This is a genomic window from Nocardioides panaciterrulae (assembly GCF_013409645.1).
Lineage (GTDB): Bacteria > Actinomycetota > Actinomycetes > Propionibacteriales > Nocardioidaceae > Nocardioides > Nocardioides panaciterrulae.
The window spans coordinates 2,005,073-2,117,047 of the sequence record NZ_JACCBG010000001.1 but is presented as its reverse complement, the minus strand read 5'-3'; the positions used below and the strand labels follow the sequence as shown (position 1 = coordinate 2,117,047).

The 111,975-nt window shown below is 71.9% G+C and carries 109 protein-coding genes and 1 tRNA gene (2 of these 110 only partly in view); 38 read left to right on the top strand and 72 right to left on the bottom strand.

From position 1 onward, the window contains the following. The 6 genes from BJZ21_RS09930 to BJZ21_RS09905 all read right to left on the bottom strand — a co-directional run. Window positions 1–198 carry the 5' portion of an ABC transporter ATP-binding protein gene (locus BJZ21_RS09930; RefSeq protein WP_179663581.1) on the bottom strand. Its footprint begins 1,887 nt before the window's first position, so the window shows 198 of its 2,085 coding nt (coding positions 1–198); it begins with the start codon at window positions 196–198; its stop codon lies off the left edge, out of view. 2 nt (window positions 199–200) lie between these two features. After that, window positions 201–1,163, bottom strand: a complete 963-nt coding sequence (locus BJZ21_RS09925; protein WP_343052082.1) for an ABC transporter permease — start codon at window positions 1,161–1,163, stop codon at window positions 201–203. After that, complete coding sequence (locus BJZ21_RS09920) at window positions 1,160–2,107, bottom strand: ABC transporter permease (RefSeq protein WP_179663580.1); 948 nt, start codon at window positions 2,105–2,107, stop codon at window positions 1,160–1,162. The genes BJZ21_RS09925 and BJZ21_RS09920 overlap by 4 nt, the downstream gene beginning before the upstream one ends. Beyond that, window positions 2,104–3,975, bottom strand: a complete 1,872-nt coding sequence (locus tag BJZ21_RS09915) for an ABC transporter substrate-binding protein (RefSeq protein WP_179663579.1) — start codon at window positions 3,973–3,975, stop codon at window positions 2,104–2,106. The genes BJZ21_RS09920 and BJZ21_RS09915 overlap by 4 nt, the downstream gene beginning before the upstream one ends. 474 nt (window positions 3,976–4,449) lie before the next feature. Next, window positions 4,450–6,165 (bottom strand): alkaline phosphatase D family protein, encoded by a 1,716-nt coding sequence (locus tag BJZ21_RS09910; protein ID WP_179663578.1) that lies wholly within the window; start codon window positions 6,163–6,165, stop codon window positions 4,450–4,452. Window positions 6,166–6,196: 31 nt separating this feature from the next. After that, a complete protein-coding gene (locus tag BJZ21_RS09905; protein WP_179663577.1) occupies window positions 6,197–7,213 on the bottom strand; it encodes a zinc-dependent alcohol dehydrogenase family protein in 1,017 nt (338 codons plus the stop codon). Window positions 7,214–7,315: 102 nt separating this feature from the next. Between BJZ21_RS09905 and BJZ21_RS09900 the strand changes: the two genes are divergently transcribed. Continuing rightward, the gene (locus BJZ21_RS09900) at window positions 7,316–8,842 is read left to right on the top strand and encodes a helix-turn-helix domain-containing protein (protein WP_179663576.1); all 1,527 of its coding nucleotides are present in this window, start codon (window positions 7,316–7,318) and stop codon (window positions 8,840–8,842) included. A gap of 62 nt (window positions 8,843–8,904) precedes the next feature. On the opposite strand, the gene BJZ21_RS09895 is transcribed toward BJZ21_RS09900, so the two are convergent. After that, the gene (locus tag BJZ21_RS09895; RefSeq protein WP_179663575.1) at window positions 8,905–9,561 is read right to left on the bottom strand and encodes a pyridoxamine 5'-phosphate oxidase family protein; all 657 of its coding nucleotides are present in this window, start codon (window positions 9,559–9,561) and stop codon (window positions 8,905–8,907) included. 82 nt (window positions 9,562–9,643) lie between these two features. Between BJZ21_RS09895 and BJZ21_RS09890 the strand changes: the two genes are divergently transcribed. Further along, window positions 9,644–10,201 (top strand): GNAT family N-acetyltransferase, encoded by a 558-nt coding sequence (locus tag BJZ21_RS09890; protein WP_179663574.1) that lies wholly within the window; start codon window positions 9,644–9,646, stop codon window positions 10,199–10,201. On the opposite strand, the gene BJZ21_RS09885 is transcribed toward BJZ21_RS09890, so the two are convergent. Further along, window positions 10,198–10,473 (bottom strand): TFIIB-type zinc ribbon-containing protein, encoded by a 276-nt coding sequence (locus tag BJZ21_RS09885; RefSeq protein WP_179663573.1) that lies wholly within the window; start codon window positions 10,471–10,473, stop codon window positions 10,198–10,200. The two genes, BJZ21_RS09890 and BJZ21_RS09885, sit on opposite strands and share 4 nt — an antisense overlap. Before the next feature lie 93 nt (window positions 10,474–10,566). On the opposite strand from BJZ21_RS09885, the gene BJZ21_RS09880 reads away from it, so the two are divergent. The 3 genes from BJZ21_RS09880 to BJZ21_RS09870 all read left to right on the top strand — a co-directional run bounded on the left by BJZ21_RS09880 (window position 10,567) and on the right by BJZ21_RS09870 (window position 13,334). Further along, window positions 10,567–11,376: a glycerophosphodiester phosphodiesterase family protein gene (locus tag BJZ21_RS09880; protein ID WP_179663572.1), complete on the top strand. Its 810-nt coding sequence runs from the start codon at window positions 10,567–10,569 to the stop codon at window positions 11,374–11,376. Continuing rightward, complete coding sequence (locus tag BJZ21_RS09875; protein ID WP_179663571.1) at window positions 11,373–12,746, top strand: MFS transporter; 1,374 nt, start codon at window positions 11,373–11,375, stop codon at window positions 12,744–12,746. The genes BJZ21_RS09880 and BJZ21_RS09875 overlap by 4 nt, the downstream gene beginning before the upstream one ends. Before the next feature lie 201 nt (window positions 12,747–12,947). Then, the gene (locus tag BJZ21_RS09870) at window positions 12,948–13,334 is read left to right on the top strand and encodes an RNA polymerase-binding protein RbpA (protein WP_179663570.1); all 387 of its coding nucleotides are present in this window, start codon (window positions 12,948–12,950) and stop codon (window positions 13,332–13,334) included. A gap of 21 nt (window positions 13,335–13,355) precedes the next feature. Here the strand turns inward: BJZ21_RS09870 and BJZ21_RS09865 are convergent, their stop codons facing one another. The 8 genes from BJZ21_RS09865 to kdd all read right to left on the bottom strand — a co-directional run bounded on the left by BJZ21_RS09865 (window position 13,356) and on the right by kdd (window position 21,982). After that, window positions 13,356–13,808, bottom strand: coding sequence for an FxsA family protein (locus BJZ21_RS09865; RefSeq protein WP_179663569.1), 453 nt, complete (start codon window positions 13,806–13,808; stop codon window positions 13,356–13,358). Further along, on the bottom strand, window positions 13,805–14,572 hold the full coding sequence (locus BJZ21_RS09860) for a polyprenol monophosphomannose synthase (RefSeq protein WP_218852185.1): 768 nt from the start codon (window positions 14,570–14,572) through the stop codon (window positions 13,805–13,807). Before BJZ21_RS09860 ends, BJZ21_RS09865 begins: the two co-directional genes overlap by 4 nt. After that, window positions 14,569–16,131 (bottom strand): apolipoprotein N-acyltransferase, encoded by a 1,563-nt coding sequence (gene lnt, locus BJZ21_RS09855; RefSeq protein ID WP_179663568.1) that lies wholly within the window; start codon window positions 16,129–16,131, stop codon window positions 14,569–14,571. Before lnt ends, BJZ21_RS09860 begins: the two co-directional genes overlap by 4 nt. A 437-nt stretch (window positions 16,132–16,568) precedes the next feature. Continuing rightward, window positions 16,569–16,967 (bottom strand): 3-aminobutyryl-CoA ammonia lyase, encoded by a 399-nt coding sequence (gene kal, locus BJZ21_RS09850; protein WP_179663567.1) that lies wholly within the window; start codon window positions 16,965–16,967, stop codon window positions 16,569–16,571. After that, window positions 16,967–17,731, bottom strand: a complete 765-nt coding sequence (gene kamE / locus BJZ21_RS21735; RefSeq protein WP_343052081.1) for a lysine 5,6-aminomutase subunit beta — start codon at window positions 17,729–17,731, stop codon at window positions 16,967–16,969. Before kamE ends, kal begins: the two co-directional genes overlap by 1 nt. After that, window positions 17,728–19,329, bottom strand: a complete 1,602-nt coding sequence (gene kamD / locus BJZ21_RS09840) for a lysine 5,6-aminomutase subunit alpha (protein ID WP_179663566.1) — start codon at window positions 19,327–19,329, stop codon at window positions 17,728–17,730. The genes kamE and kamD overlap by 4 nt, the downstream gene beginning before the upstream one ends. Beyond that, the gene (locus tag BJZ21_RS09835; protein ID WP_179663565.1) at window positions 19,326–20,891 is read right to left on the bottom strand and encodes an amidohydrolase family protein; all 1,566 of its coding nucleotides are present in this window, start codon (window positions 20,889–20,891) and stop codon (window positions 19,326–19,328) included. The genes kamD and BJZ21_RS09835 overlap by 4 nt, the downstream gene beginning before the upstream one ends. Then, window positions 20,888–21,982 (bottom strand): L-erythro-3,5-diaminohexanoate dehydrogenase, encoded by a 1,095-nt coding sequence (gene kdd, locus BJZ21_RS09830; RefSeq protein WP_179663564.1) that lies wholly within the window; start codon window positions 21,980–21,982, stop codon window positions 20,888–20,890. Before kdd ends, BJZ21_RS09835 begins: the two co-directional genes overlap by 4 nt. Window positions 21,983–22,206: 224 nt before the next feature. On the opposite strand from kdd, the gene BJZ21_RS09825 reads away from it, so the two are divergent. Continuing rightward, window positions 22,207–23,661: a KamA family radical SAM protein gene (locus BJZ21_RS09825; protein WP_179663563.1), complete on the top strand. Its 1,455-nt coding sequence runs from the start codon at window positions 22,207–22,209 to the stop codon at window positions 23,659–23,661. Window positions 23,662–23,830: 169 nt separating this feature from the next. After that, a complete protein-coding gene (locus BJZ21_RS09820) occupies window positions 23,831–24,781 on the top strand; it encodes a type IV toxin-antitoxin system AbiEi family antitoxin domain-containing protein (protein ID WP_179663562.1) in 951 nt (316 codons plus the stop codon). A 179-nt stretch (window positions 24,782–24,960) separates the two neighbouring features. Here the strand turns inward: BJZ21_RS09820 and BJZ21_RS21385 are convergent, their stop codons facing one another. Then, complete coding sequence (locus BJZ21_RS21385; protein ID WP_343052079.1) at window positions 24,961–25,422, bottom strand: Lrp/AsnC family transcriptional regulator; 462 nt, start codon at window positions 25,420–25,422, stop codon at window positions 24,961–24,963. Window positions 25,423–25,501: 79 nt separating this feature from the next. Here BJZ21_RS21385 and BJZ21_RS09810 point away from each other — a divergent pair, with 79 nt between their 5' ends. Together BJZ21_RS09810 and BJZ21_RS20940 are read left to right on the top strand one after the other, a co-directional pair. Next, window positions 25,502–26,419, top strand: a complete 918-nt coding sequence (locus BJZ21_RS09810) for a 5'-3' exonuclease (protein ID WP_179665626.1) — start codon at window positions 25,502–25,504, stop codon at window positions 26,417–26,419. A gap of 243 nt (window positions 26,420–26,662) precedes the next feature. Next, the gene (locus BJZ21_RS20940; RefSeq protein WP_343052078.1) at window positions 26,663–27,112 is read left to right on the top strand and encodes an SDR family oxidoreductase; all 450 of its coding nucleotides are present in this window, start codon (window positions 26,663–26,665) and stop codon (window positions 27,110–27,112) included. 31 nt (window positions 27,113–27,143) lie between these two features. On the opposite strand, the gene BJZ21_RS09800 is transcribed toward BJZ21_RS20940, so the two are convergent. The 14 genes from BJZ21_RS09800 to dop all read right to left on the bottom strand — a co-directional run bounded on the left by BJZ21_RS09800 (window position 27,144) and on the right by dop (window position 41,705). Beyond that, on the bottom strand, window positions 27,144–29,948 hold the full coding sequence (locus tag BJZ21_RS09800) for a DEAD/DEAH box helicase (RefSeq protein ID WP_179663561.1): 2,805 nt from the start codon (window positions 29,946–29,948) through the stop codon (window positions 27,144–27,146). A 9-nt stretch (window positions 29,949–29,957) separates the two neighbouring features. Next, entirely contained in the window at window positions 29,958–30,842 is an 885-nt protein-coding gene (locus BJZ21_RS09795) for a YegS/Rv2252/BmrU family lipid kinase (protein ID WP_179663560.1), read from the bottom strand. Between the two features lie 21 nt (window positions 30,843–30,863). Further along, window positions 30,864–31,289 (bottom strand): hypothetical protein, encoded by a 426-nt coding sequence (locus BJZ21_RS09790; RefSeq protein ID WP_179663559.1) that lies wholly within the window; start codon window positions 31,287–31,289, stop codon window positions 30,864–30,866. Beyond that, window positions 31,286–32,137 (bottom strand): twin-arginine translocase subunit TatC, encoded by an 852-nt coding sequence (gene tatC, locus BJZ21_RS09785; protein WP_179663558.1) that lies wholly within the window; start codon window positions 32,135–32,137, stop codon window positions 31,286–31,288. The genes BJZ21_RS09790 and tatC overlap by 4 nt, the downstream gene beginning before the upstream one ends. 13 nt (window positions 32,138–32,150) lie before the next feature. Next, window positions 32,151–32,447, bottom strand: coding sequence for a Sec-independent protein translocase subunit TatA (gene tatA, locus BJZ21_RS09780; RefSeq protein WP_179663557.1), 297 nt, complete (start codon window positions 32,445–32,447; stop codon window positions 32,151–32,153). A gap of 56 nt (window positions 32,448–32,503) precedes the next feature. Further along, window positions 32,504–33,499 carry a WYL domain-containing protein gene (locus BJZ21_RS21730; protein WP_179663556.1) on the bottom strand — a complete coding sequence of 332 codons (996 nt, stop codon included), beginning with the start codon at window positions 33,497–33,499 and terminating at the stop codon, window positions 32,504–32,506. A 7-nt stretch (window positions 33,500–33,506) separates the two neighbouring features. Next, window positions 33,507–34,487, bottom strand: coding sequence for a helix-turn-helix transcriptional regulator (locus tag BJZ21_RS09770; RefSeq protein WP_179663555.1), 981 nt, complete (start codon window positions 34,485–34,487; stop codon window positions 33,507–33,509). Between the two features lie 45 nt (window positions 34,488–34,532). Next, window positions 34,533–35,480, bottom strand: a complete 948-nt coding sequence (locus BJZ21_RS09765; RefSeq protein WP_179663554.1) for an FKBP-type peptidyl-prolyl cis-trans isomerase — start codon at window positions 35,478–35,480, stop codon at window positions 34,533–34,535. An 87-nt stretch (window positions 35,481–35,567) separates the two neighbouring features. After that, a complete protein-coding gene (gene pafA, locus BJZ21_RS09760) occupies window positions 35,568–36,929 on the bottom strand; it encodes a Pup--protein ligase (RefSeq protein WP_179663553.1) in 1,362 nt (453 codons plus the stop codon). A 137-nt stretch (window positions 36,930–37,066) separates the two neighbouring features. Continuing rightward, on the bottom strand, window positions 37,067–38,092 hold the full coding sequence (locus BJZ21_RS09755) for a hypothetical protein (RefSeq protein ID WP_179663552.1): 1,026 nt from the start codon (window positions 38,090–38,092) through the stop codon (window positions 37,067–37,069). A gap of 215 nt (window positions 38,093–38,307) precedes the next feature. Beyond that, window positions 38,308–39,105, bottom strand: a complete 798-nt coding sequence (prcA, locus tag BJZ21_RS09750) for a proteasome subunit alpha (RefSeq protein WP_179663551.1) — start codon at window positions 39,103–39,105, stop codon at window positions 38,308–38,310. Window positions 39,106–39,154: 49 nt separating this feature from the next. Then, window positions 39,155–39,985 carry a proteasome subunit beta gene (prcB, locus tag BJZ21_RS09745; protein WP_179663550.1) on the bottom strand — a complete coding sequence of 277 codons (831 nt, stop codon included), beginning with the start codon at window positions 39,983–39,985 and terminating at the stop codon, window positions 39,155–39,157. Then, on the bottom strand, window positions 39,982–40,179 hold the full coding sequence (locus tag BJZ21_RS09740) for a ubiquitin-like protein Pup (protein ID WP_179663549.1): 198 nt from the start codon (window positions 40,177–40,179) through the stop codon (window positions 39,982–39,984). Before BJZ21_RS09740 ends, prcB begins: the two co-directional genes overlap by 4 nt. A 17-nt stretch (window positions 40,180–40,196) precedes the next feature. Further along, a complete protein-coding gene (dop, locus tag BJZ21_RS09735) occupies window positions 40,197–41,705 on the bottom strand; it encodes a depupylase/deamidase Dop (RefSeq protein ID WP_179663548.1) in 1,509 nt (502 codons plus the stop codon). Between the two features lie 87 nt (window positions 41,706–41,792). Between dop and BJZ21_RS09730 the strand changes: the two genes are divergently transcribed. Then, window positions 41,793–42,422 (top strand): class I SAM-dependent methyltransferase, encoded by a 630-nt coding sequence (locus BJZ21_RS09730; RefSeq protein ID WP_179663547.1) that lies wholly within the window; start codon window positions 41,793–41,795, stop codon window positions 42,420–42,422. A gap of 90 nt (window positions 42,423–42,512) precedes the next feature. On the opposite strand, the gene BJZ21_RS09725 is transcribed toward BJZ21_RS09730, so the two are convergent. From BJZ21_RS09725 to BJZ21_RS09710, 4 genes are all read right to left on the bottom strand, one after another. Continuing rightward, window positions 42,513–42,860: a hypothetical protein gene (locus tag BJZ21_RS09725; protein ID WP_179663546.1), complete on the bottom strand. Its 348-nt coding sequence runs from the start codon at window positions 42,858–42,860 to the stop codon at window positions 42,513–42,515. Between the two features lie 12 nt (window positions 42,861–42,872). Next, window positions 42,873–44,627, bottom strand: coding sequence for a proteasome ATPase (gene arc, locus BJZ21_RS09720; RefSeq protein ID WP_218851415.1), 1,755 nt, complete (start codon window positions 44,625–44,627; stop codon window positions 42,873–42,875). 257 nt (window positions 44,628–44,884) lie between these two features. Next, on the bottom strand, window positions 44,885–45,790 hold the full coding sequence (locus BJZ21_RS09715; RefSeq protein ID WP_343052261.1) for a tRNA (adenine-N1)-methyltransferase: 906 nt from the start codon (window positions 45,788–45,790) through the stop codon (window positions 44,885–44,887). Between the two features lie 162 nt (window positions 45,791–45,952). Further along, window positions 45,953–47,134 (bottom strand): site-2 protease family protein, encoded by a 1,182-nt coding sequence (locus BJZ21_RS09710; protein WP_343052077.1) that lies wholly within the window; start codon window positions 47,132–47,134, stop codon window positions 45,953–45,955. An 81-nt stretch (window positions 47,135–47,215) separates the two neighbouring features. Here BJZ21_RS09710 and BJZ21_RS09705 point away from each other — a divergent pair, with 81 nt between their 5' ends. After that, window positions 47,216–48,142: a RecB family exonuclease gene (locus BJZ21_RS09705; protein WP_179663544.1), complete on the top strand. Its 927-nt coding sequence runs from the start codon at window positions 47,216–47,218 to the stop codon at window positions 48,140–48,142. Here the strand turns inward: BJZ21_RS09705 and BJZ21_RS09700 are convergent. The 10 genes from BJZ21_RS09700 to BJZ21_RS09655 form a co-directional block, all read right to left on the bottom strand. Beyond that, entirely contained in the window at window positions 48,085–49,449 is a 1,365-nt protein-coding gene (locus BJZ21_RS09700) for an ABC transporter ATP-binding protein (protein ID WP_179663543.1), read from the bottom strand. The genes BJZ21_RS09705 and BJZ21_RS09700 overlap by 58 nt on opposite strands. After that, window positions 49,433–50,512: an ABC transporter ATP-binding protein gene (locus BJZ21_RS09695; RefSeq protein ID WP_179663542.1), complete on the bottom strand. Its 1,080-nt coding sequence runs from the start codon at window positions 50,510–50,512 to the stop codon at window positions 49,433–49,435. Before BJZ21_RS09695 ends, BJZ21_RS09700 begins: the two co-directional genes overlap by 17 nt. Then, the gene (locus tag BJZ21_RS09690) at window positions 50,509–51,441 is read right to left on the bottom strand and encodes an ABC transporter permease (protein ID WP_179663541.1); all 933 of its coding nucleotides are present in this window, start codon (window positions 51,439–51,441) and stop codon (window positions 50,509–50,511) included. Before BJZ21_RS09690 ends, BJZ21_RS09695 begins: the two co-directional genes overlap by 4 nt. After that, window positions 51,441–52,469, bottom strand: a complete 1,029-nt coding sequence (locus tag BJZ21_RS09685) for an ABC transporter permease (RefSeq protein WP_179663540.1) — start codon at window positions 52,467–52,469, stop codon at window positions 51,441–51,443. Before BJZ21_RS09685 ends, BJZ21_RS09690 begins: the two co-directional genes overlap by 1 nt. A 94-nt stretch (window positions 52,470–52,563) precedes the next feature. Next, entirely contained in the window at window positions 52,564–54,177 is a 1,614-nt protein-coding gene (locus BJZ21_RS09680; protein ID WP_179663539.1) for an ABC transporter substrate-binding protein, read from the bottom strand. Between the two features lie 135 nt (window positions 54,178–54,312). Then, on the bottom strand, window positions 54,313–55,008 hold the full coding sequence (locus BJZ21_RS09675; protein WP_179663538.1) for a response regulator: 696 nt from the start codon (window positions 55,006–55,008) through the stop codon (window positions 54,313–54,315). Continuing rightward, window positions 55,005–56,294 carry a histidine kinase gene (locus BJZ21_RS21725; RefSeq protein WP_179663537.1) on the bottom strand — a complete coding sequence of 430 codons (1,290 nt, stop codon included), beginning with the start codon at window positions 56,292–56,294 and terminating at the stop codon, window positions 55,005–55,007. The genes BJZ21_RS09675 and BJZ21_RS21725 overlap by 4 nt, the downstream gene beginning before the upstream one ends. Before the next feature lie 55 nt (window positions 56,295–56,349). Next, complete coding sequence (locus BJZ21_RS09665; RefSeq protein WP_179663536.1) at window positions 56,350–56,748, bottom strand: hypothetical protein; 399 nt, start codon at window positions 56,746–56,748, stop codon at window positions 56,350–56,352. 95 nt (window positions 56,749–56,843) lie between these two features. Then, the gene (locus BJZ21_RS09660) at window positions 56,844–57,572 is read right to left on the bottom strand and encodes an HAD family hydrolase (RefSeq protein ID WP_343052076.1); all 729 of its coding nucleotides are present in this window, start codon (window positions 57,570–57,572) and stop codon (window positions 56,844–56,846) included. A 31-nt stretch (window positions 57,573–57,603) separates the two neighbouring features. Further along, window positions 57,604–58,794 carry an acyl-CoA dehydrogenase family protein gene (locus BJZ21_RS09655; RefSeq protein ID WP_179663534.1) on the bottom strand — a complete coding sequence of 397 codons (1,191 nt, stop codon included), beginning with the start codon at window positions 58,792–58,794 and terminating at the stop codon, window positions 57,604–57,606. Window positions 58,795–58,881: 87 nt separating this feature from the next. Here BJZ21_RS09655 and BJZ21_RS09650 point away from each other — a divergent pair, with 87 nt between their 5' ends. Next, a complete protein-coding gene (locus BJZ21_RS09650; protein WP_218851409.1) occupies window positions 58,882–59,538 on the top strand; it encodes a TetR family transcriptional regulator in 657 nt (218 codons plus the stop codon). On the opposite strand, the gene BJZ21_RS09645 is transcribed toward BJZ21_RS09650, so the two are convergent. Genes BJZ21_RS09645 through BJZ21_RS09630 form a run of 4 tightly spaced genes read right to left on the bottom strand, consistent with a single transcriptional unit; the run spans window position 59,535 to window position 63,626 of the window. Next, on the bottom strand, window positions 59,535–60,389 hold the full coding sequence (locus tag BJZ21_RS09645) for an HTD2 family dehydratase (RefSeq protein ID WP_179665622.1): 855 nt from the start codon (window positions 60,387–60,389) through the stop codon (window positions 59,535–59,537). The two genes, BJZ21_RS09650 and BJZ21_RS09645, sit on opposite strands and share 4 nt — an antisense overlap. Before the next feature lie 5 nt (window positions 60,390–60,394). Beyond that, the gene (locus BJZ21_RS09640; protein ID WP_343052075.1) at window positions 60,395–61,576 is read right to left on the bottom strand and encodes a CaiB/BaiF CoA transferase family protein; all 1,182 of its coding nucleotides are present in this window, start codon (window positions 61,574–61,576) and stop codon (window positions 60,395–60,397) included. 41 nt (window positions 61,577–61,617) lie between these two features. Then, window positions 61,618–62,457, bottom strand: a complete 840-nt coding sequence (locus BJZ21_RS09635; RefSeq protein ID WP_343052074.1) for an HpcH/HpaI aldolase/citrate lyase family protein — start codon at window positions 62,455–62,457, stop codon at window positions 61,618–61,620. Further along, window positions 62,454–63,626, bottom strand: coding sequence for an acyl-CoA dehydrogenase family protein (locus BJZ21_RS09630; protein WP_343052073.1), 1,173 nt, complete (start codon window positions 63,624–63,626; stop codon window positions 62,454–62,456). Before BJZ21_RS09630 ends, BJZ21_RS09635 begins: the two co-directional genes overlap by 4 nt. Window positions 63,627–63,744: 118 nt before the next feature. Here BJZ21_RS09630 and BJZ21_RS20590 point away from each other — a divergent pair, with 118 nt between their 5' ends. From BJZ21_RS20590 to BJZ21_RS09620, 3 genes are read left to right on the top strand one after another with little or no spacing between them, the layout of a single operon-like run. Beyond that, window positions 63,745–64,134, top strand: a complete 390-nt coding sequence (locus BJZ21_RS20590) for a LysR family transcriptional regulator (protein ID WP_246298481.1) — start codon at window positions 63,745–63,747, stop codon at window positions 64,132–64,134. Continuing rightward, window positions 64,059–64,730, top strand: a complete 672-nt coding sequence (locus BJZ21_RS09625) for a LysR substrate-binding domain-containing protein (protein WP_218851406.1) — start codon at window positions 64,059–64,061, stop codon at window positions 64,728–64,730. Before BJZ21_RS20590 ends, BJZ21_RS09625 begins: the two co-directional genes overlap by 76 nt. Window positions 64,731–64,765: 35 nt before the next feature. Further along, entirely contained in the window at window positions 64,766–65,320 is a 555-nt protein-coding gene (locus BJZ21_RS09620) for a carboxymuconolactone decarboxylase family protein (protein ID WP_179663531.1), read from the top strand. 2 nt (window positions 65,321–65,322) lie between these two features. Here BJZ21_RS09620 and BJZ21_RS09615 read toward each other — a convergent pair whose 3' ends face one another. Together BJZ21_RS09615 and BJZ21_RS09610 are read right to left on the bottom strand one after the other, a co-directional pair. Further along, window positions 65,323–65,991, bottom strand: a complete 669-nt coding sequence (locus tag BJZ21_RS09615) for a GntR family transcriptional regulator (protein ID WP_179663530.1) — start codon at window positions 65,989–65,991, stop codon at window positions 65,323–65,325. After that, window positions 65,988–67,160 carry a CoA transferase gene (locus BJZ21_RS09610; protein ID WP_179663529.1) on the bottom strand — a complete coding sequence of 391 codons (1,173 nt, stop codon included), beginning with the start codon at window positions 67,158–67,160 and terminating at the stop codon, window positions 65,988–65,990. The genes BJZ21_RS09615 and BJZ21_RS09610 overlap by 4 nt, the downstream gene beginning before the upstream one ends. 84 nt (window positions 67,161–67,244) lie before the next feature. Here BJZ21_RS09610 and BJZ21_RS09605 point away from each other — a divergent pair, with 84 nt between their 5' ends. From BJZ21_RS09605 to BJZ21_RS09575, 7 genes are all read left to right on the top strand, one after another. Further along, window positions 67,245–68,465, top strand: coding sequence for an MFS transporter (locus BJZ21_RS09605; RefSeq protein ID WP_179663528.1), 1,221 nt, complete (start codon window positions 67,245–67,247; stop codon window positions 68,463–68,465). After that, a complete protein-coding gene (locus BJZ21_RS09600; protein WP_179663527.1) occupies window positions 68,455–69,102 on the top strand; it encodes a GntR family transcriptional regulator in 648 nt (215 codons plus the stop codon). Before BJZ21_RS09605 ends, BJZ21_RS09600 begins: the two co-directional genes overlap by 11 nt. Window positions 69,103–69,240: 138 nt before the next feature. Further along, on the top strand, window positions 69,241–70,452 hold the full coding sequence (locus tag BJZ21_RS09595) for an ABC transporter substrate-binding protein (protein WP_179663526.1): 1,212 nt from the start codon (window positions 69,241–69,243) through the stop codon (window positions 70,450–70,452). Then, window positions 70,449–71,333, top strand: coding sequence for an ABC transporter permease subunit (locus BJZ21_RS09590; protein ID WP_179663525.1), 885 nt, complete (start codon window positions 70,449–70,451; stop codon window positions 71,331–71,333). The genes BJZ21_RS09595 and BJZ21_RS09590 overlap by 4 nt, the downstream gene beginning before the upstream one ends. Continuing rightward, the gene (locus BJZ21_RS09585) at window positions 71,333–72,376 is read left to right on the top strand and encodes a branched-chain amino acid ABC transporter permease (RefSeq protein ID WP_179663524.1); all 1,044 of its coding nucleotides are present in this window, start codon (window positions 71,333–71,335) and stop codon (window positions 72,374–72,376) included. The genes BJZ21_RS09590 and BJZ21_RS09585 overlap by 1 nt, the downstream gene beginning before the upstream one ends. Further along, window positions 72,373–73,131, top strand: coding sequence for an ATP-binding cassette domain-containing protein (locus BJZ21_RS09580; protein WP_179663523.1), 759 nt, complete (start codon window positions 72,373–72,375; stop codon window positions 73,129–73,131). The genes BJZ21_RS09585 and BJZ21_RS09580 overlap by 4 nt, the downstream gene beginning before the upstream one ends. After that, on the top strand, window positions 73,124–73,816 hold the full coding sequence (locus BJZ21_RS09575; protein WP_179663522.1) for an ABC transporter ATP-binding protein: 693 nt from the start codon (window positions 73,124–73,126) through the stop codon (window positions 73,814–73,816). The genes BJZ21_RS09580 and BJZ21_RS09575 overlap by 8 nt, the downstream gene beginning before the upstream one ends. 37 nt (window positions 73,817–73,853) lie before the next feature. On the opposite strand, the gene metH is transcribed toward BJZ21_RS09575, so the two are convergent. Further along, the gene (gene metH, locus BJZ21_RS09570) at window positions 73,854–77,588 is read right to left on the bottom strand and encodes a methionine synthase (RefSeq protein ID WP_179663521.1); all 3,735 of its coding nucleotides are present in this window, start codon (window positions 77,586–77,588) and stop codon (window positions 73,854–73,856) included. A gap of 213 nt (window positions 77,589–77,801) precedes the next feature. Between metH and BJZ21_RS09565 the strand changes: the two genes are divergently transcribed. Then, a complete protein-coding gene (locus BJZ21_RS09565) occupies window positions 77,802–78,650 on the top strand; it encodes a PAC2 family protein (protein ID WP_179663520.1) in 849 nt (282 codons plus the stop codon). A 9-nt stretch (window positions 78,651–78,659) separates the two neighbouring features. On the opposite strand, the gene mshC is transcribed toward BJZ21_RS09565, so the two are convergent. The 4 genes from mshC to BJZ21_RS09545 are packed head-to-tail and all read right to left on the bottom strand — an operon-like array spanning window position 78,660 to window position 82,036. Beyond that, window positions 78,660–79,898, bottom strand: coding sequence for a cysteine--1-D-myo-inosityl 2-amino-2-deoxy-alpha-D-glucopyranoside ligase (mshC, locus tag BJZ21_RS09560; protein WP_179663519.1), 1,239 nt, complete (start codon window positions 79,896–79,898; stop codon window positions 78,660–78,662). Window positions 79,899–79,949: 51 nt separating this feature from the next. Then, window positions 79,950–80,720 (bottom strand): SCO1664 family protein, encoded by a 771-nt coding sequence (locus BJZ21_RS09555; protein WP_179663518.1) that lies wholly within the window; start codon window positions 80,718–80,720, stop codon window positions 79,950–79,952. Beyond that, on the bottom strand, window positions 80,717–81,295 hold the full coding sequence (locus tag BJZ21_RS09550) for a DUF3090 domain-containing protein (protein WP_179663517.1): 579 nt from the start codon (window positions 81,293–81,295) through the stop codon (window positions 80,717–80,719). The genes BJZ21_RS09555 and BJZ21_RS09550 overlap by 4 nt, the downstream gene beginning before the upstream one ends. A gap of 9 nt (window positions 81,296–81,304) precedes the next feature. Continuing rightward, window positions 81,305–82,036 carry a histidine phosphatase family protein gene (locus BJZ21_RS09545; protein ID WP_179663516.1) on the bottom strand — a complete coding sequence of 244 codons (732 nt, stop codon included), beginning with the start codon at window positions 82,034–82,036 and terminating at the stop codon, window positions 81,305–81,307. A gap of 32 nt (window positions 82,037–82,068) precedes the next feature. On the opposite strand from BJZ21_RS09545, the gene corA reads away from it, so the two are divergent. Continuing rightward, window positions 82,069–83,049 (top strand): magnesium/cobalt transporter CorA, encoded by a 981-nt coding sequence (corA, locus tag BJZ21_RS09540; protein ID WP_179663515.1) that lies wholly within the window; start codon window positions 82,069–82,071, stop codon window positions 83,047–83,049. 16 nt (window positions 83,050–83,065) lie between these two features. Here corA and BJZ21_RS09535 read toward each other — a convergent pair whose 3' ends face one another. Further along, window positions 83,066–83,893, bottom strand: a complete 828-nt coding sequence (locus BJZ21_RS09535) for an undecaprenyl-diphosphate phosphatase (RefSeq protein ID WP_179663514.1) — start codon at window positions 83,891–83,893, stop codon at window positions 83,066–83,068. A gap of 130 nt (window positions 83,894–84,023) precedes the next feature. Between BJZ21_RS09535 and BJZ21_RS09530 the strand changes: the two genes are divergently transcribed. Next, window positions 84,024–84,971: an aldo/keto reductase gene (locus tag BJZ21_RS09530; protein ID WP_179663513.1), complete on the top strand. Its 948-nt coding sequence runs from the start codon at window positions 84,024–84,026 to the stop codon at window positions 84,969–84,971. A gap of 2 nt (window positions 84,972–84,973) precedes the next feature. Continuing rightward, window positions 84,974–85,198 carry a DUF5703 family protein gene (locus BJZ21_RS09525; protein WP_218851404.1) on the top strand — a complete coding sequence of 75 codons (225 nt, stop codon included), beginning with the start codon at window positions 84,974–84,976 and terminating at the stop codon, window positions 85,196–85,198. Window positions 85,199–85,242: 44 nt separating this feature from the next. Here BJZ21_RS09525 and BJZ21_RS09520 read toward each other — a convergent pair whose 3' ends face one another. Beyond that, complete coding sequence (locus BJZ21_RS09520) at window positions 85,243–86,598, bottom strand: M20/M25/M40 family metallo-hydrolase (protein WP_246298480.1); 1,356 nt, start codon at window positions 86,596–86,598, stop codon at window positions 85,243–85,245. A 78-nt stretch (window positions 86,599–86,676) separates the two neighbouring features. Between BJZ21_RS09520 and BJZ21_RS09515 the strand changes: the two genes are divergently transcribed. The 3 genes from BJZ21_RS09515 to katG all read left to right on the top strand — a co-directional run bounded on the left by BJZ21_RS09515 (window position 86,677) and on the right by katG (window position 89,614). After that, a tRNA-Leu gene (locus tag BJZ21_RS09515) sits at window positions 86,677–86,764 on the top strand. Between the two features lie 109 nt (window positions 86,765–86,873). Further along, window positions 86,874–87,335 (top strand): transcriptional repressor, encoded by a 462-nt coding sequence (locus tag BJZ21_RS09510; protein ID WP_179663512.1) that lies wholly within the window; start codon window positions 86,874–86,876, stop codon window positions 87,333–87,335. Then, on the top strand, window positions 87,332–89,614 hold the full coding sequence (gene katG, locus BJZ21_RS09505; protein ID WP_179663511.1) for a catalase/peroxidase HPI: 2,283 nt from the start codon (window positions 87,332–87,334) through the stop codon (window positions 89,612–89,614). Before BJZ21_RS09510 ends, katG begins: the two co-directional genes overlap by 4 nt. Before the next feature lie 93 nt (window positions 89,615–89,707). Here the strand turns inward: katG and mqo are convergent, their stop codons facing one another. Further along, window positions 89,708–91,273: a malate dehydrogenase (quinone) gene (gene mqo, locus BJZ21_RS09500; protein ID WP_343052072.1), complete on the bottom strand. Its 1,566-nt coding sequence runs from the start codon at window positions 91,271–91,273 to the stop codon at window positions 89,708–89,710. A gap of 216 nt (window positions 91,274–91,489) precedes the next feature. On the opposite strand from mqo, the gene BJZ21_RS09495 reads away from it, so the two are divergent. Continuing rightward, a complete protein-coding gene (locus tag BJZ21_RS09495; RefSeq protein WP_179663509.1) occupies window positions 91,490–92,356 on the top strand; it encodes a carbohydrate kinase family protein in 867 nt (288 codons plus the stop codon). 21 nt (window positions 92,357–92,377) lie between these two features. Here the strand turns inward: BJZ21_RS09495 and BJZ21_RS09490 are convergent, their stop codons facing one another. The 4 genes from BJZ21_RS09490 to BJZ21_RS21720 form a co-directional block, all read right to left on the bottom strand. Next, the gene (locus BJZ21_RS09490) at window positions 92,378–93,070 is read right to left on the bottom strand and encodes a DJ-1/PfpI family protein (protein ID WP_179663508.1); all 693 of its coding nucleotides are present in this window, start codon (window positions 93,068–93,070) and stop codon (window positions 92,378–92,380) included. Window positions 93,071–93,212: 142 nt separating this feature from the next. Continuing rightward, window positions 93,213–93,380 (bottom strand): hypothetical protein, encoded by a 168-nt coding sequence (locus BJZ21_RS09485; protein ID WP_179663507.1) that lies wholly within the window; start codon window positions 93,378–93,380, stop codon window positions 93,213–93,215. A gap of 160 nt (window positions 93,381–93,540) precedes the next feature. Then, the gene (locus BJZ21_RS09480; RefSeq protein WP_179663506.1) at window positions 93,541–94,476 is read right to left on the bottom strand and encodes a universal stress protein; all 936 of its coding nucleotides are present in this window, start codon (window positions 94,474–94,476) and stop codon (window positions 93,541–93,543) included. A gap of 86 nt (window positions 94,477–94,562) precedes the next feature. Beyond that, entirely contained in the window at window positions 94,563–96,014 is a 1,452-nt protein-coding gene (locus tag BJZ21_RS21720; RefSeq protein ID WP_179663505.1) for a glycosyltransferase, read from the bottom strand. A gap of 146 nt (window positions 96,015–96,160) precedes the next feature. On the opposite strand from BJZ21_RS21720, the gene BJZ21_RS09470 reads away from it, so the two are divergent. Next, the gene (locus tag BJZ21_RS09470; protein WP_179663504.1) at window positions 96,161–97,564 is read left to right on the top strand and encodes a DUF2252 family protein; all 1,404 of its coding nucleotides are present in this window, start codon (window positions 96,161–96,163) and stop codon (window positions 97,562–97,564) included. Here the strand turns inward: BJZ21_RS09470 and BJZ21_RS09465 are convergent. From BJZ21_RS09465 to BJZ21_RS09450, 4 genes are all read right to left on the bottom strand, one after another. Beyond that, entirely contained in the window at window positions 97,557–98,102 is a 546-nt protein-coding gene (locus BJZ21_RS09465; protein WP_179663503.1) for a DsrE/DsrF/DrsH-like family protein, read from the bottom strand. The two genes, BJZ21_RS09470 and BJZ21_RS09465, sit on opposite strands and share 8 nt — an antisense overlap. Before the next feature lie 25 nt (window positions 98,103–98,127). Beyond that, window positions 98,128–98,442 carry a TusE/DsrC/DsvC family sulfur relay protein gene (locus BJZ21_RS09460; protein WP_179663502.1) on the bottom strand — a complete coding sequence of 105 codons (315 nt, stop codon included), beginning with the start codon at window positions 98,440–98,442 and terminating at the stop codon, window positions 98,128–98,130. A 1-nt stretch (window position 98,443) separates the two neighbouring features. Next, window positions 98,444–99,706: a type III sulfide quinone reductase, selenoprotein subtype gene (gene sqr, locus BJZ21_RS09455; RefSeq protein ID WP_179663501.1), complete on the bottom strand. Its 1,263-nt coding sequence runs from the start codon at window positions 99,704–99,706 to the stop codon at window positions 98,444–98,446. A 101-nt stretch (window positions 99,707–99,807) separates the two neighbouring features. Further along, window positions 99,808–100,737, bottom strand: coding sequence for an alkaline phosphatase family protein (locus tag BJZ21_RS09450; RefSeq protein ID WP_179663500.1), 930 nt, complete (start codon window positions 100,735–100,737; stop codon window positions 99,808–99,810). Between the two features lie 31 nt (window positions 100,738–100,768). Between BJZ21_RS09450 and BJZ21_RS09445 the strand changes: the two genes are divergently transcribed. Both BJZ21_RS09445 and BJZ21_RS09440 read left to right on the top strand, forming a co-directional pair. Continuing rightward, the gene (locus BJZ21_RS09445; RefSeq protein ID WP_179663499.1) at window positions 100,769–101,365 is read left to right on the top strand and encodes a LysR substrate-binding domain-containing protein; all 597 of its coding nucleotides are present in this window, start codon (window positions 100,769–100,771) and stop codon (window positions 101,363–101,365) included. Between the two features lie 299 nt (window positions 101,366–101,664). Then, a complete protein-coding gene (locus BJZ21_RS09440; RefSeq protein WP_179663498.1) occupies window positions 101,665–102,540 on the top strand; it encodes a DICT sensory domain-containing protein in 876 nt (291 codons plus the stop codon). A gap of 19 nt (window positions 102,541–102,559) precedes the next feature. Here BJZ21_RS09440 and BJZ21_RS09435 read toward each other — a convergent pair whose 3' ends face one another. Beyond that, entirely contained in the window at window positions 102,560–103,996 is a 1,437-nt protein-coding gene (locus BJZ21_RS09435) for a GuaB1 family IMP dehydrogenase-related protein (RefSeq protein WP_179663497.1), read from the bottom strand. A gap of 95 nt (window positions 103,997–104,091) precedes the next feature. Here BJZ21_RS09435 and galK point away from each other — a divergent pair, with 95 nt between their 5' ends. Then, a complete protein-coding gene (gene galK, locus BJZ21_RS09430; protein ID WP_179663496.1) occupies window positions 104,092–105,288 on the top strand; it encodes a galactokinase in 1,197 nt (398 codons plus the stop codon). On the opposite strand, the gene BJZ21_RS09425 is transcribed toward galK, so the two are convergent. Continuing rightward, window positions 105,275–106,609, bottom strand: a complete 1,335-nt coding sequence (locus tag BJZ21_RS09425) for a DUF2252 domain-containing protein (RefSeq protein ID WP_343052071.1) — start codon at window positions 106,607–106,609, stop codon at window positions 105,275–105,277. The two genes, galK and BJZ21_RS09425, sit on opposite strands and share 14 nt — an antisense overlap. A gap of 107 nt (window positions 106,610–106,716) precedes the next feature. Here BJZ21_RS09425 and BJZ21_RS09420 point away from each other — a divergent pair, with 107 nt between their 5' ends. After that, complete coding sequence (locus BJZ21_RS09420; protein WP_179663495.1) at window positions 106,717–107,004, top strand: YiaA/YiaB family inner membrane protein; 288 nt, start codon at window positions 106,717–106,719, stop codon at window positions 107,002–107,004. Between the two features lie 77 nt (window positions 107,005–107,081). Continuing rightward, window positions 107,082–107,912, top strand: coding sequence for a hypothetical protein (locus tag BJZ21_RS09415; RefSeq protein WP_179663494.1), 831 nt, complete (start codon window positions 107,082–107,084; stop codon window positions 107,910–107,912). A 79-nt stretch (window positions 107,913–107,991) separates the two neighbouring features. On the opposite strand, the gene BJZ21_RS09410 is transcribed toward BJZ21_RS09415, so the two are convergent. Both BJZ21_RS09410 and BJZ21_RS09405 read right to left on the bottom strand, forming a co-directional pair. Then, window positions 107,992–109,209: an acyl-CoA dehydrogenase family protein gene (locus tag BJZ21_RS09410; RefSeq protein WP_179663493.1), complete on the bottom strand. Its 1,218-nt coding sequence runs from the start codon at window positions 109,207–109,209 to the stop codon at window positions 107,992–107,994. Continuing rightward, window positions 109,209–110,573 carry an acyl-CoA dehydrogenase family protein gene (locus BJZ21_RS09405; RefSeq protein WP_179663492.1) on the bottom strand — a complete coding sequence of 455 codons (1,365 nt, stop codon included), beginning with the start codon at window positions 110,571–110,573 and terminating at the stop codon, window positions 109,209–109,211. The genes BJZ21_RS09410 and BJZ21_RS09405 overlap by 1 nt, the downstream gene beginning before the upstream one ends. Window positions 110,574–110,700: 127 nt before the next feature. On the opposite strand from BJZ21_RS09405, the gene def reads away from it, so the two are divergent. Further along, window positions 110,701–111,285 carry a peptide deformylase gene (gene def, locus BJZ21_RS09400; RefSeq protein WP_179663491.1) on the top strand — a complete coding sequence of 195 codons (585 nt, stop codon included), beginning with the start codon at window positions 110,701–110,703 and terminating at the stop codon, window positions 111,283–111,285. A 9-nt stretch (window positions 111,286–111,294) separates the two neighbouring features. Here def and BJZ21_RS09395 read toward each other — a convergent pair whose 3' ends face one another. Then, entirely contained in the window at window positions 111,295–111,849 is a 555-nt protein-coding gene (locus BJZ21_RS09395) for an AAA family ATPase (RefSeq protein WP_179663490.1), read from the bottom strand. Window positions 111,850–111,965: 116 nt separating this feature from the next. Here BJZ21_RS09395 and BJZ21_RS09390 point away from each other — a divergent pair, with 116 nt between their 5' ends. Next, a protein-coding gene (locus tag BJZ21_RS09390) for an HNH endonuclease (RefSeq protein WP_179663489.1) crosses the window boundary here: on the top strand, window positions 111,966–111,975 show its start. 1,301 nt of this gene lie beyond the right edge of the window; the window shows 10 of its 1,311 coding nt (coding positions 1–10); the start codon lies at window positions 111,966–111,968; its stop codon lies beyond the right edge, outside the window.

The following is a 111,975-nucleotide window of genomic DNA, read 5'->3' as shown; positions in this document are numbered from 1 at the left end:
GCACCCCGACTCCCCGACCAGGCCGAGGCACTCCCCCGCCCCGACCTCGAGGTCGACGCCGTCGACGGCGTGCACTGTCGACCGTTTCAGGGCGATGTCGGTGCGCAGGCCGGTGATCTCCAGCAGCGGCGCGGACTCGACGAACCCAAGCGTCTCCCCGGTGGCGAGCGACTGGTCGGGCGGTACGAGGTCGGCCATGCTCACCTGCTCTGCAGCCGGACCTCGAACGCGTCGCGCAGCGCGTCGCCGAGGAAGTTGAACGCGATGGCGACCAGCACGATCGCGATGCCGGGCGGGTAGAGCAGCCACCAGTAGCCGCTGTTGATGTAGACCGTCGCCGTCGAGAGCATGCCGCCCCAGTCGGTCTTCGGCGGCTGGATGCCCAGGCCGAGGTAGCCGAGGAAGGCCAGCGTGATGATCGCGTCCGCGACGGTGAAGCTGGCGAAGACGACCGCGGTGCCGACGGCGTTCGGGGCCACGTGCCGGATGACCGCGCGGGTGTTCGAGCCACCCATGACCCGCACCGCCTGGACGTACTCCCGCTCGCGCAGGCTCAGCGCCTCGCCGCGGATGAGGCGCGCGGCCCCGAGCCAGGACAGGGCCGCGATCAGCAGGATCATCACGCCCGGTCCCGGGGAGTAGATGGTCGAGAGCACCAGCAGCAGGAACAGGGCGGGGATGGCGAGGAGGCCGTCGACCAGCCGCATCAGGACGGCGTCGAGCGCGCCGCCGACATAGCCGGACAGCGCGCCGTAGAGGGTGCCGAACACCGTGGCCAGCAGGGCGGCGGCGATGCCGACCTCCAGCGACGCCTGGCCGCCGTACATCAGGCGGCCGAGCTCGTCGTAGCCGGTGGGATCGGTGCCGAGCGGGTGTGCGGAGCTGGGCGGCTCGTTCGCGAGCGCGAGGTTCGTCGTCACCTGGTCGGTGTGGTAGAGGTGCGGCCCGAGGAAGCAGAAGAGGACGAAGAACACGATGATCCCGGCGCCGATGAGCGCCAGCCGGTTCTCGGCGAAGACCGAGAGCCCGCGTCGCCACAGGCTCTCCTGCGGTCCGTGGACCTCGCCACCCACGAGGGCGGCGCGGTCGCCGGCGATCTCGGCCAGCCCCGGCTCCGCGGCCGGACCCGACCGATCACGGCGCGAGCCCGGCAGCAGGCTCACGACACCCTCACCCGCGGGTCCAGCGCGGCGTAGCCGATGTCGGCGAGCAGGTTGCCGAGCACGGTGGCGAACCCGACGACGAGCGTGATGCCCAGCAGCACGGGATAGTCGTCGGTGACCGCCTCCTGGTAGAAGAGCAGCCCCATGCCGGGGTAGTTGAAGACCTGCTCGGTCACCAGCGATCCTGCGATCAGCACCGGCAGCGAGAGCCCGATGATCGTCACCATGGGAATCAAGGAGTTGCGCAGGATGTGCCGGTAGAGCACCCGGGAGGAGCCGGCCCCCTTGGAGAACGCGGTGCGCACGTAGTCCTGGACGATGTTGTCCAGGGTCGCCGAGCGCATGTAGCGGGAGAAGAGCGCGATGTCGAGCAGCACCAGGGAGGCCACCGGCAGCACGAGGCCGGCCGGCTCCGCCAGGATGCCGGCGACCGTGCTGGCCTGGGGCGCCTGCGCCGGGAACCAGCCCAGGTTGAGCGAGAAGACCAGCACGAGCATCAGGCTGAGGAAGAAGATCGGCGTCGAGTAGAAGACGAAGCCCAGGAACGTCGCGGTGTAGTCGAAGATCCCGTTGCGGCGGACCGCCTGGGTGAGGCCGATCGGGATCGCGATCACCACCGCGATGGCCAGCGCCAGCACGTTCAGCAGGATCGTCTTCGGGAGCCGCTCCCCGATCAGCGAGGCGACGCTCTGGTTGAGCCGGTAGCTGTACCCGAGGTCGCCCTGGAGCAGGTGCTTGAGCCAGATGACGTACTGCTGCCAGAGGGGGTCGTCCAGCCCGTTCACCTTGTTGAAGTGGGCGAGCTGCTGGGGTGTCGCCCGGGTCCCGAGGGTGGCCCGGGCGGCGCCGCCCGGCAGCAGGTGCAGCAGCACGAAGACGATCACGGTCACCAGCAGCAGGACGATCACCGCCTGCCCTGCCCTGCGGAGCAGGAACCTGGTCATTGCGTGCGGTACCAGTACTCGGGCGTGAGGCTCCGGATCGGGTTCCAGACGATCCCGCCGACCTGGGTCGAGACCGCCTGGATCGTGTACGGGCTCGCCTGGAAGACCACCGGCACCTGTTGCGCGGTGTAGTCCTGGTAGTCGTACAGGGGGCCGGTGCCGCCCTGCTGCGTCGTGATCTTGGTCAGCTGGTCCATCTTCGGGTCGCTGTAGCTGCCGTAGTTCGCGACCGAGCCGGTGGCGAACAGCGACTCGCCGGTGGGCAGGTAGTCAGGTGCGTAGAGCCAGCCACCGCCCCAGTTCGCGAGCTGCCAGCTGCAGCTGGCCTGGCTGGGGGTGCACGGCACCGACTCGCCGGTCACCGTGTTGAACGGCTTCTGCTTCAGGTTGAGCTGGATCCCGGCCTTGCTCGAGTCGGACTTGTACTGCTGCATGGCCTGGTCCAGGGCCTGCTCGCCCGAGGAGTAGTCCAGGTTGATCGACAGCTTGGTGCCCTGGGCGATCCCGCTGCCGCACTGGCTGGACGCGGTCCCGGCGTCGGTGCACACCATCACGCCGTCCTGCTCGGTCCACCCGTGCGACTCCAGCAGCGACTTCGCCTTGTCGGTGCTGAACGGGTACGGCGAGCCCTGCTGCGCGGCGGGGCTCAGCCACTTGCTCTGCGGCCGCACCGGCACGGGTCCGTACTGGGCGTCGGCGTACCCCTGCTGTGCCTTCTCCACGATCAGCGGCTGGTTCATGGTGTAGGCGAGCGCCTGCCGGACGTAGAGCTGCTTGAAGACCGGGCCCATCGTGGGGTTGTTGAAGTTGATCGGGAAGTAGTCCACCGCCCACGCGTAGTTCGCCGCGAGGTAGTAGTCCGCCCCCACCGGGTTGGTGCTGGGCAGCACCGCGCCCGCCGGCTTCGGCGGCAGGTCCTGCTTCGGGATGTAGCCGATGTCGACCGTGCCGCCCGCCTTGAGTACGTTGAACTCCGCGGCGTCGCTGGTGAACGGCAGGAACTTCACCTCGTCCAGGCGCGGCTTGGGCGAGCCGGAGTAATCAGGGTTCGGCACCACCGAGTAGCTGCCCGAGGAGCTGTACGTCTTCAGTCGCCAGGGCCCGTTCACGACCCCCCAGATCTTGCTGGTCGCGTAGGTCTTCTGGTCCTTGGCCTGGCCTGCGAGGAAGTCGTAGACGGCCTTGCACTTCGCGATGTCGGACGTGCAGCCCCCGCTGCCGGCCGCGGCGCCGGCGCTGGTCACGTCCCAGGCCATCGGCATCGGCGTGATCTGCGACAGCTCGTTGTAGGTGTACCAGTCCTCGGAGTACTTCGCGTCGAGCGTCAGCTTCACGGTCCGGTCGTCGACCTTCGTCACCTTGGTGACGTTGTCCGGGAACGCGCCGGGGGTGTAGCCGCCCCAGTTGGCCTTCTCCGCCTTGACCATGTTCATCCAGAAGACGACGTCGTCGGCGTTGACGTCCTCGCCGTTGGACCACTTCCACGGCTTCAGCTTGATCGTGACGCTCTTGCCGTCCGAGGCGTACTGCGGCGGCTCGGCGGCGGACAGGCCGTAGTCGACGGTGGGCTGGAGGTTGTGGCCGCCGAACCAGTACAGCGGCCGGTACATCAGCTGCTGCAGGTTGGAGATGTTGTAGGTGCTGAAGTAGGCCGGACCGGCCAGCGGGAAGATCCAGTTGGGAACTGCCGTCGGGCTCTCGGCGAAGGTGACGGTGCCGCCGCTCGTGGGGCTCCCGGTCGCGCTCGTGGCGCCGGAGCCCGAGGGCGAGGACGAGCCTCCGCCGGTACAGGCGGCCAGGGCGAGTGCGACTGCTGCCGCTCCGCCGACGAGGCCGAGCTTCCTGGATGTCCTGTGGATGGCGAACATGCGACGCCCCAGAGCTGAGAAGTCCCTCGGTTGACCGTTTCAGCGTCAGCCTGTGGTCAGGGGCACGCAATGGACCAAAGACCCGGCAGTGGCCCCTGTGAGCGTTGCGAAATGGTCACGCCCGGATCCCGTCCGGGCCCGCCCGGGCCATGGACGGTCCCCCAGGTGCGGCATCTGCTCAAGTTTCTGACGCCGGAGACCGAGGACAGTCCGTAGCGTGGAAGTGAACCGGGCCGGCCGTCCCCAATTTGGGGGGTCTGGGTGGTTCGACTGCCGTGGGCGGGGCACCAGACAAGGGAGAGGAGGTGGAAACCATGTGGGACACCGTCGAGAACCACACCAGTGACACGGTGCGTCTCTCCCACGACCGACCGTGTCCGCAGTGCGGACACGCCCTGCACACGTACTTGGCGTGCGGCGACAGCTGCGAGTGCGAGCCCGTGACCGTGCCGGCCGCGCTCGCCGGCCGCGGACTCAGCCGCTGAGGTCGACCGTCGCGACCCGCCGCAGCACCGGCCGGTCGTGTCGCCCCTCGGTGACCTCGCCCGCGGTCCACCACATCCGCACCCCGGCGGGCTTCAGCTCGAGCACCGCGAGGTTGTTGTCGTACCACGGACCGTGGGTCACCTCCCACGCCAGCGGGGGCGCGGGCACCCGGGCGGCCTTCGACAGCCCACGACCCACGACGCCCAACGACCGGTGCGCCGCCCCGCCGGTGACCGCGTGCATGAACCGGGGCAACGGGTTGCGGATCGGCGAGCAGACCGCCTGCAGGATCCGGCTCGCCACCAACGGGCGCCCCTGGTGCGGCGCAGGAACCGCCTCGGCGACGTAGCTGTGGTGCACGTCGCCGGAGAGGTAGGTGATCGTCGCCGGCGCCCGGCCCCGGTTCCCGGCCGCCACGTCGAGCGTCAGCTCCGCGACCTGGCGGAAGCCCTTCTCGAACGCCGCCCAGTGCTCGAGGTCGGCCGCCTGGCGGGCCCACTCGCCGAAGCGGGCCGCCCCGCTCCCCCAGGCGCCCTCGGCCAGCGCCTCGCTGAACGCCTCCGCGTGGTGCAGCCCGGGCGCCATCAGGAACGGCAGCGAGGTGCCGAGCAGCAGGTGGTCGAACCCGCCGGACATCTGCTCGTCGAGCCAGTCCATCTCCTGGTCATCGAGGATCGAGCGGGCATCCGGCCTCAGCACCCGGGCGGCTCGCGAGTCCACCACGATCAGCCGCGCCTGGGTGTCGAAGTCGCGGGCGAAGCTCCAGCGGTAGCTCTCGGGCTCCTGGTCGGCACGGTCGGCCAGCTCGTCGAGCTCCGCGGTCACGTCCAGCTCGCCGTCCCCGTCGTACGACGAGATCCGCTGCCACATCGGGTCCTCGGCGCGGCCCTGTGGGCCGAGGTTGCCCAGGTGCTGGTAGACCCAGTACGACGCGAGCGCGCCGACGATCCGCTCGTGCCACCACGAGGTGGCCTCCATCCGGCGACGCCACGACCAGCTGGTGTTCCAGTCGTCGCGCACGTCGTGGTCGTCGAAGATCATCGCGCTCGGGAGCGTCGAGAGCAGCCATCGGTTCGCCGGGTCGCTCCAGGCCAGCCGGTAGAGGTGGGCGTACTCCTCGTAGTCCTTCAGCTCCTCCCCCGGCGGCTCCTCCAGCGACCTGCGCGAGGCGATGAACTCCTGCATCGCCTCGCTGGTCTCGTCGGCGTAGACCTGGTCACCGAGGAACAGCACCAGGTCCGGCCACCGCTCGTCGTCGTCGGCCGCCCGCTCGGTCAGGCCCGCCATCCGCAGGGCATAGCTGCGCAGCGCATCGATCCCGAACGCCCGGTGGCCCGCCTCGTCGTGGCTGACGCTGACCCGGCAGGAGCCGAAGGCCAGCCGCAGCGGCTTCCCGGGCTCCAACGTCGCGATCACCGGGTGGGGGAAGCCCGAGCCCTCGCCGGACACCGGCGGCCAGGCGCGCTGCTCCCCCACGTCCACGGTGTAGGCGGTCTGCGTGCCGGGCTCCAGGCCGGTCAGCTCGACCAGCGCGTAGTGGTGGCCGTGCGCCCCGAACGTCCGGGCGCGGGCGCTCCGCTCACCCGCCCGCACGGTGACCGTCGTGGCGTCCGCGGTCTCCACCCAGATCGTCGCCGAGGTGTCGTCGACGTAGCGCAGCAGCGGCCCGAGGACCAGGGCGCCGTCGGGCGTGCGATCGGTCATGGGCGTGACCGTACCGCTCCACCGGGGTCGGTCACGGACGGATCAGGACCTTGATCGCCTCACGCTCGTCCATCCGGCGGTAGCCCTCGGCGACCTCCGCGAGCGGGAGGTCGGCGTCGAAGACCAGCCCGGGGTCGATCGTCCCGTCCTGGACCAGCTTGAGCAGCTCGGGGAGGTACTGCCGCACCGGCGCCATGCCACCGGCCAGGCCGATGTTCTTCTGGAACATCCGGCGGATCGGCAGCTCCACGCCGTGCGGGACGCCGACGAAGCCGACCGTGGCCCCCGGACGGGCGACCGCGAACGCCTGCTTCATCGCGGCGTCGTTGCCGACGCACTCCAGCACCGCGTCGCCCCCGACCCCGCGGGTCAGCTCGCGAACCGCCTCGGCGCCCTCGTCGCCGCGCTCGGCGACGATGTGCGTGGCGCCGAACTGCCGGGCGATCGCCTGGCGGGGCTCGTGGCGCGACATCGCGATGACCGTCTCCGCACCCATCACCGACGCGGCCAGCACGCCGCACAGGCCCACCGCGCCGTCGCCCACGACCACGGCCGTGCCGCCCTCGCGCACGCCCGCGGACACCGCGGCGTGCCAGCCGGTGGCCATCACGTCGGCGAGCGTGAGCAGGGAGGGGATCATCGCGTCGTCGGGCGTGCCGTCGGTCTTGACCAGGCTGCCCTCGGCCTGCGTGACCAGCGCGTACTCCGCCTGCCCGCTCACGGTGAACCCGAGGTTCTCGCAGGCCGCCTGCATGCCGGCGCGGCAGTGCGCGCAGGTGTTGTCGCAGTGGTCGAACGGCACGATCACGAAGTCGCCCGGCGCGAACGAGGTCACCTCGGAGCCGACGGCCTCCACGACGCCGACGCACTCGTGGCCGATCGTCGAGCCGGCGTCGATGTCGTTCTCGCCGCGGTAGGACCACAGGTCGGAGCCGCAGATGCATCCCGCGACGACCTTGACCACGGCGTCGGTGGGCGCGCCGATGGTCGGGTCGGGGACGTCGGAGACGCGGATGTCACGGGGGGCATGGATCGTCGTTGCACGCATGACCTGCATCCTTGCACCGGCGCCCACACCGGGCGCATCCTGGGTCGGCGACCCCTGGCGCGCCGTTGTTGCAGTATCTCATATATGAGTTACGGTGATGCCATGAGTGAGGACTACAAGGGCCGCATCGGGAACCTGATCCGCGACGCACGCAAGCACCGCGGGCTCACCCAGCACCAGCTGGCCGAGCTGCTGGCCACCAGCCAGAGCGCGATCAACCGCATCGAGAAGGGCCACCAGAACCTCTCGTTGGAGATGCTCGCCCGCATCGGCGCCGCACTGGACTCCGAGATCGTCGCGCTGGGCGCGGGACCCACCCACCTGCGGGTGACCGGCCCGACCCGGCTCTCGGGCAGCATCGACGTCAAGACCTCCAAGAACGCCGGTGTCGCGCTGCTGTGCGCCTCGCTGCTCAACCGCGGCCGGACGACGCTGCGCAAGGTCGCGCGCATCGAGGAGGTCAACCGGCTGCTCGAGGTGCTCGGCAGCCTCGGCGTCCACACCAAGTGGCTCAACACCGACAACGACCTCGAGATCATCCCGCCGCGGGACCTCAACCTCAGCAACATCGACGAGACCGCGGCCCGGCGTACCCGCTCGGTGATCATGTTCCTCGGCCCGCTGCTGCACCGCACCGACACCTTCGAGCTCCCCTACGCCGGCGGCTGCAACCTCGGCACCCGCACCGTCGAGCCGCACATGTCGGCGCTGCGCCCGTTCGGGCTCGAGGTCAAGGCGACCGACGGCAGCTACCACGCCAGCGTCAACCGGGCCATCGAGCCGGTCCGCCCGATCGTGCTCACCGAGCGCGGCGACACGGTCACCGAGAACGCGCTGATGGCCGCGGCGCTGCACCCGGGCACCACGGTGATCCGCAACGCCTCGTCGAACTACATGGTCCAGGACCTGTGCTTCTTCCTGCGCAAGCTCGGCGTGGCGGTCGAGGGCGTCGGCACCACCACCCTCACCGTCACCGGCCGCCGCGAGATCGACGTCGACGTCGACTACGCGCCCAGCGAGGACCCGATCGAGGCGATGTCGCTGCTGGCCGCCGCGATCGTCACCAAGTCCGAGATCACCATCCGCCGGGTGCCGATCGAGTTCCTCGAGATCGAGCTGGCGCTGCTGGAGGAGATGGGCTTCGCCTACCACCGCTCCCAGGAGTACGTCGCCCTCAACGGCTGCACCCGCCTGGTCGACCTGACCACCAAGCCCTCGGAGCTGCACGCCCCGCTGGACAAGATCCACCCGATGCCGTTCCCGGGGCTCAACATCGACAACCTGCCGTTCTTCGCGGTCATCGCCGCGGTGGCCGAGGGCCAGACGCTGCTGCACGACTGGGTCTACGAGAATCGCGCGATCTACCTCACCGACCTCAACAAGCTCGGCGGCCAGGTCAAGCTGCTCGACCCGCACCGGGTGATGATCGAGGGCCCGACCTCCTTCACCGGCACCGAGATCGTCTGCCCGCCCGCGCTGAGGCCGGCGGTGGTGATCCTGCTGGCGATGCTGGCGGCCAAGGGCACCTCGGTGCTGCGGTCGACCTACGTCATCCACCGCGGCTACGAGGACCTCGCCGAGCGGCTGAACCTCCTCGGCGCCAACATCGAGCCCTTCCGCGACATCTGAGCTGACCGCAGCCTGAGCTTGCGAAGGCTGGGACGGCAGCCAGGTCGAGTGGCGGACCGGGATCAGTCCGGGCCGGGCCCGTCCGTCGTGCCGCGCTGGTCGAGCAGGCTGCGCACCGACGGCGGGACCGCAAGGTCCGACGCCCACGGGGCCGGAACGGGCTGGTCCAGGACGCGCCGGACCGGCACCACGCCGCTCCACACGGCCGGGTCGGCGCCCGCCTCCTCAGGCGTCGCCGGCCAACCGCTCGCGACCTTGAGGAGCCAGCTGCCCTCGGCGATGGGAAGCGACAGCACCTCAGTGGCGGCCAGCTCCCTGCGGCTCGGGCGCCGCACCTCGTCGATCCGCCCGGGGATGATCTCGTCGCTGAACAGGTCGAGCGCCCTCTCCCGGTCCTCGACCGTGTCGAGCCGTCCGCGGACCGTGGCAGAGCGGTAGTTGACCGACGACTCGAAGGTCGTCGGGGCCACGACGAGCGCGTCCAGGGTGAACACGGTCAGCACGGCGGAGGCTCCGGTCGCGACGTGTCGAAGCGCGCCCGCCCCGGTCGAACCATGCAGCAGGATGCGGTCACCGTCCCGGGCGTACAACATCGGCACGGCGAGCGGCTCGCCGTCCACCGCACAGGACAGCACTCCCGCCCACTGCGAGTCGAGCAGAGCGTCCAGGGCCGCGCGATCCGGCACACCGAGCTCCGGAAAGCGGTTCAGCGCGGTCATGACGTCATCGTGACACCCGGCACGACCCTCGACGCCGAGAACTGGGATGCCGGCTCAGGAGCGACGAGGCACCATGGCGCCCATGTCCCTGCCCACGCCCACGCTGCCCACCGCGCGCCTGCGGCTGCGTCCCTTCACCGACGACGATGCGGACGTTCTCTTCGCGCTGCACAGCGACGCCCATGTGCTGCGCTACTGGGACGCCCCGCCCTGGAGCGACCCTGCGCGCGCGGAGCGCTTCCTCGCGGCTTGCCTGCAGATGGCGGACGAGGGCACCGGGGCGCGGGTGGCCATCGACCGTGTCTCCGACGGGGTCTTCGTCGGCTGGTGCAGCCTGACCCGGTGGAACCCGGACTACCGCAGCGCGGCGCTGGGCTACTGCCTCGACGACGCGGCCTGGGGTCATGGCTACGCGACGGAGGCCGCGCACGCGTTGCTGCGGTGGGCCTTCGACACGCTCGACCTCAATCGCGTCCAGGCCGAGACCGACACCCGCAACCTGGCCTCCGCCCGGGTCCTGCAGAAGCTCGGATTCGTGCGCGAGGGAACGTTGCGGGAGGACTGCGTGGTCGACGGCGTGGTGTCGGATTCCTGGGTGTTCGGACTGCTCAGGCGGGAGTGGCGGTCGCCGGGCGACTAGCCGCGGAACAGCGTCTCCACCCAGGCGCGCGCGGGGGTGCGCGAGGCCGGGGGCGCGGTCATGTCGGGGGTGATCCGCGGCATCGGGGCGGTGTGCTGGCCCGCGTTGCGGTGCCAGTCGGTCTCCGCCTCGATCAGCGCACCGAGGTCGCCGCGGGACAGGAAGACGCCGTGCCCGTCGGGGCACTGACTGACCTCCGCCTCGCCGGAGTGGCCGGTGAAGGTCCGGCTGACCATCTCGGTCCCGCATCGGGGGCAGCTCAGGGTGTCCATGGCGGCGACGCTACTCCCCTCCGGGTGCCGGACCCGGGCACCCTCGCCGGGGTGCCGGAAGACAGCGCCGTGAGCGCCGCCATACTTCACAGGGTGACCCCGCCGCGGACCGGATTCGCCTATCTCGACCAGGCCGTGCGCGGCGGTGGCGTGCTCGCCCTCGCCCACCGGGGCGGGGCCTACCACCCGGAGATCGAGGGCCTGGAGAACACCCTCGCCGCCTTCCGGCACGCCGTCGAGCTGGGCTTCAGCTACCTCGAGACCGACGTGCACGTGACCCGGGACGGGGTGCTGCTCGCCTTCCACGATCAGGCGCTCGACCGGGTCAGCGACGGCGAGGGCGCGATCGTCGAGCTGACCCACGCCGAGGTCGGCCGGGCCCTGGTCGGAGGACAGGAGCGCGTGCCCACGCTGGCCGAGCTCCTCGACGCGTTCCCGGACGCCCGGTTCAACATCGACATCAAGGCCGACGGCGCCGTGGCACCCCTCGCGCGGCTGGTCGCCGAGCGCGAGCTGTGGGACCGGGTGCTCGTCGGGAGCTTCTCCCCGCGCCGGCTGCGCCGGTTCCGCGCGCTCACCCACCACCGGGTCGCGACCTCCGCGCACCCGCTCGAGGTGGTCGCGTTCCGCGCGCTGCCCAGCGGCCGGCTGGCCGACCGGCTCACCCGCGGCCGGGTCGCCGCCCTGCAGGTCCCCCACCGCCGCGGCCGCTGGACGGTGGTGACCCCCGGGCTCGTACGACGGGCTCACGCGGCCGGCAAGCAGGTGCACGTGTGGACCGTCGACGAGCCCGACGAGATGCGCAGCCTGCTCGACCGTGGTGTCGACGGCCTGATCTCGGACCGGACCGACATACTCAAGACCGTGCTCGTCGAGCGCGGCCAGTGGAGGGAGCCGACGTGACCACCTCGCCCGGGATCGCCGACCTCGGACCGCTCACCCGGGCGCGCGAGCAGCGGGCGTGGTACTGGTACGACTGGGCCAACAGCGCCTACGTGACCACCACCGCCGCGGTCCTGTTCAGCCCCTACCTCACCTCGGTGGCCGAGCGCGCGGCCTGCGGCTATGCCTCCACCGACGAGCGGTCCTGCACCCGCCACCTGCAGGTGCTCGGCCTGGGGGTCTCCCCCGGCTCGCTGGTGTTCTACCTGGTGACCGCGGCGACCATCCTCTCGGCGCTGGTGCTGCCGGTCGTCGGCGCCGCCGCCGACCGCTCCGCGCGCAAGACCACGATGATGGCCGGCTTCGCGTGGGCCGGCTCGGCCGCGGCGATGCTGATGTTCCTGGTCGGCGGCACCGACTGGGTCCTCGGCGCGGCGCTGCTGGTGGTCGCGACGCTGTTCCTCGGCGCCAGCCTGGTGGTCTACGACTCGATCCTGTGCCAGATCGCCGAGCCCGACGAACGCGACCGGGTCTCCTCCCGCGGCTGGGCGCTGGGCTACCTCGGCGGCGGGATCCTGCTCGCGGTCAACTTCGTGCTGCTCACGCTGCTCGCCGACCACACCGAGCTCGCCGTCCGGATCAGCCTGTTCAGCGCCGGCCTGTGGTGGGCGGTCTTCACGCTGATCCCCTACCTCGGGGTGCGCAACCGGCCGCCCGTCGACGTCGTGCCCGAGCAGGGTGGACTGGTCCGGCAGAGCTTCGGCCAGCTCTGGCAGACGCTGCGCGACCTGCGCGCGTTCCCGGTGACCCTGACGTTCCTGGTCGCCTACCTCTTCTACAACGACGGCATCCAGACCGTCATCTACGCCGCCAGCGTGTACGGCGAGAAGCAGCTGCACTTCCCCAAGTCCACCGTGCTGCTCGCGTTCCTGGTCGTGCAGTTCGTCGGCATCGCCGGCGCGCTGGTCTTCGCCCGGGTGGCGCGGCGGACCGGCACCCACCGCACGATCGTCGCGGGCCTGGTCATCTGGCTGGGGGTGGTCGTGCTGGGCTACCTGACGCCGGCGCGCAGCCTGGGGCTGTTCCTGGCCCTCGCGGTCAGCATCGGGGTGGTCCTGGGCGGCACCCAGGCGCTGTCCCGGTCCTTCTACAGCCAGCTGATCCCGCGGGGCCGCGAGGCGGAGTACTTCAGTCTCTACCAGGCCTGCGAGCGCGGCACGTCCTGGATCGGCACGCTGCTCTTCGGCCTGGTCCACCAGTGGACCGACTCCTACCGTCCCGCGCTGCTGGCGCTGATGGTGCTGTTCGTGGTCGGGCTGGGCTTCCTGCTGCTCGTCGACACCAGGCGCGGCATCACCGAGGCGGGCAACCGGGTCCCCCACGTCGTGTGAGGGTCGGCCCACCGAACCGCACGCCGAGCCACTCCGAGCCGCTGTGAGAGCGGTCATCTGCCCGATTGTCGGAATCTTCCGGGCCGCACTACCGTTGAACGGGTTGAGACGCCCACGGCCGGGTACTGAACCCGAGTCATCGCCCCGCCGGTCCGTCTCGGACATGTCAACGGGGGCCTAGAACAGTTTGGAGGTGGCCAGGTGGCAGAGCGCACATTGCGTGGAGCGCGGCTCGGAGGCCAGAGCTTCGAGGACGAGCGCGGCATCGAGTTCGCCGCCCGACAGCAGGTCGGCTACAAGTGCACCGCGGGTCACGAGTTCGAGATCACGATGTCGGTCGAGGCGGAGGTGCCGGCGACGTGGGAGTGCCCACGCTGCGGCGCCGAGGCGCTGAGCTCCGCGGGCATCCAGCGCGAGGAGAAGGCCGAGAAGCCGGTCCGCACGCACTGGGACATGCTGCTCGAGCGGCGTTCGGAGAAGGAGCTCGAGGACATCCTCAAGGAGCGCCTGGAGCTGCTGCGCGGCGGGGAGATCGGCCCCGCCCACCTGCACCGGGCCAACGCCAAGAAGCGCCGCGCCACCGCCTGAGGGCTGGCGCAGCGGCGGCGATCACTCGTCGATCACCTCGCCCCGGATCACGGGTCCTCCGGACCCGGGTCCGGGGCGAGTCGTGTTCCGGGAGACCAGGCGGCGGGTCACGATCTCGGTGAGCAGCCGCCGGGCCAGGGGCCGCGTGAACGGCAGGATCAGCAGCACGCCGAAGACGTCGGTGACGAAGCCCGGGCTGAGCATCAGCGTGCCGCCGATGAGCAGCAGCGCCCCGTCCGCCAGCTCGCGAGCCGGCATCCGGCCGCTCTCCAGGGCCACTCGCAGCGCCTGCCAGGCCCGGGCACCCTCGCGCCGGATCAGCCAGCTGCCGAAGATGCTGTCGAGCACCAGCAGCAGGATCGTCCACCACGGGCCGATGACCTGCCCGACCTGGATCAGCACGTAGATCTCGACGATCGGCACGACCACGAACGCCACGAACAGCGCCCAGCTCAGCCCCCGGCGACGGCTCATGCCCGCCTCCGCACGGCCCGGCGCACCTGTGCGACCCGTTCGCGCGCACCCCAGACGGTGATCCGTCGCAGCGACTCGGCGGCCACCGCGCCGCTCATCTTGGAGTCGCCGCGGATCCGCTCGACAAACTCGATCGGCACCTCGCGCACGGTCAGCCCGGCCGCCAGGGTGCGGGCGACCAGGTCGGTCTGGAAGACGTAGCCGGTCGAGCGCACCGAGGCCAGGTCGATCTTCTCCAGCGTCGCGCGCCGGAACAGCCGGTAGCCGGCGGTCGCGTCCCGCACCCCGACGCCGAGCAGCACGCGGACGTAGAGGTTGCCGCCGCGGCTGAGCAGCTCCCGCGAGCGCGGCCAGTTCACCACCGAGCCGCCGGGCACCCAGCGCGACCCGATCACGAGGTCGGCGTCCCTGAGCGCCTCCAGCAGCCGGTCCAGCTGCTCGGGCTGGTGGGAGCCGTCGGCGTCCATCTCGCCGACCACGTCGTAGCCCGCCTCGAGGGCGTGCGCGAAGCCGTGCAGGTACGCCGCGCCCAGGCCGCCCTTGGCGGTCCGGTGCAGGACCTGCACCGCGGGGTCGCCGGCCGCGAGCTCGTCGGCGAGCCGGCCGGTGCCGTCCGGTGAGTCGTCGTCGACGACGAGCACGTCCACGTCCGGCTGGGCGCGACGCAGCCGGCCCACGATCCAGGCCAGGTTCTCGGCCTCGTTGTAGGTCGGGATGACCACCACGACCCGCCCTAGGCCCTCGATGCTTCCGGCGCTCGTCACTGTGCCGCCCTCGTCTCCCGTTCCGCGTCCGCCGTCGACGGGACCGCCCGGCTCGGGGTGTCGCGTTCCGTCGCCGGTGCTTGCCTCCGACGATACGGGATCAGCGTGAGCAGCAGGCCCAGCACGGTGGCGGCGAGGCAGGCGCGTCCCGTCCACGCGCCGAGGCGTACGGCGGGCGTGAGCCCGTCGACCAGGCCGACGCGGTCCACCAGCACGTCCTGGGTCTGTACGCCGGCCCGGTCCACCACCGCGCCGCCGGGGTCGATGATGCCCGAGACCCCGTTGGTGGAGGCGACCACGACCCAGCGCCCGGTCTCCAGGGCCCGCAGCCGGGTGATCGCGAACTGCTGGTCGATCTGGTCGGTGTGGATGAACGTGGCGTTGCTGGTCTGCACGGTCACCAGCTGGGCGCCGTGGGAGAGCTGGGCGTAGAGGCCGTCGTCGTAGGCCACGTCGAAGCAGATCGCGTCGGCCACCGGGATGCCCGCGATCTGCAGCGGCTCGGTCCGCGTCCCGGCCAGCATGTCCCGCGGGATCAGCGCCAGCCGCCCGAAGTTCTTGCCGTCGAAGAAGCGCCGGAAGGGGATGTACTCGCCGTAGGGCACCGGGTGCCACTTGGAGTAGCGGTCGGCGGCGCCGGTGCCGGGGTTCCACACGATGCCCTGGTTGAGCACGTGGATCGGCCCCGCGTCGACGATGGCGCCCACGAGGATCGGGACGCCGATCGCGCTCGAGGCGGCCTCGATCCCGGCGTGCGTCTGCGGGTCGGTGAAGGGGTCGACGGCGGTGGAGTTCTCCGGCCAGACCACGAAGTCCGGCCGGGGCGCCGCGCCGGCGGCCACGCGCGCCGCGAGGCCGACCGTGGCGTCGACGTGGTTCTGGGTGACCTGGCGGAAGTCGTAGAGGATGTCGTCGCCGTTCCCGGGCACGTTGCCCTGCACCGCCGCCACGGTGGCGTGGCCGGAGACGTCGGGCTGCCAGGGCCGCAGGGCGGGCAGGCAGGTCACGGCGGCCACGCCGAGCAGCAGCACCCCGGCCCGGACGCGCCGGCCCGGACGCGCGACGACCAGCTGGGCGAGCAGCGCGCCCAGCAGGGCCAGCAGGAAGCTCACGCCGACCGACCCGGCGTACGGCAGAGCCTGGGCGACCGGGGTGTCGGCGGTCGCGAACGCCAGTCGCCCCCAGGGCATGCCGCTGAACGGCCAGGAGCTGCGGATCACCTCCATCGCGACCCAGGCCGCGGCGAACCACAGCGGCCACGCCCGCCGCCGCAGCAGCACCGCGCTGACCGGGCCGAGCAGCGCGTAGAAGCAGGCCTCCACGCCCGCGAGCCCGATCCAGGCGTCCCACCCGACCGCGCGCATCCAGAAGATCAGCGTGAAGTAGAAGCCGACCCCGAAGACCAGCGCGGGGATCCAGGCGCGGCCGGGGCGCAAGCCGCGCACGGTGAGCACGAAGCCGGCGACGCCGACCGGCACGAGCGCCGCGGCCGCGACCGGCTCGAAGGCGAGGGCCAGCAGGACGCCCGCCACCAGCGCGAGACTGGTCCGGACGAGCACGAGGCAAAGGTACCCGGCGACACTGTTGCACCGAGCACCCGCCGCGCGATCCCCCCGTCGCCCCTTGCAGAGCGGCGGAGGGGTCCCGGACCCTTCGGACCAACCCGGGACCGACCGGCTGCCGACCCCGTGCTGTTGTCTAGGGGGCCCGGACCCCTCCGTCTCCGCCCTCGCGGGGCGGACCGCCCTCCGTGGACCGGGTCGGACGGGTGGGTGGCACCCCACCCTCCGACGCGGCCACTCGGACGACGGTCCACCAGCGCGATCTGCACGAGCGGACGGGACACCTTGGATCGTCGGCCACGCCGCTGTCAACCGGCCGCTGACCTGCGCGAACGCCCGAAGGTGCAGGTCAGGACGGGGTCACCGGGGCCACGATTTTGCCGAGATCTCCCCAGTCGGGACGGCGTGTCGCGGCGTGTCGTCGCGCGGCGGCCTCACGCCGGGACGACCACCGTCCCCGTGGCGGTGGTGGCCAGCAGCGGCTCCTCGAGCATCCGGGCCGCGCCGGGCTGCTCCGCGGTGGGCTCCCCGCGCGCCACGACGTGCACGGCCAGCTCCAGCGTCCGGGACCGGGTGCCCACCCGGACCAGGTCGCAGGTGATCTCCAGGACGTCGCCTGCGCGCACCGGCGCGCGGAACTGCACCTCGGAGTAGGAGGCGAACAGGCCCTCGTCGCCGTCGGTGAGGATGCACATCTCGGTGGCGACGTCGCCGAACAGGCCGAGGCTGTAGGCGCCGTCGACGAGGTTGCCGGCGTAGTGGGCGTGGGCGTAGGGCACGTAGCGCCGGTGCACGACGCGGGTTCCGACGCTGGCCTGGCTGGTCGAGCCCATCAGGCGGACTTCCTCTCCGGGGTCGGGGCGAGTCGGTCGACGAGGAAGCTGGCCACCTCGCCGGGGGTGGTGCCGCGGCCGAAGACGCGGTCCACGCCGAGCTCGGCGGCCATGGTCTCGTCGAACCGGGGACCGCCCACGATCAGCAGCGGCCGCCTGTCGGCCGGGTAGGACTCGCGGAAGGCCGCGGACATCTCGCGGGTGTTGAGCAGGTGCGCGTCGCGCTGGGTGACGACCTGGGAGACCAGCACCGCGTCGGCCTTCTCGGCGCGGGCGCGCTCCACCAGCTGCGGTACGGAGACCTGGGCGCCGAGGTTGACCACCTTCAGCTCCCGGTAGTACTCCAGGCCCTTCTCCCCCGCGAAGCCCTTGATGTTCAAGATCGCGTCGATCCCGACGGTGTGCGCGTCGGTGCCGATGCAGGCACCGACCACGGTCAGCCGGCGCCGCAGCGCCCGCTTCACCGCGGCGTTGACCTCCTTGGGGGTCAGCAGCGGGTAGTCGCGCTCCACGACCTCGACCTTGCTGGTGTCGACGAGGTGGTTGACCCGGCCGTAGACCACGAAGAACGTGAAGTCCGGGCCCATCGGCCGCGCGTGCACGACCAGGGCGGGGTCCATGCCCATCTTGTTCGCCAGCTGGGCGGCGGCGCCCTCGGCGAGCTTCAGCTGCGCGCCCTCGGAGCTGATCGGCAGCGTGAAGCTCAGCTGCACCATGCCGTCGCCGGTGGTGTCGCCGTACGGGCGGATGACGGTGCCGCTCACTGGCCCTCCTCGAGGATCTCGGTCGCCGGGTTGTAGTAGGCCGCGGACTTCCGGGCCACGCCGTCGAGGCCGCGCCCGCCGTCGGCCGGGCGCTTCATCAGCCCGAAGGTGCCGTCGGCGATCGCGGCCAGCAGCGGCGGGTCGCCCGCCGCGTCGGTGTCGGTGACGATCCGGTCCAGCAGGTCGATCGTCTCGCCCAGGACCCGGCGGGCGCGCTCGGCGATGAAGCCGTCGGGGGCGGGGCGGAAGTCCTCGGCGAGGTTGCCGGCGGCGTTCATGACGTAGCGGACGTTCTGCAGTGCCAGGTCGCGGTCGGACAGCCAGGGCGTGACCACGGCCTCGGTCATCATCCCGACCAGCAGGATCCCCTGGCCGGTCAGCGCACCGGCGAGGTTGAAGAACCCGTCGAGCAGGTAGCCGCGGAACACGTCGCCGGTCATGTGCCGGGTCGGCGGCATCCACTTCAGCGGCGCGTCGGGGAACAGCTCGCGGGCCAGCAGCGCGTGGGCGAGCTCCATCCGGAAGGAGTCCGGGATCTCCGGGTCTATCTCGAAGGCGTGGCCCAGGCCCAGCTGCCAGTCCTCCAGACCGGCCTCCTTGCCGAAGTACTCGTTGAGCAGCTGGCTGGTGGTGACCGTGTGCGCGGCCTCCACGGCGTCGGCGGTGGTCAGGTAGTTGTCCTCGCCGGTGTTGATGATGATCCCGGCGCGCGCGTGCACCTGGCGGCTGAAGCGCTGGTCGACGAAGGTGCGGATCGGGTTGATGTCGCGGAAGAGGATCCCGTACATCGAGTCGTTCAGCATCATGTCGAGGCGCTCGAGCCCGGCCAGCGCCGCGATCTCGGGCATGCACAGCCCGCTGGCGTAGTTGGTCAGCCGCACGTAGCGGCCCAGCTCCTTGCTCGACTCGTCGAGGGCCGCCCGCATCAGGCGGAAGTTCTCCTGGGTGGCGTAGGTGCCGGCGAAGCCCTCGCGGGTCGCGCCCTCGGGCACGTAGTCGAGCAGGCTCTGGCCGGTCGAGCGGATCACCGCGATCACGTCGGCGCCCTCGCGCGCGGCCTGCTGGGCCTGCGGGATGTCCTCGTAGATGTCGCCGGTCGCGACGATGAGGTAGATCCACGGCTGCCGCGGCGCGTCGCCCCACCTGGCCACCAGCCGGTCCCGCTCCCGGCGGCGCGCGTCGATGCGCTTGACGCCGGACGCCACCTGCCGGCGGGCCGCGGCGCCGGCCCGCGTCGCCTCCCGGCCCTCCGGCAGCCGGAAGGTCACCGAGCCGGCGGAGGCCTTCTGAGCGAGCGTGGCGAGGTCGTCGGCCTCGCCGCGGCGCAGCGCGTCCCAGACCGGGAGCGCGACACCGTGCTCGAGGCCGACGTCCGCGCGCACCACGTCGAGGAGGCGGTTGACCCAGGGCGTGCCGTCCGGGTCCGCGCCCTCCAGGCCGGCGAGGCGCAGCGTGGCGCGCTCGACGGCGACGGTGGTGTGCTTGCGGGCCATCGTGACGATCGGCCGGCCCGCCTTGCGGGCCAGGGACCGCGCCTTGCGGACGGTCGTCGGGTCGAGGTCCAGCTTGGTCTGCCGCTTCGCGGCGCGTGTGCTCATGCCCAGTCCTGCTTCTCTGGCTGCTCGTCGCTTCGGTGGATGGTGCGACCGGCCGCGACCGTGCGCACCAGGCGCGGCGGTTCGAGGCCGGGGGTCAGGTCGGGGAGGTCGTCCGCGGTCAGGCCGCCGGGGACCTCCCACACCGCGAGGTCGGCCCGGGCCCCGAGGGCCAGGGAGCCGCCGTCGTCGTCGTGGGCGGCGTAGGCACCGCCGCGGGTGTGGGCGCGGAACGCCCGCTGCGGCGAGAGCCGCTGGCCCTCGCGGTGGTGGTGCACCGCGGCCCGCACGGCCGCCCACGGGTCGACCGGCGTCACCGGGGAGTCGGAGCCGAAGGCCAGCGGCACCGCGGCCGTCTCCAGGTCCAGGAGCGGGTTGGTCGCCCGCCAGCGCTCGCCGAGGCGCACGGCGTACATGCCCTCCGGGCCGCCCCACAGCGCGTCGAACATCGGCTGCACGCTGGCGACGACGCCCAGCCGGGACATCGTGGCCACCATCGCGGGCGAGGGCATCTCGACGTGCTCCAGCCGGTGCCGCGCCCGGCGCAGCCGGTCGGCGCCGAGGCGCCGCTCGGCCTGCTCGAGGCCGTCGCGGACCTCCTCGAGGGCGGCGTCGCCGATGCAGTGGAACCCGGCCTGCAGCCCGGCCTCGGTGCAGGCCACGACGTGGTCGCGGACCTGCTCGGCGGTGAGGTAGGCGTGCCCGCAGGAGTCGGCCAGGTCGGCGTACGGCGCGGACAGCGAGGCGGTCCGTGAGCCGAACGCACCATCGGCGATCAGGTCGCCGGCGAGGCCGGCCACCCTCAGCCGCCGGGCGGTCTCCACGGCCATCAGCTCGCCCCAGTAGACCGTGGCCCGCAGCCCGACCTCGGCCGCGGCCCGGCGGACCATCTCGATCTCGTGCTCGGGGCCGATGTGCGGCGCGGCGTTCTCGTGGAAGCCGACCACGCCACGGGCGGCCAGGTGGCGGCAGGCCGCGCGCGCGGCGGCGAGCCGGTCCTCCGGCCCGATCAGGCTCTCCAGGATCGCGCGGACGGCGTGGTGGGCCTCGCGCTCCGCCCGGCCGTCCGGTGTCCAGCCGTCGAGCTGGTCCAGCCCCGGCACCAGCGCGGCCAGCGCCGGGGAGATCACCGAGGAGTGGCCGTCGACCCGGGTCAGGCAGGTGCGGCGCCCGGGGGCGGACCGCTCCAGCTCCTCCCCCGTCGGCGGCCGGCGCTCGGGCCAGGCGTGCTCGTCCCAGCCCTGCCCGACCAGCACCCCGTCGTTCAAGTGGGCCTCGGCGTGGCCGGCCACCGCGTCCAGGGTCGCGACCAGGCTGGGGCTGCCGACCAGGTCCAGCCCGACCAGCGCGAACCCGGTCCGCACGGTGTGCACGTGGGTGTCCACGAAGGCGGCGGTCAGCAGCGCTCCCTCGAGGTCGACGACCTCCTCGGCCCCGTCGTACGCCGCGGCGCCCTGCTCGTCGCCGATGAAGACGACCCGCCCGTCCTCGACCGCCAGCGCCGTGGCACGCCGAGCCGGCCGCCCGTCGTGGACGACCCCGTTGCGGAAGAGCGTCCGGGTCACCCGGCGGCCCCGGACTCGGCGGCCACGGACTCGGCGGCCAGCCGGGCCTCGAAGAGCCGCCGCACGCCGGCCTCGGCGCGCAGCAGGTCCATGGCGTACGTCGCGTGGCCGGGCACGTAGCCGTTGCCGACCAGCATCGTCACGTCGGCGGCCAGGCCCTCGGCGCCCAGCGCCGCGGCCGAGAACGAGGTCGCCATCGAGAAGAACACGACCGTGCCGCCCTCGGCGGTGGCCAGGATCGCGCCGCCCTCGCAACCGGGCACGTCGACGCACACCACCATGACGTCGGCGGGGCCTCCGGCCGCGGCGACCGCGTCGCGCAGCCCGATCGGGTCCCGCGCGTCGGCGACGACGACCTCGTCGGCCAGGCCGGCCGCGCGCAGCGACTCCGCCTCCCGCTCGTGCGGGACGACGCCGATCGTGCGTCCGGCACCGGCGCGGCGGGCCGCGGCCAGGCTCAGCGAGCCGGACTTGCCGCCCCCGCCGATGACCGCCACGGTCGGGGCCGTCGAGGAGCGGGCGTAGCCCTCGACCACGCGCGCGGTCAGGGCCGGCGCGCCGCACACGTCCATCACCGACAGGCTCAGGTCGCTGGGCAGGTCGTCGGGGACCACCGCAGCGATGGAGCGGCCGAACAGCACGGCGTACCCGTCGCACGGCACCTGCTCGCTGCGGCCGTCCCAGCCGCGCAGGCCGTCCTCGATGACCAGCGGGGTCAGCGTCAGCGAGACCAGCGTGGCCACCCGGTCGCCGACCGCGAGGCCGAGCGGCGACTCCGGGCCGACCTCCTCCACGGTGCCGACGAGCATGCCGCCGGAGCCGGTCTCGGGGTTCTGCATCTTGCCGCGCGCCGCGACGATCTCGAGCACCTGCGCGCGCAGGGCGTCCCGGTCGACCTCCCCCGCGGTGGCGTGCGTGCGCTCGAGCTGGCGGAACGAGGCGGCGTCGAGGTTGAGCTTCTCGACCCGGATGCGGACCTCGTCGGGCCACAGCTCGGGGCGGGTGTCGAGCCGGCGGGCCGCCTGGGGCAGCACGGCCGGGACGTCGAGCACCCGGTGCAGGCCGGTGGGATCACTGGGGCGGGTCGTCATGACCGTCAGTCCTCCACGGATCGGTGTCGGTGACAGGAAGTCTTGCGGCGTGCCATTGGACGAGCCGCACGATCTCCTCGTACTCTGGCAGAGATGGCGTGGCTCACACAAACCTGACACGGCCTGACCCGGGCAGTCTGCCGCACGGTTCCTGCCCGGTGCCCGGCGGTGACGCAGCCACGCCGACCGCCCACGACGTATATGCCTTCTGCGGAGGAGTCTCCATGAGCATCGAGACCTCGATCGGTCTTGAGACCGGCCAGCCCTACCCCTACCAGCGCACGGAGCTGGTCGAGCCGGACTGGACCCGCTTCCCCGGCTGGAAGGACGTCACCACCGCGGAGTGGGAGTCCGTGCAGTGGCAGCGCGCCCACTGCGTCAAGAACGTCAAGCAGCTGCGCGAGCTGATGGGCGACCTGCTCGACGAGCGGTTCTACGCCGACCTCGAGCGCGACCAGGCCGAGCGCGCGACGATGTCGATGCTGGTGCCGCCGCAGATGATGAACACGATGGTGCCGCAGTTCGTGCCCGGCGGCCCCGGCTCGATGACCGAGCAGTTCTACGCCGACCCGATCCGGCACTACATGATCCCGGTGCTCAGCGACCGGCGCACCGACTGGTCCTCGCACCCGCACGCGACCCGCGACTCGCTGCACGAGCACGACATGTGGGTGGCCGAGGGGCTGACCCACCGCTACCCGACCAAGGTGCTCGCCGAGCTGCTGCCCACCTGCCCGCAGTACTGCGGGCACTGCACCCGCATGGACCTGGTCGGCAACTCCACGCCGACCATCGACAAGCTCAAGTTCGTCGGCAAGCCCAACGACCGGCTCGGGAACATGCTCGACTACCTGCGGCGTACGCCGTCGGTGCGCGACGTCGTGGTCTCCGGCGGCGACGTGGCGAACATGCCGTGGCCGCGACTCGAGGCGTTCCTCACCGACCTGCTCGAGATCGAGAACATCCGCGACATCCGGCTGGCCACCAAGGCGCTGATCGGCCTCCCCCAGCACTGGCTGCAGGACGACGTGGTCCGGGGGATGGAGCGGGTCGCGTCCGTGGCCCGCGCCCGCGGCGTCTCCGTGGCGATCCACACCCACACCAACCACGCCAACTCGGTCACCCCGCTCGTGGCGCGGGCGACCCGCGCGATGCTGGACACCGGCATCCGCGACGTCCGCAACCAGGGCGTGCTGCTCAACGGCGTCAACGCCGACCCGCACGCGCTGCTCGACCTGTGCTTCCGGCTGCTCGACGGCGCGCAGATCATGCCCTACTACTTCTACATGTGCGACATGATCCCGTTCTCGGAGCACTGGCGGGTCTCGGTCGCAGACGCGCAGCGGCTGCAGCACCACATCATGGGCTACCTCCCCGGCTTCGCGACGCCGCGGATCGTCTGCGACGTGCCGTTCGTCGGCAAGCGCTGGGTGCACCAGCTCGCCGACTACGACACCGAGCGCGGCATCTCTTACTGGACCAAGAACTACCGCACCTCCATCGAGGCCACCGACCCCGAGGCGCTGACCCGGACCTTCGAGTACTACGACCCGATCCACACCCTCCCCGAGGCCGGCCAGCAGTGGTGGGCCACCCACGCCGACCTCCCCACCTCCGACCTCAGGGCCGCGGAGGTCGCCGAGGCCTCGCGGCGTACCGCCGCGCTCCAGGCCTGGTGAGGGTCGGCCGGGCCGCTGCCGGAATCCCCGGCTGACCGGGGACTCCTACGGTTGATGGGCGTTGCAACACCCATCAACCGCAGGAGCGGCCTGACAACCCCCACCGGGGTTCTCCACAGATCTGTGGCCAGCCCCCCGAGCGACCGCTGACTGCGGCAGGGTCGCAGCCATGGATCCTCGACTGCAGGCGATCTCCGCCACCGAAGGCGTCTTCCTCCGACGCGAGGCCATCGCGATCGGCTTCGACGACCGGTCGATCGAGCGTCTCGTGCGCCGGGGCGAGTGGGTGCGCGTACGGCGCGGCGCGTACGTCGGCGCCGAGCTCTGGGAGGCGCTCGACGAGGTCGGTCGCCGACGCGTCGTGGCCCGCGCGGCCGTGCGCACCGCCCAGACCCACGTCGCGCTCTCCCACACCACGGCAGCCGATGCACTCGGCGCCCCGGTCTGGGACATGCCGGACGTCGTCCACCTCACCCGGACCGACCACAAGGCCGGTCGGTCCGAGGCCGGCGTGAGGCAGCACCGCGGCACGATCCGGGTCGGGGACGTGACCCGCCGCGACGGGCTGCTCGTCACCAGCGGGACCAGGACGGCCCTGGACATGCTCACGATCACCGACGTCGAGCACGCCCTGGTCACCATCGACGGCCTGCTCCATCGCGGCGAGACCACGAAGGAGCTGCTCGCGCAGGGCCTGGCCGCGCAGGCGTTCTGGCCCAAGACCCTGGCCAGCGACCTCGCCATCCGTCTCGCCTCGGGGCTCGCGGAGTCGGCTGGCGAGACCCGCATCCGCTTCCTGTGCTGGGCTCAGGGCCTGCCGGCGCCGGTGCTCCAGTACGAGGTCAGGAACCGCCACGGCCGACTCATCGCCCGCCTGGACCTCGCCTGGCCGGAGCTCGGGGTCTTCCTCGAGTTCGACGGCAAGGTGAAGTACGTGGTGCACCTGCGGCCCGGCGAGACGGTCACCGACGCCGTGCTGCGTGAGAAGCGACGCGAGGAGCTCGTCTGTGAGCTCACCGGCTTCCGGGGCATACGCACGATCTGGTCGGACCTCTACGTGCCCGAGCAGACCGCCTCCCGCATCCGGGCGCTGTTTCGCCCCAGCTTCCGCGCCGCCTGAGCCCGCCGGAGCCCGGGGAGCGCGCCTGAGCCCCATCGGAGCCGGTCGGCCCCCGTCCCATCCGTGCCCACCCGGGCCGACCCGGGCCGGGGGTTGTCAGGCTCTCCCCTCGGTTGTGGCCCGTTGCAACGGCCCCCAACCGAGGGAATCCCCGGCTGGCCGGGGACTCCTGCGCCGCCCTAGACCACCGGCCGGTTCTCGTACGGCGTCGACAGCACGATCGTGGTCCGGGTGGCGACGTTGGCGGCGGAGCGGATCCGGGCCAGGAGGTCCTCGAGGTCGGTGGGGGCGGCGACGCGGATCTTGAGGATGTAGGACTCGTCGCCGGCGACCGACCAGCACGACTCGATCTCGGGGATGTCGCGCAGCCGCTCCGGGGAGTCGTCGGGCTGGGAGGGGTCGATCGGGCGGATCGAGATGAACGCGGTCAGCGGCAGGCCGAGCTGGTCGTGGTCGACGGTCGCGCCGTACCCCTTGATCAGCCCGCGCGCCTCGAGCCGCTTGACCCGCTGGTGCACCGCGGAGGTCGAGAGCCCCGTGGACCTGCCGAGGTGGGTGAACGACATGCGCCCGTCGACCGCGAGCAGCTCCAAGATCCTGCGGTCGGTGGCTTCGACGTCGGTCGAGGGCGGCTGGCTCACGCCGCACACAGTAGCGGGATCGCGTGGCAGGATGCGGGCCGTGACGAAGGGTGAGCCAGAAGACCGCTCGGGCCGGCTGATGCTGCTCGACACCGCCTCGATGTACTTCCGCGCGTTCTTCGGGGTCCCGGAGATCACGGCGGAGGACGGCACGCCGGTCAACGCGGTCCGCGGGCTGCTCGACTTCATCGCCAGGCTGGTCCGGGACTACCGCCCCACCGACCTGGTCTGCTGCTGGGACAACGACTGGCGCCCGCAGTGGCGCGTGGACCTGGTGCCGTCCTACAAGGCTCACCGGGTCGTCGAGGAGGTGGAGACGGCTCCGGACGTGGAGGAGGTGCCCGACCCGCTCCAGCGGCAGGTCCCCCTCATCTTGGAGGTGCTCGAGGCGTTCGGCATCAGCGTGCTCGGCGCCGACGGCTACGAGGCCGACGACGTCATCGGCACCCTCGCCACCGGTGCCGGGCGCCCCGTCGACATCGTCACCGGGGACCGCGACCTGTTCCAGCTCGTCGACGACGACGCGCAGGTGCGCGTGCTCTACATCGCCCGCGGCGTCGGCAAGCACGAGCTCGTGACCAACGACTGGGTGCGCGGGAAGTACGGCGTAGACGCGCGCCAGTACGCCGACTTCGCGACCCTGCGGGGCGACACCTCCGACGGGCTGCCGGGTGTGGCCGGGGTCGGCGAGAAGACCGCGGCGACGCTGCTGGGCCGGTTCGGCGACATGGACGGCATCCTGGCCGCGGTCCAGGACCCGGAGGCCGACCTCGGCCCCGGCCCGCGCGCGAAGCTGCGGGCGGCCGGCGACTACCTCGAGGTCGCCCCCACCGTGGTGGCCGTGGCCCGCGACCTCGACCTCGACCGCACCGGCAGTGCCCTCCCGCGCACCCCCGCCGACCCCGAGCGGGTGCTCGCACTGGCGCGGCGCTACAACCTCGAGGGTCCCGCCCAGCGGCTGGTCGAGGCGCTCTCGCTGGCGGCCACCGACGCCTGAACCGGTGCCCAGCGGGCCCGTACGGTGGGCCCATGACTCGAGTAGCGATTGTCGGCGGCCACGGCAAGGTGGCCCTCCATCTCCACCCCGAGCTCCGCAGGCACGGCCACGAGCCGGTGGCGCTGGTGCGGCGCGAGGAGTACCGCGACCAGCTCGAGGCGCTCGGCGCCGAGGTCCGGCTGCTGGACATCGAGCAGCACGACGCCGCCGCCTTCGCGAAGGCGTTTCGCCGGCTGCGACGCCGTGGTGTTCGCCGCCGGCGGGGGCGCGGACGGCAACGTGGAGCGCAAGCGGACCGTCGACCTCGAGGGCAGCCTGAAGTCCGTCGAGGGTGCCCGGCAGGCCGGCATCTCCCGGTTCGTGCAGATCTCCGCGATCGGGGTCGACGACCCGCTGCCCGAGGACACCGAGGAGGTCTGGCGGGTCTACGTCGAGGCCAAGCGCGACGCCGACGCGGCGCTGCGCGACAGCGACCTCGCCTGGACCATCCTGCGCCCGGGACGTCTCACCGACGACCCCGGCACCGGCCGGATCACGCTGGGCGAGGACGTGGCCCGCGGCGACATCTCCCGGGCCGACGTCGCCGCCACGGTCGCGGCCGTGCTCGACGAGGACGCCGCCGTGCACCGGCAGTGGGCCGTGGTGGGCGGCGAGACCCCCGTCGCCGACGCGGTCCGCCACGCCAGCGCCTGACCCGCCCGGCCCGGCCCGACCGGCCCGCGCGTCAGTCGCTGAGCCCGGAGTAGGCCACCACGCCCCGGCGCAGCCGGGTCACGACCTCCCGGGCGGTACGGCGCAGCGGCAGGTCGCCGGCGGCGTCGGCGACCTGCCCGGCCAGGTCGAGCAGCTGCTTCATCCAGCGGACGAAGTCGCCGGCGGCCAGGTCGGTCTCGGTCAGCACGTCGTCGAGGTCGTCGCCCTCGGCCCAGCGGTAGGCCGCCCAGGCGAAGCCCATGTCCGGGGGGCGCAGGAAGTCCAGCCGGTGCTCACGCTCCAGCGCGTCAAGCTCGCCCCACAGCCGGACCATCTCGCCGATCACCTCGCGCACCGCGCCACCCGGCACCCGCGGCGAGGTGGCGTCGTCGGGCCGCCGGGCCTCGAAGACCAGCGCCGAGAGCGCCGCGGCGAGGCCCGAGGGCGACAGGTCGTCCCACAGGCCGTGCCGCAGGCACTCGGAGGCGAGCAGGTCCATGTCGGAGTAGATCTGGCGCAGGTGCCGGCCGCGGTCGGTGACCGTGTCGCCCTCGAGGTAGTCCAGCGCCGTGAGCACCTCGCACACCCGGTCGAACTGGCGGGCCACGGTGTTGGTGCGCTGCTCGACCCGGCGCCGCAGCGTGCGGGCGTCGCGGTCCAGCTTGAACCAGCGCTCCGCCCACCGGGCGTGGTCCTCCCGGTCGGGGCAGCCGTGGCAGGGGTGCGCCTTGAGCTCGTCGCGCAGCCGCTTGATCTCCCGCTCGGTCCCTGACTCCACCGGTGCCTTGCCGGCTCGCTCGCCCCGCCCCGGATAGACCGGTGCGAGGCCGTGGGTCCGGTCGCGCAGCGCCGAGGCCAGGTCGCGCCGCATCTGCGGGTTGCGGCCGTTGAAGTTCTTCGGCACCCGCAGCCGGGTCACCGCCTCGACCGGGGTCGGGAAGTCCATCAGGGCCAGCCGCCGGGCCTGCCGCTCGGCGGTGACGACGTACGGGCGGGGACCCTCGGCCGAGAGGCCGGGGTCGATCACCACGGCGTAGCCGGCGAACTTGCCGGCCGGGACCTCGATCACGTCACCGGGCCGGAGCCGGCCGAGCGAGGCGAGCACCTCGTCGCGGCGGTCGTGGCGCCGGGCCCGCGAGGCCGCCTTCTCGGCCTCGCTGATCCGCCGCCGGAGCCCGGCGTACTCCATGAAGTCGCCCAGGTGGCAGCTCGCCGACTCCCGGTAGCCCTCCAACGCCTCCTCGCTCTTGTGCAGCTGGCGGGCCAGCCCGACCACGGCCTTGTCGGCCTGGAACTGCGCGAAGGACTGCTCCAGCAGCTCCCGCGAGCGCTCCCGCCCGAACTGGTGCACGAGGTTGACCGCCATGTTGTACGACGGCCGGAACGACGACCGCAACGGGTAGGTCCGCGTCGACGCCAGGCCGGCCAGCTGGCGCGGGTCCGTGCCCGGCTGCCAGAGCACGACCCCGTGACCCTCGACGTCGAGCCCGCGGCGGCCGGCGCGGCCGGTGAGCTGGGTGTACTCCCCCGGGGTGATGTCGGCGTGGGTCTCGCCGTTCCACTTGGTCAGCTTCTCGATCACCACGGTGCGCGCGGGCATGTTGATCCCGAGCGCCAGGGTCTCGGTGGCGAAGACGACCTTGCACAGCCCGCGGACGAACAGCTCCTCGACGACCTGCTTGAACGTCGGCAGCATGCCCGCGTGGTGGGCCGCGACGCCGCGGGTGAGCCCGTCGAGGAAGTCGTGGTAGCCGAGGACGTGCAGGTCCTCGTCGGGCAGGTGCCGGCAGCTCGCCTCCACGTAGGCGTAGATCTCGTCGCGCTCCTCGGGCGTGGTCAGGCGCACGTTGGCGGCCAGGCACTGCGTGACCGCGGCGTCGCAGCCCACGCGGCTGAAGATGAACACGATCGCGGGCAGCAGGCCCTGCCGCTCCAGCCGGTCGATGACCTCCACCCGCGTCGGGATCCACACCCGGCGGCCGTTGCCGACCGCCCGGGGGTTCTTCGACGAGCCCGGCCGGCCCTTGCGGGGCGAGCGGCGGTCCCGCATCAGCCGGGAGCTGGCCCAGTCGTCGCGGGCGACCTTGAGCAGCTCGCCGTTGACGGGGGCACCCTCCTTGACGAACCCGGCCGCCGCGTCGACGTCGGAGGAGGCGAACAGGTCCAGCAGCCGCCGACCGACCATCACGTGCTGGTAGAGCGGCACCGGCCGCCGCTCCTCCACGATCGTGGTGGTGTCGCCGCGCACGGTCTCCAGCCACTCGCCGAACTCCTCGGCGTTGGAGACGGTCGCGGACAGCGAGATCAGCGCCACCGACTCCGGCAGGTGGATGATCACCTCCTCCCACACCGCGCCGCGGGCGCGGTCGGCGAGGTAGTGCACCTCGTCCATCACGACGAACCCGAGGCCGAGCAGGGTGCGCGACCCGGCGTACAGCATGTTGCGCAGCACCTCGGTGGTCATCACGACGATGGGCGCCTCGCCGTTGACGACGTTGTCGCCGGTCAGCAGGCCGACGTTCTCGGGGCCGTAGCGCGCGAGCAGGTCGTGGTACTTCTGGTTCGAGAGCGCCTTGATCGGGGTGGTGTAGAACGCCTTGCGGCCGGTCGCGAGCGCCAGGTGGACCGCGAACTCCCCCACGATCGTCTTGCCCGAGCCGGTGGGCGCCGCCACCAGCACCCCGCGCCCCTCCTCGATCTCCTTGCAGGCGCGCGCCTGGAAGTCGTCGAGCGGGAAGGAGTAGAGGCTCTCGAAGTCGCGGTGGACGGGGTGCTGGCGTCCCCGGCGGTAGTCGGCGTACCGCTCCGCCGGCGAGAGGTCGTCGGCCGTGCTCATGGGCCCAACCTACGCGAGGACGGTGAGGGCGCCGGGCGCGCACTCCACGGTCAGCGGCAACGGCGCGAACCGCTCGCCGTCGGCGTAGGTCACGATGCCGGGCGCGGCGATCGTGACCCGCCGGACCCGGTGGTGCTCGTACTGGCGGTGCGTGACGTGCGTGCCCCTGAAGAGCTTGGGGTAGGTGCGCAGCAGGTCGGGCTTGGTCACCGGCTTGAAGAGCACCACGTCGAGCAGGCCGTCGTCGAGCACCGCGCCCTCGGTGATCCGCAGGCCACCGCCGAAGGACGGGCCGTTGCCGACCGCGACCAGCATCGCGTCGAGGCGCCGGGTGCGGCCGTCGAGGTCGAGGGTGTAGGAGATCGGCCGGAACGTGCGCAGCTCTGCCAGCATGGCCAGGTTGTAGCGCATCTGGCCCCGCGGCCAGGTCATCTGGTTGGCCCGCTCGTTGACCACCGCGTCGAAGCCCGCCGCCAGCACGGTGACGTAGTACTTCGACCCGCTGCGCGCGAGGTCGATGGTGCGGGTGCGGCCGGCGAGCACCCGGTCCGCCGCGGCCGCGGGGTCCCGGCGCGGCAGGTCGAGGTAGCGCGCCACGTCGTCCCCCGTGCCCGCCGGGACGATGCCCAGCCGGGTGGTGCTGCACGCGACGGCCTGGGCGCCGAGGTGCACCATGCCGTCGCCGCCGCAGACCACGAGCGTGTCCAGGCCGTCGGCCACGCACTGGCGGGCCAGGTCCAGCGCCTCGTCGGCGTCGCGGCCCTCGAGGTTGCGCACCACCAGGCCCGCGTCGCGCAGCCGGCCCAGCACGACGCTCCGGGCCCGCGCCCCGCGGCCCTTGCCGGAGGTCGGGTTGGTCAGGAGCGCGATCTCGCGCCGGGAGCTGCCGGACACGGGCCGAACACTAGTGGGCGATCAGGGGGTACGCCGGGTCTCCGCGCCGATCCGCAGCCGCGCGGTGTAGCGCTCCGGGGACCCCCCGACCGCCTTCGCGAGCCGGCTCAGCGCGTCGAGCACCAGGTCGGCGGTGAACGAGGTGCCCGGCACCGCCAGGGTCAGCCGCTCGTCGTGCGCCAGCAGCAGGATCTGGCCGTGCCGCCAGGCCTGGTGGGCGCGCTTGCGCACCTCGTCGCTGGCCACCGGCACCGGATAGGCCTCGTCGATGGCCAGCAGGTCACAGGCGAGCGCCCCACCGCCGCCCTCCTGGGCCAGCGTGCCGGTCACGTGGTGCCCGGAGCGCACCCCGCTCGTGGGCGTCCAGGTGACCTCGAGGACGCCCAGCCAGTCGGGCAGGTCGAAGGGGTCCAGGTCGCCGAGCGCGTCGCGCATGGCTGCGGTCACAGCGGCGAGACCTCGTCGTCGTCCCACTGGGCGCTCTGCCGCTTGCGGCCGCGGGCCCGGTCCACCGAGCGGGCGATCGCCTCGGCCACCAGGAACAGCACCAGCATCGGCAGCGCGAGCATCAGCATCGAGAACGGGTCCGTCGAGGGCGTCGCGACCGCGGCGAAGACGAACGTGCCGAGGATGATCCACGGCCGGTAGCGCGCCAGCGCCTTGCCGGAGACCACGCCGGCCAGGTTCAGCATGATCACGAACAGCGGGATCTCGAAGGCCACGCCGAAGACCAGCAGCATCCGGGTCATGAAGCTGAAGTAGTCGTTGAACTCCACGAGGTTCTCGAGGCCGGCCGGGGTGAAGCCGATCAGCACGGCCAGCCCCTTGGGCAGCACGTAGTAGCCGGTCAGCACGCCCAGGATGAACAACGGGCCGGCGATCGCGGCGAAGATCCGCGACCACTTCTTCTCGTTCGGGTGCAGCCCCGGGACGATGAAGCCCCAGATCTGGGAGAGCCAGTAGGGGCTCGACGCCACGAGCGCCGCGATGCCGCACAGCTTCAGCGGCAGCATCAGCGGACCGGTGGCGCCGGCGACGTACGCCGTGGTCTGGGTGGACTGGCCCAACTGGTCCCGGGCGTCGTTGTAGGGCCCCATCACGAGGCCCAGCAGCCCGTCGTGGGGCCTCTGGTAGAAGAAGAGCGCCACGGCGAACGCCAGGATCAGGAACAGCACCGACCGGATCAGCCGCGCCCTCAGCTCACGCAGGTGGTCCGAGAGCGCCATCCGGCCGTCGGGCCCGATGGGCTGGCGCGGCCGACCGCGCAGGAGGTCGACGATGCCGGCGATGGACAAGCGCTGACCCGGATCAGGCGGTGTCGTTGCGGCGCAGGCGCTCGCGCTGCGCGTCGAGCTCGGCCTGCCGGGCGTCGAGCTCGGCCTGCTGCTGCCGGGCGTGCAGCTCACGCTCGGCCTCGGGGGTGGTGGCGTCGGGAGACTTGTCGTCGTCGATCAGGCCCTTGGTCTCGGCCTTGAAGATGCGCAAGGCACGACCGCTGCCGCGGGCGAGCTCGGGGAGCTTGGCGGCGCCGAACAGCAGGATGATCACCACCAGGATGATGATGAGCTCGGGGGTGCCGAGCCCGGCGATGGCGAGCGGGATCATGTGTGTCCTCACATCCGGTTGATTGACGGGTCCATGCTACGTCGGGCGCGGGTCGATCAGGTGTAGAGCCCGAGCGCGTCGCGCGCGGCGGCGAGGAACGAGTCGGCGTACCCGGGCGGGGAGACCACCCGGGCGTACGGCGCGAGCCGCAGCAGCAGGCGACGCAGCCAGCGCTCGTCGGCGACCAGCAGGTCGACCTCGAGCTCGGCCCCCTGCCCGGGGCGCACCGCCTCGACCGGGTAGTACTCGATCACCCAGCGCGCCTGCGGGGCCAGTCGCAGCGTGACCAGCGTGGTGTCCGAGGCCCGGCTGAACAGGCCGTCGGCGAGGTCCCGCGGCGCCTCGGGGGCGCTCTCGACCGGGGTGTCGAGCACCTCGGCGCGGTGGATCCGGTCCAGGCGGAACAGCCGGGGCGCCTCGGCGCTGTGGCACCACGCGTCGAGGTAGCGGAACCCCGAGGCCGAGACCACCCCGCGCGGGTCGACGGTGCGCTCGGACTCCTCGTCGCGCGAGGGCACGTAGTAGGTCAGCCGCACCTGGCGACCCGCTCGCACCGCCTGCTCGAGGCGCCGCTCGAGGTCGGAGAGGTCGGCGGAGGGCGCCTCGGTGCCGGGGTCGATCTGTGCGGCCGCCGAGCCCTCGGCGGCGGCCGCCTCGAGCTTGGCCAGCGCCCGGTCCACGATCTCGCGGGTCTCGTCGTTCGCGCCGTTGCGCAACGCCCGCAGCGCGACGATGATCGCGGTCGCCTCGGTCGGGGAGAGCCGCAGCGGCCGGGCCAGGTAGTCGGCGTTGGTCACCCGGATCACGCCGTCGGCCTCCGGGCCCTCGAGCGCGTCGAGGTCGACGTCGATCAGGTCGTCGGGGTAGCCGCCGGGCAGGCCGCACATCAGCAGCACCTTGAGGTCCTGAACCAGCTGCTCGGGCTCGACGCCCAGGCTGCGGGCCGCCTCCTCCAGGCGCACCTGGCCGTGCGTGTGCAGGAACGGCACCAGGGTCAGCAGCCTGGCCACCTGCTCCTTGGCGGCGGCCTGGACGGGCGGGCGCGTGGTCACCTCGGGCTCACCTGGCCTCCTCGACCGCGGCGCGCAACCGGGCCACGACCCGCTCGCGCAGCCCCGCGGGCTCCTCGACGCAGACGTCGGGGCCGTAGGACAGCAGGTCGTCGGCGAGCCCCGGGCCGCCGTGGGAGACCACGAGGCGGTCCCAGCCGGTCGCGTCGTCGGGGCCCGGGACGCCGGTGCTGATGCTCTCGGCGTCGCGGCGCAGCGCGTGGCCGGCCCCGGCCCGGACCAGCACCACCGCCCGCTCGGTCGTCGGCTCGGGGGCGAGACGCCGGGCGACGTCGCGCACGTCGGTGCCCGGCGGCACGTCGTACGAGCCGGGCCGGCCCTTGCGCCGCGCCTCGCCCTGCACCCGGGACAGCCGGAAGACCCGCTCCTCGCCCCGGTCGGTGTCGAAGCCGACGGCGTACCAGCGCCCGGAGTAGCGCACCACGCCCCAGGGCTGCAGGTGCCGGCGCTGCGCCGCGGTCTCCCCCGGTCGCCGGTAGTCGAACTCCACCGGGCAGCGCTCCTGGGTGGCCTCCCAGAACACGTCGAAGGACGGCTCGTCGGCCGAGAGCCGAGGCTCGGCGATGTCGAGGGCGGAGACGTCGAGGGGGACGCCGAGGGCCCGCAGCTTGCGGACCGCCTCCGTGGTCGCCTCGGCCAGGCGCGCGTGCTCCCAGACCCGGGTCGCCAGCCCGATCATCGCCGCCTCGTCCGCCTCGAGGGTGATGTCGGGCAGCGCGAACCGGTCGGGCCGGATCCGGTAGCCCGGCTCGTCCTCGAACATCGGGTCCAGGCTGCCGACCTCGATCGGTACGCCGAGGCTGCGCAGCTCCTCCTTGTCGCGCTCGAACATCTTCTCGAACCCGTCCCGGGAGGAGTCCGGGTACAGGATCTGGCGGATCCGCTCCTTGCTGACGTAGTGGCGCTGGACGAGCAGCATGATGAGCAGGTTCAGCAGGCGCTCGCTCTTGCGCGTCGCCGTCGGACTCATCGTGCCGCTCCCCCTACCGTTCTCGAGCCGTCTTCTGTGACCGTCTCAGTGGGCGCCGAGGATGTCGACCACGAAGTAGAGCGTGTCGTCACCCTTGATGCCGGCACTGGGCTGGCCCTGCTTGCCGTAGCCGTCCTTCGGCGGGATCGCCAGCAGCACCCGGCTGCCGACGTGCTGGCCGACCAGGGTCTCGTCCCAGCCGGGGATGACCTGGCCGGTGCCGATCCCGAACGAGGTCGGCTGGCCCTTGCTGTAGCTCTCGTCGAAGGGCTTCTTGCCGCCGTAGACCTGGCCGAGGTAGTTGACCGTGATGGTCTGACCCTTGGCGACCGTGGCGCCGGTGCCCTCGATCAGCACCGCGGAGTGCAGCTTGCCGTCCGGCTTCGGAGCCTTGCTGAAGTCCAGCCCGGTGACCGCGTCACCCTTGGTCTCGAGCTTCGGCGCCCAGGCCGGGGCCGGCTTCTGGGCGCCCTGCGGGCCGTCGAGGACCGTGCTGAGCAGGTCGACGATGATCAGCACCGCGTCCTTGTTGCCGATCTCGAGGTTGGGGTTGCCGGTGGGCCCGAAGGCCTTGTCGGCCGGCGCGGTCACGGCGACCCGGGAGCCGATCGTGTGGCCCTCGACGGCCTCCTTGAAGACCGGGCTCAGGCTGCTGGAGTCGACCTTGATCAGCTGCGGCTGGCCGGTGTCGTAGGTGCTGTAGGCCTTCTTCTTGGTGTAGCCGTCGCCGATCCAGAAGTTCGCGTAGATCGAGTCGCCGTCCTTGACCGCGGGGCCGTCGCCCTGGTGGAGCACCGTGCTCTGGATGCCGGTGGTCTCCATCTGCTGCTTCCAGCTGACCTCGGGCGCCTTGCCCGGGTCACCCGAGATCGACACCGCGGACAGCGGGCCGGAGGAGGCGTCGCTGCCGGTGTCGTTGCCGCAGGCCGCCAGGGTGCCGAGCAGGACCAGCGGGAGCAGGACGGACGGGACGCGACGCAGTCGTCGGAGCACGGGGTCTCACCTTCATCGTTGTGCAGGGTGCAAGCGCGGGTCACCCTATCCGGGACTGCTGAGAGATCCCGGCACCCGGGCGGGTGTTCACATGCCGTCGATGAGGCGCTGCACCCGCTCGTCGTACGCCCGGAACGGGTCCTTGCACAGCACGGTGCGCTGGGCCTGGTCGTTCAGCTTCAGGTGCACCCAGTCCACGGTGAAGTCGCGACGCCGCTCCTGGGCCTTGCGGATGAACTCCCCGCGCAGCCGCGCGCGGGTGTTCTGCGGGGGCACCGACTTGGCCTGGAAGATCTTCAGGTCCGTGGTCGCCCGGGCCACCGCCCCGCGCTTCTCCAGCAGGTAGTAGAGCCCGCGGCCGCGGTGGATGTCGTGGTAGGCCAGGTCCAGCTGCGCGATCCGCGGGTGGCCGAGCGGCAGACCGTGCTTGGCGCGGTAGCGCTCGATCAGCTTCCACTTGATGACCCAGTCGATCTCGCGGTCGACCAGCCCCAGGTCGTCGGACTCGATCGCCTTCAGGCCCCGCTCCCACAGGTCCAGGGCGGCCTCGATGACCGGGGTGCTGATCTCGCGGCGGTCGACGAAGTCGCGGGCCTTGGTGAGGTACTCCTGCTGGATGTCCAGCGCACTGGCCTCGCGGCCGTTGGCCAGCCGGACCTTGCGGCGGCCGGTCATGTCGTGGGAGATCTCGCGGATCGCGCGGATGGGGTTCTCCATCGTGAGGTCGCGCATCACCACGCCCTCCTCGATCATCCGCAGCACCAGGTCGCAGGAGGCGACCTTGAGCATCGTGGTGGTCTCGCTCATGTTGGAGTCACCCACGATGACGTGCAGCCGCCGGTACTTCTCGGCGTCCGCGTGCGGCTCGTCGCGGGTGTTGATGATCGGCCGGCTGCGCGTGGTGGCGCTGGAGACGCCCTCCCAGATGTGCTCGGCGCGCTGGCTCACGCTGTAGCTGGCGCCGCGCGGGGTCTGGGTGATCTTGCCGGCGCCCACGATGATCTGACGGGTCACCAGGAACGGGATCAGCACGTCGGCGAGCCGGGAGAACTCCCCCGCCCGGCCGACCAGGTAGTTCTCGTGGCAGCCGTAGGAGTTGCCGGCCGAGTCGGTGTTGTTCTTGAACAGGTAGATCTCCCCGGCGATCCCCTCGTCGTGGAGGCGCTGCTCGGCATCGAGCAGCAGCCCCTCCAGCACCCGCTCCCCCGCCTTGTCGTGGGTCACGAGCTCCACCACGTCGTCGCACTCCGGCGTGGCGTACTCCGGGTGGCTGCCGACGTCGAGGTAGAGCCGGGCGCCGTTGCGCAGGAACACGTTGCTGCTGCGGCCCCAGCTGACGACCTTGCGGAACAGGTAGCGCGCCACCTCGTCCGGACTCAGGCGGCGCTGACCCTTGAACGTGCACGTCACGCCGTACTCGTTCTCGATCCCGAAGATCCGTCGGTCCACGTCGGCCAGCCTAGGCCCTCCGTGGTGGAGTTCCGGGGCTCAACCACCGAACCGACCCGAGAATTGGGCAGGTGGGGTCGCGGCTGTTGCGGTTTGGTGACCAACCGCAACATTTCGGGCCGGCCCCATGCAGATTCTCACCAATCGCGGAGGGTCGTCTGGCGCCGCCACCGGTTCAGGACCCGCTCCCGACCCCGGACCGAGTACAGCGAGTTGTCCACGAGGCGGCGCCAGTGCTCGAGCCGGCTCGGGTCGTGGGGCCGGTCGAGCAACCGGTCGAGCTCATGCATCGCCACCAGCGGGTGGTTGATCAGGTCGTCCAGCGTGTAGCCACGCCGCACATAGGGGGTGCCGGCCAGGCCGCGGTCACGTCGCAGGTCGGTGCGCTGCTGCTTCTTGTCCCGATGGTGCGCCCCGTCGTACTCCTGCAACCAGGTGGTCCCGTTGATGAGCAGATCGGCGCGTCCCAGATGAACACCGTTCTCGTCGTAGAGGTCCACCTGAACGGTCACCTCGACCCCCATGGCTTCGTGGAAGATCCGCAGGACGGTCTCTCCCCCGGACTCCGCCAGCTTGTTGGACAGCTCCCATGCACCCCGAAGGACGCGTACGCCGGGCCGCTTCGTCGCGAGCAGCTCCTTCATCTTCGTCTCGTCGACGTGGCCCAGCCGGCGGGCGGAGTCGATCATGATCGTCAGGTCCAAGGTCCCGAGGTCGCGGGCCGCACGGAGCAGGATCTCCTCGGGCGCCTCGACAGGAAGGTCACCTCCCCGGAAGGGGCAGACCTCGCGCACCAGCCGCGAGCAGACGAGCCCCGCCCGGCTCGGACGCGTGGCCTTCTGGTCCACCGCCACGAACACCGGCGTCTGCTCGGGAACCTTCGGCAGCTGCCAGCCCAGCAATCTCGCCCCGGTCAGGTGGGTGAACACCGCCGATTCCGGCAGCACCAGCCGCCAGGCGCGGAGATCCCTGCGAAACTCGTCCTCGTCGGTGAGTCCCTCGCGCTTCTTCACGTAGAGGCCGTGGGCGACCCGACGGTAGTCGACCAGCCGGATCTCGCCGCGGATCGGTGCGTCGTCGTCTTCAGTCGTGTCCGGGTCGCCCTTGTCCGGGTCGCCCTTCTGGCCGGCGGTCTTGCCGTCATCGCGCTGCTCATCGCTCATGGCACGCAGACTGCGTCGAGCTGCCGACGTCAGCCGGCTCCGTCGCTCTGAGTTGTGGACGGTCGCGTCGCGACCCTCCCTGTGGACGAATTGCGGGCTCGCGGAATGGCCACCAACCGCAAGGATCCGGGGTGGCTCGCTGCGGAATGGCCACCAACCGCAACAGTCCGGGCCCAGTCGGTGCGGCTTGGCGACAAACCGCACGCGCGCGCGGATCAGCCGGGCGGCGCCACGGGCGGCTCGCCCTGGGTCGCGGGAGCGGCCTGCTCGTCGGGTTCGGGCTCGGCATGCCGGGCCGGACCGCGCTCGCCGAGCAGCGCATCGAGCCGGGCGGGGCGGATCCGGGCGAACTTGCGCGGCTGGCTACGCGTACGGTCGAGCACGGCCACCTCGAGGTCCTCGGTCGGGATCACCCGGTCCTCACCCTTGCCGTTGTCGCCGGCGGTGTGCCCGAGCGCGGAGACGGCCACCTTCAGCGCCTCCTCGAGCGAGGCCCCCTCGGTGAAGTGCTCCTTGAGGTACTGCGCGACCGTGTCGGCCTGGCCGCCCATCACGGCGTACCGGTGCTCGTCGGCGACCTGGCCGTCGTAGGTCAGACGGTAGATCTGGTCCTCGGCGGCCGTGTCGCCGATCTCCGCGACGAAGAGCTCCACCTCGTACGGCTTCTCGCCGCCGCTGGAGAAGATCGTGCCGAGGGTCTGGGCGTAGGCGTTGGCCAGCCCGCGACCGGTCACGTCGCGCCGGTCGTAGGCGTAACCACGCATGTCGGCCAGACGTACGCCGGCGATCCGCAGGTTCTCGAACTCGTTGTAGCGGCCGACCGCGGCAAACGCGATCCGGTCGTAGATCTCCGAGACCTTGTGCAGCGCCTGGGAGGGGTTCTCGGAGACGAACAGCACCCCGTCGGCGTACTGGACCGCCGCCACCGAGCGACCACGGCCGATGCCCTTGCGGGCGAAGTCGGCCCGGTCCTTCATCAGCTGCTCGGGCGAGACGTAGAACGGCATGCTCATGGGCGGGCCCTTTCGGAGTTCGGGTTCGTCGCGGGCATCGTGCCGCGCCTCAGGTCAGGGACGCGGCCGGGCCGTCGGGCCGGGTCATCCGGCCGGCGATCACCCGGTCGGCCACCTCGGCCACGTCGGCGTCGGTCAGCCGGCGCTCGCCCTCGGCGGTGATCACGTGCACGACCGGGAAGATCCGCCGGGCCAGGTCCGGGCCGCCGGTGGCGGAGTCGTCGTCGGCCGCGTCGTACAACGCCTGGACGACCGCGGTCACGCAGTCGTCGGGCGAGAGGTCCTCGCGGTAGAGCTTCTTCAGCGAGCCTCGGGCGAACAGGGAGCCGGATCCCACGGAGTGGAACGACGTCTCCTCGTACCGGCCGCCGGTGACGTCGTAGCTGAAGATCCGCCCCACCCCGGACGTCAGGTCGAACCCGGCGAACAGCGGCACCACCGCCAGCCCCTGCATCGCCATCCCGAGGTTGGAGCGGATCAGGGCCGCCAGCCGGTTGGCCTTGCCGTCCATCGACAGCGTCGTGCCCTCGATCTTCTCGTAGTGCTCGAGCTCGGTCTGGAACAGCCGGACCATCTCGACCGCGAGGCCCGCGGTGCCGGCGATGCCGACCACCGAGAACTCGTCGGCGGGGAAGACCTTCTCGATGTCGCGCTGGGCGATGATGTTGCCCATCGTGGCGCGGCGGTCCCCGGCCATCACCACCCCGCCGGGGAACGCGGCGGCCACGATCGTGGTGCCGTGCGGGGCCAGGTCCGCGGCGTTGCCCTGGGGTATCGTGCGGCGCGCGGGCAGCAGGTCCGGCGCCTGGGCGGCGAGGAAGTCGGCGAACGACGAGGTGCCCGGCTGCAGGAACGCGGCCGGGAGACGGGGATCGCTCACTGGCCGCCCTTCTGGATGAACGACTTCACGAAGTCCTCGGCGTTGGTCTCGAGCACGTCGTCGATCTCGTCGAGGATCGCGTCGACGTCCTCGTCGAGGGCCTCCTTGCGCTCGGCGACGTCGCTCTCCGGAGCGACCTCGGGCGTCTCCTCGGTCTCCGAGGACTTCCGTGGTTGCTTCTGCTCCTGTGCCATGGTCCGACCCTATCCACTCAACGGGTGAGAGCGGCGAACAACGCCTCCGCCGTCTCACAGCGGTCCAGCAACGCCCCGACGTGCGCACGGCTGCCGCGCAGCGGGTCGATCGTCGGCACCCGCTGCAGCGACTCGCGGCCGGGCAGGTCGAAGATCACCGAGTCCCAGGACGCGGCGGCCACCGAGTCGGCGTACTTCTCCAGGCACCGGCCCCGGAAGTAGGCCCGGGTGTCCTCCGGCGGGTCGTGCATGGCCGACTCCACCGCGGCGTCGTCCAGCAGCCGCTCGATCCGGCCCATCCCCACCAGGCGGTGGTAGAGCCCCTTCTCCGGGCGGATGTCGGAGTACTGGACGTCGATCAGCTGCAGCTTCGCGTCGTCCCAGTCCAGCCCGTCGCGCTGGCGGTACTGCTCGAGCAGCTTGAGCTTCGCCACCCAGTCCAGCTCGCCGGCGCAGAGCATCGGGTCCCGCTCGAGCCGGTCGAGCACCGACTCCCACCGGGCGAGCACGTCGAGGGTCTGGGGATCGGCGTCGGCGCCGAACCGGTCCTCGACGAACTTGCGGGCCAGGTCGAGGTACTCCAGCTGGAGCTGGATCGCGGTCATCTGGCGGCCGTCGTGCAGCGTGACCAGCTGCTTGAGCGAGGGGTCGTGGGAGACCGCCCGGAGCGCGGCGACCGGGCCCTCGACGGAGAGGTCGCGGGAGATGAACCGGTCCTCGATCATCGCCAGCACCAGCGCGGTGGTGCCCACCTTGAGGTACGTCGAGACCTCGGCGAGGTTGGCGTCCCCGATGATCACGTGCAGGCGCCGGTACTTCTCGGGGTCGGCGTGCGGCTCGTCGCGGGTGTTGATGATCGGCCGCTTCAGCGTGGTCTCCAGGCCGACCTCCACCTCGAAGTAGTCGGCGCGCTGGCTGACCTGGAAGCCGTGCTCGCGGCCGTCCTGGCCGATCCCGACCCGGCCGGCGCCGCAGAAGACCTGGCGGCTGACGAAGAACGGCGTCAGGTGCCGGACGATGTCGGCGAACGGCGTCGAGCGGCGCATCAGGTAGTTCTCGTGGGCGCCGTACGACGCCCCCTTGTTGTCGGTGTTGTTCTTGTACAGCACGATCGGCGTGCCGCCGGGCAGCTGCCCGGCCCGGCGGGCGGCGTCCAGCATCACCTGCTCCCCCGCCTTGTCCCAGCGCACCACGTCCAGCGGGCTGGTGACCTCGGGGGTGGAGTACTCCGGGTGCGCGTGGTCGACGTAGAGCCGGGCGCCGTTGGTGAGGATGACGTTGGCCAGCCCCAGGTCCTCGTCGGTGAGCTGGCTGGGGTCGGCGATCTGGCGGGACATGTCGAAGCCGCGGGCGTCGCGCAGCGGGGACTCCTCCTCGAAGTCCCAGCGGGCGCGGCGGGCCTTGACCGTCGCCGAGGCGTAGGCGTTGACGACCTGCGAGGAGGCCACCATCGGGTTGGCCAGGGGCTGTCCCTGCACCGAGATGCCGTACTCGATCTCCGTGCCCATCACCCGTCGCACGCTCATGGCGCGAGCCTACGCGGTGCCGGGTGGCGCGCAGGCGCGGCGCCCCGACGGCCTCGTGCGGTCGCCGGCCGGCCCTACGCTGGGGTCATGGGGATGTGGAGCGACCAGGTCGTGCCCCGGCTGACCGATCTGTCGTTGTCGGCGGACGGAATCAGCCGGCTGCGGGTGCAGGCCTGCGCCGGGCTGCGCGGTCGGGTGCTCGAGCTCGGTTTCGGCAGCGGCCTGAACCTGCCCTGGTTGCCGCCCGAGGTCACCGCGCTGGACGCGGTCGACCCCTCCGGAGTCGGTTGGTCCCGCTCCGCCCGGCGGCGCGCCGCCTGCCCGGTCCCGGTCGAGCGCCTGGGCCTGGACGGGCAGCGGCTGGCGGCGCCGGACGCGTCGTACGACGCGGTGCTGGCCACCTTCACCCTGTGCACGATCCCCGACCCGGCGGCCGCGCTGGCCGAGGTGCGCCGCGTGCTGCGACCGGGGGGCGACTTCCACTTCCTCGAGCACGGGCTGGCCCCGGAGGCCGGCGTGGTGCGCTGGCAGCAGCGCCTCGAGCCGGTGCAGCGCCGGCTGGCGGGCGGCTGCCACCTGACGCGGGACGTGCCCGCGCTGGTCCGCGAGGCGGGCCTGGAGATGGTCGCGCTGCGCGCCGAGTACCTGCCCGGTCCGCGGGTCAGCCACCCGTGGACCTACGCCTACGTCGGCCGGGCGCGCCGCCCCGCGGCCTGAGCGGCGTGCGGCTGCGGATTGGTGACCAACCGCAAGCCGACCGGCCCGGCGCCTGCGGATTGTCACCAATCCGCAGATGACCGGTTCGGCTCAGGCGCGCGGCCGGGCCTGCAGCGCATGGGCGAGGTTGACGCCCACGAGCCCGGCCCAGGACACCAGCAGCGCGGGCAGGTGGTCGGTGAGTCCCAGCGGGATCGAGATGGGCACCGCCGCGACCACCGAGACGATGCCGAGGGCGAGCTGGCGTCCGCCGGCGGCGTGCTGCAGCTGTCCGGGTCGCCCGGCCGACATGAACCGGTCCGTGGCCCGGCGCTGGACCTCGCGCTCGATGCGCTCGGCGAAGGAGTCCACCAGCGCCGCGTCGTACGACGCCCCGAGCTCGTGGCGGGTCTGCAGCACCGCCTCGAGCTCGGAGCGTTCGAGCTCGTCCTCCCCCATCGCCGCCGACCGTTACAGGTACTGACCGGTGCTGGCGACCGTGTCGATCGACCGGCCCGGCTCGGTGCCCTGCTTGCCGGTGATGAGCGTGCGGATGAACACGATCCGCTCGCCCTTCTTGCCGGAGATGCGGGCCCAGTCGTCCGGGTTGGTGGTGTTCGGCAGGTCCTCGTTCTCCTTGAACTCGTCGACGCACGCCTGGAGCAGGTGGGAGACCCGCAGGCCGCGCTGGTCGTGGTCCAGGAAGTCCTTGATGGCCATCTTCTTGGCCCGGTCCACGATGTTCTGGATCATCGCGCCGGAGTTGAAGTCCTTGAAGTACAGGACCTCCTTGTCGCCGTTGGCGTAGGTGACCTCGAGGAAGCGGTTCTCCTCGGTCTCGGTGTACATCCGCTCGACCGTCGCCCGGATCATCCCCCCCACACAGGCCTCGCGGTCCCCGCCGAACTCGGCGAGGTCGTCGGCGTGGAGGGGCAGCTCGGTGGTGAGGTACTTGCTGAAGATGTCGCGGGCGGACTCGGCGTCGGGGCGCTCGATCTTGATCTTCACGTCGAGGCGGCCGGGCCGCAGGATCGCGGGGTCGATCATGTCCTCCCGGTTGGAGGCTCCGATCACCAGCACGTTCTCCAGCAGCTCCACCCCGTCGATCTCGCTGAGCAGCTGCGGGACGATGGTGTTCTCGACGTCGGAGGAGACCCCCGAGCCGCGGGTGCGGAACAGCGAGTCCATCTCGTCGAAGAACACGATCACCGGGGTGCCGCCGCTGGCCTTCTCCCGGGCCCGCTGGAAGACCAGGCGGATGTGCCGCTCGGTCTCGCCGACGTACTTGTTGAGCAGCTCGGGGCCCTTGATGTTCAAGAAGTACGACTTGCCCTCCTGACCGGTCCGGGCGGCGACCTTCTTGGCCAGCGAGTTGGCGACCGCCTTCGCGATCAGCGTCTTGCCGCAGCCGGGCGGGCCGTAGAGCAGCACGCCCTTGGGCGGCTTGAGCTGGTGCTCCTTGAACAGGTCGGGGTGCAGGTACGGCAGCTCGACGGCGTCCCGGATCGCCTCGATCTGGGTGCCCAGGCCCCCGATCGACTCGTAGGCGATGTCGGGGACCTCCTCGAGGACCAGCTCCTCGACCTCGGACTTCGGCACCTTCTCGTAGGCGTAGCCGGCGCGGGTGTCGAGCAGCAGGGAGTCACCGGCTCGGATCGTCTCCGCGCGCAGCGGCTCGGCCAGGCGTACGACGCGCTCCTCGTCGGCGTTGGCGATCACCAGGGCCCGCTCGCCATCGGCGAGCAGCTCCTTGAACATCACCACCTCGCCGATCTTCTCGAAGTCGAGCGCCGCGACGGCGTTCAGCGCCTCGTTGAGCATGACCTCCTGGCCGTACTGCAGGTCGTCGAGGTCGACCGCGGGGCTGACGTTGACCCGCAGCTTGCGACCGCCGGTGAAGACGTCGATCGAGTCGTCGTCGTTGCGCCCGAGGAACGTGCCGAAGCCGGCCGGCGGCTGCGCCAGCCGGTCGACCTCCTCCTTGAGCTTCATGATCTGGTCGCGGGCCTCGCGGAGGGTCTCGACGAGCCGCTCGTTCTGCGAGGTGACCCCCGCCAGAGAGCGCTGCGCGTCGGCGAGCCGGAGCTCCAGCCCGCGGGAGTGCGCCGGCGCGTCGGTCAGCCGGTGGCGGAGATCGGCGACCTCGGCCTCCAGGAACCGGACCTGGTTCGCGAGCTCCTCGGGGCTACGCCCGCTCACCCCGGAAACACCTTCGGTGTTCGACATCAGCGTCACCTCCTGTGGAACTTGACCCTACCCGCGAGACCGCCGGAGGGAAGGGCACCAGGGAGGGTGTTGGTCACGAATTGGCGACGGACCGAAGACCTGGTGATTGGCAACCAACCGCCCTGCCGAGCGCCGCGCGGTTGCGGTTGGTCGCCAATCCGCATCGACCCCGGCCCCGGAACTGCGGTTGGTCACCAATCCGCATCGACCCCGGCCCCCGGACTGCGGTTGGTCGCCAATCCGCAGGCCCAGCAGCCTCAGTCGGTCGGCTCGACGGGGATGCCGGCCGGCCGGGGCCCGGTGTAGTCGGGACCGTAGGCCCCGGGCGCGGGCCGGCGCTTCTTCATCGGGGCGCGCTGGCCGGGGGCCATCCGGCGTGCGGTGACGAGGAAGGCGGTGTGGCCGATCATCTTGTGGCCGGGGCGCACCGCGAGCCCCTCGACGTGCCAGTCACGCACCAGCGACTCCCAGGCGGTCGGCTCGGTGAAGCCGCCGTGCACGCGCACGGTCTCGACGAAGCGGGACAGCTGGGTGGTGGTGGCGACGTAGGCGCACACGATGCCGCCGGGCAGCAGCGCGTCGGCCGCGGCGTCGAGGCACTCCCAGGGGGCGAGCATGTCGAGGATGATCCGGTCGACCCGCTCCCCCGACGCCGGCAGCGCCTCGGCGAGGTCGCCGAGGGTCAGGGACCAGGCCGGGTGGCTCGAGCCGGCGGGCGCGCCGAAGAACTGGCCGACGTTGCGGCGGGCGACCTCGGCGAACTCCTCGCGCCGCTCGTACGACGAGACCCGGCCCCACGGTCCGACCGCGCGCAGCAGCGAGCAGGTCAGCGCGCCCGAGCCGACCCCGGCCTCGACGACGTGCGCGCCGGGGAAGATGTCGGCCATCGCCACGATCTGGGCGGCGTCCTTGGGGTAGACCACGGCCGCACCCCGGGGCATCGAGACCACGAACTCCGAGAGCAGCGGCCGGAACACGAGGTACTCCCCGCCCGCGGAGGAGGTGACGGTGAACCCCTCCTCGCGCCCGATCAGCTCGTCGTGGTCGAAGTGCCCGCGGTTGGAGAAGAACCGCTTGCCCGGCTCCAGGCAGATGTTGTGCCGTCGGCCCTTCTGGTCGGTCAGCCGCACCCACTCGCCGGGCCGCAGCGGCCCGCGGTGCACGCCGGACCAGGCCTCCTCCGGGACGTCGCCGGCCCGCGGCAGGTCGGGGGCCGCAGGCGCGTCGGCGGTGGGGTGGGCGGTGCGCGTCGGGACCTCGTCGGACATGCGCGGAACCCTACGAGAAGCGCGGCTCCGGACAGGAATCCGGCGAGTGGTCGGAGGTCAGCCGGAGACGGTGCGGAACGCCCGGTCCACGTCGGAGGTGGCGAGCACGCCGTACACGCTGCCGTCGTCCTCGACGAGCAGGTACTCCGCCGCGGGGGTCCGGGAGATGGCGGTGACGAGGTCCTCGCCCCGGATCTCCACCGGCAGCCGCAGCCCGGTCTCCAGGGTGCGCGCCACGGTGCTCACCGCGACCCACGGGCGCCGGTCGACGGGGGTGGCCAGCAGCGCGGCCTCGTTGACCAGCCCGACCGGGGTGCCGTTGCCGGCCACGGTCACGATCCCGCCCGCCTGGGCCTCCTGGGCCCGGCGCACGGCCTCGGCCAGCGGCAGGTCGTCGGGGACGGCGAGGGTACGTCGGGCCAGGTCGCGGGCGACCAGCCCGGGCAGTCGGCGCCGGACCCGGCCGGACACGATCGCCGCCGTCGAGCCCTGCCACAGGAACATCGCGACGACGAACGCCAGCACGAAGTCGAGGAGGTCGGGCTCGCTGCCGCCCAGGACGCGCACCTGCGCCATCGGCCACAGCAGCACCAGGCCCGCGGCCACGCGGCCGCCCCAGCCGGCGACGATGGTGCCGCGGTGCACGCTCCCGGTCGCCGCCCACACCCCGGCCTTGAGCACCCGGCCGCCGTCCAGCGGCAGGCCGGGCACCAGGTTGAGCACGCCGACGAGCAGGTTCGCGCTGGCGAGGATGGCCAGCGCCATGCCGAGCAGCCCGGGCGGCGTGAGCCACCACAGCAGCGCGGCGGCGGCCCCCACCAGCAGCGAGGTGATCGGCCCGACGACCGCGATCCAGAACTCCTCGCGGGGACGCCGGGCCTCCCCCTCGATCGAGGTCATGCCGCCGAGGAAGTGCAGCGTGATCGAGCTGACGCCGAACCCGTAGCGGCGCGCGACGGCCGCGTGCGAGGCCTCGTGCAGCAGCACCGACAGGTAGAGGATGACCGCGAAGGCCAGGCCGGCGAGGTACTTGCCGAGGCCCAGTCCGGGCTGCACGCTCTCCACGGTCGGGGCCATCATGATCGCGATCAACCCCGCCACCAGGAACCAGGAGGAGGAGACCAGCACGTCGCTGCCGCCGATGCTGCCGACCCGGAAGGTGCCGGGCGGACGCTGGCGAGACCCGTGCTCGGGGCGCGCGGGGCCCCCGGAGGAGGGGTCGGGGGCGGGGTCGGACACGTCTCGAGGCTATCCGACCGCACCCCAGCCCGCGGGCGGCAGGACGTGGGCCTGTCGGCGCCCTCGCCTAGGGTGCCCCTCATGAGCGTGCAGCAGTCCCCCGCCGACCCGGTGTCGACCCCGGTCGACGGCGTCCGGGTGCTCGGCGCACTCTCCCCCAGCCGCGCCGCCGACTTCATGAGCTGCCCGCTGCTCTACCGGTTCCGGATGATCGACCGGCTGCCCGAGCCGTACTCCCCGGACGCCGTGCGCGGCACGGTGGTCCACAAGGTGCTCGAGGAGCTCTTCGACCTGCCGGCGCCGCAGCGCACCCCCGAGCAGGCCCGCGACATGTTGCTGCCGACCTGGGAGCGCCTGGTCGAGGCCGACCCCGAGCTGGACTCGATGTTCGACGGCGCCGGCGCCGACGTGGCCGCCTGGCTGACCACCTGCCGCACCGTCCTGGACCGCTACTTCACCCTCGAGGACCCGACCCGTCTCGAGCCCGCCGAGCGCGAGCTGTACGTCGAGTCGCTGCTCGACTCCCGGCTGCTGCTGCGCGGCTTCGTCGACCGCATCGACGTCGCCCCGGACGGCGCGATCCGGGTCGTCGACTACAAGACCGGCCGCGCGCCCGGCGCCCAGTTCGAGGCCAAGGCCCTGTTCCAGATGAAGTTCTACGCGCTGGTCATCTGGCGCACCCGCGGGGTGCTGCCGGCGATGCTGCAGCTGGTCTACCTCGGCAGCGGCGAGCTGCTGCGCTACGTCCCCGACGAGGCCGACCTGCGCGCGACCGAGCGCAAGGTCGAGGCGGTCTGGCAGGCGATCCGGACCGCGGAGGAGACCCGCGACTGGCGCCCCAGCCCGAGCCGGCTCTGCGACTGGTGCGCCCACCGGGCGCTGTGCCCCGCCTTCGGCGGCACCCCGCCCGACCTCCCCGAGCCGACCCTCCCCGAGCCGACGGCCGCGCCTCAGTCCGGCACGGCCACCGCCGCATCCCCGACCGGCGTCGCGTCCGGTTCCGGGTAGAGCACGCACGCCACCTCCACGCCGCCGGCGGGACGCAGCGCCGGGTCCACGCCCTCGCGGAACTCCACGCGTACGCCGTCGCCGTCGTCGTGGATGCCCTCCACCCCGCCCCAGAGCGGCTCGTCGGTGTCCTCGTCCCGCATCCGGTCCAGGACGGCGCGGACCCGGGCCGGGCCGCCCTTCCCGAGTCGGGCCACCCGCGAGGGCCGGTCGAGCCCGTCGAGGTCGCCGACCACGCCCTGCTCCTGCTCGAACGCCTCGGCCGAACGACGGGTCCAGTGCTGCTCGATGATCGCGCGGAGGTCGCGCGACTCCCAGCCGCACTCCGGGGTCGCCTCGGGGCACCGGGGGTGGAAGGAGCAGCCCAGCGGAGGCTCGGCGGCGTCCGGTATCTCGCCGCGGGGCAGCTCCCGGGGCAGCGACCGGGTCGGGTCCGGCTCGGGGATGGCCGCCAGCAGCGCCTTGGTGTAGGGGTGGCGGGGGTTGGCGAAGATCTCCTCGGTGGGCCCCACCTCCACGACCCGGCCGAGGTACATGATCGCGATCCGGTCGCAGAAGTACTTGGCGCTGGCCAGGTCGTGGGTGATGTAGACGTAGGTCAGCCCGAGGTCCCGCTTGAGGTCGAGCATCAGCTGGAGGATCTTGGCCCGCACGCTCATGTCGAGCATCGAGACCGGCTCGTCGGCGACGAGCACCTCGGGGTCGAGGATGATCGCGCGAGCGATCACCGCGCGCTGCTTCTGGCCGCCCGACAGGTCGGAGGGGTACTTGGAGAGGTAGCGCTCGGCCGGGCTCAGGCCGACGCGCTCCAGCGCGGCGGCCACCCGGCTCCGGAGCTCGGCGCCCTTGGCGATGCCGTGGATGACCAGCGGGTCGCCGACCGCGGCCTCGACGGTCATCGACGGGTTCAGGGCCGCGTGCGGGTCCTGGAAGACCATCTGCAGGTCGGTGCGCAGCTGGCGCAGCTCCTTCCCGCGCATCGCCGACACGCGGCGGGCGCCGCGCTCCCGGTCGTGGTAGGTGATCGAGCCCCGGGTGGCGGGCACCATCCCCAGCAGCGCCCGGCCCAGCGTCGTCTTGCCGCTGCCGGACTCCCCCACCAGGCCGAGCACCTCGCCGCGGTGCAGGGTGAGGTCCACCCCGTCGACCGCCTTGACCGTGCGCGCCCGCAGGCCGAGGAGCCGGGAGAGCGCGCCGCCCTGCAGGTTGAAGTGGATCGAGAGGTCGTTGATGTCGACCACCGCCGGCGCGGTGGCGCTGGGGGTGGTCACGCCCGGGTTGGTCGCGGGCTCAGGCTTCGTCGGCAACGGAGAGCTCCTCCCTGATCAGTGGCGCGGTCTCCCGCGCGTCGAGCTGGACCAACCGGTCCTCCAGGTCGGCCGCCCAGCAGGCCGACCGGGTGCCGCCGTCGCGCTCGCGGCGGACCGGGGCCCGCTCCGCGCAGACGGTCATGGCGTCGGGGCAGCGTGGGTTGAACCGGCAGCCCGGCGGCGGCGCGAGCAGGTCCGGCGGGGCGCCGTCGATGTAGTTGAGGCCGGTGGTGCGCAGCGAGATCGTCGAGCGCAGCAGCTCGCGGGTGTAGGGGTGCCGCGGTGTGGTGAAGACCTGGCGGGCGTCCCCGATCTCGACGATCTCCCCGGCGTACATCACCGCCACCCGGTCGCAGGCCTCGGCGATGATCCCGAGGTTGTGGGTGATCAGCAGCAGCGAGGTGTCGTACTCGCGGCGCAGGTCGTGCAGGATCCGGATGATCTGCGCCTCGACCAGCACGTCGAGGGCGGTCGTGGGCTCGTCGGCCACCACGAACGCCGGCCGCAGCACCAGCGTCAGCGCGATCATCAGCCGCTGCCGCATGCCGCCGGAGAACTCGTGCGGGTAGGCCTTGAACCGCGTGGGCGGGATGCCCATCCGGCGCAGCGCCTCGAGCGAGCGCCGCTCGATCTCCGCCTTGCTGATCCCCTTCTCGTGGGTGCGCAATGTCTCGGCGAAGTGGTCGGAGATGCGCATCAGCGGGTTCAGCCGGGTCAGCGGCTCCTGGAAGATCATGCCGAGGTCCCGGCCGCGCATGCCGTGCTGCTCGCGCGGGCTGAGCTGCAGCATGTCGCGCCCCTCGAACCGCAGCTCGCCGTCCCGGGCCGCCCCGTCGGGCAGCAGCCCGAGCAGGCCGCGCCCGAGGGTCGACTTGCCGCAGCCGGACTCGCCGACCAGGCCGAGGATCTCGCCCTTGCGCAGCGAGAAGCTGACGCCGTCGACCGCGCGCACGGGACCGCGCTCGGTGCCGTACCAGACCCGCAGGTCGCGCGCCTCCAGCACCGGGGGCTGGGGCTCGGTCGTGCCGGGCACCTCGTCGTGCAGCTCCAGGCGACTCATCGGGCCTCCTCCAGGGTCGGCGTGGCGGCGGGGAACGTGACCGGGCGGAGCCGGCGCCGCCGCAGCGCGGGGTTGACCGTCTCGTTGAGGCCCTCGCCGACCAGGGTCAGCGCGGTGATCAGCAGGATGATCGCCAGGCCGGGGAACAGGGCGGGCCACCAGGTGCCCGCCTGGGCGTCGTCGAGCGCGCGGCTCAGGTCGTAGCCCCACTCCGACGCCTCGTTGGGCTGGATCCCCAGGCCCAGGAAGCCCAGCGCCGCCAGCGTGCCGAGCGCGTCGGCCGCGTTCAACGTGCCGATCACCGGCACCGACTGCACGACGTTGCCGAAGAGGTACTTGCGCATGATCGTGAACGGCGGCGCACCGATCGCCCGGGCGGCCTCGATGTAGGTGGACTCTCGCGCGGAGACCGTCGTGTTGCGCACCACCCGGAAGTACTGCGGGATGTAGATCGCGGTCAGGGCCAGGGCGGCCGCCACGACACCGCCGCCGAGCGGGCCGCGCAGCAGGAAGGAGAACACGATGGCGAGCAGCAGCGAGGGCAGCGCATACATCGCGTCCATGACGAAGACCAGCAGCCGGTCGACGGCGCCGCCGACGAAGCCCGAGGCCAGGCCGAGGGGGACCCCCACCAGCGCGGAGAGCGCCACCGACATCACCACGACCTCGAGCGCGGTCCGGGAGCCCCAGACGACGCGGGAGAAGATGTCGTAGAACTGGTCGTTGGTGCCGAACCAGTGCGCCCCGGAGGGGGGCGCGAGCTTCGGCAGCTTGGTCCCGTCGACGGTGGTCTGGTTGAAGTCGTAGGGCGCGATCCACGGCGCGAAGACCGCGAACAGCACGAAGACGACGGTGATGACGACGCCGGCCAGCAGGATCCAGCGAGCCATCCCCTGCGTGTTCCACACGCGGGACCAGAAGCGGCGCATCAGTACCTCACTCTCGGGTCGACCAGGGCGTTGATGATGTCGACGACCACGCTGACCAGCACGACGACGACCGCGAAGAACGTCACCAGCCCCTGCACCGCGATGTAGTCGCGGGCGGTGATGTACTGCACCAGCTCGGTGCCCAGCCCCGGCCAGTTGAAGGTCCGCTCGGTCAGGATGGCGCCGGACAGGGTCAGCGCGATCTGCAGGCCGATGACCGTGATCACCGGCACCAGCGCGTTGCGGAAGGCGTGCCGGCGGACCACGTGCCGCTCGGCGATGCCGCGCGCCCGGGCGGCCTCGACGTAGTCGCCCTTCATGGCCTGGATGACGTTGATCCGCACCAGCCGGATGATCACGCCCGAGAGCAGCAGCCCCAGGGTCAGGCACGGCAGCACGTGGTGCTTGAGGATGTCGCCGAGCGCCGCGCCGTTGCCGTCGAGGATCGCGTCCAGCAGCAGGATGTGGGTCCTGGGTGGCACGGTGAACTTCGTGACCACGGAGGCGATGTCGTAGGTCGGCCACCCGGGGAAGACCTTGACGACCAGCACCACCAACATGATGCCCACCCAGAAGATGGGCGCGGCGTAGGAGACCACGCCGAAGATCCGGATCCCGGCGTCCGCCGCGGTGTCGCGGCGGCGCCCGGCGAGGCGGCCCAGCGGCAGCCCGACCAGCAGCGCGACCAGGAACGCGCCCAACGTCAGGGTCAGCGTCGCGCCGCCCTGGTCCTTGATGATGTCCAGCACCGGGCGGTTGTCGCTGATGGTGTGCCCGAAGTCGAACTGGGCGACGTTGCGCAGGTACTCCAGGTACTGCACCACGAGCGGCCGGTCCAGCCCCAGCGCGGCCCGGCGCAGGGCGAGCGCGTGCGCGTCCAGCTTGCCGCCGACGGCGGCCGAGACGGGGTCACCGGGCGCGACCCGCAGCAGGAAGAACACGATGGTGAGCAGCACCCACATCATCGGTATCACCAGCAGCAGCCGGACCAGGATGTAGCGGGGCAGGGACCCCGACGACGACGCCAACGGTTTTCTCCTCCCAGAGGGGGCCAGGGGCGGCACGGCACCACACGGGGGAGGGCGCCCACCCGTTCGGATGTGCGCCCTCCCCCGTGTCGGTTCAGCCGTTCTTGCTGATCATCCAGAAGCGGAAGATGTACGTCGGGTCCAGCGTGTCCCCGACGCCCTGCATGGACTTCGAGGCGACCGCGACGTTCTGGCCGTTCCACGACGGGATCAGCGGCACGTCCTCGGCGACGATGTCCTGCAGCTGGCCCAGCTCGTCCTCACGCGTGGCCTGGTCGGTCTCCGCGAGCTCCTTGTCGAGCAGGCTGTTGACCTGGTCGCTGTGGTAGCCGTTGGCGAAGAACCCGCCGTCGCGCAGGAACGGGGACAGGTAGTTGTCCGCGTCGAGGAAGTCCGGGTACCAGCCCATCATGAACAGGTCGTAGGCGCCCTGCTTCTCCAGGGTCTGGTACTGCTCCCACTCCGCGTCCGCGGTCTTGACGTCGAACAGGCCGCTGGCGTTGAGCTCCCCGGCCAGCTCGTTGGCCTCGTCGACGGCGTTGGGACCGTAGTGGGTCGGGGTGTAGCCCAGCGTCAGCTTGACGGGGGTCTTCACCCCCGCGGACTGCAGCAGCTTCTTGGCCGCGGCGACGTCGGGCGCGCCGTACTTGGCCTGGAAGGAGTCCTTCTGGCCGGCGAAGCCCGGGGGCACGATCGAGTACGCCGGGTTGACGGTGCCGTCGTAGGCGTTCTTGGCGATCGCGTCGCGGTCGATGATCTGCGCGACGGCCTGCCGGGTGGCCTTGTCCTTGACCGCGGCGTTCTCGAGCTGGAAGACCCAGTAGCGGAACTCCGAGCCCTGGCCCTTGATCACGTCGACCTTCCCGCCGGACTGCAGCGAGTTCAGGTCGGTGGGGCTCAGCGTGCGCCAGGCCACGTCGACCTGGCCGGACTCGACCGCGGACTTCAGCGGGGCCGGGTCGTTGAAGTACTGGACGAAGACCTGCTTGCTCTTGGCCGCGTGGTCGCCGGAGTAGTTGTCGTTGGCCTCGAGGACGGCCTGCTCGCCGGGCTTGTACTGGCTGAGCTTGAACGGACCGGAGCCGATGACCTGGTCGTCGGCGAGCAGCTTGTCGGCCGGGAACACGTCCTCGTCGACGATCGAGGCCGTCGCGGTGGTCAGCACCTTGAGGAAGGTCAGGTCCGGCTGGTTGAGGTGGAAGACCACCGTGGTGTCGTCCGGGGTCTCGATCGCCCCGTCGGCCAGCGAGGGGGACTTGTCGTCCCCGTTGCTGATCGAGCCCAGCAGCACCGAGGAGCCGTTCGGGTCGGCGATCTCGAGGTTGCGCTGGAAGGAGTACTTCACGTCCGAGGACGTCAGCGCGTCGCCGTTGGAGAACTTCAGGCCCGGGCGGAGCTTGCAGGTGATGGTCTTCGGGTCGTCGTACGTGCAGGACTGGGCGGCGTCGCCCTGGGGGTCGCTGCCGTTGGCCGGGATCGTCATCAGCTGCTGGAAGATGTTGTACTGCATGTTCCAGGAGCCCATGTCGTAGGAGCCCGCCGGGTCCATGGCGGTGATGCTCTCGGTCGTCCCGAGGATCCAGGGCGCGCCCGTGGCGCCACCCCCGCCGCCGCCACCGCTGCCGCCGTCGCCACCGCCACAGGCGGACAGCGAGGCGAGCAGGGCGCCGGCCCCCACCAGTGCCGCCAGCTTCCTCTTGCGCGTCACGTCGTCCCCTCACACAGGTCGGGACCCCACCGGTGCAGGGTCGTTCGTCCCGGGGAACATACACAGCCGTCTGTGACCCGCGCCACCGAGAACCACGGGAGGACTGGTCGCGATCTGGCAACGATTCGAGAAGATCTACAGCCCGTGACGCTCGGCCCACAGGGCCGCCTGGGTGCGGTCGGAGACGCCGATCCGCGAGAACGCGGAGGTCAGGTGCGCTTTGACGGTGCGCTCGCTGATGTCGAGCCGGCGGGCGATCTGCTTGTTGGCCAGGCCGTCCTTGACCAGCTTCAGGATCTCGGTCTCGCGGCTGGTGAGCTGGACCGGTGGGCCGCTGGCGCGGTGCCCCAGCAGGGTGCGGGCCGCCTTCGGGTGGATCGGGGACTCCCCCCGGCTCACCGCCCGGATGCCCTGCAGCACGTCGTCGGGGTCGGCGTCCTTGAGCAGGTAGCCGACCGCGCCGGCATCGATGGCCGCCACGATCCGCTCGCTGTCGGAGTACGAGGTCAGCACCAGCACATCGGCGCCCAGCCCCTCCTGCACGATCCGGCGGGTGGCGGCGACGCCGTCCATCCCCGGCATCTGCAGGTCCATGAGCACGACGTCGGGCTGCTCCCGGCGTACGACGACGAGCGCCGCCGCCCCGCCGTCGGCCTCGCCCACGACCTCGATGTCCTCGGTGCCCGCCAGCAGCTGCCCCAGCCCGGCCCGGATCACCGCGTGGTCGTCGACCAGCACCACCCGGATCGGGGCCCGGTGCGTCGCCGGGACGGGCGGCAGCTGTGGGCCCGTCGGTCCTGGCTGCCTGGACTGCCTCGGCTGCGTCGTCATCGTGCGTCCACCTCCATGCACACCCTGGTCCCCGACCCGGGAGAGGATCGCACCTCCAGGGTCCCACCGGCATCGTCGACCAGGCTGCGCAGCCCCCGCAGCCCGAAGCTGTCCGGGCCGCCGGCCCCCGCCGGGTCGAAGCCCACCCCGTCGTCGTTGACCTCGAGGTGCAGCACCCCGGACTCCTGGCACACCGTGACCGTGAGCGTCGTGGCGGCGGAGTGGCGCAACGCGTTGCGCACCGCTTCCTGGGCCACCCGCCAGACCAGGGCGACCCGCTCGTCCGAGGCGCCCTCGACCCCGTCCACCCGGACCGTGGCGCGGATCCCCGCGCCGGCGGCCGGAGCCGTCAGGTCGGTCAACGCCGCCGCCAGCCCCGCGGCGCGCAGGTCCGGCGGGTGGATCTCGGCGAGCAGCGAGCGCAGCGACTTCAACCCGGCGCGCAGGGACCGCGCGGCCACCTGCAGCGAGGTCCGGTTCTCCTCGGGCACCGCTGGGTCCCGGGCCAGCGCCGAGACCGAGAAGGCGGTGCCGGCCAGGTCCTGGACGACCCCGTCGTGCAGGTCCCGGGCGATGCGGCGCCGCTCGGCGTCCGAGGCGTCGATGGCGCTGCGCAGCAGCCGTTCCCGCTCCTCGCCGGCGCGGGTGAGCTGACGGGTCAGCAACCGCAGCATCACCGTCACCACGACCATCAGCAGCAGCAGCGGCCCGACCGAGATCCAGCGGAACGACGAGGAGATCGCCTGCTGCCGGTTGTCGACCTGGCCGAGCGAGAAGTACGCCTCGAAGAGCACCGGCTCGCTGTTCTGTGGGCGGATCCGGGTCCAGGTGAGCAGCTGCGGCCCGGTGGCGCGGTAGCCGGGCAGCCCGGAGGGCCCGGCCTGGCCCTCCTCGACCCGTCGGGCGCCCGTGCCGCCCTCGCGGAGCACCCGTCGGTGGGCGGCGTCCAGCTGCACCCGGGAGTTGATCCGGGAGATGTCGTCGGCATAGAGGACCCGGCCGGTGGAGTCGAGCAGGACGCAGTGGCTGATGTCACCGATCTTGAGCAGGTGGATGACGGTGCGGTCCATCCGGTCGATCGAGGACGGCGAGGTGTTGAGCAGCCCGGGCTGGAACTGGGGAGCCACGATCGTCCGGGCGACCAGCCGGGTGGTGTCCCGCGCCTCGGCGACCGCCTCCTGGCTGGCCGCGTCGCCGGCGAGGTAGCTGGTGCCGACCACGATCGCCGCGACGGTCACGAGGCCGACGGCCAGGAACTGCAGGATCGGGTTCCTGAGCACGCGCACGACGAGGCCTTCCTCGGGGAGCTCTCACGATAGCTCGTGCCGAAGCGGCAGGGGGTCAGCCGAGGGACTTCTCGGCGCGGCAGGTGAGGCCGGTGCTGTTGTTCTCGGCACGGAACGCGATGAACTCCGAGCCCGGCAGGTCGACCACGGTGCGCACGATCTTGAAGGAGCGACCCTCGCCGTCCCCGTCGGCGCGGACCTCGCCGTCGGCGGAGGTCTCGGAGTCGTGCCGCAGGCGCCAGGACCAGACATCCGCGTCCTGGCTGTAGACCACGCCGGTCACCTGGAACCGGCCGTCGCCGTACGGCTCGACGACCATCTTGATCGAGCCGGCGCCGCAGGGGTCACGGTCCTTCACGGCCCCGCCATCACCCGCCACCGCGCTGGGCGCGGTGACGAGGGCCGCTGCACCCAGCACAAGGCTGAGCACGATGGCGGGGCCGCGTCGGAACATCTGACCTGCTTCCTGATTCCTCAGGGAGCTGTGTCGGTCCCCCGAGGGCACTAGATTCACCCGGCGTCGGTACATGCCGCCATTGTCCGGTGGTACTACGACCTTGACCAGTCCGGCATGGCCCGTCCGGGACCAGGTCCGGTGGCGAACAGCGCATGCAGGTCGGCGCCGTCGAGGGAGTCGACGAAGACGCGACGGTCCCCCTCGAGCACCGGCACGTGGTTGGGGACGACCAGCACCGTGCAGCCGGCCGACTCCGCCGAGCGGGCGCCGGTGTTGGAGTCCTCCACCGCCAGGCAGTGGGCCGGGTCCACACCCAGCAGCGCCGCCGCCTTCAGGTAGGGCTCGGGGTGGGGCTTGCCGTTGGAGACCGCGTCACCGGTCACCACCGCGGCGAACGTCCCGGCCGGCAGCGCGGCGAGGATCGGGGCGACGAAGCGCCGGTAGGACATCGTCACCAGCGCGCACGGCACCCCCTGCCGCCCCAGCTGGGCCAGCAGCTCCACCGCGCCGGGTCGCCAGGGCACCCGCTGCTCCACGCGGGCGGTCACCCCGTCGAGCAGCTCCTCGACGATCTGGGCCGGCTCCACGTCGATCCCGGCGTGCTCGCGGATGTAGCGCCCGGACTCGAAGAGGTCGTTGCCGACCAGGTTCAGCGCGTGCTCACGGCTCCACGTCCCGCCGTACCTCGCGGCGATCTCGTGCTCGACCTCGATCCAGTACGGCTCGGTGTCGACGAGAGTCCCGTCCATGTCCCACAGGACCGCGGCCGGCCGCCGCTCTCCCCCGTCCGGGCGCTGCCCTGCAGCTTCTCGAGAAGACACGTTACTCAGGATGCCCTGCCAGCGTCGGCGCTCAGCGGAAGGCTCCGTGGCCCGTGAGCGCCTGGCCGATGACGAGCTGGTGGACCTCGGAGGTGCCTTCATAGGTGAGGACCGACTCGAGGTTGGCGGCGTGCCTCAGCACGGGGTACTCGGTGGTGATTCCGGCGGCCCCGAGGATGGTGCGGCACTCCCGTGCGATCGCGATCGCCTCACGCACGTTGTTGAGCTTGCCCAGGCTGACCTGCTCGGGGCGCAGCGCGCCGGCGTCCTTCAGCGCACCGAGGTGCAGAGCCAGCAGGACACCCTTGCCGAGCTCGACCGTCATGTCGGCCAGCTTGGCCTGGGTCAGCTGGAAGGCAGCCAGCGGCTTGGCGAAGATCTCGCGGGTGCCGGCGTAGGCGGTGGCGGTCTCGAGGCAGTCGCGTGCCGCGCCCATCGCACCGAACACGATGCCGAACCGGGCTTCGTTCAGGCACGACAACGGACCCGAGAGGCCCTCGACGTTCGGCAGCCGGGCGGAGTCGGGCAGCCGCACGTCGTCGAGCACGAGCTCGGAGGTGACCGAGGCCCGCAACGACAGCTTGCGCTTGATCTGCGTTGCGGAGAACCCGGGGGTGTCGGTCGGGACCACGAACCCGCGGATGCGGCCGTCCTCGCCAGCCGCCCAGACCACGGCCACGTCGGCGACCGAACCGTTGGTGATCCACATCTTGGTGCCGTTCAGGACCCAGTCGTCACCGTCGCGCCGGGCCCGGGTGCGCATGCTGGCCGGGTCGGAGCCCGCGTCCGGCTCGGTCAGGCCGAAACAGCCGATCGCCTCGCCGCTCGCCATCCGCGGCAGCCACTCGTTCTTCTGCTCCTCCGACCCGTGCTTCCAGATCGCGAACATGGCCAAGGAGCCCTGCACGGAGACCAGTGACCGCAGGCCCGAGTCGCCGGCTTCCAGCTCGAGACAGGCCAGCCCGTACGCCGTGGCCGTGCTTCCCGTGCACCCGTAGCCCTCCAGGTGCATTCCGAGCACGCCCAGCGCGCCGAGCTCCTTGGCCAGGTCGCGCGCCGGGATCTGCCCGTCCTCGTACCACTGCGCGAGCTCGGGACGGATCCGGTCGTCCACGAATCGGCGGACCGTGTCGCGGATCGCCCGGTCCTCCTCGCTGAGGAGCGTGTCGACGGCGAACAGCTCGAAGGGGGTCTGGGGCTTGCGCGGGGCCTGGGCAGTCATCTGATTCTCCTTAACCTAACAGTGTTTGGTACACTACGGTCTGGGTCCGTCCGGACGCAAACCGCGGCCCCCACCATTCCGTCGTCGATGGGAGCCTTCATGGTCCGGCCCACGGTGCCCCTGCTCAGCAAGGATCGGATCCGTGACACCGCCCTGGAGCTGATCGACGCGGAAGGCCTGTCCGCACTATCGATGCGCCGATTGGCCGGGGAGCTCGGCGTCCAGGCGGCGTCCCTCTACTCCCACGTGCCCAACAAGGACGCCGTCCTCGATGCGGTGGCCGACCTGCTGATGCGCCGGGTGGACACCACGGGCTTCGCGGTCAGCTGGCAGCACGGCCTGCGCACGTGGGGGCGTTCCTATCGCGACGCACTCCGTGCGCACCCGAACGCGGCTCCGGTCGTGGCGGCGGGTACCGGTGAGCGGGCAGACTTCCTGTCGATGGCCGATGGAGTGCACGGCGGCCTGCTGCGCCACGGCTGGCCCCCCCGGTACGCCACGATGATCGCCGCGTCCGTCAAGTACCTCGTGATCGGCGCGTCGACGACCCCCTTCGGAAGCGGGTTCGCCGATGACACCCGGGTGTACCTCGATCGCTACCCCAGCCTGATCCAGGCGCACCTGATCCGCGAGCACGCCGAGGAGATCGACGTGGAGAGCTTCGAGCTCGCCCTGTCCTGTCTCATCGCGGGCCTTGAACCGGTTCACCTCTCGGTACGGCGCGACCAGTCCATCGAGAGCTAGTCGGCGCTGGGGCGCTTCATCCGGCCCTGCGCCGTCCGGCGCCCCCAGGCGTCGCGGACGGACGTCGCCAGCTCCTCGCCCTCGTCGGCGACCCCCGCGATCAGGCCCTGGTCGTCGAACAGTGGGGCGACGAGCCGGTACTCCAAGGCGACTCCCGGTCGCGTCCTGACACCGCGTGCCCGTGCCGCCTCCGCCATCGCCATGGCCTGGAGGGGGCCGTGCACCACCAGCCCCGGGTACCCCTCCTGGTCGCGGGCGTACTCCCGGTCGTAGTGGATGCGGTGCCCGTTGTAGGTCAGCGCCGAGAAGCGGAACAACAGCGTCGGGCTGACCGGGACGGACCACTCCCCCGGACCGGGCTCCACGACGGCACCCGGGGCGGCGTCCCGGGAGCCCCCCGTCGATCCCGTCTCCCCGTCGCGAGAGGGGCCGCGAGAGAGGTCGCGGTAGAGGATGTCCTGACGCTCTTCGATCACGGTCTCGCCGCGCTGGAGGATCGAGTGGCCGACCGTGACGAACGTGAGGCGACCGGTGCGGCCCTGCTTCTCCGTGGTGGTCAGCACCCTGCTGCGCCTCGTGGTCTGCTCCCCCACGCGCAGCGGCGCCAGGCTGCGCACCGCCCCGCCTGCCCACATCCGTCGGAGACCCGGACCCGGGGGTTCGGGTACGGCGTTGCGGACCGGATGGCCGTCCGGTCCGAGATCGCGCTGCAGCGGGCGCTCGAGCAGGTAGACCCAGTGCCAGGTGAGCGGCAGTCCGTCGCCGGCGCCGAGATCGGGCAGCGGGACGTCCAGCAGGCCCGCCAACGCGATCGCCGGCTCGGGGGCGAGGAGCTCGGTGCGTTCGACCATGTCGCTCACCGCACCTCGCTCCCGGACCGCGCCTCTGCCGTCCCCGCCGACGTCGCCGGACCGAACTCGCGACGGAGTGCCGCCGAATGCTGTCCGAGACGCGGGACATCGCCCATCGCCGCCTCCTGGCCCTCGACCGTGACCGGCGGGAGCAGAGCGCGGATCCGTCCGCCGGGAGACCCGACCTCGCGCCAACGGTCGCGGGCGGCGAGCTGGGGATGGTCGAAGAACTCGTGTGGCGTCCGCATCCGCGCACACGCCAGGCCGCAGAGCTCGAGGGCGCGCACCACCTCGTCGACCGGCTGATCGGCGAGGGCCTTCTCGATGACCTCGGTGATCATCTCGTTGTGTGCGACGCGCTCGGTGTTGCGTGCACACCGCGGATCGTCGACCAGTTCGGGGCGGCGGAGGATCTCACGGCAGAGGAGAGCCCACTCCCGGTCGCTCTGCACGCCGAGGAACACCGTGCCGTCGGCACAGCGGTAGGGCCCGTAGGGAGCGATCGAGGCGTGCCGGGCGCCGGTCCGCCGGAACGGCTTCTCGCCGTACACGCTCAAGTAGGTGGGCTGCATCATCCACTCGCCGACCGCGTCGAGCATGGCCACGCTCATCGTTGCGCCCGTCCCGGTGCGTTCACGCTCGTACAGTGCGGCCAGGATGCCCGAGAACGCGTACATGCCCGTGGCGATGTCCACGACGGAGACACCGACCTTGGCCGGCTCCTCCGGGGTCCCGGTGGTGCTGAGCAGCCCCGACTCGCACTGCACGAGCAGGTCGTAGGCCTTCTTGTCCGAGTAGGGACCGTCAGGACCGTAGCCGGAGATCGAGCAGTGGATCAGCTCCGGCCGCCTGGCCCGCAGGGTGGGGGCATCCAGTCCGAGCCGCTCGACCGCGCCCGGCAACAGGTTCTGCACCAGCACGTCCGCGTCGTCCAGCATCGTGAGGAGCAGCTCCCGATCGACGTCGGACTTCAGATCGAGCTCGATGCTCTCCTTGCCGCGGTTCAGCCAGACGAAGTAGCTGGCCTCGCCGTGAACGCTTCGGTCGTACTCGCGGGCGAAGTCACCTACCCCCGGGCGTTCGACCTTGATGACGCGCGCTCCGAGGTCGGCGAGGTGCCGGGTGGCGAACGGAGCCGCGACCGCGTGCTCCAGCGCGATCACGGTGATGCCCTCGAGAGGTAGCACGTGCGTCTCCTTGTCGTGGAGTGGCTGTGAGGTCGTGGCCGTCATCCGGCAGACCCGGATCGGGCTCTGGCGACGATGGACTGCGCCCGCAGGATCACGGGCCGGTCGACCATGTGGCCGTCGACGCTGACGGCACCCTGGCCAGTGGCGCCCGCGGCGTCGCCGCTCGTCGCCTGCAGCACGCGGGTGGCCCACGCGATCTGCGCCGGAGTCGGCTGGAATCCCTCCGCCACCGGCCGGACCTGGCGCGGGTGGATGCAGAGCTTGCCGCCGAAGCCGAGCCCCTGTGCGCGAGCCGCAGCCCGGTGCGACTCGGAGTCCACCGTCGTCGAAACCGTGACACCGTCCACGGGGGGAGGCAGCGAACCGACCCGGGAGGCGACCACCAGGGCGCTGCGGGCGAACAGCAGCGCCTCGTCGCTCTCCTCGGCCCCGATGTCCAAGGCGAAGTCGATCGCGCCGAAGGCGAGCCGGTCCACCGCGCCGCTGCATGCCAGCTCGGTGGCCAGGTGGATGCCGAGCGCGGTCTCGACCAGCGCCAGCACAGGGACGCCTTCAGGAAGCGCCTCGCGGACGGCTCGCAGCGACACCGGGTCCTCCGCCTTCGGGACCACCACGCCACGCAGACCGTCGCGGCCGCCTATCGCGGCCAGGTCACTCTCGTGCCAAGGGGTGCCCGCACCGTTGATCCGGACCCAGCCGGACCCGGGGCCGCCGAGCCATGACGCCACACGATCGCGGGCCGCCGACTTGGCCTCGGCGGCAACCGCGTCCTCGAGGTCGACGATGACCTCGTCGGCGCCGGACCCGGCCGCCCGCGCGAAACGGTCGGGCCGGCTGCCCGGCACGAACAGCCACGTGACCGCCGTCCGCACGCTCACGAGCGGACGGGGTGGCGCTTGACCAGCTGGCGGGCGATCACGTTCCGCTGGATCTCGTTGGTGCCCTCCCCGACGATCATCAGCGGCGCGTCGCGGAAGTAGCGCTCGACGTCGAACTCCGTGCTGTAGCCGTACCCGCCGTGGATCCGGACCGCGTCCAGCGCGATCTTCATGGCCGTCTCCGAGGCGAAGAGCTTGGCCATGCCGGCTTCGAGGTCGGCGCGCTGACCCGACTCGTAGCGCCGAGCGGCGTACATCACCAGCTGTCGGGCGGCGGTGAGGGAGGTGGCCATGTCGGCGAGGTAGTTGCCGACCGACTGGTGCTGCCAGATCGGCTTGCCGAAGCTCTCGCGCTCCTGGGCGTAGGCCAGTGAATCCTCGAGGGCCGCCCTGCCGACGCCGAGCGCGCGGCACGCGACCTGGATCCGACCGATCTCGAGCCCGCGCATCATCTGGGCGAAGCCCTGACCCTCCCGCTCGCCGAGCAGGTTCCCGACGGGGGTCCGGAAGTCTTCGAAGGACAGCTCGCAGCTCTCCACGCCCTTGTACCCCAGCTTGGGAAGGTCGCGTGAGATCTCGAAGCCCGGCCCCTTCTCGACGAGGAGGATGCTGATGCCCCGGTGAGCCGGCTGCGCTTCGGGGTCGGTGCGGCACAGGAGCGCCACGAGCTGGGAGCGGCGGGCATTGGTGATCCAGGTCTTCGAGCCGTTGACGACATAGTCGTCTCCGTCCCGTCGAGCCGTGGTCCGCATGGCCTGGAGGTCGGAGCCACCGCCCGGTTCGGTCAGCGCCATGGTGGCGCGGATCTCGCCGGTCGCCATCCTGGGCAGGTAACGGTCCTTCTGCTCCGCGCTGCCGTAGGCCACGAGCAGCTTCGCCACGACCGTGTGGCCACCCATCGCGCCGGCCAGGCTCATCCAGCCGCGAGCGAGCTCTTCGGTGACGGCCGCGTAGCAGGGAGCGGACACGCTGACCTCGCCCCAAGGTTCCGGGACCGCCAGGCCGAAGATGCCCAGCTCCTTCATCTGGTCGATCAGCTTCTCGGGGTAGACGTTGCCGTGGTCGAGCTCCTGGACCACGGGACGGACCTCGCGATCCACGAAGTCCCGGACCAGCTCGACGATCGCGGTCTCCTCGGCGTCGAGCTCGAGTTCCTTCGCATCCAGCACGATCAGCCTCTCCTCGGCGGGCGGCGACACTTGGTGCGTCGGCTCCGAACAGTCATCTTCAACGCTGATACGGACCCATGTAAAATAGCGATTCCTGATGCCCGCATCACCCGTTCGCATGCCACGGAGGCACATGGACCTCAAGCAGCTGACCGCGTTGGTCACGGTCGCGGAGGTCGGCAGCATCACCAAGGCCGCCCGTCTCCTGCACCTGGTTCAGCCCTCCGTCACCCGGCAGATCCGCTCACTGGAGGACGAGCTCGGGGTCTCGCTGTTCCGCCGGGTCGCCTCAGGCATGACACCGACACCTGAAGGCGCGCTCTTCGTCGAGCGTGCCCGCCGAGTCCTTCTGGAGCTCGACCGGGCCCGGGCCGAGATCCGGCCCGACCCGGGCGGGGTGCGGGGCGTGGTCACGCTGGGCTGCTCGAGAGCGTGGTCGAGATCCTGGCCGAGCCGCTGGTGCGAGCGCTGGACCAGCATCACCCCGGCATCGAGCTCCGGCTGGTGACCGCCTACTCGGGCCATCTGCAGGAATGGCTCGACCTCGGGGACGCCGACCTCTCCTTGCTCTACAACCTCGATTCCTCCCCGTCCTTGGCAGTCACCCCGCTGGTCGAGGAGGAGCTCTGGGCCGTCGCTCCACCCGGCAGCGGCCTCACTCCCGAGGTCCCGGTGAAGTGTCGGACGGTGCTCGAGCATCCCTTCGTGCTGCCCGTCTCGGGGCACGGCCTGCGTTCCTTGATCGACCAGGCCAGGGCGACGATCGACGTCCAGCCGCGGATCGTCGCCGAGGTCAACTCGTTGCAGCTCCAGAAGACGCTCGTACAGGCGGGCCACGGCTGGTCCATGCTGCCCGCGGCCGGGGTCCGCCATGACGTCGAGAGCGGGATCCTGACGGGGGCGCCCCTGCGCGATCCCCACATCACGCGCCAGGTCGTCCTGGGCCTGCAGCGAAGCGGTCGCACCCCGACGCCGGTCGAGGCCGTGGCGTCTGAGATGGTGCGCGTGGTCCGACGACTGGTCCTGGACGGTGTCTGGAGCGGGGCCCGCCTCAGCAGCTCGCTGCCCGGTGACCGCAGAGCGAACCAGGACAGTGACTCCTAGGTCGGACGCCACGTGCGCCTCCCGGAAGGTGGAAGATGAGCCGGCTCGAACCGATCCCCCCGACCGACCTCGACGAGGAGCAGCGCGCGCTCTACAAGAGCATCGCCGAGGGCCCCCGCGCCCAGGGGCCGCAGCACTTCGCGCTCACCCGCCCCGACGGCGCGCTGCTCGGGCCCTTCAACGCGCTGCTGCTCTCCCCCGGCCTCGGTCAGGCGTTGCAGGAGGTCGGTGCCGCGGTCCGCTACCGCACCGCACTGTCGGCGCGGACCCGGGAGATCGCGATCCTCACCGTGGCCGCGCACTGGGACTCCGCCTTCGAACGCGCGGCGCACGAGAGCGTCGGCGCCGCCGTCGGCCTCACCGATCAGGAGATGGCCCGGATCCGGGCCGGCGAGGTCCCCGAGCTGGCGGACGCCGAGGAGCGGGCGTGCGCGCACCTGGCCCGGGCGATGGTCGAGGGGGACGTCGACGACGACAGCTGGGCGACCTGGGCCGAGACCGTCGGCCCCCAGACCGTCTTCGAGCTCACCACGCTGGTCGGCTACTACGCCACCCTGGCCTTGCAGCTGCGGGTCTTCCGGGTGACCTGAGCTCAGGTCGCGGCGTTGGCCTCGAGCACCGGGCGGAGCGCCACGATCGCGTGCTGCCGGTGCACGTCGAGCATCATCAACGTCTCCTCCACGTCGCCGGCCTTGACCGCCGCGACCATCCGACGGTGCTCGTCGAGGACCCGGGCCCGGTTCGGTTCCTCGGCGTAGTACACCGCGCGGTACACCTCGGTGGCGTCCCAGAGCTGCCGGATGATCCGCACCATCCGCGGCAGCGCGCACGCCTCGATCAGGGTGGCATGGAACCGCCGGTTCGCCTTGGCCATCGTGGTCAGGTCCTCGTCCGCGGAGGCCTGCTCGACGTCGAGGGCGGCCTCCTCGAACCGGTCGATGTCCTCGGCGGTCATCAGCGGGATCGCGATCGAGACCGCCTCGGCCTCGAGGATCTCCCGCATCCGATAGACCTCGAGCAGGTCCGCGAGCGACAGCAGGGCCACGAAGTAGCCGCGGTGCGCCACATAGGTCACCTGACCCTCCCCCTCGAGGATCTTCAGCGCCTCCCGCAACGGGACCCGGCTCACCCCGAGCTCCAGCGCCAGCGCCTCCTGGACGATCTGCTCGCCGGGCCGCATCCGCCCGGTGGCGATCAGGCTGCGCACCTCGGTGAGCACCGCCTCCTGCGCGGTCGGCGGTCGCTTGAAGCTCGCGGTCATGGCGCGGTCTCCTGGTCCAGCCAGGCCAAGACCTCCTGATCCGACCCGAGCGCGGGGGGCGCGTGCCGGTAGGTGGCCGGGGTGGCCGAGAGCCGCACCGGGTGCGCCACCTGGGCGGACCCGTCCACGTCGACGATCGGGGCCAGGCCCAGCGAGGCACCCAGCTCCATCCCCTGGGCGACGTCGTTGATCGGGCCGCACGGGACACCGGCGTCGGTCAGCAACGTGAACCACTCGTCCGCAGTACGCGTGCGAAGCACCTCGCCGAGCAGGAGGCCGAGCTCGTCACGGTGCGCGACCCGGTCCCCGTTGGTGCGGAACCGGGGGTCGGTCACGAGCTCGTCGAGTCCCAGCCGCTCGCACAGCAGGGCGAACAGCCGGTCGTTGGCTGCCGCGACCACCAGCAGCCGGTCCTTGGTCTCGAACGGCTCGTAGGGGCAGATGCCGGGGTGCCGGATGCCCATCCCGTGCGCCACGTCGCCGGTCAGCGCGTAGGCGCCGCCGAAGTTCACCAGGCCCGAGAGCATCGACGACATCAGGTTCACCTCGACCAGCTGCCCCTCCCCGGTGTCGCGGCGCGCGTTCAGCGCCGCCAGGATGCCGAGGGCGGCATGCAGTCCGGTGAGCACGTCAGCGGTGGCGATCCCGGTCTTGGTCGGGGTCGCCGGGTCCGGTCCGGTCAGGCTCATCAGGCCGGACACGGCCTGGACGACCAGGTCGTAGCCGGGCAGGGCGGCGCCGGCCGCCGATCCGAACCCGGTGATCGAGCAGTAGATCAGGCCCGGGTTGTCGGTGCGTACGGCGTCGTAGTCGAGGCCGAGTCGTTGCAGGCTGGCCAGGCGCAGGTTCTGCACGACCACGTCGGCCCGGCCGACCAGGCGCAGCGCCCGGCGGTGGTCCTCGGGGCGGGACAGGTCGAGCACGACGCTGCGCTTGTTGCGGTTCACCGACAAGAAGTAGGTGCTGTCGCCGTCGGCGGTCCACGGCGGTCCCCAGTGCCGGGTGTCGTCACCGTGCGGGGCCTCGACCTTGATCACCGTCGCGCCCAGGTCGCCGAGCAGCATCGTGGCGTACGGCCCGGCCAGCACCCTGCTGAAGTCGGCGACCACCAACCCGGCCAACGGCCCGGCAGGGCCTCCGGACGCACCGGTTCCGGTGAGCGAGTCCACCTGTCCTCCTGTGCACACATTTAGTCCCGAATATCGCCCTGGCGCCCGTATGCGATGTATACACTAGGTCCTGGAGGTGCCGCCGTGGCCGACCTGACATCCGGGACGTTGTTGAAGGGCACGCCAGAGTACCGACGGGCCAGTCTGGTCATCTTCGTGGCCGGCTTCTTGACGTTCGCGATGCTCTACATCGTCCAGGGCCTGCTGCCGGCGATCAGCAACGACTTCTCGGTCTCCCCCGCCTCCGCCAGCCTGACCCTGTCCTTGACGACGCTACCGCTGGCGTTCGCGGTGATCGTGGCCGCCGCCTGGTCCGAGGGCCGCGGTCGGCGCCCGTTGCTGATCGGCTCGCTGGTCGCGGCGTCCTGCCTGACCCTGGTGGCCGCCGCCAGCCCGAACTTCGGCTCGCTGCTCGGCCTGCGAGTGCTCACCGGCCTGGTCCTGGCCGGCTTCCCGGCGGTGGCGATGGCCTACGTCGCCGAGGAGTTCCACCCGTCGGGGCTCGGCACCGCGATGGGGCTCTACATCAGCGGCACCGGTCTGGGCGGGATGACCGGCCGCCTCGCGGGCGGGCTGATCACCGGCGTCGCGTCGTGGCGGGTGGCGATGGTCTGCGCCGCGGTCGTCTGCCTGGTCGGCACGGTCTGGGTCGCGCTGCAGCTGCCGGCCTCCCGCAACTTCGAGGTCACCCCCGGCCGGCTCGGCGAGCGACTGGCCGCGATGCGGGCGCCGCTGCGCGACCCGGTGATCCTCAAGCTCGCCGCGACCGGCTTCGTCCTGATGGGCAGCCTGGTCTCCTACTACAACTACCTGCAGTACCGGCTGGGCGACTCCCCGTTCAACCTGCCCGACACGGTGATCCCGTTCGTGTTCTTGATCTACCTGTCCGGCACGCTCAGCGCGAACTGGATGGGCCGGCTCACCGACCGGCGGAGCCGGCGCGGGGTGATGATGCTCGGCCTGGCGATCATGGCGGTCGGCGCCCTGATGTCCCTGTCGAACCTCCTGCCCGTCGTGCTGGTCGGCACCGCGGCGATGGTGTTCGGCTTCTTCGGGGCGCACGCGGTCGCCAGCGGCTTCGTCGGCGTCTGGGCCCGGCAACAACGCGCGCAGGCCTCGGCCATGTACCTCTTCGGCTACCACGTGGGTTCGGCGCTGGCGGGTTTCGTCGGCGGCGTGTTCTTCGGTGCCTTCGGATGGCTCGGGGAGGTCGGGACCGTGATGGTGCTGCTGGCCGTCGGGGCCCTGACCATCTGCCTACTGCCGGCACGCTCTGACCGCACGGAGGTGGCGAATGCGTCCTGACGAGATCGCGAGTGCCCTGCGCCGCGCCGTACGCGAGCGGGCGATCCCGCCCGGCCACGCGATGAACCAGGACGAGCTGGCCCGCCAGTACGGCGTCAGCCGGATCCCGCTGCGAGAGGCCCTGCGCACCCTGGCCGGGGAGGGGCTCGTGATCATGAAGCCCGGCCTCGGAGCCGTCGTGACCGAGCTCCGCCCCGAGGAGGTCGAGGAGCTCTACGGGCTGCGGCTGCGGCTGGAGCCACCGCTGGCCGGCGACATCATCGACCACGTCGGGCGTCGCGACATCGACGACATCGACGCCCTGGTGCAGACGATGATCGCGCTGGCACCTTCGCAGCTGGAGGAGTGGTCCAGCGCGAACTACCGGTTCCATCGGCGGATCTACGAGCTGTCCGAGCAGCGGCACGCTGTCCGGCTCGTGGTGCAAGTGCTCAACCTGGTCGAGCCCTACGTCCGGATGCACGCCCACGTGCTGGGCTCGCGCCGAGGCATCGAGCAGCGGCGGGTCGCCACCGTCGACGCACTGCGGGCCGGTGACGCGGCCCTGCTGCACAACGCGATCGAGGCGAGCATCCTCGCCGGGCGCGCGGAGCTGGTCGCCTCGATGACCGGCGCCGCGGCCGACAGCACGCTCTGACCCGGCGCGACCGCAAAAAAAATTCGCGGTCGTATCCAATATCCAAAGGCTTGCCATGTGGGCCGGATCACTGTAGACAGTGTATACAATTTTTTCGCCCGGCCCCCGAGAGGTGACGTCATGAGGTCCAAAACGAGTGTGGCACTGGCAGCAGTTGCCGTCTGCGCCCTAGCCACCACCACGGCCTGCGGGTCCAAGGGAAGCTCCGGTGGCGGTGGCACCGATGCCGACACGCTGACCCTGGGCGCGTCGCTGTCGCTGACCGGAGCGCTGGCCCGCGAGGGTCAGCTCACCAAGGAGGGCTACCAGCTCTGCCAGCAGAAGGTGAACGAGGCCGGCGGCGTCACCGTGGGTGACAAGAAGCTCAAGCTCGCCATCAAGTACCAGGACGACACCTCGACCCCCGACGTGGCCGCCCAGCTCGCCGACCAGTTCAACGACCAGGGCATCAAGCTGATCCTGAGCTCCTACGGCTCGGCGAACGTCGAGGCGCAGGCCGCGGTGATCGAGCGCAACGGCCAGGTGATGGCTGACTCCGCCGGCGCCAACAACGAGATCTTCTCCAAGGGCTACACCCGCACCTTCGCGGTGCTCTCCCCCGCCACCGAGTACGCCGCCTCCATCGTCAAGGCGATCGACGAGCTGGCCTCTCCGAAGCCGAAGACCATCGCGTTCCTCTCCGCCGACGACGGCTTCTCGAAGACCGGCGCCGAGGGTGGCGCCGCCACCGCCAAGAAGCTCGGCTACACGGTGCTGCCCACCGAGTACTTCCCGGCCGGGAGCACCGACGTCAGCTCCGCGCTGACCCAGATCAAGGGCAAGAAGCCCGACGTGATCATCGGCGCCGTCCACGTCGAGGAGGGCGTCGCGATCGTCAAGCAGTCCAAGGAGCTCGGCATCACCCCCGCCGGCTTCGGTGAGACGGTCGCCCCGCCCACCCCGGACTTCGCCAAGGCGCTCGGCGCCTCCGCCAACGGCGTGCTCGGCTCCAGCCAGTGGACCGACACCACCGCGGGTCAGGACAAGTACTTCGGCACCGCCAAGGACTACGCCGCCGACATCGAGAAGGAGTTCGGCCACGCGCCGGACTACCACGACGCCGAGGCCAGCGCGGCCTGCCTGGCGCTGGTGCTGGCCGTAGAGGACGCCGGCAGCACCGACGCCGACGCGGTCCGTGACTCGATGGCCGGGCTGGACACCGAGTCGTTCTTCGGCAAGATCAAGTTCGACGAGACCGGCCAGAACATCTACAAGCCGATGTCGGTCATCCAGATCCAGGACGGCAAGGTCGTCACCGTGTGGCCCAAGGAGAACGCCGAAGCCGACATGATCTGGCCCGGTACCAAGTGACCCCGTTCCTGCAGGCGGCGCTCTACGGCCTCCTCCAGGGTGGACTTCTGGCACTGATCGCTGTCGGATTCTCCTTGGTGTGGGGCGTGATGAACGTCGTCAACCTCGCGCACGGCTCGTTCGTGATCCTCGGCGCCTACGTGGGCTGGGAGATGAACACCAAGCTGGGCTGGGACCCGTTCCTGGCCATGTTCGTGTCCGCCGCGGTGCTGTTCGCGCTGGGCTACCTCATCCAGCGGTTCGTGATCAACCTGGTCATCAACGGCCCGATCTTCATCACGCTGCTGCTGACCTTCGGGCTCGACCTGCTGATCGTGCAGGGGATGAACATCGTCTTCTCCGGCAACTACCGCAGCATCCACACCGGCTACGCCAGCACCGGCCTGGACCTGGGCAGTGTCCGGGTCCCGGTCGGCCGGTTGCTGGCCTTCGGGGTCGCCGTGCTCCTGACCGTCGCGCTGGTCTACCTGGTCAGCCGCACCCGGGTGGGTACGTCGATCATGGCGACCGGGATGGACCGCGGGGCGGCCCGGTTGATGGGCATCCGCTCCCGGCACGTCTACGCGCTGACCTTCGGGATCGCGGCCGCCCTGGCCGCGGTCGCCGGGGTGATGGTCGGCACCGTCGGGACGTTCAGCCCCGCGGCCGCCGCCGGCTACACACTGCTGTCGTTCGTGATCGCGGTGCTCGGCGGGCTCGGCAACATGTACGGCGCCCTGCTCGGCGGCCTGGTGATCGGCCTCGTCGACTCGCTGGCCGGGCTGTACCTGCCCGGCACCTGGGTCAACGCCCTGGCCTTCCTGGTCCTGGTCGTGGTGCTGATCTTCCGGCCCTCCGGCCTGGTGGGCCGTGCCTACTACTCTGCGCGGGTGGAGGTCTGATGGCCACGACAGTCACGTCCCCGGAAGCCGAGGCGGCACCCGCCGCGTCGGCGGCCCAGAGCCCGGTGCGGCGGTGGGGCCCCTGGGGCCTCGGCATCCTGGCGCTCGTGGCCATGCTCGTGCTCCAGAGCCAGCTCTACGTCGGCCAGGAGCGGACCGTCGCGGCGATCTTCATGTTCGTCGCCCTGGCCCAGGGCTGGAACCTGATCGGCGGGTTCACCGGCTACGCCTGTTTCGGTCAGGTGGTGTTCTTCGGGATCGGCGGCTACTTCACCGCGGTCGCGATGGTGCACTGGCAGGTCAACTTCTGGACGGCCCTGGTGGCCAGCGGGATCGTCGCCGCGCTGTTCGGCGCGGTGATCGGCCTGCCGCTGCTCCGCCTCAAGGGGCACTACTTCGCGATCGCCACCCTCGGGGTCGCCGAAGGCATGCGGGAGGTCGTCACGAACCTGCCCGACCTGACCGGTGGCGGCGCGGGGATCACGATCCCGACCGTCGGGGACCAGGCCCCCACGGCCTACCTCGGCAACGACGGCTTCTACCTGCTGTTCCTCGCGCTGGCGGCGCTCTCCGTGCTGGTCGGCGGCCTGGTGTCGCGCAACAAGTTCGGGTTCGCCCTGCGCGCGATCAACCAGGACGAGGACGCGGCGGCGTCGATGGGGATCAACACCACCTGGGCGAAGGTCGCCGCGTTCAGCCTGTCGGGGTTCATCACCGGCCTGGTCGGCGCGACCTACGCGTTCCAGCAGGCGGTGATCTTCCCCGAGCGGCTGTTCAGCGTCGACATCACCGTGCTGATGGTGGTGATGGTCGTGATCGGCGGCAGCGGGACGGTCCTCGGGCCGCTGCTCGGTGCGGTCGTGCTGCAGTTCCTCTCGGAGTACCTGCGCCAGAACTTCACCAGCGCCCACACGTTCATCCTCGGGGTGATCATCATCATCGCGGTCATCCTGATCCCCCAGGGCGCGGTGAACTACTTCAGGGAGGCCCGGCGAACGGGTGAGTACTCCTTGCTGGCCAACGTTCGGAGGTACCGACTGTGACCGCGCTGCTCGAGACTCAGGGGCTCGGCCGACGTTTCGGCGGCCTCCAGGCCGTCTCGGACGTGTCCTTCGGCGTTCCCGCCGGCCAGGTCCTCGGCGTGATCGGACCGAACGGGGCCGGCAAGAGCACCTTCATCAACCTGGTCACCGGTCACATCAAGCCCAGCTCGGGCAAGGTGCTGATCGGCGGCAAGGACATGACCGGCGCCAAGCCGTGGGCGATCGCGCACGCCGGGGTCGCGCGCACCTTCCAGATCGTCAAGCCCTTCCGCGGGATGACGGTGCGGGAGAACGTCGCGGTCGGTGTGCTCTACGGACCCTCCCACAGCGGGCGGATGGCCAGCGCGCTCGAACGCGCCGACCAGGTGCTCGAAGAGGTGGGGATCGTGCACCTCGGCGGCCGGGCCCCCGGTGAGCTGTCGGTGGCCGACGCCCGGCGTCTGGAGTTCGCCAAGGCCCTGGCGCTCGATCCGAAGCTGCTCCTGCTCGACGAGGTGATGGCGGGGCTGCGGCCCAGCGAGATCGAGCCGAGCCTGGAGCTGATCCTCGGCCTGAAGGAGCGGGGGCTGACCGTCATCGTCGTCGAGCACGTGATGAAGGCGATCCTCGCCGTCAGCGACCAGGTGATGGTGCTGCACCAGGGTCAGATCCTGACCTCCGGCGATCCCCGCACGGTGCTCTCGGACCCCCGGGTCATCGAGGCCTACCTCGGTAAACGCTACGCCGACCGTCGGGAAGGGCGGGCCAATGCTTGAGGTCAGTGGAGTCAGCGCCGGGTACGGCCGGGCCGAGGTCCTGTGGGACATCGACCTGACCGTCAAGGAGAAGGAGATCGTCGCCCTGGTCGGCCCGAACGGCGCCGGGAAGACCACGTTGCTCCGGGCGCTGTCCGGGATGGTGGCGACGACCGCCGGCTCGATCTCGTTCCGCGGCACCACGGTGCAGGGGCGCTCGATCGAGCAGATCGTGGACCTCGGCATCTCCCACGTCCCCGAGGGCCGTCGGTTGTTCCCGGGCCTGACGGTCCGCGACAACCTGCGGCTGGGTGGCTGGCGGGTCAAGAACACCGACATCGACCGGGTGGTCGAGATGTTCCCCCGGCTGGGTGAGCGCCTCGGGCAGGTGGCCGGCAGCATGTCGGGCGGCGAGCAGCAGATGTGCGCGATCGGGCGTGGGCTGATGAGTCGGCCCGAGCTGATGATGATCGACGAGCTGTCGCTGGGGCTGGCGCCGGTCGTGGTCGAGGAGATCGCGGAGCGGCTGCCCGACATCGCCGCCGACGGTACGTCGATCCTGCTGGTCGAGCAGGACGTGGACACGGCGCTGACCGTCGCGGAGCGTGCCTACGTCCTGGAGACCGGCCGGATCGTGCTGTCCGGCAAGGCCGGCGAGCTGCTCGCGGACCCCCGGGTCCAGGAGAGCTACCTCGGCATCGGCTGACCCGTCCGGGGGCCCGGTCACCGGGCCCCCGGATGGGTCAGTCCTCCGGGTCGTAGCCGAGGTTCGAGGAGAGCCAGCGCTCGGCCTCCGCGAGCGTCCACCCCTTGCGTACGGCGTAGTCCGCGACCTGGTCGCGCCCGAGCCGGCCGACCACGAAGTACTGCGCCTGCGGGTGGCTGAAGTACCAGCCGGACACCGCGGCCCCGGGCCACATCGCCATGCCGTCGGTGAGCTCGATGCCGGTGGCGGCCGAGACATCGAGGAGCTGCCAGAGGGTCTGCTTCTCGGTGTGCTCGGGGCAGGCCGGGTAGCCGGGCGCGGGTCGGATGCCGTGGTACTTCTCGGCGATCAGGTCCTCGTTGTCGAGCTGCTCGTCGGGCTCGTGGCCCCAGAACTCCGTGCGGACCCGCTGGTGCAGCCGCTCCGCGAACGCCTCGGCGAGCCGGTCGGCCAGCGCCTCCAGCAGGATCGCGGAGTAGTCGTCGGTCTCGGCCTTGAACGCGCGGATGCGGTCCTCGGCCCCGAGCCCCGCCGTGACGGCGAAGGCGCCCACGTGGTCGGGCAGACCGGTCTCGCGGGGCGCGACGAAGTCGCCGAGGGAGCGGTTCGGGACCCCGTCGCGGTGCTCCCCCTGCTGGCGCAGGTTGTGCAGGGTGGTCAGCACCTCGGTGCGGGTCTCGTCGGTGTAGAGCTCGACGTCGTCGCCCACGGCGCTCGCGGGGAAGAACCCGAACACGCCGTTCGCGGTCAGCCACTTCTCCGCGACGATCCGGTCCAGCATCGCCTGCGCGTCGTCGTAGAGGGCGCGCGCCGTCTCGCCGGTGGTCGGGTTGTGGAGGATGTCGGGGAACCGGCCCTTCATCTCCCAGGCGTTGAAGAACGGCTGCCAGTCGATGTAGTCGCGCAGCTCGGCGAGGTCGTAGTCCGCGAGAACGTGGACGCCCGGGCTCCTGGGCGCGGGCGGCTGGTAGCCGTCCCACGAGATCGGGGTCCGGTTGGCGCGGGCCTGCTCCAGGGAGACCATCGGCCGGTCGTTCTTGGCCGCGTGCCGGGCCCGCAGGGCGTCGTAGTCGTCCTTGAGGTCGGCGAGCAGCTTCGGCCGCTGCGTGTCGCTGAGCAGGGCCGCCAGCGTGGGCACCGACCGGGAGGCGTCCTTCACCCAGACCACGGCCCCGTCGTACTTCCCGTCGACCTTGACCGCGGTGTGCGCCCGGGAGGTGGTGGCGCCTCCGATCATCAGCGGGATCTCGAGGCCGCGGCGCTGCATCTCGGAGGCGACGTTGACCATCTCGTCCAGCGAGGGCGTGATCAGGCCGGACAGGCCCACGGCGTCCGCCCCGATCTCGACGGCCGTGTCGAGGATCTTCTGGGCGGGCACCATCACCCCGAGGTCGATGACCTCGTAGTTGTTGCACTGCAGGACCACGCCGACGATGTTCTTGCCGATGTCGTGCACGTCGCCCTTGACCGTGGCCATCACGATGGTGCCGTTGGTGTCCTTGGCGGTCGCGTACTCGGGGTTGTCGAGCTTCTCCTGCTCGATGAAGGGGATCAGGTAGGCGACCGCCTTCTTCATCACCCGGGCGGACTTCACCACCTGGGGCAGGAACATCTTGCCGGCGCCGAACAGGTCGCCGACGACGTTCATGCCGTCCATCAGCGGGCCCTCGATGACCTCGATGGGACGGCCGCCGCGCTCGGCGATCTCGGCGCGCAGCTGCTCGGTGTCGCTCTCGACGTGGGCGTCGATGCCCTTGACCAGCGCGTGGGTGATCCGCTCCCCCAGGGGCAGCGCGCGCCACTCCTCCTCGGTCGCCTCGACGTCGGCGTCGGCGCGGTTGTGCGCCTCGGCGATCTCGAGCAGCCGCTCGGCGGCGTCGGGGCGGCGGTTGAGCACGACGTCCTCGATCCGCTCGCGCAGCTCGGGCTCGACCTCGTCGTAGACCGCGAGCGCGCCCGCGTTGACGATACCCATGTCCAGGCCCGCCCTGATGGCGTGGAACAGGAACACCGCGTGGATCGCCTCGCGGACCGGGTTGTTGCCGCGGAAGGAGAAGCTGACGTTGGAGATGCCGCCGCTGACCAGCGCGCCGGGCAGGTTCTCCTTGATCCAGCGGGTGGCCTCGATGAAGTCCCGGCCGTACGACGCGTGCTCCTCGATGCCGGTCGCGACCGCGAAGACGTTGGGGTCGAAGATGATGTCCTCGGGCGGGAAGCCCACCCGGTCCACCAGGATCCGGTAGGCCCGCTCGCAGATCGCCTTGCGGCGCTGGAGGTTGTCGGCCTGGCCGTCCTCGTCGAAGGCCATCACGACGGCCGCGGCACCGTACTTGCGGCACAGCGTCGCCTGCTCGATGAACTTCTCCTCGCCCTCCTTCATGGAGATCGAGTTGACGATGGGCTTGCCCTGCACGCAGCGCAGCCCGGCCTCGATGACCTCCCACTTGGAGGAGTCGACCATCACCGGCACCCGGCTGATGTCGGGCTCGCTGGCGACCAGCTTCAAGAACCGGTCCATGGCCGCGACGCCGTCGATCATGCCCTCGTCCATGTTGACGTCGATGACCTGGGCGCCGCTCTCCACCTGCTGGGCGGCGACGGTCAGCGCGGTGTCGTAGTCCCCGGCCTTGATCAGGTTGCGGAACCGCGCGGACCCGGTGATGTTGGTGCGCTCGCCGACGTTGACGAAGAGGCTCTCGTCGGTGATCGTCACCGGCTCCAGCCCGGCCAGGTGCATGCCCGGTCGCGGCGCCGCCGGCTCCCGCGGGGTCGCGGCCCGCGCGGCGGCGGCGATCGCCTCGATGTGCGCCGGCGTGGTGCCGCAGCAGCCGCCGAGGATGTTCACCAGGCCCGAAGTGGCGAACTCGCCCAGCGTGGCGGCCATCTGCTCCGGCGACTCGTCGTACTCCCCGAACGCGTTCGGCAGGCCGGCGTTCGGGTGGGCGGAGACGAAGGTGTCGGCGAGCCGGCCGAGCTCGGCGACGTAGGGGCGCAGGTCCGCGGCACCGAGGGCGCAGTTCAGCCCGATCGCCAGCGGCCGCACGTGGCGCACCGAGTTCCAGAACGCCTCGGTCACCTGGCCGGACAGCGTGCGGCCGGAGGCGTCGGTGATCGTGCCCGAGATCACCACCGGCCAGCGCCGGTCGTGCTCCTCGAAGAGCGTCTCCAGGGCGAAGATCGCGGCCTTGGCGTTGAGCGTGTCGAAGATCGTCTCGACCAGCAGCAGGTCGGCGCCGCCCTCCACCAGGCCCCGGGCCTGCTCCAGGTAGGCCTCGACGAGGTCGGTGAAGGACACGTTGCGCGCGGCCGGGTCGTTGACGTCCGGGGAGATCGACGCGGTCCGGTTGGTCGGGCCCAGAGAGCCGGCGACGAACCGCGGCCGGTCCGGCGTGGAGAGCTCGTCACAGGCCTCGCGCGCCAGCCGGGCGCCCGCCACGTTGAGCTCGTGAGCGAGCCCCTCCATGCCGTAGTCGGCCTGGGCGATCGAGGTCGCGGTGAAGGTGTTCGTCTCGACGATGTCCGCACCGGACTCGAGGTAACGGCGGTGAATGGTGCGGATCATCTCGGGCTGGGTGAGGTTCAGCAGGTCGCTGTTGCCCTTCACGTCCCGAGTCCAGTCCGCGAAGCGGTCCCCGCGGAACTCCGCCTCGCCGGGCTGGTAGCCCTGGATCAGGGTGCCCATGGCGCCGTCGAGCACGAGGATGCGCTCACGCAGCAGCGACCGCAGCTCCTCGGTGCGGTCCGGCTGCAGGGACGACGACGCTGTGGTCACGGGCTCTCCTCTCGCGGGCACCAGCTCCGCCCGGGCCGGGCAGCAGCGGGGCCACCTCTCCAGCGTAGGAGCGTGTCCACGCAGTGGATGGCTTGTTCACATGGTGACCGTCAAGAATCGTGACACCGCGTGCGGTGCCGGACGAAATCCCCGAAGCGCGGTAGGGGGCCGCGCCGGCGCGGCATCCGCACCCTCGGTGACTAGGCTGGAGGGGTGATCGAGATCGACGACGCACCCGAGCTGGTGGACCCGCTGGTGATCGCCGCCTTCGAGGGCTGGAACGACGCCGGCGAGGCCGCCTCGGCCCTGGTTGACCACCTGATCAAGGTCTGGGGCGCCCGGGTCGTCGGCGCGGTGGACCCCGAGGAGTTCTACGACTTCCAGGTCAACCGACCCGTCGTCGGCAGCGACGAGTTCGGGCACCGGCGGCTCACCTGGCCCAGCACCCAGATCGCGATCGCCTCTCCCCCGGACCTCGACCGGGACGTGATCCTCATCCGCGGGATCGAGCCGAACATGCGCTGGCGCCAGTTCTGCGCCGAGCTGCTCGCCGCCTGCGACGAGCTGGGGGCCCAGCTGGTGGTCTCGCTGGGCGCGCTGCTCGCCGACACCCCGCACACCCGCCCCATCCCGGTGACCGGGACCGCGACCGAGCCGGACCTGGTCGACCGGCTGAAGCTGGAGCAGTCCTCCTACGAGGGGCCCACGGGCATCGTCGGGGTGTTCCAGGACGCCTGCGTGCGGCTGGACGTGCCGGCGGTGTCCTACTGGGCCGCGGTGCCCCACTACGTCGCGCAGCCCCCGTGCCCCAAGGCCACGCTGGCCCTGCTGGGCCAGCTGGAGGACCTCCTCGAGGTCAGCATCCCGCTGGGCGACCTGCCCGAGGACGCACGCGCCTGGGAGCGTGGCGTGGACGAGCTGGCCGAGGAGGACGAGGACGTCGCCGACTACGTCCGCTCCTTGGAGGAGACGCGGGACACCACGGACCTGCCGGAGGCCTCCGGCGAGGCGATCGCCCGCGAGTTCGAGCGCTACCTCAAGCGGCGCCAGGACGAGCCCTAGCAGAGCCCGTCAGAGCGCCAGGCCGAGTGCCGCGTCCAGCGCACGGTGCACCGCGACCGCGGCGTCCGGGTCGCTGGTGTCGGCGAGCCCGTCGGTGCCGAGCGTCGCCGCCGCCCAGGCGTCCACCGCGGCCACCGCCCGCGGCGCGTCGAGGTCGTCGGCCACGGCGGCGAGCACCTCGGTGACCACCGGCGCGGCCGGGGCCCCGGCCCCCAGGGACAGGGCCCGGCGCCACCGGGCGAGCGTGTCCACCGCCGCCCACAGCTGGTCGTCGGTCCACTCCCAGTCCGAGCGGTAGTGGTGCCGTAGCAGCGCGAGACGGATCGCCATCGGGTCGACCTCGCTGCGGCGGAGCGCGGACACGAAGACGAGGTTGCCCCGCGACTTCGACATCTTCTCGCCGTCGTAGGCGACCATGCCGGCATGGGCGTAGGCCCGCGCGAACCGGTGGTCGGGGTCGACGACCTGGGCGTGGCCGGCGCCCATCTCGTGGTGCGGGAAGACCAGGTCGCTGCCGCCGCCCTGGACGTCGAACGTCGCGCCGAGGTGCTCCAGCGCGATGGCGGTGCACTCGATGTGCCAGCCGGGCCGTCCGGGCCCGAAGGGGCTGTCCCACGCGGGCTCGCCGGGCCGCTCCCCGCGCCAGACGACGCAGTCCAGCGGGTCCTTCTTGCCGTCGCGGTCGGGGTCGCCGCCGCGCTCGGGGAAGACCCGCAGCATCTGCTCGCGGTCCCAGCCGGAGACGGCCCCGAAGTCCGGGTCCGCGGTCACCGAGTAGTAGAGGTCGTCCTCGACCCGGTAGACCGCGCCGAGCCGCTCGAGTCGCTCGATCAGCGGGACGATGAGCGGGATCGCCTCGACCGCGCCGATGTAGTGCGCGGGCGGCAGCACCCGCAGCGCGGCCATGTCCTGGCGGAACAGCTCGGTCTCACGCTCGGCGAGCTCCACCCAGTCGGTGCCTACCTTGTTCGCGCGCTCCAGCAGCGGGTCGTCGACGTCGGTGACGTTCTGGACGTAGACCACGTCGTGGCCCGCGCTGCGCCACGCCCGGTTGAGCAGGTCGAACCCGACGTACGTCGCCGCGTGGCCGAGGTGGGTGGCGTCGTACGGCGTGATCCCGCAGACGTAGAGCCGGGCCGGGCCCTCGGGCTGCGTCGTCACCTTCTCGCCGGTGGCGGTGTCGTGGACGACGACAGGGGGGCCCTGGACGGGCAGGGTCGGGAGGTCCGGGGACGGCCACGCTCGCATGCCCGGAAGCCTAGCCACCGGGGCGCCGATCCCCCGCACGGGCATGGTCGGTCAGAACGGCGGCCAGGGGATCGCCGGCCACTCGCCCCGGGGTGCGGGCAGCGTGCCGCGCGCGAGCAGCCGCTCGCAGCGGCGTGCGGTCGCCTCGATCTCCGGCCCGGTGAGGTGGAAGCCGAGGGCCTCGCCCAGGTCTCCGGCGAGCGCGGCGCGCAGCGTCGCCACCACCGACACCTCCTCGTCGGTCAGCGGCTCCCCCAGCCAGCCCCACAGCACGGTGCGCAGCTTGTGGTCGGTGTGGAAGGTGACGCCGTGGTCCACGCCGTACCGGTGGCCCGACGCCATCTCCAGCACGTGTCCGCCCTTGCGGTCGGCGTTGTTGACGACGATGTCGAAGACCGCCATCCGCCGCAGCGCCGGGGAGTCCTCGTGCACCAGTGTCACGGGGCGGTCGCGTCCGTCCAGGCCGTCGAAGACCGCGCGGTAGCCGTCGGGGACCTCGCCCTCGGCGACCAGCGTCACCGCCTCCTGGCCGGGGTCGGGCTCCTGCCACCGCTGCACCATGCCGAGGCCGTGCGGGCCCTCGCGCAGCCAGGTCTCGGGCACCACGTCCCACCCGGTCGCGACGGCGACCAGGTAGGCCGCGACCTCGCGGTGCGCCAGCGTGCCGTCGGGGAAGTCCCACAGCGGCCGCTCCCCCGCGACCGGCTTGTAGACGACCCTGACCTCGCCGATGGTGCCGACGAACGTGGCGTTCGACGCCGGCATGATGCGGCCCTCGAGGACGAGGTCGTCCTCGACGAGGTCGACCACGGGGTCGATCACGGGTCGCGGCGACGGAACCCGTTGGCCCGCACGCACAGGTGCCCGTCGGGGTCGATCGGGTTGCCGCAGAACGGGCAGCTGGGGCGGCCGGCCTCCAGGACCTGCGCGGACCGCTGGACGAAGGCCCGGGCCGCGCCGGCGGGGAGGCGGACCAGGAAGACCTCGTCGGGCTCCGGCTCCTCCACCTCCTCGTCGACCTGGTCGGGCGAGAGGACCGCCGCCTCGGTGAACGGGAAGACCTCGACCACGACGCGCTCGTCGGCGGGGTCCCACGACAGCGTCATCGTGCCCGCCCGGAACTCCTCCTCGATCGGCTGCTCGAGCGGCTCGTTGTCCTCGAGCCCGAGGGGGGCCACGGCGGGGATCATCGCCTCGCTCACCTCGCTGGCCATCACCTCGTCGAGCAGCTCGTCCATCCGCTCGGCGAGCGCGGCCACCTGCTGCTTCTCCAGGGCGATGCTCACGACCCGCGCGCCCGAGCGGGCCTGCAGGAAGAACGTGCGCGCGCCGGGTGGGCCGACCGTGCCCGCGACGAAGCGCTCCGGCGGGTCGAATCCGTGGACGACTGGTGCCATGGCTACACCCTAGGGGCGGCCGGAAAGCGGGGCGGCGGGGCCGTCCGGTCCGGCTCCGCCGCCGACGGCGGCGTCGTCCGTGCGCCGGCCGCGGCGCCCCTTCCTCGGCGCCAGCCAGCCCAGCTCGCCGGCATGGGTGTTGGTCGCGAGCACGTAGGGCCGCGTCGGCGTGTAGCGGATGATCGAGAGCGACGCCGGGTCGACGTTGATCCGCTGGAAGAGGTCCAGGTGCATGCCCAGCGCGTCGGCGAGGACGGACTTGATGATGTCCCCGTGGCTGACCGCCACCCAGACCGCGGACGCCCCGTGCATGGCCTCCACCGCGGCGTCGTGGCGGCGTACCGCCTCCACGGACCGCGCCTGCATCGCACCCAGCGACTCCCCGCCGGGGAACGCCGCCGCCGAGGGCTGGTTCTGCACCGTGGCCCACAGCTTCTCCCGGGCCAGCTCCTTGAGGGTGCGCCCCTGCCACTCGCCGTAGTCGCACTCGGTGATGCCCCGCTCGGTGGCCACCTCCAGCGGCCCCGGCTGCGCCCCCATGATCGTGCGCGCGGTCTGCCGGCACCGCTCCAGCGGGCTGCTGACCACGGCCGCGAGCCGCACCTCGGAGATCCGCTCGGCGGCGCGGGCGGCCTGCGCGTGTCCGGTCTCGTCGAGCTTGACGCCGCCCATCCGCCCGGCGAGGACGCCCGCGGCGTTGGCGGAGCTGCGGCCGTGCCGCACCAGGATCACGGTTGCCATGGAGCCGAGGGTAGTGGGACTAGGGTCACCCCGTGATCGTCGACAGCGCCCTCTACCGCGACGGCGTCCGCGTGGACGCCGAGTGCGACGTCTCGGACCTGCGCACGCTGCGCTCCCGGGCCACCGGGGAGCGGGACTTCGTCTGGCTCGGCCTGCACGAGCCGGGTGAGGAACAGCTCAGCGAGGTCGCCGAGGCCTTCGGCCTGCATCCGCTGGCGGTCGAGGACGCCGTGAAGGCCCACCAGCGCCCCAAGCTCGAGCGCTACGACGACTCGCTGTTCATGGTCTTGAAGACGCTCTGGTACGTCGACGAGGACGACGCCGTCGAGACCGGGGAGGTCAACCTGTTCGTCGGTCCGCACTTCATCGTCTCGGTCCGCCACGGCACCGGCACCGACCTGCACCCCGCCCGCCGGCACCTCGAGGAGCAGCAGACCGTGCTCGACCACGGCCCGTCCGCGGTCGTCTACGCGGTGTGCGACGCGGTTGTCGACAGCTACTCCGAGGTCGTCGCCTCGCTCGAGGAGGACGTCGACGAGGTCGAGGAGTCGGTGTTCTCCCCCGGACGCACCAACGACTCGCAGCGGATCTACACGCTCAAGCGCGAGATCTCCGAGGTGCGTCGCGCGGTCATGCCGTTGCGCGACCCGATGCAGCGCTTCGCGAACGCCTCGGTGCCCGGGATCGCCGCCGAGTCCGCGCCGTTCTTCCGCGACGTCGCCGACCACCTCGCCCGCGCCGCCGAGGCGGTCGACACGCTGGACAACCTGCTCTCGACCGCCTTCGACGCCCACCTGGCCCGGATCTCGATCCAGCAGAACGAGGACATGCGCAAGATCTCCGCCGGGGTGGGCCTGGTCGCGGCCCCCACCCTCATCGCGGGGGTCTACGGGATGAACTTCCAGCACATGCCCGAGCTGCGCTGGGACCTCGGCTACTGGTTCGCCCTGGCGCTGATGGTGCTGACCTCGCTCGGCCTGTGGGTGTTCTTCAAGAAGTCCGGCTGGCTGTAGCCGCCGCCGGCGGTGGTCAGGTCGCCGACATCGCCCCGGTGCCGAGCAGCACCAGCAGCAGCAGGCCGAGCACGACGCGGTAGGGGACGAACCAGGCGATCGAGTGGTGCGCGACGAACCGCAGCAGCCACGCGATCGAGGCGTAGGCGACGATGAACGAGACCACGGTCCCGACCAGGGTCTCCCCCAGGCCGATGTCACCGCCCAGCGCGTCCTTGAGCTCGAACAGGCCGGCCGCCAGCAGCGCCGGGATCGAGAGGAAGAAGCTCAGCCGGGTGGCGGTGACGCGGTCCAGCCCCCGCAGCAGGCCCGCCGAGATGGTCGCGCCGGAGCGCGAGACGCCGGGGACCAGCGCGAAGACCTGCACGACGCCGACCACGATCGCGTCGACCATGCCCAGCTCCTTCTCGCCCCGCGCCTGGCGCGCCGACCGCTCGGCGAACCACATGACCGCGCTCCACCCGATCAGGCCGGCGGCCACCACCCACAGCGACCGCAGGTCCCCGGTGATCACGTCCTTGAGCAGCAGGCCCGCGATGCCGACAGGGATGGTGCCGACGATGACGTACCAGCCCAGCCGGTGGTCGACCTGGCCGCGGTACTCCGGCTTGACCAGGCCCAGGCTCCACGCCTTGATGATCCGCCAGATGTCCCCGGCGAAGTAGAGGATCACCGCCGCGATCGCGCCCATCTGGATCACCGCGGTGAAGCCGGTGACCGCCGGGTCCGCCAGGTCCAGGCCCAGGATCTTCTCGGCGATGGTCAGGTGGCCGGTGCTGGAGACGGGAAGGAACTCGGTGAGCCCCTCCACGATGCCGAGGATCACGGCGTCGAAGTAGTTCATGCCTGGGCTTTCCGGGGGGTCGGGTGACGGGTGAGCAACGAGCGGGCGTGAGGCCGCGCACAAGAGTACGCAGGGTCCCGACCGGCGAGCCGCAGGCGCTCCGTCCGGGCGCGACGGCTACCTTGTGCGCATGCAGCAGCGGTCCGTGGGCGCCACCGGCCTGAAGGTCTCCCGACTCGGCCTGGGCACGATGACGTGGGGTCGGGACACCGACGAGCACGAGGCGCGCGACCAGCTGATCGCGTTCGTGGAGGCCGGCGGCACCCTGCTCGACACCGCGGCGGGGTACGGCGGCGGCGCGTCCGAGCAGCTGATCGGCAGCCTGGTCGGCGACGTCGTGGCCCGCGACGAGGTCGTGCTCGCCACGAAGGCCGGGGTCACCGCCGGACGGGCCGGTCGCCGCTACGACACCTCCCGCGGGCACCTGCTGACCACCCTGGACGCCTCGCTGCGCCGGCTCGGCACCGACCACGTCGACCTGTGGCAGGTGCACGTCTGGTCCGAGGACGCCCCGCTGGAGGAGACGCTGTCGGCGCTCGACCTCGCGGTCTCCTCCGGTCGCGCGTCGTACGTCGGGGTCTCCAACTACACCGGCTGGCAGACCGCCCAGGCCGCCACCTGGCAGCGTGCGGTCCCCGGCCGGGCGGTGCTCGCCTCCACCCAGGTGGAGTACTCCCTGCTCAACCGCTCCGCGGAGGCCGAGGTGCTGCCCGCGGCGGCCGCCCTGGGGCTCGGCGTGCTGCCGTGGTCGCCGCTGGGCCGCGGGGTGCTCACCGGGAAGTACCGCACCGGCACCCCCTCGGACTCCCGGGCCGCCTCCTCCCACTTCGCGAGCTTCGTCAACCCCTACCTCGCCGAGCGCCCCGCCCAGGTCGTCGAAGCGGTCGCCCGCGCCGCCGACGGGCTCGGCTGGGCCCCGATCGAGGTGGCGTTGGCCTGGGTCCGCGACCGCCCGGGCGTCACCGCACCGGTCGTGGGCGCCCGGACCGCCACCCAGCTCAAGGGCGCGTTGACCGTCGAGGAGCTGACCCTGCCGGCCGAGATCGTCGCCGCGCTCGACGACGTCTCCGGAGAGTGAGCATGACCGCACGCCACGGCCACCGACGCCCGCTCTCCCACGGCGTGGAGTGGGAGTTCGACAAGGTGACGTTCTCCCGGGAGTTCCCCCGCAACGTCGTGACCAAGCTCCTCGTGGAGCGCGCCGAGCACGGCGGCTGGGAGCTCGCCCGGGTGCGCATCACCCCCGACGGCACCCGACGGGTCGTGCTCCGGCGACGGATCATCCGGGCGGTCCGCACCGCCTGACCCGGGGTGGCGGCCGGACCCGGCCCCGGTTCAGGCGCCGCGATTCAGACCTCGTCCAGGAACCGGTCGAAGACCCGGGCGCCGAACTCCAGCGCGTCGACCGGCACCCGCTCGTCCACACCGTGGAACAGCGCGGTGAAGTCGAGGTCGGCGGGCAGCCGCAGCGGGGCGAAGCCGTAGGCCCGCAGCCCGAGCCGGTTGAAGTGCTTGGCGTCGGTGCCGCCGCTCATGAGGTACGGCGCGACGACCGCCTCGGGGTCCTCCGCCAGCAGCGAGCGGCCCATCGCATCCACCAGGTCGCCGTCGTACGGCGTCTCCCAGGGCTGCTGGTTCGAGACGTAGTCGATCGCGATGTGCTCGCCGCACAGCTCGGCGAGGGTGTCGAAGAACTCGTCCTCGAAGCCGGGCAGGAACCGGCCGTCGACGTGCGCGGTGGCCTCGGTGGGGATCACGTTCACCTTGTAGCCCGCGGCGAGCATCGTGGGGTTGGTGGTGTTGCGCAGCACCGCGCCCAGCATCCGGGCGGCACCGCCGAACTCCTCGACCAGGCTCTCGGCGTTCTCCGGCGTCGCCTCGGTCCCGGCCAGCTCGCCCACCGCGGCGAGCAGCGTCCGCATGGTCGGGGTGAGCCGCACCGGCCACTCGTGGGCGCCGATCCGTGCGACCGCGGCCGCCAGCTCCGTGACGGCGTTGTCGCGGTTGATCATCGAGCCGTGACCGGCGCGGCCCCGGGCCGTCAGCCGCATCCACGCCATGCCCTTCTCGGCCGCCTCGATGAGGTACATCCGCCTGCCCCGGACGGTGGCGCTGAATCCGCCGACCTCGCCGACCGCCTCGGTGCAGTGCTCCAGCTCGCCGCGGTGCTCGTCGACGAGGTGCTGGGCGCCCTTGTGGCCCCCGGCCTCCTCGTCGGCGGTGAAGCAGAGCACGACCGGACGCGACGGCACCCGGCCGGCGCGCGTGCGGGCCCGCACCACCGAGAGCAGCATCGCGTCGAAGTCCTTCATGTCGACCGCGCCCCGCCCCCACACGTAGCCGTCGCGCACCTCGCCCGAGAAGGGGTCGACCTGCCAGTCCTCGGCCGCCGCGGGGACCACGTCGAGGTGGCCGTGCAGCAGCAGCCCGCCCCGCTCGTCACCCCGCGAGCCACCGCTGCCGCCCCAGTGGGCGACCACGGACGTGCGCCCCGGCTCGGACTCGTACAGCTGCGCCTCGATCCCCACCTCGTCGAGCAGCGTGGCGACATACTCGGCCGCCTTCCGCTCCCCGGGCCCGTCCTCGTCGCCGTAGTTGGAGGTGTCCATCCGGATCAGCTCCCGGCACAGCTCCACCACCTCGCCGGCCGGGTCGTGCTCGGCACGCATGTCGTCCGGTCCAGGTCCCCGCGAGTCGTCAGCCATGCCCCCATCCTGGCACTGCGGGCGTCGTGGTCCCCGATGTGATTCCGCGGGCCCTCCTTTGCTACAGTTCGACCGCTCGTCCGGGTGGCGGAATAGGCAGACGCGCTAGCTTGAGGTGCTAGTGCCCGTATAGGGCGTGGGGGTTCAAGTCCCCCCTCGGACACCAGCAGCCAGAAGGTCCCGTCGGAGAGATCCGGCGGGACCTTCTGCTCTTCCCGGGACACGTCCGGCCGCAGATTCTTGATCCATTCAAGAAAACGGCCGATACTGCGACGGTGTCCCCCACCACCGACCTCGAGCGCATTCTCAGGAGTGCCTCGCTGCGCGTGACCCGGCCCCGGGTCGCCGTGCTGGCCGCGGTCCACGAGCACCCGCACGCGGACACCGACACGCTCATCGGTGCGGTCCGCGCCGATCTCGGCGAGGTCTCCCACCAGGCGGTGTACGACGTGCTCCGCGCGTTGACCTCGGCGGGCCTGGTCCGGCGCATCCAGCCCTCGGGCTCGGTCGCCCGCTACGAGGCCCGGGTCGGGGACAACCACCACCACGTCGTGTGCCGCTCCTGTGGGAGCGTCGCCGACGTCGACTGCGCGGTGGGCCACACGCCGTGCCTCACCGCAGCCGAGGACCACGGCTTCGTCATCGACGAGGCCGAGGTCACCTACTGGGGCCGGTGCCCCGACTGCTCCACCGCACGTACCCAGCACCGAACGCACCTTTCGGAAGGAAGCAGATGACCGACAACCAGGACCCCAACGCTCCTCACGCGAGCGCCCAGGGAGCCGACCGCATGGAGGCGGCCGGATGCCCGGTCGCCCACGACTCCGCGACGTCGCACGGCAGCGAGAGTGAGAACCCCGCGATCGACTCGCCGACCCCCAAGGGGACCGCCCGCCCGCGCTCGAACAGGGACTGGTGGCCCAACCAGCTCGACCTGTCGGTGCTGCACGCCCACTCCCCCAAGGGCAACCCGCTGGGTGCGGACTTCAACTACGCGCTCGAGTTCGAGAAGCTCGACGTCGAGGCGCTCAAGCGCGACCTCATCGAGACGCTCACGACCTCGCAGGACTGGTGGCCGGCCGACTTCGGGCACTACGGCGGCCTGATGGTCCGGCTGAGCTGGCACGCCGCCGGCACCTACCGGATCTCCGACGGCCGCGGCGGCGCCGGCGACGGCTCCCAGCGGTTCGCCCCGCTCAACAGCTGGCCCGACAACGCCAACCTCGACAAGGCCCGCCGGCTGCTGTGGCCGGTCAAGCAGAAGTACGGCCAGAAGATCTCCTGGGCCGACCTGCTGGTGCTCGCCGGCAACGTGGCGATGGAGTCGATGGGGTTCGAGACCTTCGGCTTCGGCTTCGGTCGCGAGGACGTCTGGGAGCCCGACGAGGTCGTCTGGGGCCCGGAGGACGCCTGGCTGGACGAGGGACGCTACGTCAGCGACAGCGAGATGGTGCCCGAGGTCGGCGCGACCGAGATGGGGCTGATCTACGTCAACCCCGAGGGCCCGCGCGGCAGCGGCGACCCGCTCGCCGCGGCCCACTTCATCCGGGAGACCTTCGCCCGGATGGCGATGAACGACGAGGAGACCGTGGCGCTGATCGCGGGCGGCCACACCTTCGGCAAGACCCACGGCGCCGGCATCGCCGACGACCACGTCGGTCCGGAGCCGGAGGCGGCGCCGCTCGAGGCGCAGGGCCTCGGCTGGCTGAGCAGCTACGGCAGCGGCAAGGCCGGCGACACGATCACCAGCGGCCTCGAGGTCACCTGGAGCGACCGGCCCACCGAGTGGAGCAACCGCTTCTTCGAGATCCTCTTCGGCTACGAGTGGGAGCTCACCACGAGCCCCGGTGGCGCGAAGCAGTGGGTCGCCAAGGACGCCGAGCCGATCGTCCCCGACGCCCACGACCCGTCGAAGAAGCACCGGCCCACGATGCTGACGACCGACCTGTCGCTGCGCTTCGACCCGACGTACGGCAAGATCTCGCGGCACTTCCTGGAGAACCCCGACGAGTTCGCCGCGGCCTATGCCAAGGCCTGGTACAAGCTGCTGCACCGCGACATGGGGCCGGTCAGCCGGTTCCTCGGTCCCTGGGTGCCCGAGCCGCAGCTGTGGCAGGACCCGGTGCCGCCGGTCGACCACGAGCTCGTGGGCGATGCGGACGTCGCCGCGCTGAAGGTCAAGGTCCTCGAGTCCGGCCTCTCGGTCGCTCAGCTGGCCAGCACCGCCTGGGCCTCGGCGGCGAGCTACCGCTCGACCGACAAGCGGGGCGGCGCCAACGGCGCCCGGGTCCGCCTGGAGCCGCAGCGCAGCTGGGAGGTCAACCAGCCCGAGCAGCTCGCGACCGTGCTCGAGACGCTCGAGGGCGTCCGGCGCGAGTTCAACGAGGGCGGTGGCGCGAAGATCTCGCTGGCCGACCTCATCGTGCTCGCCGGTGCCGCAGCGGTCGAGAAGGCCGCCCGGGACGCCGGCGTCGAGGTGACGGTCCCGTTCCGCCCGGGCCGCACGGACGCCACCCAGGAGCAGACCGACGTGGACTCCTTCGAGGTCCTCGAGCCGCGGGCCGACGGGTTCCGCAACTACCTGCGGGCCGGCGAGAAGCTCCAGCCGGAGAAGCTGCTCGTGGAGCGGGCCTACATGCTCAGCCTCAGCGCTCCGGAGATGACCGCGCTCGTCGGCGGCATGCGGGCGCTCGGCACCAACGTCGGGGGCACCGCCCACGGTGTGCTGACCGACCGCCCGGGGGTGCTGACCAACGACTTCTTCGCCAACCTGCTCGCGCCGGACACGCAGTGGAAGGCCTCGGAGTCGACGGAGAACGTCTACGAGATCCGTGACCTGGCCAGCGGCGAGGTCATCTGGTCGGCCACCGCGGTCGACCTGGTCTTCGGCTCCAACTCGCAGCTGCGGGCGATCGCCGAGGTCTACGCCAGCGGTGACGCGCGCGAGAAGTTCGTGCACGACTTCGTCGGCGCCTGGGCCAAGGTGATGGAGCTCGACCGGTTCGACCTGGTCTGATCCACACGCCGAAGGGGCCCCGGTCGCGATGCGACCGGGGCCGCTTCGGTGTCTGCGCCGACCAGCGGAGGCCGGTGGTGCCGGTGGTGCTCCTCAGCGCCGGCTCGTGGCCGGGGCCTCGAGCCCGAGCACGTGGCTGGTGCGCTCCATGACGTCGGCCGCCAGATCGGCGTCCGCGCCCAGCTCGACGCCGTAGCTCGGCATCATCTTCTCCAACGCCGGGCGCCACTCCTCGAGCCGGTCGCCGAAGCAGCGCTCGAGCACCTCCAGCATCACCGGGACCGCGGTCGAGGCGCCCGGGGAGGCGCCGAGCAGGCCGGCGATGGAGCCGTCCGCGGAGGCGATCACCTCGGTGCCGAACTGCAGCGAGCCGCCCGCGAGCCCGGCGCGGCCCCGGGCCGGCTTGATGACCTGGACCCGCTGGCCCGCGACGACCTTCTCCCAGTCCGCCGCGTCGGCCTGCGGGTAGAACGCGCGGAGCTCGGCCAGCTGCGCCTTCCTGCTCGCGAGCACCTGGGTGACCAGGTAGCGCACCAGGCCCAGGTTGCCGAGGGCGACGGTGAGCATCGGCAGCAGGTTGTGCAGCCGCACCGAGCGCAGCAGGTCGAACAGCGAGCCGTTCTTCAGGAAGCGGGGGCTGAAGCCGGCGTACGGGCCGAACATCACGCTGGCCTCGCCGTCGACGATGCGGGTGTCGAGGTGCGGCACCGACATCGGCGGCGCTCCGACCGCCGGCTTGCCGTACACCTTGGCGTGGTGGCGGCCGACCACCTCGGGGTTGGTCGTGCGCCAGAAGACGCCGCTGACCGGGAAGCCGCCGTACCCCCGGATCTCCTCGATGCCCGCGCGCTGCAGGAGCGTGAGGGCGCCGCCGCCGGCGCCGACGAAGACGAATCGGGCGCTCGCCGCGAACGAGCCACCGCCGGTACGGCGGCCGCGCACGGCCCAGCCCTCGCCCTGGCGCCGGAGCCGGCGCACCTCGGTGCCGAGCTCCAAGGTGATCGCGTCTCCGTCGACGAGGCTGCCGACCAGCTGGCGGGTCAGGGACCCGAAGTTCACGTCGGTGCCCGCGAGCGCGCGGGTCGCCGCCACCGGCTCACCGGGCTCGCGGCCCTCGACCAGCAGCGGGGCCCAGGTCGCGAGCACCTCCGGGTCGTCGCTGAACTCCATGCCGGCGAAGAGCGGGTGTGCGGACAGGGCCTCGAAGCGACGACGCAGGTAGTCGACGTTCTCGGCACCCCACACGAAGCTGACGTGCGGGCTGGGCCGCACGAACGACGAGGGCTCCGGGATCCGACCGTCCTCGACCAGGAAGGACCACAGCTGCCGGCTGAGCTGGAACTGCTCGTTGACCCCCACCGCCTTGGTGACCTCGACGGTCCCGTCGGGGAGCTCGGGGGTGTAGTTCAGCTCGCACAGCGCGGAGTGGCCGGTGCCGGCGTTGTTCCACGGGCCGGAGGACTCCTCGGCCAAGGCGTCGAGGCGCTCGACGATGCCGATCCGCCAGGTCGGTTCCACCTGGTGCAGCAGGGTCGCCAGGGTGGCGGACATGATCCCGCCGCCGACGAGGAGCGCGTCGTAGTCGAACCGCGTCCCTTCCCCTGGTGCAGCCTGCCGTGGTACGACGGTGCGGTCGGGCTGGCTGGCGGCGCGGTTCACGAAGCGTGTCTCCTTCGGGTGAGGGTCTGTGCTTGGCCGGGATTCCCGGTCCGGTCGGCTGCGCAGGACCCGTGTGTCGCGCAGTCGGCTCGCCAACCAGCCACTTAACACGGTGCCGGGAGACCGTTCCGCGGCGACCCGTGACGACCACCCCGATTCTGAGATGTGCGTCACCACTGGGGCTGGTGGGGCCACCGTCACCGGCATGCTTCTCCCATGGTCGACGTCGTCGTGTGCGGGCCCGCCTCCTGGAACCACGTCGTGGACGTGGACGAGCTGCCGGCGCCGACCCCGCACATGCAGCTCGCGCGCGGCGACCGGCAGACGCTGGGCGGCACCTCGGCCGGCAAGGCGCTGCACCTGCACGAGCTCGGACGAGCGGCGCGGCTCTACACCGTGGTCGGCACCGACGAGACCGCGACCGCGATCCTGGGCCGGCTCCGCCGCGCGGGCGTGGTCGTCGCCGCGGAGGCCAGCGAGGGGCCGAGCGAGCGGCACCTCAACCTGATGGACCCGCACGGCGGCCGGGTGTCGATCTACCTCGACGTGCCGCGTCCCCCGACCGGGCCCGGCCCGGACCGGTCACTGCCCGCGGGGATGGAGCACGACCTGGCCGCGGCCCGCGCCGTCGTCCTCGACCTCTCCGAGCGGTCCCGGGGCCTGGCGGGGAGCCTGGCGGCGACCGGGCTGCCGATCTGGACCGACGTCCACGACTACGACGGGGAGGCGGCGTTCCACCGGCCGTTCCTCGCGGCCGCCTCCCACGTCTTCATGAACGCCGACCGCCTTCCCGACGCGCTGGAGTTCCTGCGCGCGGTCGTCCGCGGAGGGGCTGACCTCGCCGTGTGCACGCTCGGCGCGGCGGGTGCGGTGGCCGTGGACCGCGACATGGTGGTCCACCGGGTCCCCGCCGTCCCGGTGGACCGCGTCGTCGACACCAACGGCGCCGGCGACGGGTTCCTCGCCGGGGTGCTGCACGCCTCCCTGGACGGGGCGCCGGTGACGGCCGCGCTCCGGGCGGGAGCGGCGCAGGCCGCGCGGGCGCTGGGAAGCCGGCACCTCAGCCCGCTGCTGGACGACTGACCGGGTGCCGGCCTCGACGCGTCAGAGCGCCTTGAGCATCTCCTCGGCCAGCGGCGCCGACGAGGCCGGGTTCTGCCCGGTGTAGAGGTTGCGGTCCACCTCGATGTGCGGGGCCCAGGGCTGACCCTCGCGGAAGTCCGCCCCCAACGAGACCAGCCGGTCCTGCAGCAGCCAGGGGGCCTTCTCGGCGAGGCCGGCCTGGGTCTCCTCGGCGTTGGTGAAGCCGGTGAGCCGGTAGCCCGCGAACGGCGAGCCACCCGCGGTGTCCTCGGTCGCCAGCAGGGCGGCCGGGGCGTGGCAGACGATGCCCAGCGGCTTGCCGGACGCCAGCGTGCCGGTCAGCACCTGCGCCGACGCGCGGTCGGTGGCGAGGTCCTCCATCGGTCCGTGGCCGCCGGGGTAGAAGACCGCGGCGTACTCCTCGGCGTCGACGTCCGCCAGGTCGAGCGGGGCGCGCAGCTGCTCGATCTCCTCCAGCTCGGCCTTGACCGAGTCGGCCTGCTCCTGGCCGCCGTTGGCGTCGGCGGCGAGGCTGGCCTGGTCGACGACGGGGACCACCCCGCCGGGGGTGGCCACGGTGACCTCGTGCCCGGCGGCGGTGAAGGCGCGGTACGGCGCGACGAGCTCCTCGGCCCAGAACCCCGTCGGGTGCTCGCTCCCGTCAGCGAGGGTCCAGTGCTGTGCTCCGGTCACGACGAACAGGATCTTGCTCACGAGTCCTCCAGGGGTGTGTCGGGAAAAGTTCGGCTCTCGGAGAGCGACGTGCCCGGGCCGTTCATTCCCGACACCCCTCCGGCCCCGTGGGTGTCCTCACACCGGTCGCTGAGGGTCGGGGTCCGGCCCGCCGGCCCCGGCGTCAGCGGGCTGCGCCGCGTCGGGGGTCCAGAGCCGCCGGACGGCGGGCTCGCACGTGCTGCTCCAGGTAGTGCTCCACCTCGAGCCGGTGCACGCGTCCGCGGGCCAGCGCGGACGCCGCGGTCCGCGCGTTCTCGCGGGCGACGTCTTGTCCGACGAAGCGTTCCACGGCCGCACTTGCGATGCGGACGAGTCGGGGCCCCATGACTCCTCCAGGATGGTGACGGGGGACGTGCCGGGTCCGGCACACCCCGCACACTCAACCCGCGGTGGTCAGGAGCGCACAGGGACCTTGGTCCCGAGCCGGGTGTGGTCTGGGTCGCGAGACCTCAGGTCTGCGGCGAGAGCTCGTCGGCGTCGAGCGAGAGGTCCGCGGTCGTCAGGTCGAGGCGGGCCGGATGCATCGGGGTGATCTCCACCGGGCAGCGCGCCTCGCGGATCAGGGCCCGCGCGATCGACCCCATCGGCAGACCCACCGCGGCGCCGTGCCCGCGGCGCCCGAGCACCAGCAGCTCGGCGCCCTCGGTCGCACCGAGCAGGGCCGCGGCCGGGTCCTGGTGGCGGACGTCGACGTCCACCTCGACCTCGGGGTAGGCCGCACTCAGGTCACGCAGCGCGGTCCGCAGCCGATCGGCCAGCGACGTGGTCCAGCGCTCGGCCTCCCGGGCGCCGACCACGAGGTCGTCGTACGGGCGCTGCAGCTTCCAGGTGTGCAGCACCCGCAGCGGCGACCGCCGGCTGGCCGCGGCGACGAACGCGTGGGAGAGCACCTCGTAGGCGTGGTCGGGGTCCTCGACCCCCACCACCACCTGCCGCCGGTCGACCGACGGCGACCAGACCATGGGGATGCACACGACCGGGCAGTGGGCGCGGGTGGCGACGCCGGTGCTGGTCGACGCGGTGAAGACCCGTCCCAGCAGCGAGCGGTCCCGGTGGCCGAGCACCACCATCCGGGCGCCGTCGCTCTCCTGGACCAGCACGTGCACCCGGGGCCCGGTGCGCACGACCTTCTCCAGCGGCACCGGTCCGGCCGACCGGGCGACCTGCTCGGCCTCACGCATGATCTTGCGGGCCACCTCGTCGAAGACCTCGAAGCCGGCCAGCGGCACGATCGGCGCGGTCGCGGCCAGCTCCGGCAGCACGTGCACCAGGCGTACGCCGCAGCCCGCACGCCGGGCCTCCGCCACGCCGTACTGGACCGCGCCGACCCCCTGCTGCGTCCCGTCGACCCCCACGACCACTGGAGTCGTCAGCTGCACGTCCATGGGCACCTCTCCTCGTGTCGGCGCGGCAACGAGCGAGCCGCGGTCCAAGCCTCGACAAGCGCCGCAGGCGCTGACAGGGCCGCCGGTCATGCACGAGCGGGCCTTCTGGGACGGGCCGAGGCCGTGACCGCGTCGAAGAGCTGCACCCACTGCACCAGATGGCGGTCGCCGAGGAAGTAGTCACGCACCCGTTCGTGGGCGGCCGCCCCGAGCGAGGCCCCCCGCCCGGGGTCGCCCAGCAGCTGACCCAGGAGCCGCACCATCGCCCCGAGGTCGTTCGGGTCGTGGAGGAGCACTCCGCTCACGCCGTCCTCGATCTGGTCCGGGATCCCGCCCACCGCCGAGGCCAGCACCGGCTTGGACTTCCACATCGGCTCGGTGACGGTGAGCCCGAAGCCCTCCGCGAGGCTCTTCTGCAGCACCACGGTGGCGTGCCGCTGCAGGGCGTTGACCAGGTGCGCGTTCTCGTCGGGGTCGTCCATCGGCAGCAGCGCGAGGTGCAGCCGCGCCCGCGCCGGCGCGGGCAGCTCGGCGCGCAGGTTCGCGCACGTCTCGAACACCGCGGCCCCCTCGGGGTCGTCGACGACGCCGCGCACGTCGGGCCCGGCCAGCAGCAGGTGCACGTCGGACGGCAGCTCGCCGAGGCGCGCCGCCACCCCGGTCAGGACCCCGGACATGTCCTTGAGCCGGTCCCACCGGCACACCTGCAGCACCATCCGGGCCGCCGCGGGGATCGGCCGGTCCCCCAGCAGCAGGCCGGTGTGCTCCCGGACGCTGCCGGTCGTGCCGTCCCGGCGCCCGAACGCGAGGCTGCCGCCGTCCTCGGGCAGGTCGACCAGGCCGGCCCGGCGGAGCGTGGCCCCCACCTCGGCCGGCTCCAGCGTCACGTTCTTGGTGCTGAACGGGTCGATCGACGGGGCGATGATCCGGACCCGCTCCGGCGGCAGCCACTCCGGCACGTAGGACGGGCGGGAGAACACGAACGCGTGCGCCGGCTCGATCAGCGGACGCAGGAACCCCCAGCCGCGCTCGGTCTCTCGGGTCACCATGCCGCTGCCGATGTGGCAGCGCCAGGCCACGTGCGCGCCGAGCTCGACCAGGGGTGCGACCAGCCCGGCGGTCTGGGGATCGTGGAGCAGCACGACGTCGCCGGGCCGGATCATCGCGGTCGCCACGACGGCGTTGGCCTCGCTCACCTCGAGGAAGTGCCGGATCTCCGCGGAGCCGAGCTCACCCCCGTCACCGGGGGCGCCGTGCAGCAGGTTGTGCACCCGCTTGGTGATCGCGAAGAACGCCGGGTCGCCCTCGATCACCAGCCACCGGGTGTCCACGCCGGCACCCCGGCCGTAGGACAGCAGGACCTGCAGCATCTCCGCGACGCCGCCACCGTGGGCGGTGGAGTTGAGGTTCCACACGGTGCGGCCGGCCAGCAGCGCACGAGCGTGCACGGCGGTCTGCTCCAGCATCTCTACCCGTGCGGGGGGCAGGAGGAGCTCCAGACGCTGGAGCGGGACGGCGTCGATCCGGACCTCCTGCACAGTCCGAGGCTGCCGGGCCGGTCGGCAGGCGGCCACCCGCCAAGGTCCCCGGGCCCCGGGACCTCCGGCTGGCCACGTTGCCCCCTCATCCGCGCTCATCCGCCCGGGGCGATGCCGTCCGGCGCCGGTGTGCGGACCGTGGGAGCGTGTCCCCGTTGCCGACCCCGCAGGAGCGCGCCGACCTGGGCCGGGCGGCCCGCGAGCGGCTGCCGCACGACCGGCTGGGCCGGCTCGACCTGCCCGCCGACCGCACCGACCTCGTCGCGCACCTGGAGGAGCAGGCCCCGACAAGGCTGCCGGAGCTCGTGCCCCTGCGGCACGCCAGGATGAGTGCCTCGGCCCTGGCCTGCTACCGAGGCGCGGCGGCGACCATGGCCGGCGATCTCGCGGCCGGACCGACGACCGGGCTGGGCGTCCAGCTCTGCGGCGACGCCCACCTGTCCAACTTCGGCCTGTTCGCCTCGCCCGAGCGGCGGCTGCTCTTCGACCTCAACGACTTCGACGAGACCTACCCCGGCCCGTTCGAGTGGGACCTCAAGCGGCTCACGGCCAGCCTGGTCCTCGCCGGCCGGGCGAACGGCCTCGGCCGCAACCGGTGCCGCAAGGCCGCCCGCGCCGCGGTCCGCAGCTACCGCGACGGCATGGCGGACTTCGCCACCCGCCGCACCCTCGAGGTCTGGTACGCCCGCGCGGAGGTCGACGCGGTGCGCAAGCTGCTGCAGGGGCGGATGACCGAGCGCCAGCGGCGCGGCGTGGCCGCGACCGTCGACAAGGCCCGGCGCAGCGACACCCTGCGGGCTTGGCGCAAGCTGGCGGAGACCGTCGACGGACGCGCCCGGCTGCGCAGCGACCCCCCGCTGGTCGTCCCCGTGCGCGACCTGCTCCCCGAGGTCGAGGCGTCCCAGGTGGCCGACTGGATGGCCGGCCTCCTCGACGGGTACGCCGCCACGCTGCGTGAGGACCACCGGGCCCTGCTCGGTCGGTTCGGCTTCGTCGACCTGGCGCGCAAGGTGGTCGGCGTGGGCAGCGTGGGCACCCGCTGCTGGATCGTCCTGCTGCAGGGCCGCGACGCGCACGACCCGCTGCTGCTCCAGGTGAAGGAGGCCCAGCCCTCCGTGCTCGCCCCCGTCGTGCCCGCCGACCTGGTCGCGGACGTGCCCCGCAACGAGGGCGAGCGGGTGGTCGCCGGCCAGCGCCTGATGCAGGCGGCCAGCGACGTCTTCCTCGGCTGGCAACGGGTCCGCGGCCTGGACGGCCAGCAGCGGGACTTCTACGTCCGCCAGCTGCGGGACATGAAGGGCTCGGCCGCGATCGAGCGGCTGGACGCCTCCGGCCTGCGCCTGTACGCCGAGCTGTGCGGCTGGACCCTGGCCCGGGCCCACGCCCGCTCCGGCGACCCGGTCGCGCTGGCCGCCTACCTCGGACGCGGCGACGCCGTGCCCGAGGCGCTCGCAGAGTTCGCCGGGGCGTACGCCGACCTGGCCGAGCGGGACCACGCGGCCCTCGTGGCGGCGATCCACGACGGCCGGGTGCGCGCCGAGGTCAGATGAACAGCAACTGGGCGCCGTCGGTCTTCTCGATGAAGTCCGAGGCGCTGATGATGTCCTCGACCTCCTCGTAGAGGTCGTCGAGTCCGAGGTGCTGCATGTCCGCCGACATCCGGCAGGCCCACAGGTGACCGCCGGCGTCCACGATCTGCTGCAGGAACTCCGGCACGTCGGGCACACCGAGCTCGGCGATCGCCTTGCGCATCTGGTGGGTCGCCAGCGTGGTCATGCCGGGCAGGCCGCCCAGCCCCTGGGGCAGGTGGGTCGCGGTGTTGCCCAGCATCGTGAGCTTCAGGTTGCCCATCGTCCGGCGGTTGATCATGTCGAAGCCCCAGAAGGTGAAGAACAGGTGGGTCTCCACGCCCTCGCCGAGGGCGGCGTTGGCCAGGATCAGGCCGGGGTAGGCCATGTCCAGGTCGCCCTTGGAGCAGATGATCGCGAGCTTGCGGCCGGCCGCGTCCTCGCCGAACGACGGCACGATCGGCTCGGCCCGGGTGCCTTGGGTGCTCTCGGTGCTCTCGGTGCTCTGGGTGCTGGCCATCGCGTCCTCCTCGGGGCGGGGGCGGTCACACGCAGCCGCGCGGCTTGGGCAGGCCGGCGACGTACGCGAGCTTCTTGGCGGGCTTCTGCGGGAACAGCGCGAAGAGCGACTTGGTGGGAAGGCCGCCGACCACGCTCGCGCGGCGCAGCGTCGGGCTCTCCCCCTGGTCGGCGAAGTCCTGCCTGGCGAACCGGATCGCCTTCCAGTGCTCGTCGGTGAGGGTGAGCCCGATCTGGGCGGCGAGCGCCTCCGCCAGCGGCTCGCTCCACTCCGCGGGATCGGTCATGAACCCCTCGGGGTCCACCTGGATCCGGTGGCCGTCGATCGTCGTGGTGGGCACCTCAGGCCTCCTGGGGTTCGTGCTGGTCCTCGTGCGGGGCGTGCTTGCCAGCCATCGACATCGACGCCGGCAGCGGGACGCGGCGACCCGGGAGCAGCACGTTCCAGTAGACGTGCCGGAAGGCCAGCTTGCCGAGGTGGTTGGCCCGGGTCTCCTTGAGCAGGCTCAGCGGTCCGAGGACCGGGAGCGGGTACTTCCCGGGCAACGGCTCGGTGTCGTAGTTGAAGTCGATCAGCAGCGCCTTGTCGTCCCCGGACTCCACGAAGCAGTTGGCGTGCCCGTCGAAGGAGCCGGTCATGGCCAGCCCGCGGACGTGCTGCACGAAGTTGTCGACGAACACCTCCACGGCGAAGTGGGCGACCGAGCCGGCCTTCGAGGCGGGGATGTCGCAGGCGTCGCCGATCGCGAACAGGTTGTCGTGGTCGACCGAGAGCAGCGTGTGGGGATCGACGCGCACGTAGTCCAGCTCGTCGCCCAGCCCCGACCGCCCGACGAACCCCGCGCCCGTCATCAGCGGCACGGTCACCAGCAGGTCGAAGGGCACCTCGCGCTCGTCGTAGGACACCAGCGCCTTGCGCTCGGGATCGACGCGCTCGACCGCGAAGTCCGCCTCGAGGGCGATCCCACGGTCCTCCAGCATCCCGCCCAGGTGCGCCGAGGCGACCGGTCGGGTGAACGCGCCGTCCAGCGGGGTCACGTAGACCAGGTCGACGAGGTCCCGGATGCCCCGCGTGCGCAGCCAGGCGTCGAGGAGGAAGGTCATCTCCAGCGGCGCGACGGGGCAGGTGATGGGCATCTCGGTCACGTGCACCACGAGTCGTCCGCCGTCGAAGCCTGCCAGCGCCTCGCCGAGGGCCACGGCGCCGTCGAGGGTGTAGAAGTCGAAGATGCTGCGCCGCCACTCCCGGCCGAGCAGCCCCGGGGTCTGGTCCGGCCGGGTCACCGCCCCGGTCGCGATCACCAGGTAGTCGTAGGCCAAGCGGCGGCCGTCCGCCAGCAGCACCTCGTCACCGTCGGCATCCACCCGGTCGATCTCGCCGAGCACCAGGTCGACGCCGTCGGCGAGGAAGTGGTGCCGGCTGCGGACCACGTCCTCGGCCCGGTAGGTGCCGAACGGCACGAACAGGTAGCCCGGGCGGTAGTGGTGGGCGTCGTCCCGGTCGACCACCGCGACCTGCCACTCGCGCCGGTCGAGGCGGCGTCGCAGCTTGTTGGCGACCATCGTGCCTGCGGTCCCGGCACCCAGGACGAGCAGCTTCGGCATGGGCCTTCCCCTTCCCCGGGGGACAGTCCACGGCAGCCGGCGGTGTCGCAGCACCTGCCATTGGTCCTGCGGCGGGCGCCATCCGGCCCCGCCGTCGCCCGTCAGCCGCCGACGGTCAACCCGAAGGCCGTCGCCATCGACGGCGCGTGCCGGGCCTTGCGCAGGTACGGCGTGCCGAGCACCTCGTCGTACAGGCGGGTCAGCGAGTAGTGCGTGAGCCGGTCCTTCACGACCACGTGCCGCACACCCGGGTGCAGCACCACCGTGAGCACCCGGTTGCCGCTGTGCCGGTCGTCCTCGTCGGCGGTCACCACGATCGCGAGGCGGCCCTGGGACCAGTCCGGGCCGCTCCTGAGGGTCCGCAGCGTGTGCTTCATCCAGCGGTCGGCGACCGCCAGGCCGCAGTCGTGGGCGTCGTGGCAGGTGTTCGGGACGACCATGCCGGCGTTGGGCAGGTCGCCCGCAGCGGCGTCGGCGGCCAGCGAGGACATCGGCCGGTCGTGGTGGCGGCAGCCTCGGCGCTCGTCGACGAAGTAGGTCCACGGGTTGTGGCGGACGGCGTAGCGATGCCCGCCGTCGACCGGCGAGCACCGGCCCGGCATGCCCTCGGCGTACACCGTGGCGGTCCGGCCGGCCGCCAGCGCCTGGCCGAAGACGCTCCGGCCGCTCACGGGGTGGTCGGCGGGCGGCTGGTCGTCGGTCACCCCGAACGTGCTCCCGCCGGCGATCGCGAGGTAGTTGGGCAGCGAGGGGTGCCGGATGGCGTGGTAGTCGGTGGCGTAGCCGAACCGTTTCGCCTGTCGGAAGGTCCACGGCATGCCGGAGCGCATCTGCGCCAGCGAGTGGTTCTCCACCATGACCACGACCAGCTTGGTGACCGGGGAGGTCGCCCGCGCGGACCGGGTCGCCGCGGTCAGCCGGGACGAGCCGGCGTCGTCAGCCGTCGCGCAGCCGGCGGTGGCCAGCGCCAGGGCGAGCACGCCCGCCGCCAGCGTGGTCCACCTGGCGCGTCGTCGTCCCCCGGAAGCCATGGCACCAGCGTAGGCCGCCTAGGCTGGTCGCGTGCCGCAGGACCGATCCGACTCGCCGTTCCGCGTGGGCTTCGTGACCGGCGCGACCCCCGACAAGTGGGCCCGGACCTGGCGCGAACGGCGCCGCGACGCGCTGGAGCTGGTGCCGGTGGAGGAGGACCAGCAGGAGCGGCTGGTGCGCGAGGGCGGCCTCGACATGTGCCTGGTCCGGCTGCCGGTCGACCGCGCCGGCCTGCACTGCATCCCGTTGTACGACGAGGTCCCGGTCGCCGTGGTCGGCAGGGAGCACGTGGCCAGCGTCGTCGAGGAGCTGACCCTCGACGACCTCGACGACGAGCAGCTGGTGCTCCCCCACCCCTCCGGATGGCGGCCGGCCGCCCCCCAGCTGGACTGGCCGCCGATGTCGGTGCGCGAGGCCATGGAGGTGGTCGCGTCGGGGACCGGCGTGGCGCTCGTCCCGATGTCGGTGGCGCGGCTGCACCACCGCAAGGACACGGCCTACCGCCCGGTGACCGACCTGCCTCCGACGACCGTGGGGCTGGCCTGGCTCGTCGACAACGACGACGAGCGTGTCCAGGCGTTCATCGGGATCGTCCGCGGCCGGACCGCGCGCAGCTCGCGCGGCTGACCGAGCAGCACCTCGCCCCGGTGCTCCACCCGCACCGGCCGCCCCCGCCCGGCCAACCGCAGGAGCATCGAACCGAGCGCGCGCCGCACGGCCGCGTCCTGCAGGAGGCCGGGGTCCTCCACCTCGAGCACGAGGTGACCGTCCACGCCGCGCAGGTGGGCGCGGACCGGCTCGCGTCCGGGCACCTCCAGCTGGAGGACCATCTCGGCCACGGCGTGCAAGTGGCTTGCGATGCTCACCATGCCGACCTTCCAAAGTTGAACAGCAATCTCCACAGGTTGTGGAGATATAGTGCCATCATGACCTCCGCACCAAACCCGGCGCCCGCGGGTGGCCCGCAACCCGTGCTCACCATCGGCGAGCTCTCCCGCCGCACCGGGGTCACCCCGGCCACCCTGCGGATGTGGGAGGCGCGGCACGGCTTCCCGGAGCCGCTCCGCCTCGCGAGCGGCCACCGGCGCTACGCCGAGGAGCAGGTCGCCGCGGTGGACCGGGTGGTCCGCCGGCGCGAGACCGGCGTCCGCCTCGACGTGGCCATCGCCGAGGTGCTGGCAGCGGCGGAGCCGACCACGCCGTCGGTCTTCGCCGAGCTGCGGCGACGGCACCCGCAGCTGATGCCGCAGCGGCTGCGCAAGGCGACCCTGCTGGCGCTGTCCTGGGCGATCGAGGACGAGTTCTGTTCCCGGGCGGAGCGGGCGCACCTGTTCGCCGGATTCCAGCACGAGCGCTTCCTCCGGGCCGCGGAACCCCGGTGGGTCGAGCTGGCACGGGTGTCGGCCTCGACCCTCGTCTTCGCGGCGCCCGCTCCCGAGTCCCGGCCGCAGTCGGCGCTGCGGCTGGTCGGGCTCGAACCGGAGGACCCGATGCGCCGGGAGTGGTTCGTGATCTGCGAGTCCCGGGAGCTCCCGGTGGTGCTCACCGCGTGGGAGCTGCCCGGCCAGGGCGACGTCGCCGACCGGGAGCGCCTGTTCGAGGCGATCTGGACCGTCGAGCCCGGAGCGGTTCGCGACGCCGCCCGGGTCTGCGCCCGGGTCGCGCAGTCGCACGGCTGCGCCGAGGCCGCCCCGCTGCTCTACGAGCTGGCCGACGAGCCGGGTCCGGCGTTCGCGGACGCGGCCGCGGTGACCACCCTGTTCAACCGGGTCGTGGCCTACGCGGACCGCTTCGGCGGCTGAGCAGCTCCAGGAGCCTGCGTCACCAGCTCGTCGCGAGCGGCCGGCCCTCGTGGAAGCCCGCGGCCGACTGCAGCCCGACCACCGCCCGCTCGTGGAACTCCTCCAGGGACCGGGCTCCGGCGTAGGTGCAGGCCGAGCGGACGCCGGAGCAGATCTGGTCGATCAGGTCCTCCACGCCGGGGCGCGCCGGGTCGAGGTACATCCGGGAGGAGGAGATGCCCTCCTCGTAGAGCCCCTTGCGGGCCCGGTCGAACGCGGACTCGGCCGCGGTCCGGGTCGCCACGGCGCGCGCCGAGGCCATGCCGAAGGACACCTTGTAGGCGCGTCCCTGGGAGTCGTGGAGCAGGTCGCCCGGGGACTCGTGGGTGCCGGCGAACCAGGACCCCACCATCACCGCTGAGGCGCCCGCGGCCAGCGCCAGCGCCACGTCGCGCGGGTGCCGCACCCCCCCGTCCGCCCAGACGTGCCGCCCGAGCTCGCGGGCGGTCCGCGCGCACTCGAGCACCGCGGAGAACTGCGGCCGACCGACACCGGTCATCATCCGGGTCGTGCACATCGCCCCGGGCCCGACACCGACCTTGACGATGTCGGCGCCGGCCTCGACCAGCGCGCGGGTGCCCTCGGCGGAGACGACGTTCCCGGCCACGACCGGCACCCCCGGGTCCAGGGCCCGCACCGCGGCGAGCGCCTCGAGCATCCGGTCCTGGTGGCCGTGGGCGGTGTCGACGACGAGGCAGTCGATCCCGGCCGCCAGCAGGTCCGAGGCCTTCTGGGCGACGTCGCCGTTCACCCCGACGGCGGCCGCGATCCGCAGCCCGCCCGCGGTGTCGAGCGCCGGCTGGTAGACGCTGGCGCGCAGCGCCCCGGTCGGGGTGAGGACGCCCAGCAGCAGGCCGGCGTCGTCCACGGCGACCGCCAGGGGCGCCTTCGCCGCGTGCATGGTGTCGAACGCGGTCCGCGGGTCGGTGGCGGCGGTGATCGTCACCAGGTGCGGGTTCATGACGTCCTGCACCTGGGCGAAGCGGTCGATGTCGGCGCAGTCCGCCTCGGAGACGACCCCCACAGGACGGCCCTCCTTGACCACCACCGCCGCCCGGTGCGCGCGCTTCGGGATCAGCGAGAGCGCCTCGGCCACGGTCTGGTGCGGTGTGAGCTCGATCGGGGTGTCGAAGACCCGGTGCCTCGCCTTGACGTAGCGCACCACCTCCGCGACCACCGGGATCGGGATGTCCTGCGGGATCACCGTCAGCCCACCGCGTCGGGCGACGGTCTCGGCCATCCGCTTGCCGGCGATCGCGGTCATGTTCGCGACCACGATCGGCAGGGTCGCGCCGGTCCCGTCGGAGGTGGTGAGGTCGACGTCGTACCTGCTGCCCACCGAGGAGTGGCGGGGCACCATGAAGACGTCGTCGTAGGTCAGGTCGTGCGGCGGGGCCGCGTCGTCGAGGAACTGCACGTCCCGGGAATCTACGCGAGTCCCCCCGCGTGCCCCGGCGACGGACGGCCGAGGGGCCGGTCCCCGGTCCCGTCGCAGCGCCTAGGCTCGGGGGCATGTCGTTCGTCGAGCCCGGCTCCCCGGGCGACCTCACCCGTGATGTGCAGTCCGGCTTCTCGACGGTGTTCGGGCGTGACCCCGCGGTGGTCGGCCGGGCGCCGGGCCGCGTGAACCTGATCGGCGAGCACACCGACTACAACGCCGGCCTCTGCCTGCCGCTGGCGCTGCCGCACGCGACGTACGCCGCCGTCGCGCCCCGTGAGGACGACCGGGTCCGGATCGCCAGTCGCCAGGTCGACCAGCCGTGGGAGGGCCGGCTGGGCGCGCTCGGCGGCGACTCGGTGTCGGGCTGGGCGGCCTACGTCGCCGGCGTGCTGTGGGCGCTGCGGGAGGCCGGGCACGAGGTCCCTGGCCTCGACGTGTACGTCGACGGCACGGTCCCGCTCGGCGCCGGGCTCTCGAGCTCGGCCGCCCTGGAGTGCTCCGTGGCGGTGGCAGTCGCCGAGCTGCTGGGCCTGCAGGACACCCCTGAACTGCGCCGGGACCTGGTCGAGGCCTGCATGCGGGCGGAGACCGAGGTGGCCGGGGCCCCGACCGGCGGCATGGACCAGACCGTGGCGATGCTCGCGGAGGCGGGCGCCGCGCTGCTGATCGACTTCGCCGACCACACGACCCGGGCGGTGCCGTTGGCGCTCGAGGAGGCCGGGCTCGGCCTGCTGGTCACCGACACCCGGGTCTCCCACGCGCTCGTCGACGGCGGGTACGCCGCCCGCCGCCGCGACTGCGAGCAGGCGGCGAGCGAGCTCGGGCTGTCGTCGTTGCGGCAAGCCGACCTCACGATGCTCGACCGGCTCGACGACGAGCGGATCCGTCGCCGGGCCAGGCACATCGTCACCGAGATCGACCGGGTCGCGGACACGGTGTCTGCCGTCGAGGCCGGCGACTGGCCCGAGGTCGCCCGCCACTTCCTCGCCTCGCACGTCTCGATGCGCGACGACTTCGAGATCTCCTGCCCCGAGCTCGACACGGTCGTGCAGACCGCCGTCGAGGCCGGGGCGCTGGGCTCCCGGATGACCGGCGGCGGCTTCGGCGGTTCCGCGATCTCCCTGGTGCCCCTCGAGCGCCTCGACGCCGTGGTCCGGGCCGTCGATGCGGCGTTCGTGGCCGCGAGCTTCCGGGCCCCGGCGCACCTGCGGGCCGACCCCTCCAGCGCGGCCGGGCTCGTGCAGCCCGCCCGTCCTACGTCGCGCTGACGCCGATCCGACCGCCCCGGAACGCCTCGACGAACAGCGCGTGGTCCTCGCGGACCTGCTGGGCATAGTCCATCCCGAAGTCGGTCACCCAGGCCGTGAACTCCCGCCGCCGGCGGTCCAGGCTGGCCGCGATCGCGTCCTCCACCTGGAAGTCGATCAGGTCCTGCTTGCTGTCCTCGTCGGAGGCACAGTGGATCTTCGCGGTCGCCCGGCCCAGCAGGCCCACCACCTGGGCGATCTCGTCCGGCTCGGTGAGGTTGGACCAGTCGAGGTCGACCTCGTAGGGCGAGACCTCGGCGACGACGTACCCCACCCCGCCGACCTCGGTGTAGCCGAGCAGCGGGTCCGTGTGGACCTGCAGGGCGCGCTGGCTGACCACGGTCCGGTGCCCCTCGTGGTCGAAGTACGCGTCCACCTCGCCGGTGTCGACGAACCTGCTCACAGCCGGCACGTTGGCCTGCTTCATCGACAGCAGCACGTCGTTGTCCAGCGCCTGGCTGTAGCCCTCGACGAGCAGGTTGTAGGCCGGCAGCCCGGCGCTGCCGATGCCGAAGCCCGACTTGCCGGCCACGTCGCGCAGCTCGTAGAACAGCTCGCGGTCGAACCGCTTGTCCTCGGGGATCGTCTCGAGATAGCCCTCGAACGCCTCGACCACCTGGGCACGCTCGCGCTTGCCCAGCCGCCGGACGCTGCCGTCCTCCCGCAGCGTCCGCTGCCCGTCTGCCAGGACGGTGGCCTGGTCGAGCAGGTCGGCCCGCCGCTGCTGGCGCGCCATCACCAGCGCCTCGTGGATCGGCCCGTCGGTGTTGTCGAGGTGCAGCGCGAAGTCGTCGTCCTCGCGGTCGCGGTACTCGTCGACCTGGGCGAGGTAGGCACGCAGGTACTTGCCGATCAGCGCGCGCACGTCGTCCTCGGGCAGCGCCTTCTGCCACCCGGTGAGCGCGAGGGAGGCGGCGAAGCGCTGCAGGTCCCACGTGAACCGGCCGAGGTAGGCCTCGTCGAAGTCGTTGATGTCGAAGACGAGGATGCCGCCGGAGTTGAGGTAGGTGCCGAAGTTCTCCACGTGCAGGTCGCCGTGGACCCAGATCCGCCCGCTGCGCTCGTCGCAGAACGGGTCGTCCTGGGCGGTCACGTCGGCGTAGAACAGGCAGGCGCTGCCGCGGTAGAAGGCGTGCGGGTCGGCCGCCATCTTGCGGTACTTACCACGGAAGGCGACCGGATCGGCCTCCATCAGCGGCGCGAAGGCGTCGTCGAGGACGGAGACGATCAGATCGGTGCGGTCGGAGCGGTCCGGGCGGGAGGGGCGGGAGGAGGCAGGCACGACGCGGAGCCTTCCCCGCAATGAGCACGAGTACTCAGCCCACGGGGCAGGAGGTCGAGTAGGTGCGCGGATCCCCGGCGCCGGTGCCGGCGGCCAGGCTGTGCCGCATGAGCACTCCCACCACCTCCAAGAACACCAACGCCTTCTACCTGCAGGCCGCGCTGTCGTTCGGCGTCGCGCTGCTCACGATGATCTTCGCGGTCATCTACCTGCCCGTGGACCCCTGGATCCGGGGCTTCCTGGGACTGGGCACCCTGTTCCTGACCACGTCCTCGTTCACCCTGGCCAAGTGCGTGCGCGACGCCCAGGACTCCCAGTACGTCGTGTCCCGGCTCGACCAGGCGCGCGTCGACAAGCTGCTCGCCGAGCACGATCCGTTCAAGGCGATCTCCTGACCTGTGGCCCCGGTTGCGCCCGGGCTGTCGGGGGTACGGTCGGATTCAGGACCGACCCCCGACGAAGGGAAGCCGCCTTGCCCCGCAAGACCCCCATCGGAAAGCTCACGCACGTCGCCCTCGGCACGATCAAGGACCCGGCCGGAGCCGTCGGCAAGGCGGCCGGCCGGGCCGTCGGCCAGGCCAGGGACTCCGTCGCCCTGGGGCGCACGGTCGCCGGCCACGTGTCGAAGGGCGCCACGGCAGCGGTGCTGTCACGGCTGCCCGGGCACCGGCACGAGCCGACGGCCGCCACGACCGCACCCCCGGCGCCCGCCGAGGCGCAGCCCGCCGCGCCGCCGCGTCACCGTCCGGCCGAGGAGTCACTGAAGGACCAGGGCGACGCGCTCGCCATGCCGGCCACTCCCCCAGCAGCCAAGAAGGCGGCCACGAAGAAGCCGGCCGCGAAGAAGTCGGCCGCGAAGAAGTCGGCGGCCAAGAAGACGGCGGCCAAGAAGGCGGCCCCCGAGGTCGAGGCCACGCCGGCCGACGTGGCCAAGAGGGTGGCGAAGAAGGCGCCCGCCACGAAGGCTCCGACCCAGAAGGCGCCGGCCCAGAAGGCCACCACCAGGAAGTCCGCCCCGGGCGGGAAGCTCCCCGCGAAGAAGTCGCCGGCCAGGAAGGCGGCTCCGAAGAAGGGTGCGGCCACGAAGGTGCCCCTGAGCGCGGCCGAGCTCGCGGCGGGCGCCGGACCCGAGACGATCACGCCGGTCGGGACCCGCGGCGCCGGTGTCGCCACGAATCCGGACACCACCGAGACCGACCTCCAGCAGCCCGGCACCGAGCCGATCATGGATCCCGCCACGACGAAGGCGGTGGCCAGCGAGGCGGCGACGATGCGCAAGGCCAGCGACACCGACAAGTCCTAGCAACGCCCCGACGTAGGACGGAGCCCCTGCACCGAGCTCGGTGCAGGGGCTCCGTCATGCCGGGGCCGGTGGGCGGCGGCTACTTGAGCTCGGCGCTGGTGAGGCCGAGCACGCGGCGGGCCACGATCAGCTGCTGGATCTGCTGGGTGCCCTCGAAGATGTCGAGGATCTTGGAGTCGCGCGCCCACTTCTCGAGCAGCTCGCCCTCGGCGTACCCGACCGACCCGGCGAGCTCGACGCAGCTCAGCGTGATGTCGGAGCCCACGCGGCCGGCCTTGGCCTTGGCCATCGAGGCCTCCAGCGAGTTCGGCTTGCGGTTGTCGGCCATCCACGCCGCCTGCAGCATCAACAGCCGCGCGGCCTCCCAGTCGGCCTCCATCTGCAGGAACTTCGCGGCGGCGGCCGACTGTGTGAGCGCCGGCCGGTCGTAGTCGATCTCGACCCCGGCCCGCTCCAGCAGCTCCCGGGTCAGGTCCAGCGCAGCCTTCGCGCACCCGACCGCCATCGACGCGACCAACGGCCGGGTGTTGTCGAAGGTGGCCATGGCGCCTGCGAAGCCCTGCTTGGGGTCGACGTCCGGAGAGCCGAGCAGGTTCTCCTTCGGCACCCGGCAGTCCTCGAAGATGATCGTGGCCGTGTCCGAGGCCCTGATGCCGAGCTTGTGCTCGAGCCGGTCCACCCGCATGCCAGGCGTCCCCTTGGGCACCACGAAGGACTTGATCGCCGCCCGGCCCAGCGAGCGGTCCAGGCTCGCCCACACCACGACGGCGTCGGAGCGGTCCCCGGAGGTCACGTAGATCTTCTCGCCGTTGAGGACGTACTCGTCGCCGTCCAGGGACGCCGTGGTCTTGATGTTCGCGGAGTCCGACCCGGTGCCGGGCTCGGTGATCGCCATCGAGGCCCACAGCCCGCCGAACCGCTCGAGCTGCTCGTCGTCGGCGACGGAGGCGATCGCGGAGTTGCCCAGGCCCTGACGCGGCATCGAGAGCAGCAGGCCGACGTCGCCCCAGCACATCTCGGCGATCGACATCACCGAGGCGAGGTTGGCGCCGTTCTTCGCGGCGCCCTCGTCCTTCGGCCGCTCGTCGCGGCGCACGCCCGCGGCACCGGCGCCCTCGGCGGCGCCGGACTCGCTGAGCCCGTCGATCATCGCCGCGAGCATGTCGAGCTCCTTGGGGTACTCGTGCTCGGCGCGGTCGTACTTGCGCGAGATCGGCCGCAGCATGTTCATCGCGACCTGGTGCGCCTGGCCGGCCAGCGGCCGGAACTTCTTCGGGTCATCGAGGTTGATGGCCATCAGACCAGCACCGTCCCTTCCATGATCGCGACGGCCCGCAGGTCGCGGTACCACCGCTCGACCGGGTGCTCCTTGACGAAGCCGTGGCCGCCGAGCAGCTGGACGCCGTCGAGGCCGATCCGCATGCCCTTGTCGGCGCACAGCTTGCGCGCGAGCGCGACCTCGCGGGCGAAGTCCTTGCCGGCGGCGGCGCGGGAGGCCGCCTTGTAGGTGAGCAGCCGCATCGACTGCAGCTCGATCGCGATGTCGGCGACCATGAACGCCACGGACTGGCGGTGGGCGATCGGCTCGCCGAACGCCTCGCGCTCCTTGACGTACGGCGTGACGTAGTCGAGCACGGCCTGCGCCGTCCCGACCGCCAGCGCGCACCAGGCCAGGCGGGAGAGCCGCACGCACTCGGTGTACGTCGTGCCGTCGGTGCTGCCGAGCACGGCGTTCGCGGGGACCGCCACGTCGGTCAGGGTGAGCCGCGCCAGGCCGGCCGCACGCACGCCCATCGCGGGGTCGCCCTCGACCGAGAGGCCGGGGGTGCCGCCCTCGACGAGGAAGAGCACCGGCTCGCCGTCGAGCTCGGCGCCCACGACGAACAGCTCGGCGTCGGCACCGCGGGCGACCGCCGACTTCACGCCGTTGAGGACGTAGCCCTCGCTCACGCGGGTCGCGGTCGTCGACGGGGCCAGCACGTCGAAGAGGACCGTCGGCTCGTTGAGCGCCAGCGCCGCCACCGGCACGTCGTCGCCGGTGAACGCCGGGAGGTAGGTCTGCTGCTGCTCGTCGGTGCCCCACAGCCCGAGCGCGGTGGCGACCGCGCCCGGTGCGAGGGCGGCCACGGCCAGGCCCATGTCGCCGCGGGCGAGCGCCTCGGTGACCAGCGTGCCGGCCATCGCCGAGCGCTCCTCGGAGATCCCGCCGAGCGCCTCGGGCACGCCGAGGATCGGCAGCCCGATCTCCCGGCCCGCCTCGAGCACCTCGTCGGGCGCGGCGCAGGCGGCATCGGCGTCGGCGGCCGCCGGGCGGACCACCTCGTCGGCGAGCTCGCTGACCACGTCGACCAGCATCTGCTGGTCCTCGGTGGGCGTGAGGTCGAAGACCCCCTTCGCCTCCGCGCTCGCGGGACGCACGCCGGGCGCGCCCTTCCTGCCGCTGCGCGCGAACGAGCGGCTCGCGGTGGTCATGGTCTTGAAGCCGCCGCGGGTGACGGTGAACACCGCCTGCTCGGCCTGTCGGCGCAGGCCGATGCGGTCGATCAGCTCGCTCTGGGCCACCTTGGTGAGCGCCGCCACCGCGTAGCCGATCGGGTCGCGCGACTCCCGGGAGGAGAGCCCGTGCTTGCCGCCGGGCCGGAAGCTCTTGGTCAAGGACATGCCTTCAATGTAACTCGGAGTTACACTCCCGGCTACAGCGTCTCCCGTGTCCCGGGTCACAGGGAGGCGGGCGGGGGCCGGGCGCCAGATTCGGCGGTCGAGCCGGTCGAGTCCTAGGCTCCCGCCCATGCCCGACGCCCCCGCGCACGCTCCTCACGGTCCGCTCCCCGAGGGTGGCACCGTCCGACCGATGACCCGCTGGGGCACCCCCGTGATGCACCGCCCGCAGCAGCCGGTGACGGCGTACGACGCCGACCTGCGCTCGCTGGTCGCCGACATGGTGGCCACGATGTACGCCGCCGACGGGGTGGGGCTGGCCGCCTGCCAGGTCGGCGTGGACCTCGCCGTCTTCGTCTTCGACTGCCCGGACGCCGACGGTGAGCGCACCGTCGGCGTCGTGTGCAACCCCGAGCTCACCCTGCCCGAGGGTCGCGACCGCCAGCTCGACGACGGCGACGAGGGCTGCCTGTCGTTCCCGGGGGCGTTCGTCGAGTGCGCCCGACCGGACATCGCGACGGTCCGGGGCTTCGGCCTGGAGGGTGAGCCGGTGGAGTTCTCCGGCACCGGGCTGCTCGCCCGCTGCCTGCAGCACGAGACCGACCACACCCGGGGGGTCGTCTTCGGGGACCGGATCTCCACCAAGGCGCGCAAGAAGCTCCAGAAGCAGCACGACAAGGCCGTCGAGGAGTACCCGGAGGACTGGCCCGCCTGACTGATGCGGTCAGTCAGGACCTTGGCTGCGGCTGACCCTTCGCTGCGAAGCTCGGTCCGGTCTGTCGTCGATCGCCTGTGATCGGCGCACGATCTCATCGACGACGTCAGCGAGCGGTGCGGTGGCGTCGATCGGGATGCCGTTCTCCGGGGTGTCTTCCTTGGTCCGGTGCAGCCGAACGATGAGGTCGCGTTCCGATCGCTCTGCGCCGAACTCGTCGCCCGGTCGCTGGTCGAGTCGCCTGTGCAAGGTTTCCAGGTCGACCTCCAGCACGAAGACGCCGTCGAACAGGTCCTGGAACCTCGAGAAGTTCCGCGAGCCCCCGCAGAAGAAGGTGACCGGCTCATCGTGGTCGGCGACCAGGGCTCGGACTTTGTCCACGTCCCAGATGTGATGCCAGTGCGACGGCGATTCGTCCGTCGGCTCACCCGTTTGCGGATCCCCCTGGTAGGCCAGGTCGGTGTCGCCGTTGATGGCGTGGAAGCCACGGCGGCGCAGCTCCTTGCAGACCGATGTCTTGCCGGTGCCCGAGACCCCCTCGACCAGGAAGTTCCGCATGCCCATCGCTGGACGGTAGGCGATGGGACGAGAAACGCAAACGCTAGACCCCGATCCCGCCTCCTCCACACCCTCGGAATCGACCCTTGCTCACCCTGGTCGTGAGGATTATATTCAAAGACATGTTTGAAC

Excerpts from the sequence above, each read along its gene's own strand:
- BJZ21_RS09920 (WP_179663580.1), bottom strand. The coding sequence starts at position 2,107 with ATGACCAGGTTCCTGCTCCGCAGGGCAGGGCAGGCGGTGATCGTCCTG.
- BJZ21_RS09915 (WP_179663579.1), bottom strand. The coding sequence starts at position 3,975 with ATGTTCGCCATCCACAGGACATCCAGGAAGCTCGGCCTCGTCGGCGGA.
- BJZ21_RS09910 (WP_179663578.1), bottom strand. The coding sequence starts at position 6,165 with ATGACCGATCGCACGCCCGACGGCGCCCTGGTCCTCGGGCCGCTGCTG.
- BJZ21_RS09905 (WP_179663577.1), bottom strand. The coding sequence starts at position 7,213 with ATGCGTGCAACGACGATCCATGCCCCCCGTGACATCCGCGTCTCCGAC.
- BJZ21_RS09900 (WP_179663576.1), top strand. The coding sequence starts at position 7,316 with ATGAGTGAGGACTACAAGGGCCGCATCGGGAACCTGATCCGCGACGCA.
- BJZ21_RS09895 (WP_179663575.1), bottom strand. The coding sequence starts at position 9,561 with ATGACCGCGCTGAACCGCTTTCCGGAGCTCGGTGTGCCGGATCGCGCG.
- BJZ21_RS09890 (WP_179663574.1), top strand. The coding sequence starts at position 9,644 with ATGTCCCTGCCCACGCCCACGCTGCCCACCGCGCGCCTGCGGCTGCGT.
- BJZ21_RS09885 (WP_179663573.1), bottom strand. The coding sequence starts at position 10,473 with ATGGACACCCTGAGCTGCCCCCGATGCGGGACCGAGATGGTCAGCCGG.
- BJZ21_RS09865 (WP_179663569.1), bottom strand. The coding sequence starts at position 13,808 with ATGAGCCGTCGCCGGGGGCTGAGCTGGGCGCTGTTCGTGGCGTTCGTG.
- kal (WP_179663567.1), bottom strand. The coding sequence starts at position 16,967 with ATGGGCTCGACCAGCCAGGCCAGCGTCGGAACCCGCGTCGTGCACCGG.
- kamD (WP_179663566.1), bottom strand. The coding sequence starts at position 19,329 with ATGAGCACACGCGCCGCGAAGCGGCAGACCAAGCTGGACCTCGACCCG.
- kdd (WP_179663564.1), bottom strand. The coding sequence starts at position 21,982 with ATGACGACCCGCCCCAGTGATCCCACCGGCCTGCACCGGGTGCTCGAC.
- BJZ21_RS09825 (WP_179663563.1), top strand. The coding sequence starts at position 22,207 with ATGAGCATCGAGACCTCGATCGGTCTTGAGACCGGCCAGCCCTACCCC.
- BJZ21_RS09820 (WP_179663562.1), top strand. The coding sequence starts at position 23,831 with ATGGATCCTCGACTGCAGGCGATCTCCGCCACCGAAGGCGTCTTCCTC.
- BJZ21_RS09810 (WP_179665626.1), top strand. The coding sequence starts at position 25,502 with ATGCTGCTCGACACCGCCTCGATGTACTTCCGCGCGTTCTTCGGGGTC.
- BJZ21_RS09800 (WP_179663561.1), bottom strand. The coding sequence starts at position 29,948 with ATGAGCACGGCCGACGACCTCTCGCCGGCGGAGCGGTACGCCGACTAC.
- tatA (WP_179663557.1), bottom strand. The coding sequence starts at position 32,447 with ATGATCCCGCTCGCCATCGCCGGGCTCGGCACCCCCGAGCTCATCATC.
- BJZ21_RS09770 (WP_179663555.1), bottom strand. The coding sequence starts at position 34,487 with ATGAGTCCGACGGCGACGCGCAAGAGCGAGCGCCTGCTGAACCTGCTC.
- BJZ21_RS09755 (WP_179663552.1), bottom strand. The coding sequence starts at position 38,092 with ATGAGCGATGAGCAGCGCGATGACGGCAAGACCGCCGGCCAGAAGGGC.
- prcA (WP_179663551.1), bottom strand. The coding sequence starts at position 39,105 with ATGAGCATGCCGTTCTACGTCTCGCCCGAGCAGCTGATGAAGGACCGG.
- BJZ21_RS09740 (WP_179663549.1), bottom strand. The coding sequence starts at position 40,179 with ATGGCACAGGAGCAGAAGCAACCACGGAAGTCCTCGGAGACCGAGGAG.
- dop (WP_179663548.1), bottom strand. The coding sequence starts at position 41,705 with ATGAGCGTGCGACGGGTGATGGGCACGGAGATCGAGTACGGCATCTCG.
- BJZ21_RS09730 (WP_179663547.1), top strand. The coding sequence starts at position 41,793 with ATGGGGATGTGGAGCGACCAGGTCGTGCCCCGGCTGACCGATCTGTCG.
- BJZ21_RS09725 (WP_179663546.1), bottom strand. The coding sequence starts at position 42,860 with ATGGGGGAGGACGAGCTCGAACGCTCCGAGCTCGAGGCGGTGCTGCAG.
- arc (WP_218851415.1), bottom strand. The coding sequence starts at position 44,627 with ATGTCGAACACCGAAGGTGTTTCCGGGGTGAGCGGGCGTAGCCCCGAG.
- BJZ21_RS09705 (WP_179663544.1), top strand. The coding sequence starts at position 47,216 with ATGAGCGTGCAGCAGTCCCCCGCCGACCCGGTGTCGACCCCGGTCGAC.
- BJZ21_RS09695 (WP_179663542.1), bottom strand. The coding sequence starts at position 50,512 with ATGAGTCGCCTGGAGCTGCACGACGAGGTGCCCGGCACGACCGAGCCC.
- BJZ21_RS09690 (WP_179663541.1), bottom strand. The coding sequence starts at position 51,441 with ATGCGCCGCTTCTGGTCCCGCGTGTGGAACACGCAGGGGATGGCTCGC.
- BJZ21_RS09675 (WP_179663538.1), bottom strand. The coding sequence starts at position 55,008 with ATGACGACGCAGCCGAGGCAGTCCAGGCAGCCAGGACCGACGGGCCCA.
- BJZ21_RS09665 (WP_179663536.1), bottom strand. The coding sequence starts at position 56,748 with ATGTTCCGACGCGGCCCCGCCATCGTGCTCAGCCTTGTGCTGGGTGCA.
- BJZ21_RS09655 (WP_179663534.1), bottom strand. The coding sequence starts at position 58,794 with ATGACTGCCCAGGCCCCGCGCAAGCCCCAGACCCCCTTCGAGCTGTTC.
- BJZ21_RS09650 (WP_218851409.1), top strand. The coding sequence starts at position 58,882 with ATGGGAGCCTTCATGGTCCGGCCCACGGTGCCCCTGCTCAGCAAGGAT.
- BJZ21_RS09645 (WP_179665622.1), bottom strand. The coding sequence starts at position 60,389 with ATGGTCGAACGCACCGAGCTCCTCGCCCCCGAGCCGGCGATCGCGTTG.
- BJZ21_RS20590 (WP_246298481.1), top strand. The coding sequence starts at position 63,745 with ATGCCACGGAGGCACATGGACCTCAAGCAGCTGACCGCGTTGGTCACG.
- BJZ21_RS09620 (WP_179663531.1), top strand. The coding sequence starts at position 64,766 with ATGAGCCGGCTCGAACCGATCCCCCCGACCGACCTCGACGAGGAGCAG.
- BJZ21_RS09615 (WP_179663530.1), bottom strand. The coding sequence starts at position 65,991 with ATGACCGCGAGCTTCAAGCGACCGCCGACCGCGCAGGAGGCGGTGCTC.
- BJZ21_RS09600 (WP_179663527.1), top strand. The coding sequence starts at position 68,455 with ATGCGTCCTGACGAGATCGCGAGTGCCCTGCGCCGCGCCGTACGCGAG.
- BJZ21_RS09585 (WP_179663524.1), top strand. The coding sequence starts at position 71,333 with ATGGCCACGACAGTCACGTCCCCGGAAGCCGAGGCGGCACCCGCCGCG.
- BJZ21_RS09575 (WP_179663522.1), top strand. The coding sequence starts at position 73,124 with ATGCTTGAGGTCAGTGGAGTCAGCGCCGGGTACGGCCGGGCCGAGGTC.
- mshC (WP_179663519.1), bottom strand. The coding sequence starts at position 79,898 with ATGCGAGCGTGGCCGTCCCCGGACCTCCCGACCCTGCCCGTCCAGGGC.
- BJZ21_RS09550 (WP_179663517.1), bottom strand. The coding sequence starts at position 81,295 with ATGGCACCAGTCGTCCACGGATTCGACCCGCCGGAGCGCTTCGTCGCG.
- BJZ21_RS09545 (WP_179663516.1), bottom strand. The coding sequence starts at position 82,036 with ATGGCAACCGTGATCCTGGTGCGGCACGGCCGCAGCTCCGCCAACGCC.
- BJZ21_RS09535 (WP_179663514.1), bottom strand. The coding sequence starts at position 83,893 with ATGAACTACTTCGACGCCGTGATCCTCGGCATCGTGGAGGGGCTCACC.
- BJZ21_RS09530 (WP_179663513.1), top strand. The coding sequence starts at position 84,024 with ATGCAGCAGCGGTCCGTGGGCGCCACCGGCCTGAAGGTCTCCCGACTC.
- BJZ21_RS09525 (WP_218851404.1), top strand. The coding sequence starts at position 84,974 with ATGACCGCACGCCACGGCCACCGACGCCCGCTCTCCCACGGCGTGGAG.
- BJZ21_RS09520 (WP_246298480.1), bottom strand. The coding sequence starts at position 86,598 with ATGGCTGACGACTCGCGGGGACCTGGACCGGACGACATGCGTGCCGAG.
- katG (WP_179663511.1), top strand. The coding sequence starts at position 87,332 with ATGACCGACAACCAGGACCCCAACGCTCCTCACGCGAGCGCCCAGGGA.
- BJZ21_RS09495 (WP_179663509.1), top strand. The coding sequence starts at position 91,490 with ATGGTCGACGTCGTCGTGTGCGGGCCCGCCTCCTGGAACCACGTCGTG.
- BJZ21_RS09480 (WP_179663506.1), bottom strand. The coding sequence starts at position 94,476 with ATGGACGTGCAGCTGACGACTCCAGTGGTCGTGGGGGTCGACGGGACG.
- BJZ21_RS09465 (WP_179663503.1), bottom strand. The coding sequence starts at position 98,102 with ATGGCCAGCACCCAGAGCACCGAGAGCACCGAGAGCACCCAAGGCACC.
- sqr (WP_179663501.1), bottom strand. The coding sequence starts at position 99,706 with ATGCCGAAGCTGCTCGTCCTGGGTGCCGGGACCGCAGGCACGATGGTC.
- BJZ21_RS09450 (WP_179663500.1), bottom strand. The coding sequence starts at position 100,737 with ATGGCTTCCGGGGGACGACGACGCGCCAGGTGGACCACGCTGGCGGCG.
- BJZ21_RS09440 (WP_179663498.1), top strand. The coding sequence starts at position 101,665 with ATGACCTCCGCACCAAACCCGGCGCCCGCGGGTGGCCCGCAACCCGTG.
- galK (WP_179663496.1), top strand. The coding sequence starts at position 104,092 with ATGTCGTTCGTCGAGCCCGGCTCCCCGGGCGACCTCACCCGTGATGTG.
- BJZ21_RS09420 (WP_179663495.1), top strand. The coding sequence starts at position 106,717 with ATGAGCACTCCCACCACCTCCAAGAACACCAACGCCTTCTACCTGCAG.
- BJZ21_RS09410 (WP_179663493.1), bottom strand. The coding sequence starts at position 109,209 with ATGGCCATCAACCTCGATGACCCGAAGAAGTTCCGGCCGCTGGCCGGC.
- BJZ21_RS09405 (WP_179663492.1), bottom strand. The coding sequence starts at position 110,573 with ATGTCCTTGACCAAGAGCTTCCGGCCCGGCGGCAAGCACGGGCTCTCC.
- def (WP_179663491.1), top strand. The coding sequence starts at position 110,701 with ATGCCCGACGCCCCCGCGCACGCTCCTCACGGTCCGCTCCCCGAGGGT.
- BJZ21_RS09395 (WP_179663490.1), bottom strand. The coding sequence starts at position 111,849 with ATGGGCATGCGGAACTTCCTGGTCGAGGGGGTCTCGGGCACCGGCAAG.